Consider the following 112,957-nt stretch of genomic DNA (forward strand, 5'->3'; position numbering starts at 1 on the left):
GGCGACGTCGTGGTCCAGGACGGCGACGGCTTCCTGCACGTGGTGGACCGGATCAAGGAGATGATCGTCACCGGCGGGTTCAACGTCTACCCGTCGGAGGTCGAGGCGGTGCTGCGCACGGCCCCGGGCGTCGCGGACTGTGCCGTGGTGGGCCGCCCGAGTTCCGACGGCGGAGAGAAGGTCATCGCCGCGGTCGTGCTGGAGCCCGGCGCTTCACTCGACCCCGACGCCCTGCGCGCGCACTGCAAGGGCTCGCTGGCCGGGTACAAGGTCCCGCGCGAGTTCGTCGAACTGGACGAACTGCCCACCAACCCGATGGGCAAGGTCCTGCGCAAGAAGGTCGCGCAGCAGATCAACGCCTGACCAGCGCGCTGTCCCGGCCCCGAGCTACTCGGGCTGGGGCAGGTCCTCGGTGAGGTGGCGGAACGCGTCGAGGTTGCGCAGCGGCTCGCCCCGGGACACGCGCCACTCCCACTCACGGCGGATCGAGGTGTGGAAGCCCAGCTCGATGAGGACGTTGAAATCGTGGTCGGCGGCCTCGAGCACCTGACCCAGCACGCGGTCGAGCTCCTCCTCGGTCACCGCGACCAGCGGCATCCGGCCGACGAGGTAGATGTCGCTGTTGTTGTCCAGCGTGTAGGCCACCTGGTAGAGCCGCCGGTTGCGCCGCAGCAGGTAGTTGTAGACCTTCTCGAAGTCCTCGTCGGGTCGGCGGCACACGAACGCCTCGATGCGCACGCTCTCCCGGTTCACCGTCAGGTGGCACGCGGTCTTCAGGCGCTTCTCCCCCGGCAGGATCACGACGAAGGTGCGTCCGTCGGCCAGCGTCGACTCGATCTCCCGCTCCACCAGGAAGTTGCGGATCCGCTCGACGGTCGGGGCGTCGACATCGTCCCGGTGCGGGGCCGGCCCGTCGTCGTCCATGCGCTTGCTCTCGGTGGGGTCGATCATCGTGACTCCTTCGGGGTGGTCGGCTGGGACTTCTCGTCGGCTGGGGCCTGTCGTCGGCAAAGACTTGTCGTCGGCCGGGCCAGGCGTCGGCCGGGCCTCGTAGGCGATTCGACGCGGCGGCTCCTGCGGACGGGAGATCAGGACGCGGTGGCCTCCGCACGTCGGGCCCGGTATGCGGCCATCGTGCCCGCATACGAGGACAGCAGCCCGTCGGCGGTGGAGTCCCAGGAAAACCCGGAGGCGTGTACCGGGGCGGCCCGCGACATCGACAGGCGCAGCTCGTCGTCGTCCAACAATCCCGACAACACGCGCGCCCACTCCCGCGGATCGTGCCCGTCGACGGTGATCCCGGTCCGGCCGTCGCCGACGGCCGTCGGCAACCCGCCCACCGCGGCCGCGACCACGGGGGTGCCGCACGCCTGCGCCTCGAGCGCCACCAACCCGAACGACTCCGAGTACGACGGCACCGCCACGATGTCGGCGGCGCGGTAGACGTCCACCAGCTCCGACGGCGGGCGCGGCGCCAGGAAGCACACGCGGTCGGCCACACCCAGCTCCTCGGCCAGCTCCATCAGCGAGCGCGGCCTTTCGAGCCCCGACCCGCTGGGCCCACCGACGACCATCAGACGCACATCGCGGCGGGGCTGGGCGCGCACCATCTCGGCCAGCGCCCGCACGATCACGTCGGGCGCCTTGAGCGGTTGGATCCGGCCGACGAAGGCGATCACCTCGGAATGCTGCCCCAGCCCGAGCGCGCGGCGGGCCCGCTCGGTCCCGCGTTGGGTGCCGGGGGTGTATTGCTCGAGGTCGGCGCCGGGCGGGACGACGTCGGCATGCGCGGGGTCGGCGTCGTAGTAGTCGACGAGTTCGCGCAGTTCGTCGGTGGTATTGGCGACGAGCCGGTCGGCGGCGTCCACGATCTGCTGTTCACCGATCCGCCGGGACTCGGGCTCGGGGGTGTCCCCCTCGGCGAGGACCGCGTTCTTCACCGCCGCCAGGGTGTGCGCGGTGTGCACCAGTGGCACCCCCCAGTGCTCGGACGCGACGAGCCCGGCCTGGCCCGAGAGCCAGTAGTGGGAGTGGATGAGGTCGTAGTGGCCCGGCGCCTGCCCGGCCTCCGCCCGCATCACGCCGGCGACGAACGGGCACAGCTGCGTGGGCAGGTCCTCCTTGCGCAGGCCCTCGAACGGTCCGGCCACGATGTTGCGGACCAGCACGCCGTCGCCCGCCTGCTCGACCGACGGCTGCGACGAGTGGGTGGCGCGGGTGAAGATCTCGACCTCCACCCCGCGGCGGGCCAGGCGGCGCGCGGTCTGCAGGACGTAGACGTTGAGCCCACCCGCGTCGCCCGTGCCCGGCTGGGCGAGCGGCGAGGTGTGGAAGGACAGGACCGCGATGCGCCGGGGCAGGGGGTGCGCGGCGCCGGGGTCGAGGTCGGTTACGGTCACCCGTCCGATTGTGCCCCCGCCCGCGCCGGGGTGCACGTCGCCCGTGCCCCCGCCCGCCCTGAGGTGACGACGACGAGGTGGGCTCCAGCGCGCCGGGCCCGCCCGCCACGAACGGCTACAGGGAGGCGGCGAACTCGTCGAGCTCGGCGAGGAAGCGCGGCGTCTCCTCGAGGAACGGCGCGTGCGCGGACTCGGCGAACTCGACGTAGCGGCCGCCGGGGATCATCTCGGCGTTCGCCTGCCCGGCCGACGGCAGCACCACCCCGTCGTGGGCGCCGTGGATGACCAGCGCGGGGATCGACAGGCCGCGCAGGGTGTCGTCGTTGTCCACCTTGCGGGTGAGCAGCGCCTGCCGGACCGTCGGCGGCGTGGCCAGCGACAGGCCCAGGATCCGCTGCCCGTCCGAGCCCGATCCCGAGCGCATCATGGCTGCTCCGAAGCTGGTGAACGCCGCCAGCGCGACCGACGGCTTCTCGTCGAACGCCCCGCCCGAGGTGACCTCCTTCATGGCCGGGCCGATCGCGCCGCCCGCCGAGCGGGAGAGGGAGGTGACCGCACCGCACAGCACGATCCCGCCGACCCGGCCCTCACCGCGGGCGGCCAGGTAGTCCGCGACCACGACCCCGCCGTAGGACCAACCCAGGAGGATCGCGCCCGAGCCCTCGGTGATCCCGGCGGAGTCGAGGACGGCCTCGACGTCGTCGGCCCACTGCGGTGCCGAGTCGTAGCCGCCGGCCGGGACGTCGGAGTGCCCGTGGCCGCGCAGGTCGATCGCCACCACGCGGAAACGCCGGGCCAGGTCGTTCAGCACGTCCTGCCCCCAGCTCGCGCTCGACTGCGCCCACCCGTGGATGAGCACGAGCGGCCGGGCGGCGGGGTCACCGAGCACGCGGTAGGCGATCGCGGTGCCGTCGGACGAAACGGCCGAGGCGAGGGCGGGCGCAGGGAGGGTGGGCGCGGGCGTCGAGGCGGCGGGGGCGTCGGTACGGGCGTCGGTTGGCGAGGCGGAGGGGGAGGCTGAGGTCATGAACCTCATGGTGCCAGAGCCGATCGCCGCGATCCGGCCCCCAGACCCCGCCCGCGGCGGTTACCGTTGCGCAATGGCAGCCACCAGCACCCGGACCGACCCCGATGTCGTGGTCCGCACGTTCTTCGACGCCCTGATGACCGGCTCCACCGCCTCCGCCGCGGACCTGCTCAGCGAGGACGTCTGGTGGGCCAACATCGGCCTGCCGACCATCCGGGGCAAGCGCGCGGTCGTCGGCGCGATCTCCTCGATGAACCGCAGCATCCGCTTCGGCGTGGAGATCCACCACCTCGCGGTGTCGGCGCCCGCGGACCCGACCGACCCGGCGGCCCCCGTCGTGGTGCTCACCGAGCGCACCGATTACCTGGGGGTGGGGCGGTTCCGCGTCGGCTTCTGGGTGTGCGGCCGCCTCGAGGTCCGCGATGGCCGGGTGTGCGGTTGGCAGGACTACTTCTCCAAGGCCGACATGGCCAAGGGCGCGGTGCGCGGACTCGTCGAAATGGTCACTGGTCGGGGTCGCTGACCTCGTCGTCGTCGTCCTCCCCCATCGACCGTGTCGGACCCGCCGCCTAGTCTCTAGGCCATGAGCATCGACCACTCCGCCGCCCGTGAGCGGCTCGCCGCCCTGCCCGCCGAGACCCGCATCGCGGTGGTGACGGGGGCGTCGTCGGGGATCGGTGAGGCGTCCGCGCGCGAGCTGGCCGGCCTCGGGTTCCACGTGGTCGTCGGGGCGCGGCGGGTCGACCGGCTGGAGGCGCTCGCGGCGGACATCGGCGGCACCGCCCTGCCCCTCGACGTCACCGACGCCGACTCGTGCGAGGCGTTCTGCGCGGCCATCCCCCGGCTGAACGTGCTGGTCAACAATGCGGGCGGCGCCAAGGGCACGACCAGTGTGATGGACGCCGACGAGGACCAGTGGCGCTGGATGTGGGAGACCAACGTCATCGGCACGCTGCGCATGGTCCGCGGTCTCATGCCGGTGCTGGTAGATAAGGGCGACGGGCTGGTCATCACCATCACCTCGATCGCGGCCCTCGAGTCGTACGACAACGGCTCCGGTTACACCTCGGCCAAGCACGCTCAAGCGGTCCTGCACCGGACGTTGCGCGGGGAGCACCTGGGCCAGCCGGTGCGGTTCACCGAGATCGCGCCCGGCATGGTCGATACCGAGTTCTCCCGCGTGAGGTTCGACGGCGACGACGACAAGGCGGCCGCCGTCTACCGTGGGCTCACCCCGATGGTGGCCGAGGACGTGGCGGAGATCGTCGGGTTCGTGGCGAGCCGGCCCTCGCACGTCAACCTGGACCAGATCGTGGTGAAGCCGCGGGACCAGCACTCCGCGATGCGCGCCCACCGGGGCTGATGTGCGGTAGGTGAGGCTGGCCATGGTGTACCCAGGTTAGGCTTACTGACCTGGTGAAACGTCGCCGGCGAACATAGGCTGGCCCCCTACCGAAAGGGGCCTCCTCCATGGCCAGGAACAAGAACTCATTCGTCGAACTCCTCTCCGCTCAGGTCGGTCACGAGTTCGCCGCCAGTCAGCAGTACATCGCGATCGCCGTGTGGGCGGACGCGCAGGACCTACCGCAGTTGGCGTCGCGCTTCTACTCGCACAGCCTGGGTGAGCGGAACCACGCGATGATGATGGTCCAGTACATGCTCGACCGGGAGATCGCCGTGACGATCCCGGCCGTGCCCGCGCCGGAGGCCCAGTTCCGCGGTCCCGCCGATGCGCTGCGCGCCGCACTGGAGCAGGAGAAGCAGGTCACCCGGCAGATCGAGGCGATGTTCCAGGCCGCCCGCGCCGAATCCGACCCGCTCGGCGAGCAGTTCATGCTGTGGTTCCTCCGCGAGCAGGTCGAGGAGGTCGCCAACATGAACACCCTGGTGACCATCGCCGAGCGCGCCGCCGACGACTGGTTCCGCATCGAGGAGTACCTGGCCCGCGAGACCGACTCCTCCACCAACACCGGCACCCCGCCCTCCGTGGCCGGCGGCGCCGTCTGACCCTGCGCCGGCTGCGCCGCCACGCCGCCGGGCCACCGCGCCACCTGGCCACCTCGCCGTCGAGAAGAGTGTTTCGCGCGCCTCTACTCGACAGATACGCGCGAAACACTCTTCTCGACGGCGGCGCGGTGGCAGGCGCGGTGGCGGGGAGGCAGCGGCGCGGCGGGCGTTGCGATCAGCCGCGGGAGAACTCCACGTAGCTCACCCCGCTCTCGAAGTCTCGACGCGTCCGACGGGTCAGCGCCAGCGGGAGCGCCCCGCCAGCCGCGCCCGGCCCGCCCGTCGCCCGCGCCACCAGCGGGATGCCCGCGCCGAGGACGACGGGATTGACCTTGAGGCGGAACTCGTCGATCTCGTCGACCACCTGCCCGGCCAGCATCCCGCCCCCGCACAGCCAGATGGCCAGCGGCGAGCCCTCGGCCTTGAGCCGGCGGACCAGCGTCACCGGGTCCTCGTCGGACGCCGTCAGCCCCTCCTCGGCCGGCAGCTCGTCCGGCCGGTGGGTCACCACGTACTGGCGCAGGTGCGGGTACCCGCTGGCCAGTCCCTCGTCCACGGCCACCTGATGGGTGGTGCGGCCCATGATCACGGTGTCGAATGCCCGGTGCGGGGTCCGCGCCAGCCCGAGCGGCTCGCGCAGGTGGCCGGGGATCGTCTCCGGATAGTGCTCGATGATCCAGGGCATGTGGTCGCCCTCGACGGGGAAGGCGTCGACGCCGCCGTCGGGGTCGGCGATGACACCGTCAACGCTCACGGCCACGTAGTAAATGAGCTTGCGCATGGTGGGCCCTCTCTCGGGGATAGGTGTGTTCGCGTGCGTCCACCCCGCCGGAGCGGGGTCAGCCGAGGGTGATCACGTCGTCCACCCCCACTCGATCGCAGAATCCGTCGTCGTGACTGATCAACAGCAGCGCACCGCGCCACTGCGAGAGCGCGTCGGCGAGCACCTCTACACCGTCGAGGTCGAGGTTGTTGGTCGGCTCGTCCAGGACCAGCAACTGCGGGACCGGGCGGGCGAACAGCCGCGCCGCCAGCGCCGCACGGAGTCGCTCGCCACCCGACAGGTCGCCGAGTCGGCGGAACCCGGCCCGGCCGGTGAACAGCAGCCGCGCCGCGTGGGCATGGGCCTCCTCCGCCGACGCGGCGGGGCGGACGGCTCGGATCGCGTCGATGACCGACCACTCCGGATGCTCGACGCGCAGATCCTGCGGCAGCAGGGCAAACGGGACGTGGACCACCTCGTCGTTGAACCCCTCGTCGACGAACCCCTCGTCGACGCCGCCGGCGCGGTCCGGACCGCGAGCGCCGAGGAGGCGTCGCAGCAGCGTCGTCTTGCCGCTGCCGTTCGGCCCGGCCAGGCGCACGCGCGCGGGCCCCGCGAGATGGACCCGGCCCGCGACGGGGTCATCGACGTCCAGCACCACCCGGCCGGCCGGCAACCCTGGGTCGGGCAGCTCGACCCGCAGCCGCTCCTCGCGCCGGACCGCGGCATTGGCCGAGCGCATCCGCTCCCGCGCCTGCTCGACGCCCTGGTCGTGGACCGCGCGCAACCTGCCGGCCGATTCCTGCGCCGACGCGCGACGGGCGTTCATGAGGATCTTGGGCATTCCGCCCGCCGCCTGCACCCGCCGCCCCTGCGCGACCCGCCGGCTCGCCTTCTCGACCCCCTCGACCCTGTCCCGCCTCTCGGCGCGCAGATCGTTCCGCGCCCCGGCCAGCGACTGCACCGCGGCCGCCTGCTCGGTCTCGATCACCTCGCGATAGTGCGCGTACGGCCCGCCGAACACTCGGCACCGGCCGGCCCGCAGCTCGACCGTCCTGCCGGCACGGTCCAACAATTCGAGATCGTGGCTCACCACCAGGACCACGCGATCGCCGCCGCCCACGAACCCGCCGATCGCCGCGAACAGCCGCTCCCGCGCCCGCCCGTCGAGATTGTTGGTGGGTTCGTCCAGCAGGAGGACCCGGGGCCGCCCGAGCAGTCGACCCGCCACCGCGGCCAGAGTGCGCTCCCCGCCGGACAGCGCCACCACGGGTCGGTCCAACTCGGTCGGCAGGCCCAGGTCGTCGAGCAGCGCGACCGTGCGCTCGGCCACGGCCCAGTCATCGCCGACGAGCTCGAAGTCGTCGTCGTCGCCCTCCCCCGCCTCGATCCGCGCCAGCGCCTCCAGTCGCCCGCCCACGCCGAGCTCATCGGCGAGGGTGCGCTCCGCCGGGGCGTCGGCGAGCAGTTGCGGCAGGTATCCCACGGTGGGCGGGCCCGCCGGATCGCCGTCGACGGTGATCGACCCGCGCGTCGGCCGACGTTCGCCCGCGATGAGGCGGAGCAGGGTGCTCTTGCCGGCGCCGTTGCGACCGACGAGGGAGGTCAGGCCGGGACCGACGGCGAGGTCGAGCCCGTCGAAGAGTGGGGTGTCGTCGGGAAACGCGTACGCGACGTCCGACAGGACGAGGAAAGACATGCGTGCTCCAGGAGAGGTGGCGTGTGGCCGGGACTCACCTGTGGTTCAGCACTGTCCTTCGATCTCCTCGTCTCATTCCCCTCGGCTCCGCGCCCCTCGCGGCCCCGGGTCTCCCCGGAGTCGCGCCGCGCGCCCGACCGACGTTCACGCTGAAGCTACACCGCGGTCCCGGCGGCGGCAAGAGCCGGATTCTGCACGAACCCGCGCCCGCTCACCACGACCCTGCGCCCGTTCACGGAGTTCCGGCGTCTCCGCGGGCGGGACGGTCGATGCGGCAGATCGCGTGGAGGGGCGTGTCACCGGGGTTGTCAGGCGTGAGCTCCGCGTCCGGCAACCGCCGGAACCCGGCCCGGAGCAGGGCACCCCAGGATCGCGGGTTCTCGATGTTCACGGGAACGATCACGCAGCTCGCGCCGGGGTGGTGAGCCCAGATCTCGGAGACCGCCCGGGCCGCCATCGCCGCACCGGCGCCCCTGCCGCGTGCCGCCGGTTCGGCGATGCATTCCGTCTGTGCGTCATCGAGGTAGGGGCCGAAGTCCTGTTCGACCCGGTCCGGCGAGTTCTCCGACCACCATCGTGCGACGAGCGGCTCGGCCAGCCAGCGCGCGAGCGTCGGCAGGTCGTCGCGGGTCAGCGGACGGAACCTCACCTCTGGAGCGGCGGTCTCCACGGCTCCAGCGTAGACCCGGCCGGGACTCCTGCCGAGGGTGTGACGGCGCGAGTGTGACGGCGCGAGTGTGACGGCGCGGGTGTGCCGGCGAAGGGGGGACGGCGAGGGCTACATGAACGCGCTGGGCGGCAGGCCCTCGCGGCTGCTCATGGGCAGTTCCTTCTCGAGCCGCTCCATGAAGAAGTGCGACTGCACCGCGGTCCAGATGTTGTTGGTGAGCCAGTACAGGCCGATCGCGATGGGGAAGTTGAAGAAGTACGCGCCCACGATCGGGAAGAACGGGAACAGGTACATCATGATCTTCATCGACTGGTTCATCGACTCGGTCATGGACTCGGCCATCGACTGGAAGTCCTGCGGCTTGGCCGCCGCATCAGCGCCTGCTCCAGCGCCCGGACCGGCCGCGCCGGCAGCGCCCGCGGTGGCGGGAGTGCCCGGGGTGCCGGCCGTACCATCGCGGCGGTCGGCGGCAGTGGAGCCGCCCTCCGACCCGACGTCGGCGTCGGCCGCGGTGGCGGGCTTCTCACCGTCGATCTCCACCACTTCGCCGTCGACGAACGGCCCGCCGGCGCGGTCCTCGGCCTCGACCTGCGCGATCGCCGCCTGCTCGGCCGCCTTGGCCGCCTTCTGGCGGCGGAAGGAGTTCCACATGTTGATGAACGTGGCGATGCCGGCCAGGACGAACAGCGGCACGGCCAGCATGAGGATGTCGCTCTGCTGCAGCCCCGGGTGCAGCGAGTCCATGACCTCCTGCGGCATCCGGATGTAGGACGCCAGGGGCACCCCGAAGATCTCGGCGTTGAGGAAGGAGGCGACCTGCTCGGGCTGGAACGCCCCGTTGGTCATGGTCGAGGCCTCCTCGATGGACTTGCCGGGAGGCGAGAAGTTGAGCAGCACGTAGTACAGGCCGAGGAACACCGGGATCTGCACCAGCAGCGGCAGGCACCCGGCGGCGGGGTTGACGCCGGCGCCGGAGTACAGCTCCTGCATCTCCTTGGCCTGCGCCTGGCGGTCCTCGGGGGACTTGCGGCCGGAGTACTTGAGCTGCAGCTCCTTCATCTTGGGAGCGAGCTGCGCCATCTTGCGCATCGAGTACTGCTGCCGCCACATGGACCGCATGAGCAGCAGCCGCACGGTCACCACTAGCAGCAACACCGAGCCGACCCATGCGATGCCGGAGTCGGGGTCCACGACGAAGCCGAGCGCCCAGTGCCAGAACTTCATGACGAGTGACACCGGATACGCGAACAGGTCCACGGGCTTCTCCAACGACGAGCGGCGCCGGATCGGGCGCACGGGGCGGGACAGACCACAAAGGTCGGGCTCCAGCGTGCCAGGGTGGGCACCGCAACGGGGAATCAGGGTCGCGCGGCTGCGCCGAGCGCGGTCACATGTGGCAGCCCACCCACACCGGCTCGGGGTGCAGCTCCACGCCGAACGCCTCCCGCACCCCGTCACGTACCTCGCGCGCCAACGCGATCACGTCGTCCGCGGTGGCCTGACCCCTGTTGGTCAGCGCCAGCGTGTGTTTGGTGGAGAGACGAGCGGGTGACGACGACGAGGGATGCCCCTTGGAGAAACCGGCCCGCTCGATGAGCCATCCCGCCGAGAGTTTGACGCCCCCGGGTGCGGAGAAGGCGGGCATCTGCTCGGACTGCGCGGTGCCGAGCCTGGCGGCCACCCGGGATCGCACCGTGGGGAGTTCGTCCTGGGGTATCACCGGGTTGGTGAAGAACGATCCCGCGGACCAGGTGTCGGAGTCGTCGTCGTCGAGCACCATCCCCTTGCCGCGGCGCAGGTCGAGCACCGTGCGCCGCACCACGGCCGGGTCGGTCCGGTCACCAGGGGCGACACCGAGGCGGCCGGCGAGTTCGGCGTAGCGGATCGGTTCGCTGCGTCCGGCGGGATCGAGGCGGAACTCCACCGCGAGGACCACGGCGCGGTCGGTGTTCTTCAGGATGGACGTGCGGTACTCGAGGCCGAGGGCGTCGGGGGTGACCCATTCGTCGACGCCGGTGGCGCGGTCGAACCAGCGCACGCGGTGCAGGATCTGGGCGACCTCCACCCCGTAGGCGCCGACGTTCTGCACGGGCGTCGCGCCCACGGATCCGGGGATGCCGGACAGGCACTCGAGGCCGCCGTACCCGCGCGCGACCGTGTCGGCGACCAGATCGTCCCAGGTCAGGCCCGCGCCCGCGCGGACGACGAGCTGGTCCTCGGTCGGGCCGGCGAGGTAGTCGATCTCCCGGTTGCGCACCGCCACCGCCACCAGGTCGAGGTCGCCGCCGGCCACCACCAGGTTCGAACCGCCCCCCAACACGAGCACCGGCACGTCCGCGGCGTCCAGGGCGCGGACCGCCGCGAAGACCGCGTCCGGGGTCGCACACTCCAGCAGCGCGCGGGGGCGGCCGCCGATGCGCAGGGTGGTCAGGTCCGCGAGGCGGGCACCGGGCGCCACGTCGATGCCGCTGATGTGGGACAGCTCGGCGACGACCGGGTCGGCGGGGTGCGGATGGGTGCCCGCGGGGGTCGGCGCGGTGCCGGCGGGGTCGGGCGACGACGGGTTCACACGACCGAGGGTAACCGGCGGCTTGTAGGGTCTGACCCCATGGCGACCCGCTTCTCCCACACGGCACGTATCGACACGCACGTCGAGAACGTGTTCACCTCCTACGGCGACGAGGCCTTCTGGCGCGACCGCATCGCCGCCGTCGGTAGCCCCGAGGACACCCTCGACGACTTCTCCACCACCGGCGACACGATCACCGTGGCCGTCACCCAGCACATCCCCGACTCCGACATCCCCGACCTGGCGCGCAAGGTCCTGCCCGGGCAGCTGGTGATCGTCCGGACCAGCACCTTCGGCGACTTCGACGGCGAGCGGTTCACCGGATCGGCCCGCGCCGAGGCCGCCGGTGGGCTCGGGATGATCGACGGCGGCGCCGAGACCGTCCACCGGGACGGGGCGGCCCACGAATCCGTCTCCGGTCAGGTCAAGGTGTCGGTGCCGCTGCTCGGCGGCAAGCTCGAGAAGCTCGTCGTGGGGCACCTGGACCGACTGTTCGAGGCCGAGTACCAGCACCTGCGCCGCTGGACCGCCGCCCGCTGACCTGCGGCGGGGACGTGGGCACTGCACTCCCGGCCCGGATCGGTGACAATCGGACGAATGCAGCAGCCGCACGACACCCAACGCCTCCCCGCCTACGACCGACCCGGCGTCCAGCACGCCGAGACCGCGCAGTTCGCCGCAGCGCCTGGAACCGGCTCGCAGGGCCCCGGCGCCTCCGACACGGGTGGACCCTGGACGGCCGGGCGCAGCCCGGGCGGATCCCGCTCGGGCGGGCCCGGTTCGGGCGGATCCGGCGCTGAGGGCGGGAGCCGGCGGGGACGCGGGCCGCTGATCGCGCTCATCGCGGCGCTTCTCGCCGTCGGTCTCGTCGCGGCCTTGGTCGGTCTCGAGTTCGGCATGCGCAACGCCATCAAGAACCGCATGAGTGACGAGGTGACCGCCAGCCTGGGGTCGCCCGCCCAGGTCGAACTCGGCGCGCGCCCGGTGATCCTGTCCTACATCGACGGCAACCTCGGCTCCGTGCGCATCACCACCGACGGCTCGGCCGCCGACGGCGCGACCGGACCGGCACCGCAGATCGACATCCGGGCCGACGGCGTGCGCACCGAAGGCGACCTGACCTACGTGGACTCGCTGACCGGGACCGCGTTCGTCTCCGAGCAGACCATGTCCGCCGCCGCCCAGTCCGAGGGCGCGGCCGGCGACACCCTGCTCGGCGGGCTGATCCAGGTCCAGGAGATCATCGCCGACCCCGCCGCCGGCACCCTGCGGGTCTCGATCAGCGGCCTGGCCGAGGCGGTCGTGACGCCGAGGCTCATCGGTGGCGTCCTCGAGATGCAGCCGGAGCAGGCGTCGATCCTCGGCTTCCCGCTGCCCTCCGAGTTCCTCGGCGGGACCGTCTCGATGATGGACTCGGCGCTGGCCGAACTGCCCGAGGGGGTCCAGTTGACCGGCGTCCGGGTGGTGCCGGGCGGCATGACCGTCGACATCGCCGGTCAGGATGTCGTGCTCGAGGCGACCGAGTGACCCCTGCGCCTCATGCGGACGGCAGGGTCTTGGGCGGCAGGGTCTCAGGCGGCAGGGTCACGGGCGGCAGGGGCACCGGCGGCAGTGACGCCGCCACCCGCCTGCTGCTCATCGCCGACACCCACGTCCCCACGCGGGCCCGCGACCTGCCCGAGCGGGTGTGGGACGAGGTCGACGCCGCGGACATCGTGATCCACGCGGGCGACTGGATGGACGTGGGGCTTCTCGACTCGTTGGAGGAACGCTCGGCTCGACTCATCGCCTGCTGGGGCAACAACGACGGCCCGGACCTGCGCGAGCGCCTGCCCGAGGTGGCACGCGAGACGATCGACGGCGTGCGTCTGGTGGTGACGCACGAGGCCGGCGCGTCCGCGGGCCGCGACACACGCATGGCCAAGGCCTACCCGGACACCGACGTCCTGGTGTTCGGGCACTCGCACATCCCGTGGGACACCACCGCGCCGAGGGCGTCCGGCCAGGGCGGCCTGCGACTGCTCAACCCGGGCTCCCCGACCGACCGGCGTCGCCAACCGCACTGCACCTACATGACCGCGACCATCGACGGCGGCGCGCTGGGTGACGTCGAGCTGCACCGGCTCTGACGTCGCCCCGCCGCTTTGCGCCCGACCGGCGACCGCGGAATCTGCCTACCCTGGGTCCATGAGCAACGACACCACCATGCGCGCCGTGCACCAGGACACCCTCGGGGAGCCGGACGTCCTCGCCGTCGTCGACCTCCCCCGCCCCACCCCGCGCACCAACGAGGTCCTCGTCCGCGTCGAGGCCGCCAGCGTCAACCCCACCGACTGGAAGCACCGTGAGAACGGCGGCTTCCTCGGCACGCCCCCCTTCGTGCTCGGGTGGGACCTGTCCGGTGTGGTCGAGGAGGTGGGCATCGGCGTCGCCCGCTTCTCCCCCGGCGACGAGGTGTTCGGGATGCTCTCGTACCCGTTCGGGCACGGAGCCCACGCCGAGTACGTCGCCGCCCCCGCGGCCTGGTTCGCCCCCAAGCCCGCCTCCCTCGACCACGTGCAGGCCGCCGCCCTGCCGCTCGTGTCGCTGACCGCATGGCAGGCGCTCGTCGAGTACGCCGACATCCAGCCGGGTCAGCGGGTGCTCATCCACGCCGCCGCCGGCGGGGTCGGGCACGTGGCCGTCCAGATCGCCAAGGCCCGCGGCGCATACGTGATCGGCACCGCCAGCGCCGGCAAGCACGACTTCCTGCGCGAGCTCGGCGTCGACGAGGCGATCGACTACCACGACGTCGACATCGCCGAGGCGGTCAGCGACGTGGACGCCGTGCTCGACACGATCGGCGGTCAGACGTCCCTCGACTCCCTGCGGACGCTGCGCCCCGGCGGGATCGTGGTGTCGATCCTGCCCGTGGGGTCCGGCGACTTCTTCCGGGAGGCCGAGGAGCTGGGGGTGCGTGCGGTCCGGATGCTCGTGGATTCCTCGCGCCACGACCTGGTCTCGATCACCGAGCTCGTCGAACAGGGTGCGCTCCGGGCGACGATCGCCGAGGTCTTCCCGTTGGAGCAGGCCGCCGAGGCGCATCGTCGCGGCCAGACCGGTCGGACCGCCGGCAAGATGGTGCTGACCACGGGCTGATCCCGGACGGTCGGCAGTCGGACGGTCGGCAGTCGGACGGTCGGCAGTCGGACGGTCGGCAGTCGGGCGACGGGCGACGCGGTTATTCGGGGAAGCCCTCCAGCACCGCGCGGGAGCCCGACAGCCCGAGGCGGGTCGCACCGGCGGCGATCATCGCGCGGGCGGTATCCGCGTCACGGATCCCGCCCGAGGCCTTGATGCCCAGCCGGCCGCCCACCGCCCGGTGCATGGCCTCGACCGCGCGCACGCTGGCGCCGCCGGCGGGGTGGAAACCGGTGGAGGTCTTGACGAAATCGGCCCCCGCCCGGGCGACGGCATGGCAGAGGGCCTCGATTCGTTCGTCGCCCGCCTCCTCGCCCAGCGCCTTGTGGATGGCCGCGGTCTCGAGGATCACCTTGATGACCACGGGCGGCGGCACGGCATCCCGCATGGCCAGCACATCGGCCATGACCTCGTCGACCAGTCCGGCGATGGCGGCGCCCACATCGATCACCATGTCCACCTCACGGGCCCCCTGGTCCACCGCGAGCCTGCCCTCCATCGCCTTGACCAGCGAGTGGTGCTTGCCGGAGGGGAAACCGGCCACCGTGGCGACGACGAGCTCCTCACCCCGCACCGGGAGCATGGCCGGGCTCACGCACACGGCCTTGACTCCCAACTCGCGGGCCTCGTCGACGCAGGCCCGGACGTCGTCGCGGGAGGCGTCGGGGGAGAGCAGGGTGTGGTCGATCATGGCGGCGACCCGGGCGCGGGTCAGCTCGTTCGTCGCAGTGGCGTCCATGCCGGCCAGCCTAGCGGGGGCGCCCGTCTTCCCTGCTGGCACAATGGGCACTCATGTCACGTCGCTTCGTCCTCACCCTGGGTTGCCCGGACCGCATCGGTATCGTCGCCCGGATCGCCACCTTCCTCGCCGAGCTGGGCGGGACGATCACGGAGGCGGCCTACCACGCGGACGAGGACTCGAACTGGTTCTTCACCCGCCAGTCCGTGAGCGCCGAGTCGATCGGCATGGAGATCGACGAACTGCGGCGCCGCTTCGAGCGGGTTGCAGCCGAACTGGGCCCGGAGACCGACTGGCACATCTCGGACTCCTCCGAGCCCAAGGACGTCGTCATCCTGGTCTCGAAGGAGGGGCACTGCCTCCACGACCTGCTGGGTCGGGTGGAGAGCGGTGACTACCCTGCGCGGGTCCGGGCCGTGATCGGCAACCACGAGAACCTGCGCGGCATGGCCGAGTCGCACGGTGCGCCCTTCCACCACGTGCCATTCCCGGCCGACCCCGCCGAGCGAGGCCCGGCATTCGCGGAGGTCGCCGCGATCGTCGACGAGATCGACCCGCACGCGATCGTGCTGGCCCGCTTCATGCAGGTCCTGCCGGACGAGCTCTGCACGAAGTGGGCCGGGCGTGCCCTCAACATCCACCACAGCTTCCTGCCCAGCTTCGTGGGCGCCCGCCCCTACCACCAGGCGCATGTCCGCGGCGTGAAACTGATCGGGGCGACCTGCCACTACGTGACCGCCGACCTCGACGAGGGGCCGATCATCGAGCAGGACGTCATCCGCGTGGACCACACGGCGACGGTGAAGGACATGGTCCGGCAGGGGCGCGACGCCGAGAAGCTGGTCCTGGCCAAGGGGCTGCGCTGGCACCTCGAGGACCGGGTGCTGGTCCACGGCGGACGCACCGTCGTGTTCACCTAGGTCCGCTCCCGGGGAAGTCAGCTCCCCTGGGAGGTCCGCTCCCGCGGAGGTCAGCCCTTGGGGAAGCCGTGCCGCTCGCTGAGCAGGGTCTCGGCCGCCGAGAGGAAGATCAGGCGGGCGGCGGCGCCGGCCCGGGGCATGATCCCCGTGACCCTCTTGATGATGACGGACTGGTCCATCCCGGCGTCGCGCATCGTCTCCACCAGGATGTCGAGCGCCTCGGCCGACGTACTCTGCCCCTTGAGGAACAGGCGACCGATCTTGTCGATCCCCTCCTCACCGACCCCGAGGACGATGAGTTCGCGGAACAGCTCGTACATGTAGCGGTCCGCGAAGAAATGGTCGGCCGCACTCGGCTCACTGACCAGGCCGATGGCCGATCCCTGGTCGAGGAGTTCCTCGGCGAACTCGAAACCCGCGACGGCCTCCACGCCGCCACGAGGGAGGCGGCGGCGGGTGCCGCTCGAGCGTCGCTCCGGTAGGACGGCGTCCGAGTTCAGCAGCTCGGAGAGCGTGAAGCCGTGGCGCTCCGCGATGAACAGCTCCTCGATGGTGGCGAACGTGTAGCCGCGGTCGAGCAGCCGGAGGATCTGGTTCAGTCGGTTCTTGTGGTCGGGCCCGTAGAACGCGGTGCGACCCCTGCGGACGGGGGCCGGGAGAAGTCCCCGCTCCTGGTAGACGCGGATGTTACGCACCGTGGTGCCGGAGTCCTCGGCCAGCTCCTCGATCCGCTGGAACCCGTCGGCCTCCGGCGGTGTCACCTGCGCCGTCCCCCGACAGCGGGCCGGACGTCGGCGAAGAACACACCCACTGCCACCATCGCGATGATGCTGAGGAAGCCGAACGGCCGGATCGCGAACATGAGGGCGGCCACGGCGCAGATGCCGATCCAGGCGGGCTTGGGCCACTTGCCCTCGATCGAGTACGCCGACGCGGGCGGGAGGACTGCCAGCACCAGTCCCGCCAGGGCCCACACGACGAGCGCGCCCTGGATAGCCAGCTGGACCATGCCCCACGTCCCGGGAAGAGTGTCAATCACGCGGCCCAGTGTAGTCGGCACTCATGTCACCGCGGTGTGACCATGTTCACGGCGTCCAGATCCCGGCCCGGCCCCTGCGGCGGACCGCAACGCACGACGCCCCGGCCCCTCCGGAAGAGGAGGGCCGGGGCGTCAGGTGCCGCGGTATCAGACGCGGTCGGTGCCGGCGGGGGGCAACGGGGTGTCCGCGGTGGTCAGCGCGGGATCGTTGTCCGCGAGCTCCATCGGCGTGGGGGCGTCCGAATCGCCCCCGGCCGATGCGGCGGCCGGCTTGGCAGCAGTCGACTTGGTGGCAGCCGGCTTGGTGGCAGCGGGCTTGGACGCCACGGGCTTACCGGCGGCCGGCTTGGTCGCGGCCGGCTTGTCGGCGGTTGCCGCACCCGACGACGACGGGGTGGCCGTGGCCTTGGTGGTCGTCGACTTCGCGGCGGCCTTCTTGGCGGGCGCCTTCTTGGCCGGGGCCTTCTTGGCGGCAGCCTTCTTCGCCGGTGCCTTCTTGGCCGTGCGGGCCTCGACCTCGGCGGTGCCGCGAGCGACCTCGGCGGACGCCTTGGAGGCGGCCTCGTCGACGCGGTCGGCGGCCTTGCCAGCGACCTTGTCGACGTTGTCGGCGGCCTTGCCCGCCGTCTTGTCGACGCGCTCGGCCACCTCATCGACCCGCTCGGCCGCCGAGTCGGCGGCGTCGCCGGCGGTCTCGGCCGCCTGGCGGGCGCTCTTGGAGACGCGGCCAGCCGCCTTCACACCGATCGTGCGGGTCTGGCGGGCGACGGTGCCGAGGGCGTCCTCGCCCAGTTCGACCTGCTCCTCGACGGCGCCGGCGGCGCGGGCCACCTGCTCGTTGACGCGGGCCAGGCCGGCCTCGAGCTGCGGGTTCTCCTCGCGTAGCCGGCTCACGACGTCTTCACCGCGGGCGGCGAGGCCACCGTAGATCCCGGCCGCGACCTGGACGTACGCGTCGGCGACCTTGCGCAGCTCCTCCGGGCGGAACCGGGTGACGAGCTCCTCGACCTCGGCCGGCAGGGCCTGGACGCGCTCGGGGACCTCGCTCACGCGGTTCTGGACCTCGGTGACGCGCGTCTGCGCCCCGGCCACGCGCTCGTTGATGCGGTTCTGCGCCTCGGCCACGCGCTCGGTGACCTTGGACTGCGCTTCGGTGACGGCCTCCTCGGCGCGACGGCGCAGGTCCGCGACCATGCCGGAGACGGCCTGGATGGCGAGGTCGTTGACCCCGACGTAGGCGTAGACCGGCGTGCGCACGGCGGCGATGGCCTGACCGAGCGGACCCTCCAGGGCCTGCTCCTTGACGGCCTCGCCCTTGGCCTTCTGCTCGGCGGCCTCGGCGGCGGTCTTCTTGGAAGTGGGCTTCTTATCGGCCATTTTGACTCCTCGGTGGTGTCGTGCGGGTGTTCTCTTGTGCGGTGTCACGTGGCCCTGCGGGCCGTCGTCCGGAGTTCCCTCAGGGAACGTTGACGACCTGGGCGGCTGCCGTTGCGTTGTTCGCTCGGAACGACTCGTAGATCTCCACGAGCACCTCCCTCTGTCGCTCTGTGAGGTCCGGGGCGGTGAGGATCGCATCCCTCACCGGACTCCCCTGCTTGAGTTCGAGGATCCCCGCGCGGGCGTAGAGCACCTCGGCGGACAACCTCAGACCTCGGGCGATCTGACCCAGGACCTCGGCGGACGGCTTGCGCAGCCCGCGTTCGATCTGGCTCAGATACGGGTTGGAGACGCCGGCACGCTCCGCGAGCTGCCGGATGGACACCTCGGCGGCCTCCCGCTGGGCGCGGATGAACGACCCGATGTCCTGCGACTCGGACGAACGCTTGTCGTCCTCACCGTGCGAGGTGAGATCGCTGTGACGCGGCACCTCACCCGTCGGCTTGTTGCGACGCGCGAGGGTTGCGGCGGTCGGTTCATCGACCTGTGCTCCGGTGCTCTCCGCAGCCTCGTCGTGTGTGTGTCCACTCTGTGCGGCCATGGAGTCACCTCCCTCCGGCGTCCGTCTCTCATCGCCTGACCCCAACGCTAGCAACGAGTGCTTGCTACAGCAAGCGCTATGTGTACGGCGATGCGGTGCGATGGGTCACACAGGCCGGTCGGGATCAGACTCGGGCCGGGATCAGAAGATGAGCTCGGTGGTGGTGTGGATGACGAGTCCCGCCAGGGCCCCCACGACCGTGCCGTTGATGCGGATGAACTGCAGGTCCTTGCCCGCGAGCAACTCGATCTTCTCGGAGGCCTCGTCGGCGTCCCACCGTTCGACGGTCTCGGAGATGATCGAGGTGACCTCGCCGGCGTAGTTCTCCGCGACGTAGCGGGCGGTGCGGGTCATGTAGTCGTCGAGGCGCGCCCGCATCTTCTCGTCCCCGACGAGCATGTCGGCCAGGCGGCCCAGGAGATCGTCGATCTTCACCCGCAGCGTGGACGAGGAGTCCTCGGTGGCCTCGACGATCATGTGCTTGGCGGCCGCCCACGCCGATCCGGCGGCGCGGCGCACCTCGTCGCGGCCCATGACCTCGTGCTTGAACGTCTCGAGCTTGGCCATGGTGGACGGGTCGTGCTGGAGGTCGCGGGCGAAGTCCTCGACGAACCCGATCAGCGCCACCCGAACGGGATGCTGCTTGTCGACCTTGATCTGCCAGGTCCACTCGCGCAGCTCGCGGTAGGCACGCTCGGAGAGCAGTTCGTTGACGAACTGGGGCGCCCACGTGGGGGCCTTCTCGCGGACCCAGCGGTCGATGGTCTCGGGGTTGGCCTCCACCCAGCCGTGGGCGCGGTCGGCCATGAGGTCCATCAGGGGCAGGTGGCGTCCCTCGTCGAGGAGCTCGGCGAGGATCCGACCGGCCGGCGGCCCCCATTCCGGCTCGGCGATGCGGGAGACGATGGTGCGTTCGATGATCGCGACGGCGTCGTCGTCGCGGAGCACGGCCAGAACGGCACGGATGGCCTTGGCGGCCTGGTCCGAGGCCATCGCGCGGTGGTCGTCCTCGGCCAGCCACTCACCGGCGCGTTCGGGGATGCGGGCGCCGCGGACCTTCTCGCTCACCATCTCGGGGTCGAGGAAGTTCTCCCCCACGAACCCGCCGAGGGAGGTGCCCAGCTGGTCCTTCTTCTTGCGGATGAGCGCGGTGTGCGGGATGGGGATCCCCAGCGGGTGCTTGAACAGGGCGGTGACGGCGAACCAGTCGGCCAGCCCGCCGACCATCCCCGCCTCGGCGGCGGCGCGGACGTAACCCACCCAGGGGTCGGCGCCGTTGTGTAGCGCGTACTCCGCGACCAGATAGACCAGTCCGGCCACGACGAGGAACCCCGTCGCGACCATCTTCATACGACGGAGGGCTGACCTCCGCTCGGCGTCGGTCGCCGGGTCGCCCGCCCTGAGAGCGGGCGCGCCGGCACCCACGACCGGGTCGACCGTCAGTGTGCGTCCTCGCGGCCGTGCTTACGGAAGCCGTACATACAGATGAACAGCCCGAGGAGGAAGACGGCGGTGGTCGCCACGACCGCCGCGATGACCAGCCCCAGGGAGACCCCGGCGTTCTCCGTGTAGTACCCGATGGCGGTGATGGGCAGGCCCAGCATGCTCATGCTCAGCAGGATGATCACCGAACCCAGGTAGATCGTAGTCGAGTACAGCGGGTACGTGGGGGCGACCTCCGTCGCGTACGACGGGTAGTACTCCTCGACGATGGCGGCACCAGTGTGCTCGAGCGTCTGACCGGCCATGATGTCGTCCTCTTCTCTCCACTACCGATCCCGGGCCCGTGACCCGAGACTCGTTCTATGTCCCATCTTATTGGAACCCCGGGGATCCGGGGCAACCGCCCGTCGGATCCGCCGCGCGGCGGCGACCAGATTGCGCAGGCTCGGCTCCAACTGCCAGGTGTAACGGCTCTTGAGCCCCCCGTCCGGCACCGCCCACACGCGGTCCACCCCCACCGCGTCCACCGCCCGGAGCAGCCTCGAGTGCAGCAGGTCGATGTCCGGGACGAACCCCGACCGTGACTCGTACACCCCGGGCGCGACCTGACGGGTCAGGGTGTGATCCTCCAGGGCCTCCAGTACCCACTCGATCGACCGCGTCGCGACGATCGCGGTGACGTCGGCGTCGAGTCCCTCGATCGCCGCCCTCATCTCCCGCAAAGACGAGTAGGTGAGGTGCGTGTGGATCTGGGTGTCCGGTCGCGTCCCGGCCGAGGCCAGGCGGAAGGTGCCCACCGCCCAGTCGAGGTACGCGCGTCGGTCCGCGCCGCGGCGCGGCAGGAGTTCCCGGATGGCGGGTTCGTCGATCTGGATGATCGCCGTCCCCGCCGCCTCCAGGTCCGCCACCTCGTCGCGCACCACCAGCGCGAGCTGCGTGGCGACCTCGGGCAGTGCCAGGTCCGTGCGGCAGAAGGACCGCGCGAGCATCGTCACCGGGCCGGTGACCATCCCCTTCACCGGCCGGTCGGTCAGCGACTGCGCGTACCCGGTCCACTCCACGGTCATCGGCGCGGGTCGGGCCACGTCGCCGTACAGGATCGGCGGCCGCACACAGCGCGAGCCGTAGGACTGCACCCAGCCGCTGCGGGTGGCGGCGAACCCGTCGAGCAGTTCGGCGAAGTACTGCACCATGTCGTTGCGCTCGACCTCGCCATGCACCAGCACGTCCAGCCCGATGTCCTCCTGCAGCCGGATCACCGAGGCGATCTCGGCGCGCAGGTAGTCGCAGTACCTGTCGTAGTCGATCCGCCCGTCCGCCAGGTCCCTGCGGGCACGCCGGATCTCCCGCGTCTGCGGGAACGAGCCCAGCGTCGCCGTCGGCAGCGTGGGCAGTCCGAGCCGGTCGGCCTGCCGGGCAGCCCGCTCGGCGTAGGGGACGCGGACCTTGTCGTCGTCGTCGACCCGGGCGGTCCTCGCCCGCACGTCGTCGCGGCGCGCGCTGGGCAGTACCGGCAACCGGCGCCAGCGCGGTGTGGGGCCGTCGACCAGGGCGTGCGCGAGCGAGACCACCTCGGCGACCTTCTGCTCGGCGAACGCCAGCGAGTCCGCGAGCTCGGCGGGCAGGTCGGGCTCGGCGTTCACGTCGTACGGCACGTGCAGCAGCGTGCACGAGGTCGACACCACCACGTCCGGGAAGACGGCCCGCAGGTCACGCAGGTAGTCCAGGGTGGCGAACTTGTCGGTGCGCCACACGTTCTGGCCGTCCACGACACCGGCGTAGAGACGCTTGCCGCGCAGCCCCGGCACGTCCGCGAGGTCCGCGGCCGACCGCCGCCCGTACACGAGGTCCAGGCCGATCGCCTCGATGCCGGTCGCGGCCAGCGCCGACAGCGCCTCCCCCGGGTCGCCGTACTGCCCCGTCACCAGGATGCGCGGTCGCGTCGTCACGGCCGCCAGCCGGTCGTAGGCACGTCGCAACGCCGCGATCTCGTCGGCGGTGCGTTCCATTGTCATGCACGGCTCGTCGAACTGCACGCACGTCACGCCGGCTCCGGCCAGGACCCCCAGCAGCGCCTCGTATTCCGTAAGCAGGCGGTCGAGCAGGTCGATCGGCGCGAATTCCGGCGCGGCGTCGGGCGCCGCCTTGCTCAGCAGCAGCAGCGAGACCGGGCCGGTGACGACGGGCCTGATCTCCAACCCCTGTTTCCGCGCCCGCGCCACCTCCGCGAGCAGTTCGTCCGGCCGCAGCCCCAGCTCGGAGGCCTCGTCGAACTCGGGCTGACGGTAGAGGTAGGAGGTGCCCTGCAGCGGGACGAGTTCGAGCGGCGGCACGTCGGCGCGGCCGCGGGCGAGCGCGAAGACGGTGTCGACGGGGCCAAGGTCGCGGACGAGCTCGCGGAACCGCGCGGGGACCGCGCCCATGAGCAGGGCGTCGTCGAGGATGTGGTCGTAAAAGGAGAAGGTGTTGCCGGGGATCTGCGTGATGCCCGTGGCGCGCAGGTCGTGCCACGTGGCGTCGCGGAGTCTGCGGCCGGTGGCGAGCAGCTCGGCCCGGGTCCCGTCACCGTGCCAGTACCGTTCGAGGGCGCGTTTGAGCTCGCGGCGCGGGCCGATGCGTGGGTACCCGAGGACGGACGAGGCGCGGGTGGTTTCGAGGTGCGGCGGCGTGGGCGACGACGGTGGCTGTGACGACGGCGGCGGCGGTGACTGTGACGACGACGACGACGACGACATGATCTCAGCGCGCGGCGCGTGCCATCGCCCGCGGCGCGTCATAGCGGTAGAAACCGTGGCCGCTCTTCTTGCCGAGCCTGCCCGCCTCGACCATCCGCAACAACAGCGGCGGCGGCGAGTACAGCGGCTCGGCGAACTCGGTGTACATCGAGTCGGCGATCGCCTTGATGGTGTCCAGGCCGACGAGGTCTGCCAGGGTGAGCGGCCCCATGGGGTGGGCGCAGCCCAGGACCATGGCCTTGTCGATGTCCTCCGGGGTGGCGAACCCGGACTCGGCCATCCGGATGGCGGAGAGCAGGTATGGCACGAGCAGGGCGTTGACCACGGCCCCGGCGCGGTCGGCGGAGTGGACGACCTGTTTGCCCAGGACCTGCTCGGCGAACGCCTGTGCCCTGTCCCGGGCCGCGGCCCCGGTCTCGAGGGTGCTCACCAGCTCGACGAGCGGGAGCACGGGAACCGGGTTGAAGAAGTGCATACCGATCACGCGCTCGGGCCGGGCGGTACACGTGCCGAGCTTCATGATGGGGATCGACGAGGTGTTGGAGGCCAGGACGGCGTCGGGGTCGGTGACGACCGCGTCGAGTTCGCGGAACACGGCGGTCTTGGCGTCGGTGTCCTCGACGATCGCCTCGATGACCAGCTGCCGATCGACGAAGTCGCCGAGGTCGGTGGTGAAACGCAACCGCAGGGCGGCCTGCTCACGCTCGCGGGCGGTGATCTTGCCGGAGGACACTCCCTTGTCCAGAGAGTCGAGGACGCGGGCGCGGCCGCTGGTGGTCAGCTCCCGGGTGGACTCCCAGACGAGGACGTCGAGATGCGCGCGGGCGCACACCTCGGCGATGCCGGCGCCCATCTGTCCGGCGCCCACCACGCCGACGCGGGTGATCCGCCCCGGGTCGGCGCCGTCGCGGGAGCTGTTCATCTGTCCAGGGTCCTTCGGGAGGAGGGAACTTGAGGGTGGAGACACCACCGGGGGCCGGGCCGCCTCGTCGAGACGGCCGCGGCCCCCGGTGTGTTCACGCTGTTACCGCGTCGACCGTGTGGGGTCGACCGGTGGTCAGTGGAACTGACCCTCCTCGGTGGAGCCCTTCAGCGCCGCGGTGGACGTGTTGGGGTCGACCGTGGTGGCGATGCGGTCGAAGTAACCGGCGCCGACCTCGCGCTGGTGCTTGACGGCGGTGAAGCCACGCTCCTCGGCGGCCTTGAACTCGCGCTGCTGCAGCTCGACGAACGCGGTCATCTGGTTGCGGGCGTAGCCGTGGGCCAGGTCGAACATGCCGTAGTTGAGCGAGTGGAAACCGGCCAGGGTGATGAACTGGAACTTGAAGCCCATCGCGCCGAGCTCCTTCTGGAACTTGGCGATGGTCTCGTCGTCCAGGTTCGCCTTCCAGTTGAAGGAGGGCGAGCAGTTGTAGGCCAGCAGCTGGTCCGGGAACTCGGCCTTGACGCCCTCGGCGAACTTCTTGGCGTACTCGAGATCCGGGGTGCCGGTCTCCATCCAGATCATGTCGGCGAACGGGGCGTAGGCCTTCGCACGCTCGATGCACGGCTCGATGCCGTTCTTGACGTGGTAGAAGCCCTCGGCGGTGCGCTCACCGGTGATGAACGGGCGGTCACGCTCGTCCACGTCGGAGGTGATGAGGGTCGCGGCCTCGGCGTCGGTGCGCGCGATGATCACGGACGGCACGTTGGCCACATCCGAGGCGAGGCGGGCCGAGGTCAGGGTGCGGATGTGCTGGTTGGTCGGGATCAGCACCTTGCCACCGAGGTGGCCGCACTTCTTCTCCGACGCGAGCTGGTCCTCCCAGTGCACACCGGCCGCACCGGCGTTGATCATGGCCTTCTGCAGCTCGTAGGCGTTCAGGGCGCCACCGAAGCCGGCCTCGGCGTCGGCCACGATCGGGGCGAGCCAGTTCTCGACCGAGGTGTCACCCTCGATGCGGGCGATCTCGTCGGCACGCAGCAGGGCGTTGTTGATGCGACGGACGACGGTGGGGACCGAGTTGGCCGGGTACAGCGACTGGTCCGGGTACGTGTGGCCCGAGAGGTTGGCGTCGCCGGCGACCTGCCAGCCGGAGAGGTACACGGCCTCGAGGCCGGCACGGATCTGCTGGACGGCCTGGTTACCCGTCAGGGCGCCGAGGGAGTTGACGAAGTCCTTGTTGTTGACCTTGTCCCAGAGGATCTCCGCGCCACGACGGGCGAGGGTGTGCTCCTCGACGACGGTGCCCTGCAGCTCCGCGACCTGCTCGGCCGTGTAGTTGCGGGTGATGCCCTTCCAGCGGGGGTTGGTGTCCCAGTCCTGCTGGATCTCTTCAGCGGTACGTGCCTTGCCGATGTTCGACATCGCGACTCTTTTCTGTCTCGGGGGCGGGTCCGGATTCGCACTCTTGCGAGTTACGGCCCCTTACGGGAGACACAATGCCACATGGCAGGCAGCGCGTCTACCTGCGACAAGTGCGAATGTGGCGAGTTTCTTTGCCTTCTTTGCAAAGTTTGCGAAGATTGTGGGGCTCGCCACGGACCTCGGAGGGAAAGCCGATGACGGCCTCACATATGGGATCGCGACTCCGCCGACTGCGCGAGGAGAACGGCCTGACCCAGGCCGCCTTCGCGCAGTCGCTCGGCTTGTCGTCGTCGTACCTCAACCAACTCGAGAAGGACGCCCGCCCCGTCACCTCCCGGGTCCTGGTGAAGATCTCCGAGGTCTACGGCGTGGACTCCGCGTTCTTCGCCTCGGACTCGGACACCCGGCTCATCGCGGCGGTCACCGAGGCGCTCACCGACACGCAGCTCTCCGCCGAGGTCCCGGCCGCCGAGGTGGTCGACCTCGTCCGCGCGCACCCGGCACTCGCCCGTGCCTTCATGCTCCTGCACCAGCGCTACCGCAACTCCTCGGATTTGCTCGCGGCGCTGACCGAGACCCGCAACGTCCCGGACAGCTCGGTCGACCGCTCGGTGCTGTCCATGCCGCACGAGGAGGTGCGGGACTACTTCTACCAACGGCAGAACTACATCGACTCCCTCGACACCGCCGCCGAGGATCTCACCACCCGCATCCGGCTCAACCGTGGCGACGTCCGCGCCGAGCTCGAACACCGCCTGGCCGAGGCCCACGGGGTCCGCATCGCCCGCCGCGTCGACCTGCCCGACGGGCTGTGGCACCGCTACTCCACCGAGGACCGTCGTCTCGACCTGTCCGCCCACCTCACGCCCGGTCAGCAGGCGTTCCGCGTGGCCTCCGAGCTGGCCTTCCTCGAGCACCGCGACCTGCTCGACAGCCTCGTCGAGGAGGGTTCGTTCAGCTCCCCCGCCGCCGTCGCGCTCGCGCTGCGCGGCCTGGCCAGCTACTTCGCCGCCGCCGTGCTCATGCCCTACCAGCGCTTCCTCGACACCGCCGAGGACTTCCGCTACGACGTGGAGCGGCTCATGGCCTTCCACGCCACCGGCTACGAGACGGTGTGTCACCGCCTGTCGACCCTGCAGCGACCGGGCGCGGCCGGGGTGCCGTTCAGCTTCGTGCGCGTCGACCGCGCCGGCAACATGTCCAAGCGGCAGTCCGCGACCGGGTTCCACTTCACGACCTCCGGTGGCACGTGCCCGCTGTGGAACATCTACGAGTCGTTCTCGTTCCCCGGCAAGATCATGCGGCAGGTCGCGCAGATGCCCGACGGCCGCCTCCACCTGTGGGTCTCGCGCACCGTCACCACCCGTCCGATGCGTTTCGGCCAGCCGCGCAAGACGTTCGCCATCGGCCTGGGCTGCGAGGCCCGCCACGCCCACCGGACCGTGTACGCGCAGGGCCTCGACCTCGACGACGTCGACGCCGCCACCAAGATCGGCTCCGGCTGCCGCATGTGCGACCGCCCCGCGTGCCCGCAGCGGGCCTTCCCGCCGCTCAACCACGCGCTGCGGGTGGACGCCCACCGGTCCTCGCTCTCGCCGTATCTCCTCGACCAACCGTCCGCCCCCGGCGGGACCGCTGGCCTACCCTGACGGCCATGAGCCAGCCCCACGAGAGCAGCGACAGCCACGACGGCACCGCCGCGCAGGTCCCCCGCATCCGGCCCGGCGGCTTCCGGGAGCTCGGCCCGTTCGGCTGGGTCGTCAACCGGCTCGGTGCACGCGTCACCGGCTCGCGCGACGTGAACCTCTTCGCCACCCTCGGCCACGCCCGCCGGCTCTTCCCCGCGTGGCTCGCCTACTCCGGGATGATGATGCCGTTCGGCGTGCTGGACCGCCGCACCACCGAGCTGGTCATCCTGCGCGTCGCGCACCTGCGGGGCAGCGCGTACGAGCGGGCCCACCACGAGCGGATCGGCGCGGGCGTGGGTCTCGACGACGACGAGATCACCCGCACGACAGCCGACCCCGCCACCGCCGGGTGGCCGAACCGGCTGCGTGTGCTGTTGACCGCAGTCGACGAGCTGGTGCTGACCAAGGACATCTCCGCCGACACGTGGGCCGGGCTCTCGTCGCACCTCGGCTCGTCCGAACTGGTGGGGCTGGTGCAGTTGGTGGCGCAGTACGACGGGTTGGCCACGTCGCTGCACGCCCTCCGGGTCCAGCCGGACCGCCCCCGCTGACCCGCCGCGCCTGACCCCGCCGGTCCGCGCCTTCGGCTCGGCCGACTCACGCGCCCCCGTCGGCTCGGCCGACTCACGCGCCCCCTTCGGCTCGGCCGACTTACGCGTCCCCTTCGGCTCGGCCGACTCACGCGTCCCCTTCGGCTCGGCCGACTTACGCGTCCCCTCCGGCTTACGCGCCCTCTCTGCCCGCAATCGGCCCCGGTGCGCGCCCGGATCGGTCCATTCCCCACGCGCACCCGCCCAACGCGTCCCCGGAAGCCCGCGACCTCGGCGATTCCTGCCGCTCACCCGCCCTGCGCTTGCGCGCCCCCTTCGGCTTACGCGCCCTCTCTGCCCGCAATCGGCCCCGGTGCGCGCCCGGATCGGTCCATTCCCCACGCGCACCCGCCGGAGGCCGCCCGATCAACCGGCCCTGGCGTGCGGCCACTCCCGAGAAGCTCTCCCGCCCTGAGCCCGGATTCCACACCCGCAGCCCTCTCCACAGGCCAGCGCCTCGGCACCCGTCGACGGCCACCGCGCACCTGCTCGCTTGGCATGCTGCGGTCCATGACTCCACACCGCCGAGGCCCGGTGCACCCCGTACTCACCCGGGCGCGCCTCAGCAGCGAACTGTCCGACCTCCCCCGGCGGCGCCGCGAACGCGACTTCGTCAAGATCGCGGACGAACTCTGGCTGCCGACCAGCCACCCGACCAACTTCGAGACCCTATCGGTCGCCTACTCCCGGCTGTACCCGGATGCCGTGCTCACCGGCTGGTCTGCCGCGGTCATGCACGGCATCGCCCCGCCAGACGACGCCGTACCGGAGCTCTGCGTCGGCCCCGTCGGCCGGACCCGCAGTGGCCTCCGGATCCGTCGCTACACCATTCCGCCGTCGGCGATCGAGGTCCGGCGGGGAGTCCGCGTCACGTCCCGTCGCAGGACCGCTTTCGACCTGGCGAGATTCAGCGACCACCTGAGCGGTGTGCTCGCAGTCGAAGCGTTCTATCGACGGGGATACGCACAGCGCGAACTGGAGGAAGACGTCGCTGCGGGCGCCGGCGCGTGGGGGGTCGCTCGGGCCAGGCGTGTGCTCGCCGACGCGCATCCCCGCAGCGAGTCTCCCAGGGAAACGGAGACCCGCCTGTTCCTGCGTGCCGCCGGATTCACGTCTTTCGAGCCCCAGGTGGAGGTGCCGGGGCTCGGGAGCCGGCTCGACCTGGCCGACCCGGTGGCGCGGATCGCCGTCGAGTACGACGGGGCCCACCACGACGATCCCGTCCAACAGTCCAAGGACCGTTACCGACGCAATCGCCTGCAGGCAGCCGGCTGGATCGTCATAGTGCTCGACCGGAGACTGTTCCGACACCGGCGCGAGGAGATCCTCGACCAGGTGCGGGAAGCCTATGCGCGGCGGGCCGCCGGTTCGGCGGCATGAGGCCCCGCGCCCCGCGGCCCCGACAGTCCCGGCCGGACATGCCCCGCGGCCCCGACAGTCCCGGGCAGGCCCCGCGCCCCGACTTACGCGTCCCCAATGGACCCTTCCAGGCGCGCACCCGGCCTCAGGTCGGGCATTCCGAACGCGCAAGCCGAAGGGGGCGCGTAGGTGGGCATCGGCGGGGCGGCTCAGCCCGCGTCGCTGCAGGGCAGGCAGACGCGAGCCCGGGCATCGAGCTCCATCGACATCGTCCGCCCCGCCGGTACGGTCACCGGCTGGCCCTGGACCGAGCACGCGAAATCGGCGCCGTTGAGGTTCTCGATGGTGATCTCCGTGTGCGTGCACCGCACCCGCACGTGCGTACCCCGCACCGTCAACCGGAAGGTCAGTCCCGTCCACTCCGCGGGCACCCGCGGGTCGAACGAGATCTCACCCCGGTAGTCGCGCATCCCGCCGAACCCGCTGACGAGGGCCGACCACACCCCGCCGGTGGAGGCCACGTGGATGCCGTCGGCGGCGTTGCCGTGCACGTCGGCCAGATCCACCACGAGCGCCTTGGAGAAGTGCTCGAAGGCCTCGTCGCAGTAGCCGATCTCGGCGGCGATGATCGACTGGACCACGGCCGACAACGTCGAGTCGCCGGTGGTCAACGGGTCGTAGTACTCGAAGTTCGCCCGCTTCTCCTCCTCGGTGAACTCGTCTCCGCGCAGGAACATCGCCAGCACCACGTCCGCCTGCTTGAGGACCTGGTGCCGGTAGATCACCAGCGGGTGGAAGTGCAGGAGCAGCGGGCGGCGGGGATCCTCGAGGTCCTGGTCCCACACCTCCTTCGCGAGGAAGTCCTGGTCCTGAGGATGGACCTTCAGATCCTCGTCGAACGCGATCACCATGTTCTCGGCGGCACGCCGCCACTCGCTGGTCTCGTCGTCGCGCAGCTTGAGCCGCCGGCAGACGGCCTCCCACTGGCCGTCACCCAACGCCGCGATCCGCTTGCAGGCGATCGCGGCGGCCACGAGGTTGAACCGGGCCATGGCGTTGGTGAACAGGTTGTTGTCCACGACGGTCGTGTACTCGTCCGGCCCGGTCACGCCGTGGATGTGGAACATGCCGTCGCCGTCGAAGAAACCGAGCGAGACCCACATCCGCGCGGTCTCGACCAGCACGTCCACGCCCTCGCGGATCATGAAGTCCTGGTCCTCGGTGGCCCACATGTACTTGACCATGGCGTGCGCGATGTCGGCGTTGATGTGGTACTGGGCGGTGCCGGCCTCGTAGTAGGCCGACGCCTCCTCACCGTTGATGGTCCGCCACGGGTAGAGGGCGCCGTTCACGGAGAGGTATTTGGCCCGGTTCCGCGCCTTGTCGAGCATGTTGTAACGGAAGCGCAGGGCGTTACGCGCGAACCGCGGCATGGTGTACGTCAGGAACGGCAGGACGTACGTCTCGGTGTCCCAGAAGTAGTGGCCGGAGTAGCCACTACCGGTGACGCCCTTGGCGGCGATGCCGTTGTACTCGGCCCGTGCCGAGGCCTGGGCCAGCTGGAAGAGGTTGAACCGGATGGCCTGCTGCGTCTCCGCGGGGCCCTCCACCTCGACGTCGGCACGATCCCAGAAGTGGTCGTACCAGTCCCGCTGGGTGCGGTGCAGGTCCTCGACCCCGCGCACGCGGGCCCGTCCCAGGGTGCGCGAGCACCGGTCCGCCAGCTCGCTCGCGGGAACCACCTCGGAGGTGTGGTACGCGGCCAGTTTGGTCAGCTTGAGTACCCGTCCCGGCGTGACGTGGGCGTGGTAGACGATCTTCGAGGAGTCGTCGTCGATCTCGTGGCTCATGGCCACGTCGTCCTCGGTCTCGAGCAGGTGGTCCACGGCGACGGCGATCGTCATGCCCGAGTTGGTGCACCGGTACCCGTGCACGTGGTACCCGCCCTGGTCCTCGGTGACCTGGGGCTCGAGCACCCGGTGCTCGAGTCCCTCGGCGCGGCGGGGGTCGAAGCCCTCTGCCGGGGCGCCGTCGTCCGCGGCGGAGCTGTATTCGTCCTCGCCGTCCTGCCGATTGAGGACCTGCGAGGAGATCACCACGGGGGCGGGCTCGTCCGGGAGCTCGATCTCGTACGTCATCACCGCGAGGTGCTTCTCCACCATCGACACCATCCGGCTGGTGCGGATGACGACCTTCTTCCCGGCGGGGGTGCGCCACACGATCTCCCGAAGCAGCACCCCGTCCCGGAAGTCGATGCTGCGCTCGTAGTGTTCGAGGTCGGCCACGGATAGCCGGAGCGGTTCGTCGTCGACGTAGATGCGGATGGTCTTGGTGTCGGGGGCCTGGATCATCGTCTGGCCCTCGCGGGCGAGCCCGTAGGCGTCCTCGGCGTGCTGGATGTGCCACGTCTCGTGGAAGCCGTTGACGAAGGTGCCGTGCTGGGCGGAGTCGCGCCCCTCCTCCGGGTTGCCACGCATGCCCAGGTAGCCGTTCGCCACCGCGAACTGCGTCTCGGACACCCCGAGCGGCGACGCGTTCGGACGGGTCTCGACCCAACGCCACGGGTCGGCGGGGTGGGTGGAGCGGTTGATCTCGGGGACCTCGAGGTGGCTCCGGAGGTTCACGCCGTAGGTGGTGCGGATGTTGCCGGGCACGGACTCGCCGACGGTGTCGTGGACCGGTCCTCGGGAGAAGGGGATACGGGTCACCGGTTCGCCTCCGTCAGTCCGGGGATGAGCTCGGCCAGGTCGACGACGACGAGGTCGGCGCCCTCCGCGAGCAAGGTCTCACGCCCGGCTCCGCGGTCCACACCGACCACGCGCGCGAACCCGCCGGCGGCGCCGGCCTGCACGCCGGAGACGGCGTCCTCGATCACCACGCAGCGGTCCGCGGGCACACCGAGCAGCTCGGCGCCCCGCAGGTACGTGTCGGGGCGGGGCTTGCCGGGGATCGAATCGGCGGCGGCGACCAGCCCGTCGACGATCACCTCGAACCGGTCCCGCAGTCCGGCCGCGGTGAGCACGGCCTCGGCGTTCTTGGAACTGGAGACCACGCAGGAGGCGATGCCGGCGGCGTCGAGGGCGTCGAGGTAGGCCACCGACCCGGGGTAGGCCTCGATGCCCTCGTCGAGCAGCTCACGGAAGATCACGTTCTTGCGCAGACCGAGCCCGTGGATCGTGTCCGCGTCGGGACCGGCCTCGTCGTCGTCGTCGCCCTCGGGCAGGGTGAGGCCCCGCGCGGCGAGCATCGACGCGATGCCCTCGACCCGCGGCTTGCCGTCTATGTAACGGAAGTAGTCCTCATCCGAGTACGGGTCGATCCCCTGGGCGTCGAAGTAGGTGGTGAACATCCGATTCCACGCCTGCATGTGCTTCTCGGCCGTCGGGGTGATGACCCCGTCGAGGTCGAAGAGCACGGCGTCCACACCGTCATGGTCCATAGCGTTGTCCTATTTCCGGGTCGGTTTGACGGGTCGGGGTGTTCGTCCGGGTGCCGATCGGGCTCGTCCGGCGACGGACCAAGGCTAGTCCCACCCGGCGATTTCCACTGCTTCCCCCCGCCCGGGCGCCGCCCCCGACTTCGGGCCCCCGGGGCGGTCGGCGTCGATCACCGGGCGGCGGCGCGCGCGGCCTTGATGCACAGAACCGACGGGCCCGGTGGCACTATGAGGGGTAACCGAATGACAAAGGAGAGAGATGCGCCTCCGCACCAGCACCCCCCGCCGCGTCGCGATCGCCGGTCTCGCGCTGGCCACCGCGGCTGCTCTCACGGCCTGTTCGTCGGACGAGGAGAACCCCCGGGGCGGCGAGCCCGCGAGCGAGACCCAGACCTCGGAGACCGCGGCGCAGTCCGCCCCGCAGGCGCCCGTGGAGGAACTCGTCCTGGCGGAGGGCGAGGCGCCCGGTGGTGGCGTCGTCCAGGTCGTCGACCGTCAGCTGCTGCAGGAGGCGGTGGACAAGCTCGTCGCCGACCAGGGCCGCCAGCTCATGGAGGACCCGGCGTGCGACAAGGTCTCGCGCCTGGAGACCGTCTCCAACCACGCCACCACCGATGGGGTGACCGCCGCCGTCCGCTACAAGCAGTCGGAGGAGGACGAGACCGAGCACCGCTTCGGCATCGGCATGGTGGGCGAGCGGCTCGACGAGTTCATGGACCGCTCCCTCTACGAGGCGTGCACCACCTCGCGCAGCGCCGCCAACCCGAACGTCGAGCTGAAGATGACGGTCGCCGACGCCCCAGCCATCGACGGCACCGAGGGCTTCCGGGTCACCAGCGACTTCATCACGACGCAGCCGGACGGCACGCGCGCACTGAGCCGGGCCATCGCCATCCACGGCTTCGCCCGCGACACCACCGTGAGTGTCGAGTACGCGGCCCGCGGCGACGACCCGGCGGCGGACCCCGTCCTGCCGACCGCGGCCGGCGCCCTGGACGCGATCTACGTCGCGCAGATGGAGAAGATCCTCAACGCCGAGTAGTCGCCCGGCACACTGCGGCGGGCCCCCGTCGGGTGGCCCCCCGACGAGAAGACCGTTCCGCGCACGTCCCCCGAGAGGGAGGTGTGCGGAACGGTCTTCTCGTTGCGGGGACGGGCCCGGGGCCGGGGGCCGGCGGACCCGGTGCCGGGCCCGCCGCAGGCTGTCAGAGGTTGATCATGTGGCCGCCGACGCCCTCGACGGCCTCCTTCATGGCCTCGGACAGGGTCGGGTGCGTGTGCACGTTGCGGGCGATGTCCTCGGCGGTGAGGTCCCACATCTGCGCCAGGGTCAGCTCGGGCAGCAGTTCGGAGACGTCGGGGCCGATGAGGTGGGCGCCCAGCAACTCGCCGTGCGTGCCGTCGGCGACGACCTTGACGAACCCGGTCGCGTGACCGAGCCCGTGGGCCTTGCCGTTGGCCGAGAACGGGAACTTGCCGACCTTGACGTCGTAGCCCTCGTCCTTCGCCTGGGCCTCGGTCAGCCCGAACGAGGCGACCTGCGGCTGGCAGAAGGTGGCGCGCGGCATCATGCGGTAGTCGCCCAGCGTCTGGGTCTCGGCGCCGGCCATGGTCTCGGCCGCCACCACGCCCTGGGCCTCGGCGACGTGCGCCAGCTGCAGCTTGGCGGTGACGTCGCCGAGCGCGTAGATGCCGTCGACGTTGGTCCGCATGTTGTCGTCGATGTCGATCGCGCCGCGGTCGGTCAGCTCGACGCCGGTGTTCTCCAGCCCGTAGCCCTCGACCCGCGGGGCGAACCCGACGGCCATGAGCACCTTGTCGACGGTGACGGTCCGGGTGTCCTCGCCGTCCTTGGACTCGATCTCCACCTCGACCGAATCGCCGTTGTCGCTGATCGAGGTGGTCTTGTGGCCGGTGAGGAGCGTGATGCCGAGCTTCTTGTAGTGCTTGGCGATCTCCTTGGAGACCTCCTCATCCTCGTTCGGCAGCAGCCGATCCATGAACTCGACGATCGTGACGTCGACGCCGTAGGCGTTCATCACGTACGCGAACTCCATGCCGATCGCCCCCGCGCCGACGACGACGATCGAGTCGGGCAGGTCGCGCGTGAGGATCTGTTCCTCGTAGCCCACCACGTTCTCGCTGAACTCGATCCCGGGAAGCGTCTTGACCACGGAACCGGTCGCGATGATGCAGTTGTCGAAGGTGTACTCCGTGCCGTCGACCTCGATCGTCTTGGCGTCGGTGAACTTCCCGAAGCCGTCGATCTCCGTGATCTTGTTCTTCTTCATGAGGAAGTGGACGCCCTTGACGATGCTGTCCGAGACCTTACGGCTGCGGTCGAACGCGGCGCCGAAGTCGAAGCTCACGTCCCCGGAGATACCGAAGAGCTTGCCGTCGCGCTGGACGGTGTTGGCCAGCTCCGCGTTGCGCAGGAGGGCCTTGGAGGGGATACATCCGACGTTGAGGCATACGCCGCCCCAGTACTTCTCCTCGACGACGGCCACCTTGAGGCCGAGCTGCGAGGCGCGGATGGCGGCGACGTAGCCACCGGGGCCCGCGCCGAGGACGATGAGATCGTAATGAGTGTCAGCCACGACACTCAGGGTAGCGCTCCCGGCGGCACCGGAACGGCGGAGCGGGCCGGAAGTGCACCCGAAATGACCGACGCCGCCCCCTCCGTGTGGAGAAGGCGGCGCGGGCGCTCGCGTCAGCGAGGATCAGGACAGGTTGCCCAGGACCGACTTGAGGGCGGTGGCGACCAGCTCGCCGATGGTCTCGGCGATCGTGTCGGTGATGTTGCCGGTGGCGCTGCCGCCGCTGAGGGAGCCGGACTCGCCGGAACCGGTGCTGAGGAGGTCGGTGATGGAACCCATTGTGTGTATCTCCGTTTATTGAAATGCACTCCCGCGTTGGTCGGGAATGGCCGGGTCAGTCGACCCGCGGCTACGGAAGATGCTACTGACCTCACGAACGCGTAACAAGAGCCTGTGAACATCCGAGGAGGGTTTCGGTCTGTTCGCTTGATCACGTGCATCATCGAGGGCATGACCGACACCGCGATCTCCGACCCGTTCCTCCACCTCGAAGCCGTCGACTCCCCCGAGGCGCTCGGATGGGTGCGCGAGCGCAGCGACCGGACGGTCGCCGATCTCGCCGCCGGAGATCATGCCGAAGCCGCGCATTCCCGCGCCCTGGAGATCCTCGACGCCAGCGACCGGATCGCGTGGCCGGTCCTCCGCGGCCGCTACGCCTACACGCTGTGGAAGGACGGTGACCACCCCCGCGGGCTGTGGCGCCGGGTGCCGTGGACCGTGCTGGCCGACGGGGCGCCGGGGGTGGACCACCCGGACTGGGAGACGCTCGTGGACGTCGGGGCCCTCGCCGACGAGGAGGGCGTCAACTGGGTGTACTCCGGCACGGTCGTGCGTCGTCCCGTCGACGACCGGGCGCTCCTGCGGTTGTCCCGCGGAGGCGCGGACGCCGTGGAGGTCCGGGAGTTCGATCTGACCGAGCGCCGCTTCGTCACCGCCGGGGAGGGGGCGTTCCACCTGCCCGAGGCCAAGTGCTCGGTGTCCTGGGTGGACCGCGACACCGTGCTCCTCACCGCGCCGCTGGACCCGGACGGCTCCGACGCCACCGACTCGGGGTACGCGCGTGTGGTGCGGCTCTGGCGTCGCGGGACCGATCCCGCCCAGGCCCCGGTGATCTTCGAGGGCCGCACCGACGACGTCGCGGTGGGCGCCTCGCACGACCCCGTCACCGGGCGGTTCCTGGCCAGCCGGGCGCCCGACTTCCACACCTCGCAGGAGGTGTTCTGGACCCCGGGCACCGACCCCGCCTCCACCACCCCGCTCGCGGTGCCCGTGCCCGAGGACTGTGACGTCACCTCGTGCGGCGACTGGCTCATGCTGCGCCCCCGCACCGATCTGGAGATCGCCGGCCGCTCCCACCCCGGCGGGTCGGTGCTCGTGGTGCCGTGGGCCGCCGTCGACGCCGAGCCGGGTCGGCTGCCGGAGCCGGTCGTGCTGTTCTCCCCCACCCCGTCCACGACCGTCGAGGACGTAACCTGGGGCCGCGGCCGGATCCTGCTCACCGTCCTCGACGACACCGAGTCGCGGATCGACGCGTTCTCCCTCCCCGACACCGCCGACGGCGACTGGTCCCCGATGCCCGTCGAGGGCCTGCCGGAGCACGTCTCGGTCGACGTGCTGTCCTGCGACCGACTCTCCGGGATGGACGACGACCCGGCGTCAGGAGCCGCACCCGGCTCAGCCGTACCCAGCTCAGCCGTACCCAGCTCAGCCGCACCCACCCAGGCGGGCGAGCGCCCACACCCCGACGACGCGGTGCTCGCGGTCTCCGGGCCGGTCGTCCCGCCGTCGCTGGTCCTGCTCCGGGCGGACGGCAGCACCACCACCCTCGGCTCGACGCCGCACCGGTTCGACTCCTCCGGGATCGAGGTCACCCGTCACACCACCGTGAGTGACGACGGCACCGAGGTGCCCTACACGGTCATGCGCGGGCCGGGCCCCGCCGGACCACGCCCGACCATCCTCTACGGCTACGGCGGGTTCGAGGTGTCCATGCGCCCCGCCTACGCCGCCCTGCGCGGCGCGCTCTGGCTCGAGGAGGGCGGGGTGTACGTCGTGGCGGGGATCCGCGGCGGTGGTGAGTACGGGCCGTCGTGGCACCGCGCCGCCATTCGGGAGAAGCGTCCCCGGGCGTTCGAGGACTTCGCGTCCGTGGCCCGCGCCCTCGTCGAGGAGGGCGTGACGACCCGCGATCAGCTCGGGGCGACCGGCGGATCCAACGGCGGCCTGCTCATGGGCGTCATGCTCACCCGCTATCCGGAGCTCTTCGGCGCCCTCGCGATCGCTGTGCCCCTACTGGACATGAAGCGCTACCACCTGCTCCTGGCCGGAGCGTCGTGGATGGCCGAGTACGGGGACCCGGACTCCGCCGACTGGGACGACTTCCTGGGTGCCTACTCCCCGTACCAGCACATCCGGCCCGCCTCGGAGGTCCGCTACCCGCCGGTCCTCATGACCACCTCGACCCGGGACGACCGCGTCCATCCGGGCCACGCGCGCAAGATGACCGCAGCCCTGGAGGACGCGGGACACGAGGTCCAGTACTACGAGAACGTCGAGGGCGGGCACGCCGGCGCCGCCGACAACTCGCAGGAGGCCCGCAAAGCGGTCCTCACCTACGAGTTCTTCAGACGTCGACTACCTCGTCGTCGTCCCCACCAGGGGTGACGGCACCCACCTCCCGGTCGATCCACCCCAGCGCCCGGGCGACCACCTCGGCGGGGCGGCGGGCCCACGCGTTGTGGCCCAGCGCTTCCGGCTCCAGCTCCAGCGTCGTCCGCGCCGAGGGAAGCATGGCCAGGAGGTTCCGCGCCGCGCCGGCCGGTGCCAGGGGGTCGTCGGCGATCGCCACCGCCAGCGCCGGCACGGTGACCCGCGCGAGGCCCGCCGGGTAGTCGAGGTCCGCCCGTGCCGGCTGCATGACGCCGCGTCCGGCGAGCCGGGACCAGTCGCGGACGCGGTCGGCCGGGATCCTCCCCTGCGCGCCGAAGAACTGGCCCGGCACGTGCCCGGACAACCAGGCCAGCGTCGGGAGGATGACCGACGCGGCGCGAAGCTTGTGCCCGAAGGAGCCCGGGAACCCCCGGTGGAACGGTGACTGGGCGGCCACGGCGACCAGGCCCACGACCCGCGGGTCGTGGCGGGCGAGGTGGTAGACGCCGATCTGCGCGCCCATGCTGTGGCCCAGCAGCACGACGGACCGCGCGCCGAGACGCTGCTCCATCGCGTCCAACGCGAGCGGGACGTCCTCGGCGGCGCTCTCGTGGTAGCCGGCCGGGCCGCTGCGACGCCCGATACGGTAGGTGCTCTCACCCTGACCGCGGAGCTCGGTGATCGCGACGTCGACGCCCTCGGCCGCCAACGCGCGGGCGAGGGGGAGGTAGTACCGGGCGCCGACGGCGATGCCCGGCAGCACCAGGATCGCGGGCCGGCTCTCGTCCCGCCGAGCCGTCTCGACGATCAGCAGCGGACTCGTGCTGCCGTCCGAGTGCTGCAGCTCCACCCGCTGCGGGTCCTCCATTGTGGTCATGTGTACAGGATGCCGGACTGCACTCCGGTCTGCCCGGCCGCCCCTGGATACGACGAACCCCGCGCCACCGGTCGTCGGCGGTGCGGGGATCGTGGTGGTGCGGGCGACGCGTGCGACGCCCTGCCTCAGGGGATCAGGCTCAGCCCCAGCTGGCGCCCATGGCGCGGCCCATCATCGGCCAGGACTGCTTGAGGTCATCCTCCCAGTAGCCCCACGAGTGCGTGCCGTTGGGCGCGAAGTCGAACTCGGCCGGGATGCCCAGCTCACCGAAGCGGCGGGCGAGGTTGGCCGTGCAGTACTGGGTGGCCGCCTCGATGACGCCGCCGACGATCGCCTGGTTGGCGAGCGCCGGGATGCTGTTGCGCAGACGCCAGTTCTCGAGCGACTCGTGCGGCCCGGGCAGGCCGTTGCCGGTCGAGATGAACATCGCGGGGAGCTGGTTGTTCTTCATCTGCTCCTGGAAGCGGAAGGCACCCCAGACCGGGTCGTTGTCGAACCAGTTGTTGGTGCCCGTGCGGGGCTCGCCCGGGAAGGGGCCCCACATGTTGTCGAGGTTCGCGCCGCCGCGCATACCGGTGACGATGTTGATGAACTGGTAGCCGATCGGCGTGGAGGTCTCGGCACAACCCGAGTACGAGCCGATGGCCTGGAACCTGCCCGGGTGCTTCTGCGCGATCGTCAGGACCGAGGTGGCGGTCATGGAGATCGCCGCGAGGCCACGCTTGCGGCCCTCGTAGTTGCCGCCGTAGCGGCCCTCGAAGAGGTTCGGGAGCTCCTCGGCGAGGTAGGTCTCGAACGCCATCGGGCGGTCGGTCTCGCGGGCGAAGCGGGTTTGGACGTTGGGATCGTGCCGCTGCCAGTCGGTGTAGTACGAGAAGGCGCCGCCGATCGGGGTGACGGTCCACGCGTCCTTGTCGGACATGAACTTCTTGACGTCGGACTGCGCCTGCCAGGTGGCCGAGTCCTCGCCACCGCCGGCGCCGTTGATCAGGTACAGCACCGGGGCCCCGGCGTTGCCGTCACGCGGCGGCTGGACGATGTTGGGGACCTCGATCGCCATCTTGTCCGACCACACCGAGACGATCATGCGGCCGTCGGGCAGCTTGGTCTCGACGACCTTGTTGGCGGCCGTGGCCTTGGTGTACTGGATGCTTCCGCCCTGGGCCTGGGCCGTGCCCGTGGCGACGACGGGGACCATGGCCGCAGCGAGGGCCGCTGTCGCGACCTTCGTGCCGAACGGCTTCACTGAACGCATATTTCGACGCCTTACATTCTCGTTGTTCACAGACGGACCCGGGCATTCCTGCGGGAACGCTAACCCGATTCCCAGTAGTCACACAAGTCCCACCAGGCACAGTAGTACCATAATTGCGTCCGCAGGTCGTGCGTATTGCATCCGCGGGGCACGCTCCGAGGCTCCCACAGTCAGGTGAACGGAGGGAAACCACGGAGCCGGCCGGTGCGGCTCACGTCAACATTATCGGCGCTATCGGACCTCGCGTTACCGATATGAAGAAATTCCGATACACCCCTCGCTGCGAGGGTGCGCGCGCCACACCGGACGCGACACGAGACAAGGGCCCCGGGCATAGCCCGGAGCCCTTGTCTCGATCAGTGGTACTACTCAGGCCATGAAACCGGCGTCGAAGGCCGCCTGCAGGTCGCCACCGGCGAAGTAACCGGCGGCGCCGACGAAGTCGCTGACCCAGCCGATCAGGTCCGACAGGACGCCGAAGGTGCCGTCCTCGCCGATGATGCGGCCCAGGCTACCGTCGGCACCGAAAGCATCGATTCCCATAATTTTCTCCTTGACGTGAGTGGTGAGTGCAGGGTCTCCGGCACTCGAGTGAACTGCGGGGGGGTGACCAATTCCAGGCTCGCGGTCGAGGTGGGGGCCGGAACAGGCCCCACAAACGAGCAGCGGCTATTCGGAGGCTTCGCCGAGGCTGCCCAGTACGGTGTCGAGGCCGTCACCGGCAAGCGAGCCAGCGAAGCCCATGACGCCCGAGAGGACGTCGTCGATCGCGCCGAGAAGATCGCCGATGGCGCTGAAGTCAGGCATGTGTTTCTCCCTTGAAAGTTGTGCCCCGGCTTCTGGGGCCAGACTCAGCGTAATCTGAGTAGACCCAAAGTCAATCGTGACCTAGGTCACCACGTCGGCCGCGTGACGCAGATTTAACTTAACACGCCCTCCGTGACTCAGATCACTAGATGCAAGGAGATCCTAGCATCACGATCTGCCTGCGCAAAGGTCAATGAACCATCGACTTAATCGGCTGCGTTAGCCTTCCCTCACGAACTGCAAGAGTTATCGATACGGTCTCGTAACCTCCGGGTCGATAAACCTTCATCTAGACAAGCGCCTATTAGACCCGAAAGCGGCCCGCACGATCAGGATCGCACCGGGAAGAACACGATGTGTTCCCGGAGCGAGCGGCGTGCGGGCAGCCCGATGAGGCACGGAAATAGGCCGTGGCCCGCACCGGAGATCCGGTGCGGGCCCGGCCGCGTGCTGGGATGGGCTACATCAGAAGCCCATGCCGCCCATCTCGTCGCCACCCGGCATGGCGGGCGCGGCGGGCTCGGGCTTGTCGGCCACGACGGCCTCGGTGGTGAGGAACAGCGCGGCGATCGACGCGGCGTTCTGCAGCGCCGAACGGGTCACCTTGACCGGGTCGTTGATGCCGGCCTCGAGGAGATCCTGGTACTCGCCGGTGGCGGCGTTCAGGCCCTCGGCGCCCGGCAGGTTGCGGACCTTCTCGGCCACGACGCCCGGCTCGAGGCCGGCGTTGTGGGCGATCTGCTTGAGCGGGGCGCTGAGCGCGAACTTGACGATGTTCGCGCCGGTGGCCTCCTCGCCCTCGAGGGACAGACCATCGATGGCGACCTCGGACTTGACCAGGGCGACGCCGCCGCCGGCGACGATGCCCTCCTCGACGGCCGCCTTGGCGTTGCGCACGGCGTCCTCGATGCGGTGCTTGCGCTCCTTGAGCTCGACCTCGGTGGCCGCGCCCGCCTTGATGACGGCGACGCCGCCGGCGAGCTTGGCGAGGCGCTCCTGGAGCTTCTCGCGGTCGTAGTCGGAGTCCGAGTTCTCGATCTCGGCGCGGATCTGGTTGACCCGGCCCTCGATCTGACCCTGGTCTCCGGCACCCTCGACGATGGTGGTCTCGTCCTTGGTCACGACGACCTTGCGGGCCTTGCCGAGCATGGAGATGTCGGCGGTCTCGAGCGAGAGGCCGACCTCCTCGGAGATGACCTGGCCACCGGTGAGGATGGCGATGTCCTGCAGCATGGCCTTGCGGCGGTCACCGAAGCCCGGGGCCTTGACGGCGACGGACTTGAAGGTGCCGCGGATCTTGTTCACGACCAGGGTCGACAGGGCCTCGCCCTCGACGTCCTCGGCGATGATGAGCAGCGACTTGTTCTCGCCGATGACCTTCTCCAGCAGCGGGAGCAGGTCCTTGACGGTGGAGACCTTGCCGGAGACCAGCAGGACGTACGGATCCTCCATGACCGCCTCCTGGCGCTCCGGATCCGTCTGGAAGTACTGCGAGATGTAGCCCTTGTCGAAGCGCATGCCCTCGGTGAGCTCGAGATCCAGACCGAAGGTCTGGGACTCCTCGACCGTGATCACGCCCTCCTTGCCGACCTTGTCCATGGCCTGGGCGATGAGCTCGCCGATGGCCGGGTCGCCGGCGGAGATCCCCGCGGTGGCGGCGATCTGCTCCTTGGTCTCGATCTCCGTGGCGGAGTCGATCAGGTGCTTGGTGACGGCCTCGACGGCCTTCTCGATGCCGCGCTTGATGCCCATGGGGTTGGCACCGGCGGCGACGTTGCGCAGGCCCTCGCGCACGAGCGCCTGGGCGAGAACGGTGGCGGTGGTGGTTCCGTCGCCGGCGACGTCGTCGGTCTTCTTGGCGACCTCCTTGACCAGCTCGGCGCCGATCTTCTCGTACGGCTCCTCGAGCTCGATCTCCTTGGCGATGGAGACGCCGTCGTTGGTGATCGTGGGGGCGCCCCACTTCTTCTCCAGCACGACGTTGCGGCCCTTGGGGCCGAGCGTGACCTTGACGGCGTCGGCGAGCTGGTTGAGACCGCTCTCCAGGCCGCGCCGGGCCTCTTCGTCGAACGCGATCATCTTTGCCATGGGGTGAATCATCCTCCGGGTATGGGGTGACACGCGTGTGGTCAGCGTCGGTGCCCGCGACGGACGGTGCGGACCGTGTCGGATCCGCGCCTCACCTTGCGACCTCGGTTCTCAGATCTTGCTGGCACTCAGGGTAGCCGAGTGCCAATCGCTTTTCTAGCACTCGCCCCCGACGAGTGCAAAGGCCCGGACGACTGATTCGCGCTCGGCGAACGACCCTCATGTCGTCCGGTCCTGCCCTACCATCGAGACGCCGTCCCACCCGTTCGCCCGAAAGGCTCGTCAATGCCCACCGAACCCGCCGCAGCAGGCGCCATCGAGAGCTCCATCGAGATCGACGCCCCGCCGGCCCGGGTCTGGGAGGTCATCTCCGAGGTCCGCAACGCCACCCAATGGAGCAGCCAGGCCTGGAAGATCTTCCCCCTCGGCGGCCGCACCGCCAAGGGCACGTGGGCACTGAACCTCAACAAGCGTGGGCCGCTCCTGTGGCCCACGACCAGCCGTGTGGTGGAGTTCGAGCCCGGCCGCCGGTTCGCGAACCGCATCACCGAGAACACCACCGTCTGGGTCTTCGACCTCGAGCCGACCCCCGCCGGCGGCACGCTCCTCACCGAGCGCAGGGAGGTCCCGGACGGGCTGACCTTCATCTCCCGATTCCTCACCGACAAGGTGTTCGGAGGACAGAAGTCGTTCACCAGCGAGCTGGACCGGGGCGTGTCCACCTCCCTGCAGCGGATCAAGGCGCTCGCCGAGCGGAGCTGAGGCCGGGATGGCCCGGGCCGCCGCGGCCCTCATCGCGGGCTCGCTCGTCGCGTCGCTCTCCGGCTGCGCCCTGTGGTCGGGCGACGGCGACGACGTCGACGCCCCTGCCCGCGAGCAGCCCGGGCCCACCCTGGCCGCCGGCCCCCCGCCGGCGGACTGGCAGGACGTCCGCAGCCCCACCGGGCTCGTGTACTCGGTTCCGCCGGGGTGGGAGGTCGGGGACCCGTCCGGGGTCGACGACGACGCCGGCGACCCCGGATCGGACTGGGGATCGGGCTACGTCACCACCGCCAACGCCATCGCTGACCGTGGATACTGCCGGCTCGGGGGCCTGAGCTTCCGGACCCTGGTCGGCATCAGCGCGACGGCACTGCCGGGCGAGGCGCGTGAACAAGCCGAATCGGCGTCCCGGGCCATGGCGGACTCGATCGACCGACGGTTCACCCAGGCCGGTGCCGACGTCCCCGTGCCCGATGCCCGCAGCATCGGGGTCTCGGGGGTGCCCGCCTGGTACGTCTCGCTGCGCGGCGAGGTGCGTCCCCCGCGCAACGAGTGCACCCCGCCGACCATCCGCTTCGACACCATCGCGGTGTCCACACGGGGCCCGGACGGCGCGCCGGCCTCACTGGTGTTCGTGCTCATGTCCGATGAGGGCGAGGCCGGCGTGCAGCCCACGGAGACGATCGACGCCGTGGTGGCGTCCCTGCGCTACGACATCTCGGTGTGACGCCACCCGGGCGCGGCCACCCGGTTCAGGCCGCGGTGGCGGAGTCTCGTCCGCCCGTCGCGGGATCGCCCCCGGCGGACGGTGCGATCACCTCGTCCGTCCGCGCGTCACGCGGCAAAAACTCCGCCCACCCCTGGTCGCAGCGGGCCCACGCCCAGCCGGCGTCCGCCGCGGCGTCGGCCGCGTCGACCGGGACGGTCCGTCGGCACACGGGGACGTCCGGCCCGTCCTTCGCCTGGATGAGCAGGCAGTCGCCAGACCGCTCGAAGCGGAAGCAGCGTTCGCCGTCGACCTCCAGCTCCAACCGGTCGCCGTCGATCAGGAGCTTGCCGATCAGCTGGCCCAGGAGTTCACGGGTGACCCACGGCAGCGTGCCGCGGGGTCGACCGCGCACCGCGTGGTCGGCGATCCCCGCGCCCACCATGGTGGGCCGACGGTGGACGTCGACATCAATGCGCTCGCGCGGGTCGGCCACCAGTCCCAGCTCGGGCGAGGTCACGCGGAGCTGGCGCGGGGCGGCGTACCGCATGACGGCGTTGACCACGAGTGGGCGGGTGATCACCTCGGGCCGGATGACCACGCCCACGCCGTCGATCTCCGGGCGCGAGCACAGAGCGCCGGTCTCGCCGATCGCCTCGGCCTCCGGGAACCGCTCCGACACCTCGTCGCACAGCGCCTCGAGGTCCGCCCGCACGCGTGCGGGCAACTCGTCGACGGAGGTGAGCTCGCGGAGCTCCTTCTCAGCAGGGGTGACGACGATCACAAAGCTACTCATGTGCACACCATACTTCATGCTGCGTTCACTTTCCGTTCATGTCGCCGAGTCGTGTCGGAGCGCGCAACTACTCTGTGCGCATGGCCGACTCCCCCGCGTTCGCTGACCCCCACGCCGATCTCGCCCCGCTCGCGGCCGCGGTCGCCGCCCAACTCGACCGGGCCCGCTCCGATCTCGCCGATCTCGTCGCCCTACCGTCGGTGCACGATGCCGAGCCGGAGGCCGGCGCACAGGCCAGCGACCTCGTCCGCGGCCTGCTCACGGACCTGCCGATCCCGGGCCTGGGCCCGGACTCGGTCGAGGTGATCGAGACGTCCGACGGGTCGCGCGCGGTGTTCGCCCACCGCCCGGCCGCACCCGGCCGCCCCACCGTGCTGCTCTACAGCCACTACGACGTCCAGCCCTCCGGGGACCCGGGCGAGTGGACGTCCTCGCCGTGGGAACTGACCGAGCGCGACGGCCGGTGGTACGGCCGCGGTGCCGCGGACTGCAAGGGAAACCTCGTCGTGCACCTCGCCGCCCTGCGCGCCCTCGCCGCCCTGGGTGACGACGACGAGGTCGGCGACCCCGGGGCGGACCCGCTGGACGGCCTGGGGATCCGACTCGTCGTGGAGGGCTCCGAGGAGACCGGCGGAGGGGGCCTGGACGATCTCGTGGCGTCGCGGCCAGACTTGGTGGCGGCGGAGGCGATCCTCATCGCCGATTCCGGGAACGTCTCGGTCGGCACCCCCACGCTCACGACCAGCCTCCGGGGGATCGCCAACCTCGTCGTCGTCGTCGACACCCTGGAGGCCGGGGTCCACTCCGGACAGTTCGGGGGCGCGGCGCCCGACGCGCTCGCCGCCCTCATCTCCATCCTCGCCTCGCTGCGCGACCCCGCCACCGGCGCCACGACCGTCGACGGCCTGGACTTCACCGGCGAGTGGGACGGGCAGGCCTACCCCGAAGAGACGTTCCGCGCCGACGCCGGGATCCTCGACGGGGTGGAGGTCTCCACGGCGGCCCCGCTCGCGGACCTGGTGTGGTCACGGCCCGCGGTGACCGTGCTGGGGATCGACTGCCCGCCGGTCGAGGGGGCGATCGCCGCCGTCCAACCCCGAGCCCGCGCCCTGATCAACCTGCGCGTTCCACCCGGGATCGACCCGGTCGAGGCGCAGCGGCTACTCACCGCGCACATCGAGCGGCGCAGGCCGTGGAACGCCCGGGTGACGGTGGAACCCGAGGCCGTCGGCCACCCGTTCCGCTCGGTGCCGGCGGGCGGCTCGGACCCGGTCCACGACCTGCTCTCGCAGTGTCTGGTGCAGGCCTACGGTGCGGAGGAGGTCGCCGTGGTCGGCTCCGGCGGATCGATCCCGCTGTGCACCGCGCTGCAGCGGGCGCATCCCGACGCGAGCATCGCACTGTTCGGCGTCGAGGACCCCGCGGCCGCGATCCACTCCCCCGACGAGAGCGTCGACCCGCGGGAGATCGAGCGCATCGCACTGGCGGAGGCGGCGTTCCTGCAGCGCTACCGCTGAGCCCCCGGCCCGGAGAACCGGTAACGGTGTGATGCCCGTGGGCCGATACTGTCACCAGAGGCGGCGCGACCAGGTCTCGGCTGCCCGGAAGAAGGAGCTGCCATGCCCATGCCCGTGCCCGCACTCGCCCACCGCGTCACCCGCGCAGGCCGCGCCCTCCTCGCGACCGCCGCCGCCGCCGCACTGACGGTGGGACTGCTCCCCGCCCCGGCGCAGGCGCAGGGACTGCCGGGGTCGATCAGCCCGGAGCAGATCGCCAACGGTGCTCTCGGCACCATCTCGCCGGAGAGCCTCAGCCAGCTCCTCTACTTCGGCAACCTGCCGGGCTCGTCCGGGTCGTCGATGATGGGCATCGCCAACCGACTCGGATTCTCCCCCAACATGTTCGCCGGACCCCCGCCGCCGGCACCCCAGCCCAACCCGAACATCACCGAGACGCGCGTCGTGAGCAAGGAGATCGACGGACGCTACGAGCGGTGGCTCATCGACTCGGCCGACATGAAGCGCGGGATCACCGTCGAGGTCTACCGCGCGCCCGACGGTAATCAGAACGCGCCGTTCCTCTACCTCCTCGACGGTGTCGGCTCCGAACTCCCCAGCGGCTTCATGCAGTGGGGCGCGGCAGAGCAGTTCGCGGACGAGAACGTCAACCTCATCATCCCGACCGGTGGCCAGGGTTCGATGTGGGCGGACTGGAACGAGCCCGACCCGGTGCTGGGCATCAGCAAGTGGGAGGCCTTCATCACCCGCGACCTGCCCGCCCTGGTCGAACCCGAGGTCAGCACCAGCCGCAGCCGCGCGATCGGCGGGATCTCGATGGGCGCCGGCGCGGCCGTGACCATCGCCACCCGCCACCCCGATCTCTACCGGGCCGTCTTCGGCGTCTCGGGCTGCTACTCCACCGGCACGCTCGGTCAGATCCTCACCCGCTACACCGTGGAGAGCCGCGGCGCGACCCTGACCAACATGTGGGGCGAGCCGGGCACCGCGCAGTGGGCGGCCCACGACGCGCTCATCAACGCGGAGGGATTGCGCGGGAAGGCGATCTACCTCTCGTCCGGCACGGGCGTGGCCAACCCGGGCGACTGGGAGGACTACAACAACGACGCCGCCAACTTCGTCGCCGGCATGGCGCTGGAGCAGGCAACCGGGCAGTGCACACGCGCGGCGGACCGTCGCCTGCGGGACCTGGGCATCCCGGCGACGATCGACCACCTGCCCACCGGGCTGCACAACTGGTCCTACTACTCGCGTCAGATCCCCGTCGCCTGGAACGCCATCCGCGGCGCGCTGTAACCCCACCGGGGACGGAAGGGGTCCGGCGCTCGCCGCGATACGCTCACCTCCGTGAACCCCCGCCCGGATCTTGACCTGACCCTGCGCCTGTCGGCGTCCGCGGCCGACTCCCGACGGGGAATCGTCCGCGCACTCCCGGAAGTGATCCTCGCGCTGGGGATGCGCGAGTGGGATGCCATCGAGATCATCGGTGCCCGCACGACGGGCGCCGTGGTCGCCGCCGCGGCCACGGGCGCGCCGAGCGGTGTCCTGGTGGTCGACGAGGTGGTGGCCGCCAACTGTGGCCTCGGTGAAGACGCGCGGGTGACCGTGCGCGCCGCGCAAGTGACGGGCGCACAGTCCGTCGAGGTGCAGGGCCTCCCGCCGGCGGGTCGCGGAGTCGCCGAGCGTGTGCTGCGGTCGGCGCTGCTGGGCAAGGTGGTGCGGGTCGGGGACTCGGTCACGCTGATGCCGCGCGACCTCGGCCCCGACTTCCCCACCTCCGGCACGACCCGCACCCTGCGCAACACCATGGGCGCGGCGTGGAGCACCGAGCTGCTCACCGTCACCGCGACCGTGCCCGGCGGGACCGTCTCCGTGCAGCCCACCACGGCGATCGTGACCGGCGTGGGCACCGGGGGCGCGGGGGCCGGGGGCACCGGTCCGACGGCGAGCTCCCCCACCGCGGCGGCTCCTGCCGCCGCCGGGGGCAGCGCGGGCCCGGAGACGGCCGGCGGCTCGGCCATCACTGCCGTCGCGAGGGAAGACCTCGTGGGCGTCGCCGACCGGGCCGAGGTGCTGGAGCAATGGCTCTCCCTCGCGCTGGACCGCTCGGACCTGCTGCGCACGCTGGGCGCGTCGCCCCACCTCGGGGTACTCGTGGCGGGGCCTCCGGGCGTCGGCAAGGCGACGCTGGTCCGCTCGGTCGCGGGCGACCGGCGACTCGAGGTGGTCGACGGGCCCTCGGTCGGGGCACTCGACCCGGCCTCGCGACTCGAGGCGGTCCGTGCCGCCGCCGAACGGGCCCGGGAGAACGGCGGGATCCTCCTGGTCACCGACGTCGACGCACTACTCTCCGCGCAGCCCGAGCCGGTGTCCACGCTGGTCCTCGACCGACTGCGGTCGGTGGTGGCCTGCCCCGGATCAGTGTTGGTGGCGACCTGCGTTCGCCCCGAGGACGCCGACGCCCGGCTCCGGGAACCCGACCTCTGCGACCGCGTCCTCGACCTGCCCCTGCCCGACGCGGCCGACCGTGCCGCGCTGCTGGAGATCATGCTCCGGAACGTGCCCACCGCGACGCTGGACCTGCCCGCCATCGCCGAGCGCACCCCCGGGTACGTCGCCGGCGACATGAGGGCACTGACCCGGGAGGCGGCACTGCGCGCGGCCGGGCGGGCCGCGGGCAACGGCGACACCGACCTCGCTGCACCCGACCGTCCCGCGCCAGACCACCCCGCCGCCCGTCTGGAGCAGGACGACCTCCTGGGCGCGATCAGCGTGATCCGGCCGCTGTCCCGGTCCGGCACCGAGGAGCTGAGCCTCGGATCGATCACCCTCGACGACGTCGGGGACATGGAGGAGGTACGTCAGGCGCTCACCGAGACGGTGCTCTGGCCGCTGCAGCACCGCGACTCCTTCGAACGGCTGGGGGTGCAGCCGCCGCGGGGCGTGCTGCTGTACGGCCCCCCGGGGTGTGGCAAGACCTTCGTCGTGCGGGCCCTCGCCGCGAGCGGCCGGCTGACGGTGCACATGGTCAAGGGCGCCGAGCTCATGGACAAGTGGGTCGGGTCCTCGGAGAAGGCCGTTCGCGACCTGTTCCGCAAGGCCCGGGACTCCGCGCCGTCGCTGGTGTTCCTCGACGAGATCGACGCGCTCGCCCCGCGCCGGGGCCAGTCCGGCGACTCGGGCGTCGGCGACCGGGTGGTCGCGGCCCTGCTCACCGAACTCGACGGTGCGGAGCCGCTGGGCGACGTGGTCATCCTCGGCGCCACCAACCGGCCCGAGCTCATCGACCCCGCGCTACTGCGTCCGGGGCGACTCGAACGCCTGGTGTTCGTCCCCCCGCCGGACGCCGAGGCCCGGGCGGACATCCTCCGGGCCGCGGGCCGGGACGTCCCGCTGGCCGACGACGTGGACCTGACCGAGCTCGCGACCGACCTGGACGGGTACTCGGCCGCGGACTGCGCCGCACTGCTGCGGGAGTCGGCGCTGACCGCGATGCGTCGCGACATCGACGCGGCCGAGGTCACCGCAGAGGACGTGGCGCGCGCCCGCCGCGCGGTCAGACCCTCTCTCGACCCCGTGCAGGTGGAGGACCTCCGGCAGTACGCCGAGCGTCGCGAGAGCTGAGCCGTGCGTGGGTGCGCCGCGCGAGGGTGGGCGGCGCGCGGGCAGGGCGAGGGCAGGACGCGCGGGCGGGGCACCGCGGGCTTGCCGGGATTCCCGCCGGCGGCCTAGAGTGTCTGACCATGCGGAAGATTCTCGTAGTAACCGGACGTAACGGGGCCTGACAGACCGGCACCCCCGTTGCGTGGTTACTCCTTCTCCCGTCGGTCACCTCACCGACGCGAGAGAAGCGAGAACCCCATGACCCCCACGGCGAATCCCACCTTCGGCCGGCCCAACGCGACCGCCGGCTCTCCCACCTGCCCCTTCGCGGACCGATTCGGCCGCCGCCTGCCACGGGGGTTCGCCTCCGAGGCCGCGGGCCTGGACTGGCGCACGCTGCTCGACACCTACGCCCCGTCCACCGACCGCTTCCACCTGGCCGATTTCTCCCGCCGCCCGCTGGGCCGGGGCATCACCGCCTACGAGGCGATCCTGGCCACCCGTACCGCCGGGGACGCGCCCGGCGAGTTCACCGCCCGCCGCCTGACCACCGAGTCCTGCGGCGACGTCACCGCGATGTCCGACATGCTGGGGCAGGTCGGCGCCCGCACGGAGATCGAGCAGTTCCACCAGTACGAGGGCCACCGGCACGACGGCCACGCGTTCGGCGAGGCCGGATCGTGGTGCACCATCCTGCGCGCCAGCTGTGGTCGCCGCGAGACGTGGGCGCTCGGGTTCGGGCAGACCTCCACCGAGGCCTCGATCGCGGCGCTGCTCAGCGCCGCGACCCGTCTCCACCTGCGGTGAAGACGGGTCAGAAACACCGTTCTGTAAAGTGACCACAGGAACCACGCCCCGGTCGACCACCGACTCCCCGCCGCCTCGCGGCGGATACGTCCGCATGTCGTCGTCCGTTCGACGCAAGGAGAGGAGCCGCCGGTGATCGTGATCCTCGCGGCCCATGCCGTGGCCGCCCTGATCGCGATCCCGTTGGTGTCCAGGTTCGGACGCCGCGCCTTCCCGCTCCTGGCGTTGGTCCCCGCCGCCGGCACGGTGTGGGTGGCCGCGAACCTCGACCGGGTACCCACGGACTCCATCCAGTGGGCTCCCGGCATCCACCTCGCGCTCGACCTGCGGATGGACGCCCTGTCCGCGCTGATGTCCCTCATCGCACTGGGCGTCGGTGCGTTGGTGCTGTTCTACTGCACCTGGTACTTCGACGACTCCGAACCGCGACTCCACCTGTTCGCCGCGGAGCTCGTCGCCTTCGCGGGCGTCATGTTCGGCCTGGTCGTGGCCGACAACATGATCCTGCTGTACATCTTCTGGGAGATCACCTCCGTTCTGAGCTTCCTGCTGGTCGGCCACTACGCCGAGCGGGCCTCGTCCCGGCGTGCCGCCACCCAGGCACTGCTGGTGACCACCCTCGGCGGCCTGGCGATGCTCGTCGGCATGATCATCCTGGCGCAGGAGGCCGGGTCGTACCTGCTCAGCGAGATCGTCGCGGCCCCACCGTCGGGGGCCCAAGTCCACTGGGCCCTCGCCCTGCTCATCATCGGCGCGGCGAGCAAGTCCGCCATCGCTCCCCTGCACTTCTGGCTACCGGGGGCGATGACCGCCCCCACCCCGGTGAGCGCGTACCTGCACTCCGCGGCCATGGTCAAGGCCGGCGTCTTCCTCGTCGCGGCGTTCAGTCCCGGGTTGTCCGGCTCGTCCACCTGGCAGCTACCGCTCATCGCCCTGGGCCTGGTCTCCCTGCTCATGGCCGGGTGGCGGGCGCTGAGAGAGACGGACCTCAAGCTGGTGCTGGCCTTCGGCACCGTGTCCCAGCTGGGCTTCCTGCTCGTGCTGGTGGGCATCGGCTCCCGGGACACCATGCTCGCCGGGCTCACCATGCTGCTGGCGCATTCGCTGTTCAAGTCGTCCCTGTTCATGGCGGTCGGCGTGATCGACAAGACGACCGGCACCCGCGAGATCCGCGAGCTGTCGGGCCTCGGTCGCACGCGGCCCGCGCTGGCGGTGTTCTTCACCCTCGCCGCCGCCTCGATGGCCGGGCTCCCGCCCTTCCTCGGGTTCATCGGCAAGGAGTCCGCGTTCGCCACCGTGCTGGCCGAGGGGAGGCTGCACGGGATGCCGGCGATCGTCGTCACCGCGGGCCTCGTCGTGGGCTCGGTGCTCACCTTCTCGTACACCGCCCGCCTGGTCATGGGTGCATTCCGGGACAAGCCGTCCTTCTCCGACGGGATCAGCCCGGCCGTCGCCGACTCGAAGCCAGTCAACCCGATGTTCCTCTCGGTGCCCGCGGTCCTCGCCGTCGCCGGCCTCGTGCTCGGCCTGTGGTGGGCGCCCGTCGAGAACCTCCTCGTCCGGTTCGTCGACGTCGCGTTCCCGCCCGGCAGCCCGTGGCGCGGCGACGAGACCTACCACCTGGGACTGTGGCACGGCGTCGGCATCCCGCTGGCGCTCACGGCGGTCGTGTACGTGCTGGGAGCCATGCTCTACGTCGCCCAGCGGACCGTCGAGCGGATGCAGTTCGAGTCCCCCGCGCTGGGTAACGCCGACCGCATCTACGACGCCGTCCTGCGCTTCTTCGACCTCCTGTCCCTGCGCCTGACCGCGAGCATCCAGCGCGGCTCCCTCCCGCTGACGCTCGGCATCATCCTGTTCACCCTCGTGCTGTTCCCGTTCGCGTCTCTCATGGTCGGCACCCGCGAGGGCCTGCGGATGGAGCTGGCGGGCAACCCGGTCGTGCTGTTCGTCATGATCCCCATGACCGTCGCCGCGATCGCCGCCACCGTCCTGCGCAACCGTCTCGCCGCGGTGATCAGCATGTCCGTCACCGGCTACGGCGTCGCCATCATCTTCGCCTTCCACGGCGCCCCGGACCTGGCCCTCACCCAGGTGTTGGTCGAGACGCTGCTGATGGTCGCGTTCGTCCTGGTGCTGCGCACGATGCCCGCCGAGGTCCCGTTGTCGGACGGCTTCCGCCGGACCCGCGCCTGGCTCGGCATCGGGGTGGGGCTGCTCGTGGTGATCGTCGGCGCCTACGCGATCAACGCCCGCCAGCGGCCCGCCGTGTCCACCGTCTTCCCGGACCTCGCCTACGACATCGGCAACGGTGCCAACGCCGTCAACGTCACCCTGGTCGACATCCGCGCCTGGGACACCCTCGGTGAGATCACAGTGCTGCTCGTCGCCGCCACCGGTGTGGCCAGCCTGGTCTTCCGCAACCGCCGCTACGGCTCAGGGCCCCGCCTCGCCGACGCCGGCAAGACGCGCTCCGGCCGACGGGGCATCGAGGCCGCCCGGATCGTCGTCGAGGCTCCCGGCGCCTCCCCCGGCCGCTGGCTGGTCGGGGCGACAGTCCGCGATCCGCGGGCCCGTTCCCTCGTTCTCGAGGTCACCACCAGGCTCATCTTCCCCACCATGATGATCCTGAGCCTGTTCTTCTTCTTCGCGGGACACAACAACCCCGGAGGGGGCTTCGCCGGCGGTCTCGTGGCGGGCCTGGCCCTCGTACTGCGGTACGTCGCCGGCGGCCGCTACGAACTCGGGGAGGCCATCCCTATCGACGCCGGCCGGATCCTCGGATTCGGGCTCCTGCTGGCCGCCGGCACGGCGACCGCGTCCATGTTCTTCGGGGCGCCTCCCCTGTCCAGCGCCACCTTCGAGGGGACGCTCCCCGTGTTCGGGGACGTCAAGTTCGTCACGGCCCTGTTCTTCGACGCGGGGGTCTACCTCATCGTCGTCGGTCTCGTCCTCGACATCCTCCGCAGCCTCGGCGCCCGACTCGACCTGGACGCCGAGGACCTCGAGGAACTCCGCGCCGTCTACGTCGACGCCACCGACTCGCCGTCCACCGCCTCCCTGCGCCGCGTCCCCGGCGTCGACGGCGCCGCACCGCGGTCCGATCTGGCCGCCCGCCGCGCCGCGCGCCTGAAGGCCGCCGAGAACCAGGGCACGACGTCCCGGGGGATGCCATGACCGCCGACTTCGCACTGCTGCTCCTGGCCGGCATCCTCAGCGCCGCCGGCGTCTACCTGCTGCTCGAGCGGGCCATCATCAAGATCCTGCTGGGCATCATGATCCTGTCCAACGGCGTCAACCTGCTGCTGCTGGCGGCGGGCGGCGCCCCCGGGAACCCGCCCATCCGCGACCGGACCTGGGGCGGCAACGCCACCGACTCCGATCCGCTGGCCCAGGCCATGATCCTCACCGCCATCGTCATCACCGCCGGTGTCGGGGCGTTCATCCTGGCGCTGGCCTACCGCTCGTACCAGTTCACCACCGTGGACGAGGTCGCGGACGACGTCGAGGACACGAAGATCGCCCGACGGTCCCCCACCGACGCCTGGTCCGCCCCCGACCGTGACGCCTCCGACGACCACACCACCGGTCAGCCCACCGAACTCGGTGACCACGTCGACTACGACGACGAGGACCTCGAGGAGGCCGAAGCCGAGGCCGCCGCCGAAGCCCGCGCGGAAGCACGGGCCCGGGCCGAGGCCGATGCTCGCGCGGAGGCACGGGCCCGAGCCGAGGCGGAGGCCCGACGGATCGATCGACGCGTGAAGCGCTACAAGGACGCCGGAAAGGACGAGGACCTGTGATGTCCCCCGAACTCTTCGGCTACCTCATCCCGTCGGTCGTGCTCGCCCCGATGCTGGCGGCCGCCCTCTGTCTGGTGGTCTCCCGCCGACCGCGGGTGCAGAACGTCATCACGATCACCACCCTGTCCGGGGTGTTGGTCATCTCCGGCATCCTGCTGGTGCTCACCGAACAACACGGGATGCACACCGTCCAGGTGGGAGGCTGGGACGCCCCGGTCGGCATCACCCTGGTCGCGGACCGGCTCAGCGCGCTGATGCTGTGCGTGTCCGCCGTGATCCTGCTGACGGTCATCATCTACGCCGTCGGCCAGGGTGTCCGGGACGGAGACGGCGACCAGCCGACCTCGGTCTTCTTGCCGACCTACCTCGCGCTGGCCGCCGGCCTGAACGCGGCGTTCATCGCCGGCGACCTGTTCAACCTGTTCGTCGGGTTCGAGATGCTGCTGGCCGCGTCCTACGTCCTGCTCACGCTGGGTGCCAGCCAGGAACGTGTGCGCGCGGGAGTGTCGTACACCGTCGTGTCGATGGTGTCCTCCATGGTCTTCCTGTTGGGCATCGCACTGACCTACTCCGCCGTCGGAACGCTCAACCTGGCGCAGATCGCCACCCGGATGACCGAGGTCCCGGACGGCCTGCGGCACACCATCTTCGCCGTGTTCCTCGTGGCGTTCGGCATCAAGGCCGCCGTGTTCCCGCTGTCCACGTGGCTGCCCGACTCGTACCCGACCGCGCCCGCCCCGGTCACCGCCGTGTTCGCCGGTCTGCTCACCAAGGTCGGCGTCTACGCGATCATCCGCTTCCACACCCTGGTGTTCCCCGGTGGCAGCATGGACGGCGTCCTCCTGGTGGCCGGCCTGTTGACGATGGTCGTGGGCATCCTCGGTGCGATCGCCCAGTCGGACATCAAGCGGATCCTGTCGTTCACCCTGGTCAGCCACATCGGCTACATGATCTTCGGAATCGCCCTGTCCACCGAGTCCGGGCTGAGCGCCGCGATCTACTACGTCGGCCACCACATCGTCGTGCAGACCACACTGTTCCTGGTCGTGGGCCTCATCGAACGGCAGGCGGGGTCGTCCTCCCTCCGCCGATTGGGGTCGCTCGGCGTCGTCAGCCCGGTCCTCGCCGTCACGTTCCTCATCCCGGCGCTCAACCTGGGCGGGATCCCGCCGTTCTCCGGCTTCGTCGGCAAGCTCGCCGTGGTCCAGGCCGGCGCAGAGGTCGGCGGGGTCCTCATGTGGGTGCTCGTCGCCGGCGCCATGGTCACCAGCCTGCTGACGCTGTACGTGGTCGTGCGCGTGTGGTCCAAGGCGTTCTGGCGGCCCCGGGCGGACGCCCCCGAGGGCGCGATCGCGCTGGCCAAGCCGCTCGCACTGCTGCCGTCCGACGAGTACGTCGAGTTCGACGAGCGCGACGAGGTCGGGCGGATGCCGTGGAGCATGCTGGCCCCGACATGGGCGCTCATCGTCGTCTCGCTCCTCATGACCGTCTTCGCCGGCCCACTGCTCGCGGTCACCGACGGCGCCGCCGCGAGCCTCCGGGAGCGTGTCGAGTACCTCGTGACCGTCCCCACCGACGCCACACCCGAACGCTTCGTCGACTCCGTGACGGGGGTGCGCTGACATGGCCCGGAAGATGACGTTGGAGCCGCGGGTACTCGGCGCCCGCCTGTTCATGACCCTGTGGCTGGCCTTCGCCTGGGTCCTGCTGTGGGGCAGCATCGACATCGGCACCATCGCCGCCGGACTCATCGTCGCGACCGTGGTCATGGCCGTCCTCCCGCTCCCCCGCGTCCCCGTCGAGGGGCTGCTGCGACCGGTGTCGATGGTGTGGCTGGTGATCGTGGTGGCCTACTACCTCGTCCGGTCGTCATTCGCCGTCGCCTGGCTCTCGGTCCGGCCCCAGGCGCCCCCGCGCTCCGCCGTGCTGCGCGCCCCGATGCGGCTGAAATCCGACTTCACCCTGGCCCTCGCCGTCAACACCCTCAACCTCATGCCGGGCGGCATCGTCGTCCGCGTGGATCCCGCGGCCCGCTACGTCTACATCCACGTGCTGAACACCGGAACCGACGACGCCGTGGAGCATTTCCGATCCCAGACCGCGCACATCGAGACGCTCTACCAGCGCGCCTTCGAGCGCGACGAGGACTGGAAGCCGAGCCCGGAGCACTACTCCGCACCCGCCGACAGCGCCCCGACGACCGTGGGCACCGCGGACCCCGCGGACCCCGCGGACCCCGCGGACTCCGCGCCCGCCACCCATCACGCAGCTCACGGTCACGCCGAAGCAGAAAAGCCCGAAGCCGCACGAGCCGAAGCGGAGCAGGCCGCAGCCGAGCACTCGGCCCACCACGCGGACGACGCCGGCGGCCCCACCCCGGGACAGGAGGCCCCCCGGTGAACATCATCTCGCTCATCCTCTGGAGCCTGGCCGTCATCGCGCTGACGGCCGCGCTGTTCGCCACCATGATCCGGCTCGTCGGCGGCCCCAACACCCTCGACCGGCTGATCTCCCTGGACGCGCTCGTCGCGGTCGCCCAGGGCGGCATCGGCATCTACATCGCCTGGTCCAAGGACACCACCCCCGCCGCCGCGCTCGTCGCGCTCGCCCTCGTGGCGTTCCTCGGCTCGGTGTCCGTGGCCCGTTTCCGCGTGAACGACACCGTCGGAACGCCCGAGGAGGCCCTCCCATGACCAACGACCTGGTGGAGATCATCTCCGCACTGTTCGTCCTCGCCGGCGCGCTGCTGACACTGGCCAGCGCGATCGGCCTCGTCCGCTTCCGCGACACCCTCAGCCGCATGCACCCGGCCGCCAAGCCGCAGGTCCTCGGCCTCGTGCTGATCCTGCTCGGCGCCGGGATCCGGATCTTCCCGGACATCGACCTGGGCATGCTCGTGCTGGCCGCGATCGTCGCCGTGTGCACGGCGCCGGTGATCGCGAACCGCGTGGGCAACCTCGCCTACCGGGAGAGCGTCGAGGACGGCACCATCACCCACGAGGCCCCCGTGCTGGAGAAGTTCACCGGGTCGGGCCTCGACGGCAGCGCCGCCAACTGACCCGTCGCGCGGCCGGAGCCGGCCACCGGCTCAACGAGAAGAGCGTCCCGCACCTGTCCCTCTCGGGGACCGTGTGCGGGACGCTCTTCTCGTCGTCCGGGGGTGGTGCCGACCCGTCAGGTCAGGGGCGGGCTGCTCAGGGGGCGGGCTGCGCCGGGGCGTTGCCGGCCTGCTGCCCGGCTCCCGGGACGACCACGCCGTCGTCGGTGGTGGCCTGGCCGCCGCCCTCGTCGCCGCCCTCGCCACCGGGAGTGCCCGTCTCGGTCGCGCCGGGCTCGAAGTCGCCGGCCCCCTCGGGCACGTCGGTCTCCTGCGTCTCCGGGATCGAGCTCGTCGGCGCGGCGTCCTCGGTGTAGCTGGGCAGCGTGTACGGCGCGTCGGCCTCGGCCGGCTGCTCGTTGGGCGGGCTGCACGCGGCCACGGCGAACGCGAGGGCGAGTGCGGGAGCCGCGACCAAGAGGCGGCGGGCGGTCTGACGCGGGGCCATGGGGGCTCCTTCGATCTCGGGAAGCTGCAAGTCGCTAGTGAGCACGCAACCCGCGGAACGGAATGCGTGGGCTCATCATATCCTCAGGGGTCAGCGGTCGAGATCCTGGGTGACGATCACGATCACCCCTGGCGCCTCGTCCGCGAGATCCGCCGGCCGCGGCTTGGCGGTGATGCCCAACTGGGACGCGATCGCCTGTGCTGCCTGCTGTTCTCCGGGGCCGGAACCGTAGAAGGCGGTCGACTCCGCCACGACGCCGCGGTTGGACGGCATGTTGGCCACCTCGCCCACGGCGTACCCGTTCTCGCGCAGCGCCTCGCCGGTGCGGCCGGCCAGCCCGGTCACCGTGCTGTTGTTGAAGATCTGCACGGGCACGGACGTCACGTCCGGCACCGCTCCGCCGGGGACCTGCCCGGCGGGCTGGCCCGGCGCGGGCGCCGCGGGGTCGCCGGACTGCGGGGCCTGCCCGTCGGCTCCTCCGCCGGGCGCACCGTCCGCGCCGCCGGCACCGTCCTGACCGGCCCCGGCGTCGCCCGGGGCAGTGGCGGCGCCGGCGCCGTCGGCCCCGGTCTGGCCATCGGCGTCCTGGCCGGCCGAGGCGTCCTGCTCGACCTGGGAGGTGGTGTCGTCGGCGGTGGGGGTCGCCTCGTCCTCGTCACCGCCGAACAGCTGGACCAGTCCGACGCCGACCGCCAGCACGACCGCGGCCAGCAGCACCATCGCGATGGCGCGGTACGGCGGGCCGGTCGGCTCGTCCATGGCCGGGCCGTCGCCCTGCGCGTAGGGGTCGTCGGCGCCGTGCGCGCCGCCGTACTCGGCATCGCCGGGCTGCGGGCTGTCGTACTGCGGGGGTCCGGACTGGGAGCTCACGCCGCCGAGTCTAGGTCAGTCGAGCCGCATTCCCAGGTTGCGCGCCGCGCGTGCCTTCTGTCGGCTGGAACGCATCCGGCGCAGCCGCTTGACGAGGAGCGGGTCCGCGGCCAGGACCTCGGGGCGGTCGATGAGGTCGTTGAGGATCTGGAAGTAGCGCGTACCGGACATGTCGAACTGCTGCCGGATCGCCTCCTCCTTGGAGCCGGCGAACTTCCACCACTGCCGCTCGAACTCGAGCATGGCCCGGTCTCGTTCGGACAGGACGGGGTCGGCGGCGTGGAGCTCGGCCGCCCCCTGCTCGCGGTCCTTCTCGCCCTGCACCTCGCGTGCCGCGGTGGCTGACCGACCCATGTGCCTGCCTCCTGACCGTGATGACCTCTGTTGACCACTGACAACGACTGGCGACCTCTGCCAACCACGACGCCGAAATACACCGTTGTGATTCCCCCGTAGTGAACCACACACCTCCGACACGTCGCCATGTCCGGCAATCTAGAATCGACCACCATGGCCGTCCGTCCCATCGTCATCCTCGGCGATCCCGCGCTCCACGCCCCCACCGAGCCCGTCACCGAGTCCCCCGAGGAACTCGCGGCGCTGGTGCAGGACCTCTACGACACCATGGACGCCGCCAACGGGGTGGGCCTGGCCGCCAACCAGATCGGCGTGCGCAAGCGGCTGTTCGTCTACGACTGCCCCGACCTGGACACCGAGGACGGCGAGGGCGTGACCCGCGAGGAGGTCGAGGCGCGCGGCGGTTGGCTCAACCGGCGCGGATGCGTGGTCAACCCGGTCCTGGAGACGTCCGAGATCCCGGAGACCATGCCGGATCCGGAGGACGACCTCGAGGGTTGCCTGTCCGTCCCGGCGGTCAACTTCCCGCGCGGTCGCGCCTGGTGGGCGCGCGTGACGGGCACCGACGAGCACGGCGAACCCGTCTCGGTGGAGGGGTACGGCCTGTTCGCCCGCTGCCTGCAGCACGAGGTCGGCCACCTCGACGGTTTCCTCTACACCGACGGCCTCATCGGACGGAACCGCAAGGCCGCCAAGCGCCACATCCGTGACGCCGGGTGGGGCGTACCCGGCCTGAGCTGGGATCCGGCCTCCGACCCGGACCCGTTCGCCGATGAAGACGATGACGACCACGACTACGACGACGACGAGGTCGGCACCGATCATGGCTGAGCAGGACCGGGGCCTGTCGGAACGGTCCCGGTGGAACGCCGGCCGCCGGGTGGCGGTGGGCGATCGCGTGGTGGTGCGTCGCCACCTGGAGGCGGGCCAGACCTCGCATCTGTACACGGACGTCATCGGTCGCGTGGTGGAGCTCGAGCCGGAACTGGTCGTGGCCCGCGAGTCCGGTGAGCAGGTGCGGATCGCGGACGCCGACATCGCGGTGCTCAAGGTGATCCCGCCGCGGCCGGTGCGGGCCCGCGACATCCGGGCGCACGAGTACGCCGGCGCCCTGGCGTGGCCCGGACCGGAGTACGAGGTGGTCGACGGCTGGTTCTGCCGCGCCGGCGACGACTGGTCCTACCGCGGGAACTCCGCGGTGCCGGTCCTGCCGTGGGCCAACTGTGAGGACCTGGACGGGGTTCGCGACTGGTACGCCGCCCGCGGCCTGCCGCTGCGACTCGTGGACGTGGGCCGGCTGGTGAAATCCGAGCGAATGAAGCTCGACGGCGCCCCGGTGGACGCCTCGCGGATCCATGCCGACCGCGACCTCCTGCTGTGCACCGCCGACAGCCGCGACCTGCTCGCGGTGGTCGACGAGGCGTTCCCCGCCCCCACCCGGCCGGCGGTCACCCTGGCCGAGCGTCCCGACGACGACTGGCTGGCGCTCTACCACGCCACCGCCGACCTCGACCCCGAGCGGGTCCGGCCCGCGATGCTCGCCACCGCGGGGCTCGTCGCCTCCGGACCGGACGCCGGCGAACCCGGCCCCGGCGGCCACGCGGTGTTCGCCCGGCTCGAAGAGGACGGGGACCTGGCCGCGATCGCCCGCGGCGCCGTCACCGCCGGACCCGACGGCCACCCGCGGATCGCCGTGTCCTGCGTGCAGACCGCGGACGCCCACCGCCGCCGCGGCCTGGCCGAGGTGGTCACCGGCTCGCTCGTGGAGTGGGGACTGGGCCTCGGCGCGCAGGAATGTCACCTGCACGTGTTCGCGGACAACTCCGCCGGGCGTGGTCTGTGGGCCAAGCTGGGACTGCAGCCGCACCATTCGCTGCGCCACCTCGTCGTCGTCGACTGACACCGGCGGTCGTCGTCGACTGACACCGGCGCCGCTCCCACGGTGACACCGCCGCGCGGAGGGCAATACACTCGGGCGCATGCGCCTGGCCACCTGGAATGTGAACTCGATCCGCGCCCGGAAAGACCGCGTGCTCGCGTGGCTCGAACGGTCCGACGTCGACGTCCTGGCGATGCAGGAGACCAAGTGCAAGGACGAGCAGTTCCCCGAAGACGCGTTCCGTGAGCTCGGGTACGAGGTGGCCCACCACGGGTTGAGCCAGTGGAACGGTGTTGCCGTGGCCTCCCGGGTCGGGCTCGAGGACGTACGTCTGGGCTTCGACGACATGCCCGGTTTCCACAAGGACCCCGAGGTCTCGCAGGACCCGGAGGCCCGCGCCATCTCGGCGGTCTGCGACGGCGTCCGCGTGTACAGCCTCTACGTCCCCAACGGCCGTGAGCTGGGCGACCCGCACTACACGTACAAGCTGGAGTGGCTGGCCCGCCTGCGTGACCACGCCGCCGCCGAACTGACCGCCGACTCCGCCGCCCAGATCGCCCTGGTGGGTGACTGGAACGTCGCGCCGCTCGACGAGGACGTGTGGGACCCGGAGGTCTTCGAGGGCAAGACACACACCTCCGGCCCCGAGCGGCTCGCCTTTGCCGCGTTCGACGGCGCCGGCTTCCGCGAGGTCACCCGCGAACACACCCCCGGGCCCGGCGTCTACACCTACTGGGACTACACCGGACTCAGCTTCCCCAAGCGCAAGGGCATGCGGATCGACTTCCAGCTGCACTCCCCCGCCCTGGCCGCCCGCGTGACCGGGGCGTCCATCGACCGCGAGGAGCGCAAGGGCAAGGGCGCCTCCGACCACGCGCCCGTCGTCGTGGACCTCGACTGAGCCATGTCCACCTTCCAGCTTCGGCACTACATCGACCGCCTGCGTGCCGAGGGGTTCACGGTCCGCGACGACCACGGCGAGGACCCGGATCTCATCGACATCCACGGCCGGGCCGTCGACACCTGGCGGGAGAACTACCCGTACGACGAGCGACTGGACCGCAACCAGTACGAGGTCGAGAAGTACCTGCTGCAGATCGAGCTGCTGAAGTTCCAGAACTGGCAGGCCGAGACCGGGCACCGGCAGGTGATCGTGTTCGAGGGCCGCGACGCCGCCGGCAAGGGCGGGACGATCAAGCGGTTCACCGAGTACATCAACGTCCGGCAGGCCCGGGTCGTCGCGCTGGTCAAGCCGACCGAGACCGAGATGTACCAGTGGTACTTCCAGCGCTACATCGCCCACCTGCCCAGCCGCGGCGAGCTCGTGCTGTTCGACCGCTCCTGGTACAACCGCGCCGGCGTGGAGCGGGTGATGGGGTTCTGTACGCAATCGCAATACGAGACGTTCATGGAACAGGCGCCCAACTTCGAGAAGATGCTGGTCGACTCGGGGATCGGGCTGACCAAGTTCTGGTTCTCCGTCACCCGGGAGGAGCAGAAGACCCGGTTCGCGATCCGCCAACTCGACCCGGTGCGGCGCTGGAAACTCTCGCCCATGGACCTGGAGTCGCTCGACAAGTGGGACAAGTACACGGACGCCAAGGAGGAGATGTTCCGGCGCACGGACACCGACCACGCGCCGTGGATCACCATCAAGTCCAACGACAAGAAGCGGGCCCGCATCAACGCGATGCGCTACTTCCTGAACCAGTTCGACTACCCGGACAAGGACCCCCAGGTGGTGTTCGACCCGGACCCGCAGATCGTCCGACGCGGCAAGGACGCTGTCGGGGACTAGCGGAGGGAGCGCCAGCGAGCGGAGCGATGTCCCCGAGGACGGGCCTGGCGGAGCCGCGCGGGGAATGTCTGGGCGGCGGGGGGCCTTGAACTGGGTATGAGCCATTCCAATGACCCCGCCGTCATCACGCGCTTGCTCACCGAGAAGGGCCGCTGGGCCGTCGCCGGCCTGTCCAACAACTCCGCGCGCACCGCGTACGGGATAGCCGCCTACGTCCGCGACCTGGGACATGAGATCGTGCCGGTCCATCCCAAGGCCGAGACCGTGCACGGTCAGCAGGGCTACCCGGATCTCGCGTCCGTTCCCGGTGAGATCGATGTGGTCGACGTGTTCGTCAACTCGCAGCTCGCGGGCGGCGTGGTGGACGATGCGATAGCCAAGGGAGCCAAGGCGGTCTGGTTGCAGCTGGGGGTGGTCGACGAGGCCGCGGCGCAGCGGGCGAAGGATGCAGGGCTGGACGTGGTGATGGACGCGTGCCCTGCGATCGAAGCCCCTCGTCTGGGCCTGGCCTGAACCGCGGACCCGGCCGGGTCTAGAAGCCGCTCGAGGCCAGTCCCACCATTGCGAAGATGAAGATGAAGTACAGCACGATGAGGACTGCCACGATCGCCAGCGAGATCATGCCGAGCTTCTTGGCGGTCGCGCTGGCGGCCTCGGCTTCGGCGTGGCGACCGGCGGCCCACAGCGGGTAGACGTCCAGCGCGCGGGTCATCGCGACGAACGACAACGGCCAGAAGAACAGGATCGACGCGACCGCCCAGCCGACGTTCGACGGCGGGCCGGGGTGAGCTCCCGAGGTGGTCCCGTACCCGCCCGCCACGGCGAAGGACGGAGTCTGCGCGCCGTAACCGGTCGGGGTCTGCGCGCCGTAGTCGGTCTGTCCGTACGAGCCCTGGCTGTACGGACTCTGTCCGTATGTGCCCTGGCCGTACGGGTTCTGGCTGTAGGAGCCCCGACTCGCATCGTCGCCACCGGTCGAGTCGCCGTCGGCAGTGTTCCCCTGGGGCGGGTAGGTCATGGGAGTCCTCTCCGGGTAGCTGGTCGTCTGGGGTCAGACTACGTCCCGCTCTCCCGGCCCCTTCTCCGCCGCTCGTCGGCCGGCTGACAATGGTCACCGCGGGCCACGGTCACCGCCCGGCGCCTGTCACGGCTGGGCGACCAGGAGCTGATATTCCGGGAAGCGAACGAGGAACCGCCGCACATAGCTGCAGACCGGCCGGATCTTGAGCTCATCGAGCCGCATGCGGGTGAGGACCAGGCTGACCAGCAGGCGAGCGATTCCCTGCTGGCCGTACCGCTCCTCGATCACGGTATGGAGCAGGATGTAGACGTCGCCGTCCTTCTCGTAACCAACGAGACCCATGAAGGTCTCGCTGTCCCACAGTTCGAAGCGGTCTCTATCGGTGTTGTGGACCAGCTTGAGCGACGTTACAGGGGACATCAGAACTCCTTCTTCAGGGCGTGTTCCACCCGCGATGCTACTCGTCGGGTTACGCTCGCCCCTGCACAATCACATACTCATCCACACGGGAGTCCGCTTCGATGCGCGGGCTGAGAGGACGACCAGCCGGGTCGTCGACCGTAGAACCTGTCCGGATCATGCCGGCGTAGGGAGATCAGGAAACACCATGGGCACAGCTTTATTCGCCGACGGCACCGACGGCACCCCGATCGACGCCGTGACGTGCGGCCCCATCCATTCCAGCAGTAAGGCTCATCTCGAGGTGCCCGGTGAGTTCGGTGACGGCCAGCGCGTACCCGTGCGCCGGATCGCGCTCACCGACGGCACGACGTTCGACGTCTACGACACCTCCGGCCCATATACCGCGTACGCGGACCCGGCCGACTGCCATGACCTGGGCGCGGGCCTCCCGCCGACCCGCCGCGAGTGGTCCCACCCCGGACCTGTCCCCGCCTCGCCGGAGAACCCCACTCCCGTCCGGACGCAGTTGGCCTGGGCCCGGGCGGGCCTGACAACCCCGGAGATGCGGTTCATCGCCGTGCGGGAGGGAATCGATGTCGAGGTGGTGCGTTCAGAGGTCGCCGCCGGGCGGGCGATCATCCCGGCCAACCATCGTCATCCGGAGAGCGAGCCGATGATCATCGGCAAGCGCTTCCTCACCAAAATCAACGCCAACATCGGCAACTCGGCGGTCACCAGTTCGATCGCCGAAGAGGTCGAGAAGATGGTGTGGGCCGCCCGGTGGGGCGCGGACACCATCATGGACCTGTCCACCGGCCGGGACATCCACGAGACGCGGGAGTGGATCCTGCGCAACTCCCCCGTCCCCGTGGGCACCGTGCCCATCTACCAGGCACTGGAGAAGGTGGGCGGCGACCCGGCCCGTCTGACCTGGGAGTTGTACCGTGATACCGTCATCGAACAGTGCGAGCAGGGCGTGGACTACATGACCGTCCATGCCGGAGTGCTGCTGCGCTATGTCCCGCTGGCGGCCAAGCGGGTCACCGGGATCGTGTCGCGTGGCGGATCGATCATGGCGGCGTGGTGCCTGGCGCACCACCGCGAGTTGTTCCTCTACACCCACTTCGAGGAACTGTGCGAGATTCTCGCCCGCTACGACGTGACGTTCTCCCTCGGTGACGGTCTGCGGCCGGGGTCGATCGCCGACGCCAATGACGAGGCGCAGTTCGCCGAACTGCGCACGCTCGGGGAGCTCACCGGGATCGCCAAGAGCCACGGCGTGCAGGTGATGATCGAGGGTCCCGGTCACGTGCCGATGGACAAGATCGTGGAGAACGTGCGCCTCGAGGAGGAGTGGTGCGAGGAGGCCCCATTCTACACGCTGGGCCCCCTCGCCACGGACATCGCGCCGGGCTATGACCACATCACGTCCGCGATCGGCGCTGCCCGCATCGCCGAGGCGGGCACGGCGATGCTGTGTTACGTCACGCCCAAGGAGCACCTGGGCCTGCCCGAGCGGGACGACGTCAAGACCGGTGTGATCACCTACAAGATCGCCGCGCACTCGGCGGACCTGGCCAAGGGGCATCCGGGTGCGCAGGCCCGCGATGACGCGCTGAGTACCGCCCGGTTCGAGTTCCGTTGGCGGGACCAGTTCGCCCTGGCCCTCGACCCGGACACCGCCCTGGCGTACCACGACGCGACGCTGCCCGCGGAGCCGGCGAAGACCGCGCACTTCTGCTCGATGTGCGGTCCGAAGTTCTGCTCGATGCGCATCTCCCAGGACATCCGCGACTACGCCGCGGAGCACGGGATGGAAACGGTGGAGGCGATCGAGGCGGGGATGGCGGAGAAGTCGGCCGAATTCTCCGAACTCGGTGGCCGCGTCTACCTGCCGATCACCGAGTCGTAGTTCTCACCGGCGGCGAGGGCCGCGCCGGTCCCCACCGCGCCCGACGGGCCGGGACGTCGGTGCTCAGTAGGTCGGATCGGCCGACCGAGCTCAGGCGTCTCGGCGCAGCGTCATCAGCACCCCGACGACCCACAGAGCCACGCACACGGCCGCGAACCAGGCGAACGCCGGCCACTCGCCCCACGTGATGTACCCGCGGACGGTCTCGCCCTGGGTCCAGAAGTCACCGTTGGCGAACGGCATCCAGGCGGCGATGTCCTCGCCGACCCGCGGGATCAACGAGACCATGCCCTCGAGAGCCAGTATCCACACCAGGAACAGGGAGATCGTGCCGGCGGCGTTGCGCATGATGTACGCCAGGCCCGTCACCGCGATCGTTCCCAGTGCGGCGTAGACGGGGAAACGCCACAGGTAGGTCAGCCCGTCTCCGGAGAACGGGGTCCAGCCCTCGTTGCCGGAGAGCGCCCCGGCCACGAGGAGGGCGAGGATCACCGCGACGGCTGTGACCACCATCGACAGCACCGTGAACAGGGCGGTCTTGGCCACGATGGCAGGCCAGCGCGACGGCGTCGTCAGGAACGTGGCCTTGATGGTGTGATAGCGGTACTCGCCGGTCACACCGACGATCGCGGCGATCCACGCCAGCAGGACGGTGAACGCACTGACGCCGAGGATCGCGAACAGCGGGTCACTGCCGCCGCCGGGCGCACCGGCCATCGGGTCCCCTGTGGCGGGCTGCTCGAACTGGCCGATGACCACCGCGAGCACCACTGCCAGGCCGATGCCGATCGCGTACAGCCAGTAGGCACTCTTGGTGGTGGTGACCTTGATCCACTCGGACTTCAACTGGTTCATCGGGTGGACTCCTGACCGTGGTACTCGACGTCCTGGTCGGTGAGGGCCATGAAGGCCTCCTCCAGCGACGCCCGCTTCTCGTGCAGTTCGTGGACGGTGATCCCCAGGCTGGCGGCGACATCGCCGACCTGCGGCGCGCGGAGGTTCTGGATGAGGAAGACACCCTGTTCCGCGTCGAACGTGGCCTCGATGCCCTCATCGCGCGCGGCGGCGGTGAACTCGTCGACGTGCGGGGTGCGCAACACCACCGAGGATGTGGCGGCGTCCAGGAACTCCTCGACGGAGGTCTGCGCGCGCAGCTTGCCGCGGCCGATCACGACGAGGTCCTGGGCGGTCTGCGCCATCTCCGACAGCAGGTGCGAGGAGACGAGCACGGTGCGGCCCTCTGCGGCGCGCGCGTGCATGAAACGGCGGATCCACAGGATCCCCTCGGGGTCGAGACCGTTGACGGGCTCGTCGAAGAGCAAGACCTCGGGATCGCCGAGCATGGCGGTGGCCAGACCGAGTCGCTGGCGCATGCCGAGCGAGTAGCCCCCGACCTTGCGGCCGGCGACGTCGGTGAGGCCGACCAGGCCGAGCACCTCGTCGACGCGGCCCGGGGCCACCCCGCCCGCCGCGGCGACCATCCTCAGGTGCGCGCCGGCGGAACGGTTGGCGTGGGTCCAGGACGCGTCGAGCAGACAGCCCACCTTGTGGGCGGGGCGATCCAACTCGCGGTACGGGGTGCCGTTGATCAGTGCCTGCCCGGACGTGGGGGTGTCGAGACCGACCATCATCCGCATCGTCGTGGACTTCCCGGCGCCGTTCGGGCCGAGGAATCCGGTGACGACGCCGGGACGGACCTCGAAGCTGAGGTCGTCCACGGCGGTGGAGGCGCCGAAGCGCTTAGTGAGATTCCGTACCTCGATCATGGTCCCCAGTCTGCCTGCCGGGGCGCGGGCAGCGTGCGTCTACCTACTCAGCCCGCGTACAGGTAGAGCAGTACTAGGCTCGTGATCATGGATGACGCCACGCCCGAGCCGGATCGCCACCTGCCGTCGGTCCGCGCCTCCGACGCCGAGCGCGACGCCACCGCCAAGCTCCTCCAGGAGTCCTTCTCGGAGGGGAGGCTCACGCTCGCGGAATTCGACGACCGGACGTCGCGGGCGTACGCCGCACGCTTCCGGTCCGAACTGATCGAGCTAACACACGACCTGCCCGTCGTCCACCACGAGCACGACTCGACGCCCGCGACCCGGCCACATGGGGCCCCGGCGCGTCGCGTCACCGGGGCCAGCGGGCCCGCCTCGTCGCTGGCGATCATGGGCGGAGTCGAACGCAAGGGGACGTGGACCCTGCCCGCCGTGCATACCGCGTTCGCCCTGATGGGCGGGGTCGAGATCGACCTGCGCGGCGCCTCCCTGCAGTCCCACGAGACGACGATCCGGGCGTTCGCGATCATGGGCGGCATCGACATCTACGTCCCCGACGACATCCATGTGGAGATCGAGGGCCTGGGGCTGATGGGGGGCTTCGGCGAGGAGTCCGGGAACTGGAAGCCCGATCCGCGACCGGTCCGCCAGGCCCCGCCCGGAGCCCCGGTCATCAGGGTCACGGGACTGGCGCTCATGGGCGGGATCGGCGTGCGGCGGGTGCCGCGCACCGAGGACTGACCGTCGGCGGGCTGGCGGACAGGTCGCGCGCATGCCGTCGGGCGGCCGGTAGGGCCTCAGTCGACCGGAGGGCTGGACGCCTGCGCCCAGAAGCGTTTCGGGATGCGGCCGGCGAGGCGGGCGGCGTGCCCGGCCCGGACGGCCTCGCGCATCGCGGCGGCCATGAGCGGCGGGTTCTCCGCCCGGGTGACGGCGGTGGCGAGTAGGACGCCGTCGCAGCCGAGTTCCATGGCAAGTGCGGCGTCGGAGGCGGTGCCGATCCCCGCGTCGCAGATCACCGGAACTCCGGCGCGCTCGACGATCATCTCCAGGTTGTGCGGGTTGCAGATCCCGAGCCCGGTGCCGATCGGTGCGCCCAGGGGCATGACCGCGGCGCAGCCCACGTCCTCCAGGCGGCGGGCCAGGACGGGGTCGTCGGTGGTGTAGGGAAGGACGACGAAACCGTCGTCGACGAGGTCTTCTGCGGCCTCTACCAGTTCCACCCCGTCGGGCAGGAGCGTGCGCTCGTCGGCGATCACCTCGAGCTTCACCCAGTCGGTGCCGAGCGCCTCACGGGCGAGCCGGGCGGTCCTGACGGCCTCGGTGGCGGACCTGCAGCCGGCGGTGTTGGGCAGCGGGCGGATGTCGAGCTCTTTCAGCATCCCGAGCAGCCCGAGTCCGTCTGAGCCCAGCCGCAGGTCGACCTTGCGGATCGACACGGTGGTCAACGCGGTCCCCGAGGCGATCAGCGCCTCGCGCAGGACCTCCTGGTTACCGGCGCCGCCGGTGCCCGTGATGAGCCGCGACGAGATCTCCTCGCCCGCGATCACCAGTGGCGAGTCCAGCACCGACGCGACGTCGGACGAGTACGCCGACGTCTCCGCGACGCCGCGAACCGGGGTCGCGGCCGAGGTCGGGTCAGCCACCCTGGACCGCCGTGAGGACGTCGATCTCCGCGCCCGCACCGAGCGGGGCGTCGTCCCAGCCCGAGCTGGGGACCACCACGCCGTCGACGGCGATGGCGACGCCCTCGTCGGGCAGGTCCAGCTCGGTGACGAGTTCGCGGACGGTCGCGCCGTCGGCCAGGGTGCGGTCCTCCCCGTTCACCGTGACGATCATGGTCCCTCCTAGTTCCGGGTCGCGGCTGTACGTCTCCACCGTAGTCGCCTGCGCGGGGTGCCCGGCGACGTCGGTGCGGTGGCCCCACGGCGCCCGGCACCCGGGGCTCACCCGCGGGCGAAGCGGTCGGGAGCGGCCGCACGCGCCGCCGCCGGACCGCGCACCGCGTGCAGTGCCGCCCAGACCGCCGCGACGGTCACCGGGGTGAGCGCGATGCCGTTGCGGCCGTGCCCGGTGGCGTGGATCACGCGCGGGTCCGTCGGGTCGGCGCCGAGGAACGGCAGGTTGTCCGGTGACATCGGCCGGAGCCCGGCGATCGCCTCGGCCAACTCGTACTCCCCGATCCCGGGGAAGATCGTCTCGGCGTCGGCGAGCAGGTCGCGCACCCCGGCGACGGTGACCTGCCGGTCGTCGCCGTGTTCGTACTGCGTGGCGCCCACGACCAGACCACCGTCGCGCGGGACCAGGTACAGCGGTCGCCCGCGGACGAACGCCCGCACCACTCCCCGGGGCGGGTCCTCGCAGCCGGGCCGGGCGCGTAGCCGGAGCACCTCGCCCTTGACCGGGAGCACCGGCAGCCCCGCCAGTTCGGCGGACCCGGAACCTGCGGCCAGGACGATGCGGTCCGCGTCGACGTCGTCGAGCGAGGTCACCGCGCTGCGCACCCACCTCACACCCTCGGCGCGGCAGGCGCGGGTCAGGGCGGCCAGCAGGACGCGGTTGTCGACGGCCCCCTCGGAGTCCATGCGATAGGCGGCGCGGGCGACGCGGGCCAGGGACGGCTCGGCCTCGCGCAGCTCACGCCGGGTGATTCGGCGCAGGTCGGCGTCGGTGGAGTCCGGCTGGCGGGCGGCCCACTCCATGGCCATGTCGAGGTCACGGGCGTCGGCCTCGTCCACGGCCAGCATGTGCGTGTGGGTGCCGGTGCGGACCGGCGGGCCGGGAGGGACGTACGGCTCGAGGGCGTCCAGCATGTCCGGCCACCGCCGCAGGGAGTCCACTCCGAGCGCGAACACTGCCTCCTCTCCCGGCCAGGCCTCGCTGAACGGGGCGAGCATGCCACCGGCCACCCACGCCGCGGCCGCGGCGGGCACACCGTCGGGGCCGGAGTCATCGGGCTCGTAGATCACCACTTCCGTGGCCAGCTTGGTCCTGGCGGCCGACCACGCGCAGGCCAGGCCGATCACCGAGCCGCCGATCACGGCCAGCCGCCGGGCCCCGATACGCGCGACACCGTTATCCGCGGCCTCCCGGGCCACGGCGGCGGCAGCGGCACCGGCACCGGCACCGGGGCGGAAGCCGTCGTCGGCGGCGGAACGGTGGCCGTCGTCGTCGGCGGCGACACGGGAGGTCATGACGGCCAGCCTAGTGGTGCCCTGGCCTACGGTTGTGACCATGCCCTCCCGCGCCGACCGCCTCCGTGCCCGCCTCGCCGACGCCCGTCTCTACCTCTGCATCGACGCGCGTCGGCACCTCGACGAGCAGGCGCGCGAGCAGGGGTGGTCGGGCGACTTCCCGGCGCTGCGCAGGGACGTCACCGCGGCCCTGGCGGGCGGCGTCGACATCGTGCAGCTGCGGGACAAGAACTCGGCCGGCGAACGCGACCACGGGCCGCTCGAGGCCGGCCACGAATTGCGGGCCCTGGCGGTGATGCGCGAGGTGTGCGATTCCCACGGGGCACTGCTGTCGGTGAACGACCGCGCCGACGTCGCCGTGGCGTCCGGGGCGGACGTACTGCACGTCGGGCAGGACGACCTGCCGGTGGAGTGGGCGCGCCGGATCGTCGGAGACGACGTGGTGCTCGGCCTGTCCTGCCACGCGGTGGACGAGGTCGACAGGGCCGCGGCGAACCCGCTGGTCGACTAGTTCTGCACGGGCCCCGTGTGGCCCACCCCGACCAAGCCGGGCCGCGTCGCGCCGGGACCGGACCTCGTGCGCCACGCGGCAGGGACCACCGCGGGGTCGGGGTCGGCTGCAGGGTCCACCGCGGGGTCGGCCGGGACGCCGTGGTTCGCCATCGGCGGGATCGATTCGACGAACCTGCCCGAGGTGCTGGCAGCGGGTGCGACCCGGGTGGTGGTGGTCCGCGCCATCACCGGCGCCGCCGACCCCACCGCCGCCGCCCGCGAACTCCGCGCGGCCCTGACCTAGCCGGGCGGCGGTGACGGTCTAGCGCGCGGCCTCGGTCCGGACAGCCCCACTCGGACCAGCCCCGCCCCGGAGAGCCCCGTCCCGGTCCGCATCCGTCCGGTCGGCCGATCCCCGCGGAGACAGGCCCTCCCCGGTCAACTCCTTGCTCAGCGTCCTGCGCAACACCTGCCGGGGCTTGCGGCCCAGCGAATCGCCCTCTCGCCGTCGTCGTCGTCGCCATGACTCCGGCGCCAGCCCCGGCAACAGGGTGAGGGCCTTGCCCAGTCCGCGCGCGGGCCACTCGACGGTGGCGTGATCGACCTGCACCGTGGCGCGGCGGCCGCGCAGTACGAGGGTCATCACCCCGTTGTCGAACCAGAGTCCGTCGGTGACCCGCCACCGCGCCTCGGGCTCCCGCACCCCCACCGCCCGGGCCAGCCGTCGCGTCAGGGCGGGCACGGGCTCCCGGACCGACAGACGGTTCACCGCCCGGATCGACTTCTGTAGAGGATTGCGGAACGGCGACATCACCAACTGATGGACGCGGGTCGGCGAGTCCGCCACCCGCTCCGCGGTGAGGTCGATTTCCTCCAGGTAGGAGCAGTGCACGTCGCCGCCCAGCAGGAGGATCGACGCGGGCGCGGGCCCGTGATCGCCCGCGGCCACCTCGGTGAGCAGACCCACCAGATCGTCGAAGCTGTTCCGGAACGCCGCCCAGTGCTCGAGGTCCACGGCCAGGCGGATCCACTCGCCGACCCGCGCGGTGGCCGGCTTGCCGGGCCGGTCCCGGGACACCGCCTCGTTCCAGCCCTCGAGGTTGTGCAGGGCCGGCAGCATGAACGCCGGGAGGGACGAGCCGATCACCAGGTGGTCCACGTCCGCGTCCAGGCAGGACTCGCGCGTCCACTGCCATTCATTGGCGTCCATGACCCGCCGGTCCTGCGGGTCCAGATGCCGCGACGCCCGCACGTCGAGCATCACCACCCGCACCCGACCGAAGTCACGCTTGAAGCTCCACTGCTCGGTGCGGCGCTCGGAATCGGTGGACAGCGCGAAGTCGTCCAGCAGCGACTCTCTCTCCGCGTCCGAACCGGCGGACCGCAACGCTCGGTACATCTCGTTTCGCTCCAGCTCGTCGGGGGCGAGATTGCCCAGGTGCTGATAGACGAAGTAGCTGCCGAACGCGCCGATCACCCGGTCGCTCCACCACGGCTGGGCGGTCATCTCGCGACGCCACGCGTGGGAGGAGTTCCAGTCGTCGCGCAGGTCGTGGTCATCGAGAATCATGCAGCTCGGCACCGTCGATAGCAACCAGCGCACATCCGCGTCACGCCACGACTCGTGGTACAGCCAGGAGTACTCCTCGAAATCGCAGATCTCGTCGGAGACGTCGCGGTCTCCCCCGGCGCCGGCAGAGTCCCGCACCGACTGCGGGCCACCGCCCGCGCGCCGACGCTCGGCCAGCCGCTCGGAGATCTCCCGGCTGGGGATGTCGGCGTACACCTGGTCGCCGAGCAGGAGCATCGCGTCCGGCCACTCCTCCTGCGGGGAGTGCGCCATGCGGTGCGCCAGGGCGACCAGTGCGTCGGCACCGATCCTGCGCAGCGCCACCGGGGTCTGGCTCTCCCCACGCCGGCACGACCCGAACGCCAGCCGCACCGTGTCGTCGGCGCGAGGCGTGCGGATCACGCTGGGCCGACCCGGGTCGACGGGCCAGGCGAGCCGGTCATCGAGCGACACCTCGTACGGCGTCATCTCGCCCTCGGGCAGCCGGCACAGGTGCAGTACCGCGAAGTGGTGGCCGTGCACGCCCCAGGAGCGCTCGGTGACCACCTCGTCGCCGGCACGGATGGTCACCTCGCACGGCGCCGACACCTCCACCCACACCGTGGCGTCGGTGCTGTCGACGTAGCGCAGCATCGGGCCGACGAGGATCTCCGGGGGCAGGGTCATGCGTTCCAGTGTGCACCCGCGGGGCGGTGCGGCGCGCGGATCCGACCCGTCAGGTCGGGTGGACCCGGTGAACCGGGCCGGGACCGGGCCGGGACCGGGGCGGGGCCGGGGTCGGACCGGGGCGGGGCCGGGGCGGGACCGGGCCGGCGTGCGCGCGTGCTACCCGAGGAGGGCGCGGGGTCCGACGACGACGACGTCGCCCGGCAGCCTGTCCCGCAGTCCCCGGTCGGCCGTCACCACCACCACCCGGCGGGGCCCGCCATCCAGCTCGGTGGCCAGATCGACGATCGCGTCGTCGCCGGACCCGGACGCGCGGTGGACGACGAGCGGGCCCTCGTGCTCGGCGGCCTTGGCGACGCCCTCGATGACGGCGTGCGCGCGGGCGACCCAGCCGAACCCCCCGGCAGTTCGAGGGTGCGGGGCATCCCGGAACCCAGGTCGTCGAGCAGTCGCGAGGTGGAGCCGGCCCGGTCCTTCCACCAGCCGTCGGGGCGGGAGCCGAGCACGTTGGCCACGTCCACGACCAGCTCGACGGGGTCGGTGCGCAGCCCGTTCGCCCAGGCGTGGGCGAACGCGGGCATGAGCGGCAGCTCGGCCACCAGCGTCTCGGGCACCCAGCGGAGTTCGAGACTCTCGTTGTTGGGCACGGTCTCCAGCGCGCGCGGGGCGTCCGCGATGACGGTGGTGTACGTCCACTCCACCGCGTCGGGCGACTCCTGGACCAGCGGCGGGACGGTGCGGGGGCGGGCGGAGCCCGACGGGTTCTCGGGCAGCTCGTCGTGGCGCTGGTCGGGCCGCAGCCGGCTCAGCAGCTCGGCCGCGTGCCGCAGGTCGAGTCCGGGCCGGTGCCACACGGTCCCGGGCATGCGGGAGGTCACGACCTGCGCGCGGACCACCACGTCGGCGGGCCGGATCTCGGCCTCCTCCTCCGTCTCGCGCAGCGCCGCCACGGGCGCGTCCTCGTACGAGTCCCGCGCTCCGCCCGGCAGCGCCCACGTGTCGCCCGAGGCCGTCCACACGGCGCGGTGCTGCAGCAACACGAGCGGGGTGTCGGGATCGGACGGGTCGGCGGCCCGCAGGATCAGCCCGGCGGCACCGAACCGACCCCACCGGCGATCGCCCTCGTCGGACACCACCCAGCCGTTGCCGTCACCTTCGCTCGCCGCCACCGGTCGTCCACCTCCCCTGGACCCGTCCACCCCCGGATCGGGCGGAACCTTGAGTCCTCGTCGACCAGTCTGCCCGACTCCGCGCCGCCACTTCACTAACCTGGGAGACACTCCCGTCGGATCGTCGGCTCGGCGGGCGGAGACCGGGGAGGTGAGCGAGCAGATGCGCGCCCGAACCTTCTCGCTGCGCCACGCCCGCGGTGCGGCCGCCGACACGCCCGCACCCGGCGACGCACCGGTGGGCGGCGCCCCGGCCGGGTCGACGTCGGCATCCACGCCCGCGGCGTCCGCCGCCGGGGCCACGCCTGCGTCCGCGTCCCAGTCAGGCTCCGCGTCCCAGTCAGGCTCCGCGTCCCAGTCAGGCTCCGCGTCCCAGTCAGGCTCCGCGTCCCAGTCAGGCTCCGCGTCCCAGTCAGGCTCCGCGTCCCAGTCAGGCTCCGCACAGTCCACCCCGGCATCCTCGGCCGACGCCGCTCCCCGGGCCGGCGCCGCACCCGCATCAGGTGCCGCCTCCGGCTCCCGGTCCGGCTCCGCCTCCACGTCGGCCTCCGGCTCCCGGCCCGGCTCCGCCTCCACGCTCACACCAACGCCCGGCTCGGGTGGCGAGTCGTCATCCACCCTCCAACCCCGCAGGCCGGTCCGTCGCCGCGCCGCCCGCTTCTGGAACGACGTGCTCACCACGCCGGGCCGCATGTCGGTCTTCGCGTTGCTCGCGATCATCACGGTGCTCACGGGCGGGATCGTGGCGTCCTCGACGATCACCCAGCGGCAGAGTTATCACGAGACGCTGCTGGCCGAGGTCGAGCCCGTCGCCAACGCCTCGCAGACGTTGTACAGCTCCCTGACGATCGCGGACTCCGCGGCGAACACCGCGTTCATCACCGGCGGTATCGAGCCTGCGGAACTGCGCGAACGCTACCTCCAGGCGATCGCGACCTCGTCGTCGTCGATCATCGCCGCCTCCCAGGGCCTAGACCGCACCGACACCGAGTCCATCGAACAGCTCGCCCTCATCAACGCCCAGCTGGCCACCTACACCGGCCTGGTGGAGACGGCGCGCACCAACAACCGCGTGGCCAATCCGGTCGGCTCGGCGTATCTGGCGTCGGCGTCGACGCTGATGCAGGACACGATCCTGCCCGCCGCCGCGGACCTGTACGACCGGCAGTCCACGTCGGTGGGACAGTCGGACAGGGAGTGGTCGTCGCCGCCATGGGGGTCGTTCTTCCTGCTGGGGCTGGCGATCGCGGTGCTGTTGCTGTTGCAACAGTGGCTGTGGCGACTCACCGGGCGGCGGTTCAACCCGGCGCTCGCCCTGGGCTCGCTGCTCATGGTGGCGACGTTCCTGCTCACGATGATCGCCGGGTTCCTCGCGGCCAATGACAACGCCAAGGGCCTGTCCGAGGGCGCGGCACCGATGAATGAGCTCACCCGCCAGCGCATCAACGCCCAGAAGGTGCGCGCGCAGGAGACGCTCAACCTGGTGCGGCGCACCGATCCGGAAGGGTCGGCGGCCGAGCGGGCGACCACCCTGGGCAACGTGCGTGACACCCTGACCGTCTACCTCGACGACGAGGACGACGCGGACTCCTCCGGCCGCATCAACCTCGACTCGCAGGGTGCGGTGACGGACGCGATCGAGGCGCTCGACGCCTGGATGGCCGCCCAGAACCGCGCCGACTCCCTGTACCAACAGGGCGACTACCAAGGCGCGATCACCATCTCCTCCGGCCAGAGCGAGGGCGACTCGGGGGCCGCGTTCGAGGAGTTCGACGAGTCCATGCAGGACGCCATCGAGGAGGCCCGCGACACCCTGCGCACGCGCATCGACAACGCCCGCCGCACCTCCTCCAACGGGCCGGACCTCATCATCGCGCTGTCCACCCTGGCCGCGTTCGCGGTGGTCGTGGGGATCGCGCCGAGGATCAGGGAGTACCTGTGACGGCGGGGGTGCGGACCGGGTCGGGCGCGCGGGGACACGGCGCGCGGCGCCGGGCGAGGCGGGTCGCGCTCGGGGGCGTGTTGGTGGCGGCCCTGGCGTTCGGGGCGGCGTGTGGGGTCGACGACGACGAGGGCGGCCCCGGCGCCGGCGGGCCGGAACGGGACGCGACCGCGGAGTCGGCCGGGATCGCCGGGGCGGGGATCCCGGATATCGACGCGGTGATGCCGCTTCCCGCCGGCGCGGTGATCAGCACGGACGTCCCCGCCAGCCTGCCCGACGAGAACGACGAGAGCTGCGATCCTCTGCCCAGTCTGCGGCCGAACGACGCCACCCCCGCGGAGCGGGTGCCGCGGATCCTCGAGCGGGGTCGACTGATCGTGGGACTGGACCAGGGCTCCAACCTGTTCTCCTTCCGCGACCCGGCCAGCGGCCAACTCACCGGCTTCGACGTGGACCTGGCGCGCGAGATCGCCGCGGACATCTTCGGCGATCCGCGGCAGGTGGAGTTCCGGTCGCTGACGTCGTCGAACCGGCTCGAGGCGCTGGAGAACGACCAGGTGGACGTGGTGATCCGGTCGATGTCCATCACGTGCGCACGGCGCGAGCGGGTGACGTTCTCGGTGCCGTACTACCAGGCCTACCAGCGGGTGCTGGCGGTGCGCGGGTCGGGGATCACGGAGATCGAACACCTCGAGGGCAAGCGCGTGTGCGTGGCCGCCGGGACGACGTCGGCGTCGCGGTTGTGGGAGGAGTTGGATCGGATCACGGTGCTGTCGGTGAACACGTGGGCGGACTGCCTGGTCGCCATCCAGCAGAACCAGGTGGACGCGATCACCACCGACGACGCGATCCTCGTGGGCATCACCGCGCAGGACCCGTACCTGGAGATCGTGGGGCCGCAGCTCGACGCGGAACCGTACGGGGTGGGCATCGCCAAGTCCACGCCGGGCGACAACACCGACGGGCTGGTCCGTCAGGTCAACTCCACGCTCGAACGGATCAGGGCGGACGGCACGTGGAACCGCATGTATTCGACGTGGTTGTCCGGGCTGGGGCCCAACCCCGGGATGCCGGTGCCCAGGTACGTGCCGGAGGAGCAGCGATGAGTTACCGGAAGTGGGACGACCCGCTCGAGGAGGGCGAACCCAGCGTCGGTACGCAGGCCACGATGCGGACCGAGGCGGTGGCGGTGACGGAGGCCGCCACGGCGACCGGACTGACCGAGGCGACGGGCGCGTTGGAGGCCACGGGCGCCATGGAAGCGACGGGCGCGATGGAGGCCACGGGCGCCATGGAAGCCACCGGGGCCATGGGGGCGACCGGGCAGCTCGAGGCCACGGGCCCGCACGTCCATTCGGGAAGCATGGCGGAGACCGGGGCGGTCGAGGCCACCGGCGCGGCGTCGATGACCGGGTTCCTCGCCGACACCGACCCTGGTGGCGGCAGCAGCCCGGGCCGGGCGGGCCCGGCGCGCGCGGCGGGCGCGGGGCGGAGTCATGATCCCGAGTCCCGCACCGAGTCCGTCCCCGGCGCGCGGTCCTCCGCCCGGACCGGCGAGGTGATTACCGGCGACCGGTCGACCTCGGCACCGTTCCGCATGCGGCACCCCGACAAGCCGGAGGACCGCCCGAGCCAGGCCGCCGAGGGTCTGGTCGACCTGCCGTACATCATCCCCGTCGACCCCACCTCGGCAATGTTGGAGCCGGAGGACATCGAGGCCGAGTGCGCGGCCTCCGACGGCAGGCTGCCGCGGCCCGAACTGTGGCCCGGAGACATCGTCGCCGACCAGTACGAGGTCCGCGGTGCGCTCGCCCACGGCGGGATGGGCTGGATCTACCTGGCGGTCGACCACAACGTGTCCGACCGCTGGGTCGTCCTCAAAGGCCTGCTCCACGCCGACCAGGCCGAGGCCCAGGAGGTCGCCGTCGCCGAGCGGGAGATCCTGGCCGAACTGTCCCACCCGTCGATCGTGCGTATCTACAACTTCATCCACGACGACTGGGCCACGTCGCCCACCCATGGCGGGTACATCGTCATGGAGTACGTCGGCGGCCCCAGCCTGCGCGACGTCCGACGAGCGGCACCCGGGCGGGTGCTGCCGGTGGAGAAGGCCATCGCCTACGTGCTCGAGGTCCTGCAGGCGCTCTCCTACCTGCACTCGGTGGGACTGGTCTACAACGACCTCAAACCCGAGAACATCATGCTCACCGAGGACCACGTCAAACTGATCGACATGGGCGCGGTGTCCGGCGTCGGGGACTACGGGCACATCTACGGCACCCCCGGTTTCCAGGCCCCGGAGATCCCCCGGACCGGGCCCACCATCGCCTCCGACCTGTACACCGTCGGTCGCACCCTCGCCTCGCTCATCGTGCGGCTCCCCGTGGTCGACGGCCGCTACGCCGACGGCATCCCCTCCCCGATGGAGGAGCCGGTGTTCAGCCGGTACGACTCGCTGTACCGGTTCCTCCTGCGCTCGACCCACGAGGAACCCGACTCGCGGTTCCGCAGTGCCAACGGGATGGCCAACCAGCTCATGGGCGTCCTGCGGGAGGTACTCGCGCTGCGCACCGGGGTCCCGCACCCGGCGTTCTCCTCGGTGTTCTCACCCCAGCGATCGACCTTCGGCACGCTCTTCACCGTCGAGCCGACCGACTTCCTCGTCGACGGCCGCGCCCGCGACACGACGCTCACCGGGTCCGAACTGGTAGACGCCCTGCCGGTGCCGCTCATGGAGGCCTCCGACCCCGCCAGCCGCATTCTCGCCGCGACCTCGTACACCTCGGTCGAGCAGCGGATCGACACCCTCCTCGAGCTGTACTCCGACACCGAGTCCGAGGCCCGCGAGAGCGTCGGCGTGATCATGTCACTCACCCGCGCCTACCTCGAGAGCGACGATCTCGCCGCGGCCGAGGCGCTGCTGGAGGAGAACGCGCACCGGATGCCCGCCGAATGGCGGCTGGTCTGGTACGACGGCGTGACCGACCTGCTCAAGGGCGACCCCGTCGGGGCGTATCCCAAGTTCCAGAGGGTGCTCTCGGCCATGCCCGGCGAGAACGGCCCCAAGCTGGCCCTGGCCGCGACGGCCGAACTGATCCTCGACGTGTGCCCCGAGAGCGACCGGGCCCGCTGGGCACGCTCGAGCGAACACTTCTACCGCACGGTGTGGTCGGTCGACCGGTCGGTGATCAGTTCCGCGTTCGGGCTGGCGCGCCAACTCCAGCGGCGTGGAGAGGTCAAGTCCGCCATCGAGGAGCTCGACCGCGTCCCGCCCAACTCCCGGTACTCGGCGCTGGCCAACCTCACCGCGATCCTCCTGCTGTGCCAGGGCCGCCCGCTCGACGAGACCGAGGAGTCCCACCTCCGCGAGGCCGCCCGCCGTGTGACCAACCTGTCCGCCGGTGAACACCGCGCGTTCCAGATCCGGCTCACCGTGCTCACCACCGCACTCGCCTGGGTGCAGCTGCCGGGCAACGAGCCGTCCCCGTCCCCCCTCATGCGCGGCGTGCCGTTCACCGAGTTCGGGCTGCGCTCCGGCGCGGAGACCGTCCTGCGGACCCTCGCGCGGTCCACGGAGACCCGTCAGCAGCGGTTCCGGCTCGTCGACCAGGCCAACAGCATCCGTCCACGCACCCTGTTCTGAGTCCGCGGGGGTTCCACCGGCCTCGGGCGTTCCCACCGGCCTCGGTCGCTCCCACCGGGTCGGGCAGGTTCAGCCCTCGTCGCCGAGACCGGGATCGATGGCGAGAGCCGGGTCATCGTGGCGGCGGCGTCGCCTGGCGAACAGGATGAGCGTCGCGCCGGCCGCCGCCGCGGTGAGCGCCCACAGCACGAGCTCGGCCCCGCTGACGCCGGTCGTCGCCAGAGACCCGCGGACCTCGGAGTTGGCGCGGATCCACGCGTCCGACGGCGCCCCTTCGCGCGGTGTCACCGCACTCTCCGCGACCCGGCCGGTGACGTCGCCCTCGCCGGTGGCGGGACGGGTGACGCGCGTATCGGTGGCGTCGTCCGCACCGTCCGGCGGGTGGGGACCGTCGGAGGCGCCGGGGCCGTCGGGATGGGACCGGTCCGGGCTGGGAGCAGTGGAGGTGGCCAGGGAGCCCAGGGCGGGGCCGACGACACCGACCACCACGCCGATGACGCCCCCGACGATGACCGGCCACACGATGTCCGGCAGGTCCGTCGAACCGCCGCCGGAGGCGGGGTGGACCACCACGCGCCGGACAGAGGTGTAGGTGGCCCCTCCGGGCATGGTGACCGAGAACGAGATGTCATAGGTACCGGCGCGGGTGGGAGTACCGGTCAGGGCCCCGTCCTCGAGTCGCATGCCGGGCGGCAGCGTGTCGGTGACCACGTCGAGCACGGTGCCCTCGGGCGGGGTCGGGAGGAACCGTTCGGGCCCGTACTCGTGCCCCGCGGTCACATCGGGCAGCCGGTTGAGCGGGTCGGACGGATCGGTGCCGATCAGGTCCTCGGTGGTGTCGGGCAGTCCGTCGCCGTCGCGGTCGAGGCCGTCGACATCGGAGAATGACACCCACATCCTCGGACTGACACTCTGCCGCTGCGCACTGTTGCGGACGTCGAGCGGAACGGAGACCGCGTCCACCACTCGCGCCGACTCACCCGGCCCCAGTTCGAGGGCGGCCACCGTGGCGCCGCGGGCCGGAGAGCCCCCGGCCTGGCCGGTACCCGCGCCGTACAGCATCACGGTCCCCGAGTCGGCGGCCGTCGCGCCGGTGATGCTCGAGCGCACCGCGAACTCGGCGCCCTCCGACACCACGAAGTCACCGACCCCTACCGCGTACCGGCCGGTCCGGCCGGAGTCGGACGCATTGCGGACGTGATAGGTGCGGTCGACGGATTCTCCGGGGAGCATCGCGCACGGGTCCACATCGGGGATGCTGCCGCTCGCCCCGGGCGGAGCGGGGCTTGCGGGCGGAGCGGAACGCCCGGGCGGAGCGGAACCCCCGGGCGAAGCGGAACCCCCGGGCGAAGCGGAATCCCCGGGCCCACCGGCCGGGTCGCAACCCCACGAACCGAGAGCGAGATCCGGGGCGTCCGTCCAGGTGGAACCATCCAGCGAGAACTCCAGATCGGCGTGGGCATCGAGGGCCGGCACCGTCACCGCCTGCGCCACGGACGCCCCGCCCAGGACCAGGGTGGCGACCGCAGCCAGGATGAGCGGCACGATCCCACGCTTCCTGGGCGGACCCTGCGTCGGGCCGGGGCGCGGCCCGCGCTCGGGCCGGGTGTCCGGGGAGGAAGGTGAGGCGTGGGGCATCGTCCGACTTCGTTCAGCCCGGACTCGGATGCGGGGATCACCCCGCACTCTATAACTAAAGCTGTTCTTAGCAAATGTGGACGACGTTATCGTCGCAGGCCCAGCACGTCGTCGCACGCCCTCGCGATCGCCAGTTCCTCGTCGGTGGGCACCACGAGCACCGTTACGCGACTGTCAGGGGTGGAGATGACCCGCTCGCCGGTGCCGTTCTCGTTGGCCTCGGCGTCGATCTCCACACCCCAGCCGCGCATGGTCGACAGCGCGTCGGCCCGCAGGCGCGCAACGTTCTCCCCTACCCCTGCCGTGAACGTGATCGCATCCACGTCGCCGAGGACCGCCCAGTAGCCGCCGATGTAGCGACGCAGGCGATGGATCACCACGTCGTAGGCCAGCATGGCGTCCTCGTCACCGTCGTCGACCCGCGTCAGGAGTTCGCGGAAGTCGCGCGCCCCCGACAACCCCTCCAGTCCCGACCGGCGGTTGAGCAGAGTGGAGACGTCCTCGGGCGACATGCCCCGGTCACGGATGAGGTGGATGATCAGGCCGGGGTCGAGGTCTCCGGGTCGTGTACCCATGACCAGTCCCTCGAGGGGCGTCAGACCCATGGACGTATCCATGGCGCGGCCACCTTCGATAGCGGACGCCGACGCCCCGTTGCCCAGGTGCAGGACGATCTGGTTGAGCTCGCCGTACGGGCGGCCCAGGACGTCGGCGGTACGGCGGGAGACGAACTCGTGGCTCGTGCCGTGGAAGCCGTACCTGCGCAGGTCCCACTCGCGTGCCGTCTCGCGATCGATGGCATAGGTGTGGGCGGCGGCGGGCAAGGTGTGGAAGAACCCGGTGTCGAACACGGCCACGTGCGGCAGCCCCGGCAGCAGGTCGCGGGCCACCCGGATGCCACGCAGGTTGGCCGGGTTGTGCAGAGGGGCGAGCACCTCGAGCTTCTCGATGTCGGCCTCCACCTCCGGCGTCACCTCGACCGGCTCGTGGAAGGCCGGCCCGCCGTGGACCACACGGTGGCCGATCGCCTCGACCCCCAGGCCGGTGGGATGGACGTGCAGCTCCTCCGCCAACTCCAGTACGTGACCGAGCGCGGCGGTGTGGTCCGGGAACTCCGCCTCCGCGGTGCGTTCTTCCGCACCGGCACCGGCCAGGTCGCTGCGACGCACGGTCAGCGTGCCCACGGGCTCACCGATCCGCTCGACCAGAGCCCAGGCCAACTCACCCTCGACGGCGGTGTCGAGGATCTGCAGCTTCAGGGAGGAGGAGCCGGAGTTGATGACGAGCACGCGGGTCATGAGTCGCTTCCCTGGAGGTCTCCGACGCCCTGCGCCTGGACTGCGGTGATGGCGACCGTGTTGACGATATCCTCCACGAGCGCACCGCGGGACAGGTCGTTGATCGGCTTGCGCAGCCCCTGGAGGACCGGGCCGATCGCGACCGCGCCCGCGGTCCGCTGTACGGCCTTGTAGGTGTTGTTGCCCGTGTTGAGGTCGGGGAACACCAGGACGGTGGCCCGGCCGGCGACCGGGGAGTCGGGCATCTTCTTGGTCGCGACGGTGGGGTCGACGGCGGCGTCGAACTGCAGGGGCCCGTCCACGACGAGGCCGGCAGCCGGATCACCCTCGGTCGCCTCGGCGATCCGCGACCGCACAAGTGCGGTCGCCTCGCGCACCTTGTCGACGTCGGCCCCACTGCCGGAGTCCCCGGTGGAGTAGGAGAGCAGTGCCACACGCGGGTCGATCCCGAACCGCGAGGCGGTCTCGGCGGACGACACCGCGATGTCGGCGAGCTGCTGGGCGGTGGGGTCGGGCACCACCGCGCAGTCCCCGAACGCCAGAACGTGGTCGGCCAGGCACATGAGGAACACGCTGGAGACCGTCTGCACGCCGGGTCGGGTCCGGATGATCTCCAGGGCGGGGCGGATGGTGTGGGCGGTGGTGTGGGCGGCGCCCGAGACCATGCCGTCGGCGAGCCCGGTGTACACCATCATCGTGGCGAAATAGGAGATGTCGAGGATGCGGTCACGGGCCACGTCCGGGGTCATGCCCTTGTGCTTGCGCAGCTCGACATATTCGTCGGCGAACCGATCGGCGTGCTCGCTCGTCCGCGGGTCCAGCAGTGTCGCGCCGCTCAGGTCGATACCCAACTCGTCGGCACGCCGACGGATCGCCTCGGGGTCACCGAGGATCGTCAGGTCGGCCACGTCGCGCCGCAGGAGCCGGCCGGCGGCGTGCAGGATGCGGTCGTCGTCGCCCTCGGGGAGCACGATGTGGCGCTTGTCTGCGCGGGCACGCTCGAGGAGTTGATGCTCGAACATCTGCGGCGTCGTCACGTCGGGCGCATCGACCCGCAGCGGTGCGAGTAGTTCCTCGGTGTCGACGTGCTTCTCCATCAGGCTGAGCGCGGTCTCCACCTTGCGCCCCGAGCCCGAGAACACGCGCCCGCGGGTCTCGGCGGCCAGACGGGCGGTGTCGTAGGTGCCGTGACCCGTGCAGATGATCGGGAGGGTGGAGCGCATCCCGCGGACGAGCCTGTCCAACGCCGCGTTCGGCCTGACCCCACCGTTCCAGATCATCCCTGCCAGCGAGGGGAAGCCTTCGGCGGCGTGTGCGGCGAGGATGGCCAGGACCGCGTCGGTGCGGTCGGCGGGGACGATGACGACCATCCCGTCGACCAGTCGCTCCAGGATCCGGTCACCGGTCATGCCGCCGACCATCACGGCCATCGCCTCGCGGTCGAGCAGGGCCGGGTCGCCAGAGTAGAGCTCGCCGTCGACCGCCTCCATGAGCTCACCCATCGTGGGCGCGGTGAGCAGCGACTGGGAGGGCAGAGTCCAGGCCGGCACGTCCAGCGAACCGAGCTCGGCCCGGATCTCGTCCAGCGCGTCGGGATCGCACCGGTTCACGACGACTCCCACGGGGTGGGCGTGCTCGACACGCAGCTCCTCGAGGGTGAGTCGGGCGTTGGTGGCGATCTCGGCCGGGGTGCGGTCGGATCCGCGGAGCACCAGCAAGACGGGGGCGCCGAGGTTCACGGCGATCGTGGCGTTGAAGTCGAACTCGGTGGGGCTGGGCACCCCGGTGTAGTCGGTGCCGACGATCACGACGACATCGCACTGCCGGGCCACCGCCTCATATCGGTGCACGATCTCGCTCAGGGCGGCGTCGCGGTCGGAGTGCACGCGCATGTTGGTCACGCCGATGCAGTCCTCGTAGTCGAGGTCCACGGTGGTCTGCTGCAGCAGCATCTCCACGATGCGGTCGCGTACCGGTTCCTCGTCCTCGACGCCGGGACCGGCGGGGCGGGGCGCGACCGTGACGGGGCGGAACACCCCGACCCGCTGGACGGTCCCGGCCAGGATGCGCAGCAGCCCCAGCGCGACGGTCGACTTGCCCGTGTCGCCCTCGGGGGCCACGACGTAGACCGCGGACGAGGAGAGCGGCTCACCGCCCGACTGGGACGGGATCGAGAGTGCGGCGACGTCGGAGTCGGACAACTCGGCCCCGGTGGGATCGCCTGGCCCCGAGGCGCGGGGTTCGGACGCGAGAGTCTCGGACGCTGGAGTGTCGGACGCGAGGGTATCGGACGCTACGGACTCGGGAGGAAGGGATTCGGGCACGGGGGCATTGTGACAGCGCCGGCGGCGCAGCACACCTGGTACACACCCGACGGGCCGATCCCCCACCCCGGTCCGGGGCGGGTCGTCACACATCGGTGAGCCTGTCGACGCCGGGAGGCAGCCACGTGCACAGGCCGGGCGCGGAGGGGTTCACCACGGTTTTCCACCCTCCGGGGCCGTCGCCGACGAACCCGTGGTGGACGGGACAGCCGAGTGCCCCGTTGGCGACCGTCGTCGACCCGCCCCGTGACCACTCCCTCACATGGTGGAACTGACTTCGCCTGGCCGGGGCGGTGCACCCGGGGAAGGTGCACCCTCCGTGGGCGGCGTAGAGGACCAACCGCTGGATCGCCGACGCCAGGCGCCGGTCGGGGTGTGCGTCCACGTCGATCCGGTGCAGCTCCTCCCGGCCGTCGCGCAGCAGGGAGACGAACCACGGCATCGTTCCGGCCATGGAGACCGCCTGCCGCACGCTGAGCTGGGTGCCGGCGTCGGTCTGCACGAGCGTCGTGGGGTCCTCGAGCTGCTCCGGTGTCACCCGCACGACGATGGTCGCGATGCCCTTGGGGCGGGCGGGGTCGACGGTCGAGCCGAGGGCCCACTGGTGCACCAGGGCGTCGTGGGCGCGCTGTTCGGGGGCACGCTCGTCGGACCCGGGTTCACACTCCACGGCGCCGCCGGGCCCGCCGAAGTCGCACAGTGCCCTCTCGACCAGGGCGCGGCCGCGGGGCGTCAGGGTCATCGTCAGGGTGCTGGTGCCGTCGGACCGAACCGCGCCGAGCCGCGCCGAGCGCTGACGTTCCTGGTGCTCCTCGCGGTCCCGTCCGCGGTCCGGGCACAGGGCGGCGACCCGGCGGGCGGCCTCGGCCCGCAGGTCGGCGGGCGCCGCCGTGCGGGCGAACTCCGTGAGCTCCTCGGCGAAACACACCTTGGCGTCGCCGCCCATCGTTCCGGGCAGACCGGAGACGGCTCGGGCGATGATCCGCTCGTGCTCGCCGGTGATCTCCCCGTTCGCGGCCGCCCGCCCGGCCGGGGTGGCCTGACGTCCTCCGGCGTCGATCCGACCGTGCACCGTGCCCTTCGCCAGTCCCAGCTTCTCGGCGAGGAGCGCGGCGACGCCACCGGCGGTGCGTCCCTTCTGACGGTGCAGCGCGGCCAACTCCGCAGTGGCCCGGGAGCCACTGGCGTCCAGCCGCCGGGCCACGACCTCCACGCGACCCACCGCGTGGGCGAGCGCGTCCGCGTCGTGCTCGGCCCAGTCGACCGCGCACAGCGTCTCCACCGACGCCTCCAGGAACGCGAGAACGTCGGTCAGCGGGGCCGGCTCGTCCCGCTCACCGCCCCGCCCCTCCGCATCCCATACTCCCTGTTCCATACCCCGAAGCATAGAACACACGTACGACACGAACCGGTCCGGAAGCGCATCGTCGCAGGTCGGCCCGCGTCATCCCCGCGAAGTCATGAGGCGGAACTTGAGCTCGTCGAGCATCGCGCCGATCTCCGTGCTCACCAGCGCGCGATCCAGTGCGACGAGCCGGGGCAGGACGGCGTCGGCGGCGTCCCACCGGCGGCGGTCGAGGTGCTGCGACGCGCGCGAGTACAGCAGTTCGAACTCGGCGAAATCCCGAACCCGGTCCGTCGCCAGCTCTCCCAACCACATACCTTCGCGGCCCCGACTGTCCGCCGCCTCGATGACCCGCCGAACGGAGACGAGGGTCGCCCGCGGCCCGGCCCCGCCGTCGGCGGCGCCTCGCCCGCCGCCGTCGGCCCGGTCGAGCTCGGCGACGAGCCGATCCGCTACCCGGGCGATCACGTCCAGCTCGTCGAGCAAGCCGCTCACCAGGTCCCGCTCGGCCGCGACGTGCGCCCCGCTCCGGGCGGCCTCGGCCCGGGTGCCGGCGCGCGCGACCTCCCCGCCCAGCCGGAACAGTTCAGCCGCCGCCGAGTCGACGGCGGCCCCGGCCGCGCGGGCCTCCCCGAGAAGGCCGCGGGCCCGATCGGCGAGATCCGGGGCGCCCCGGGGGGTCACGGTGTACCCCTAGTCGACGACGACGAGGACCAGCCCGAAGTCCCCGGCGTCGTCGGTCCACACGGTCGGGCCGACGAACCCGTGGCCGGCGAGGTCGTCGGCGAGTGCGTCCGGCTCGAACTTCCGAGCGATCTCGGTGCGGATGCCCTCCTCCGCGGCGAGGGTTCGCGAGCGCCCCAGCGTCGGGAAGTCGACGTGCACGTCGCGGACCGCCCGCAACCACATCTCGATCCTGCTCTCGGCGGCGTTCCACACGGCCTCGTGGCGGAAATCGCGCCTGTCCAGCCCGGTGCACTCGACGGTCCGGGCGATCACGTCGAGCATGTTGAGGTTGAATTCGGCGGTGACGCCGTCGGCGTCGTCGTAGGCCGCGACCAGCCGCTCGGGGCTCTTGACGAGGTCGAAGCCGAGCGCCAGCCGGTCGCCCGGGTCCATGACGCCGCGCAGCATCGCGAGGAACTCTGCTCGCTGGGCCTCGCTGAAATTGCCGATCGTGCCGCCGAGGAAGAGCACCAACCGCCCGCCCGGCTCGCCCGGTAGGGGGCCGTCGAGGGCGGTGAGGTCACCGACGACCGGGACGACACGCAGTCCGGGGTACTCGGCCGTGAGCGCCCGGGCGGAACCGAAGAGCATCTCGGTACTGATGTCGACCGGAACGAACAGTGGGCCGGCTGGATCAGTGGCGCCGGTGGGGCGGGAGGCGAGGACGTCGAGCAGGACCCGCGTCTTCTCGCAGGTCCCGGCCCCGAGCTCGACGAGTGTGTCGGCATCGCCGACGATGTCGACGGCCCGCGACCGCAGGATCTCCGCCTCCGCGCGGGTGGGGTAGTACTCCGCGAGCCGGGTGATCCGGTCGAAGAGCAGGCTGCCCTTCTCGTCGTAGAACCAGCGGGGCGGCACGGTCGGCGGGTCGTCGAAGAACCCGGCGCGCAGATCCGATTCGAGCGCGGCGGTGTCGGGATCGGCGGTGCTCGTCGTCGTCGTTGTCATCGTTGTTGTCGTCGTCGTTGTCTTTGCTGTTGTTGCACCGGGGCCGTCGGGCCCGGCGGCACCGCACTGGGCGGCCACCTCGCGCGCGCCGGTCACCGGGCGAGCCTCAGTCCGGCGGCCGCCCACCTCGAGGCGGCGGGATAGAAGTTCCGGTAGGTGTGCCGCGTGTGGCCGACGGGCGTGAACGCGCTGCCACCGCGGAGGACATGCTGGTCGGACATGAACTTGCCGTTGTACTCGCCGGCCGCGCCCTCCTCGGTGACGAACCCCGGATACGGCAGGTAGGCGCTGGCAGTCCATTCCCACACGCCGCCGATCGTCCGCTCCGCGGCGGGCCGCGGGTGGCAGCGGTCGGGGTCGAGCTCGTCGCGGATCTCCCAGCCGGTGGTGGCGACCTCCCACTCGAACTCGGTGGGCAGCCGTGCGCCGGCCCAGCGGGCGTAGGCGTCGGCCTCGTAGAAGGACACGTGGATGACGGGCTCAGCGTCGACGACCGGCCGCCGGCCGCTCAGGGTGAAGGTGGTCCACTCACCGTCGGCGGCGGTCGCGGGGCCAGCGGCGGTCGCGGGGCCGGCGGCGGTCGCGGTGTCGGCGGCGGTCGCGGTGTCGGCGGCGCGGCCGACCGGGCTGTCGTCCTCACGTCGCCAGTACCCGGGCGCATCCCAGCCCTCGGCCTGGACCGTGGCCCAGCCGTCGGACAACCACAGTTCGGGCCGGGAGTAACCGCCGTCGGCCATGAACTGCTTCCACTCGCCGACGGTGACCTGGCGGGTGGCGACCTCACCGCCGGGGATCCACACCCGGTGGCGGGGACGCTCGTTGTCATAGGAGAACGCGGGGCCTGCGGCGGTGGCGGGGCTTGCGGCGGTGGCGCCCGAGCCGTCCCCGACGTCGGAGTCGCCGGGAGCCGGGGCGCCGACCTGCGCGACCCCCTCGGCGACGGCGAGCCACTCGGTCTCCCCCGGCGCCGCTCCTGCCGGGTCCGCCGCCCTGTGGACGTAGACCGGGTCGGTCGGGTTGTGCGAGAAGAGGTGCTTGATGTCCATGAGCAGCAACTCCTGGTGCTGCTGCTCGTGATGGCAGCCCAGCTCCAGCAGTTCGAGGCCACGCTCGTCGACCCGGCCCGCCTCGAGGGCGTCGACGACGGCCTCGTCGATGCGGGCGCGGAAGTCCCCGATCTCCGCCACCGACGGGCGGGTGATGAGCCCGCGCTGCGGCCGCGGCTGCCGTGGGCCGACCGCCTCGTAGTACGAGTTGAACAGGAAGCGGAACACCGGCTCCGGCGAGGTGTAGCCCGGCAGCCGACCCAGCACGAACTCCTCGAAGAACCACGTGGTGTGCGCCCGGTGCCACGCTGCGGGGCTGGCCGCGGTCATCGACTGGGGGATCTGGTCCTCCGGGCTGAGCCGGGACGCGAGCAGGTCGGTGAGCCCCCGGACCCGCTGGAACTTCTCGACCACGCTCTCGGCGCGGGCAGTGGTGGCGACGGTTCCGGCTGTCATGGCTTCCCCCGTGGGTTGTGGTCGACGGCAGGCGGTCCGCACCGGCGGACCCCTCGGCCCCCGACGCTGACCGCCACCCTAACCACGGTGTGGCCGCCGTCCCACCGATCCGGCCATGCCCGGACGAACGGCGGCGATGCCTACCGGAACGGGAGCGGGCCCGGCTTCCCGGCACGCTCGGCGGCGATGTTGCGTCGCTCGTGCTCGAGCAGCCGCAGCCGGTACTCGGGGCAGTTGCCCATACCGCCGTCGGCGCGGATCACCCGGTGGACGGGGATGACGAACGGCACCGGCACCAGCGTGCACAGCCGGCCGACGCGACGGGCGTTGCGTGGCCGGCCGGCGTCGATACTGACCTGGCCGTAGCTGGAGGTCTCGCCGTAGGGGATGTGCTGGATCTCGCGGTAGACCTCACGTGAGAATTCATCGTGGACCCCGGCCGCCGCCCAGTCCAGCGGGACGTCGAACCCGCGGAGCCTCCCGGCCAGGTAGTCCTCCACCTGTTCCGCCAGGCGGGCGAGGTGCTCCGCCGCGGCGCCGGGCTCGGGATCGCGGCCCTCGTCGTCGTCGTGATGTTTCACGTTGAACCAGGTCGCGGCGGCATCCCTGTGGTCGAGCTGGTCTGCGTCGAGCTGGTCCGCGTCCACCTGGACGAGGCGCGCGATGCCGTCGGGGGTGGCCTCGACGAGCATCAGCCCGGCCGCGGTGGTGAGTACGTGCGTGACACCGCGGGACGTCCGGGGCGCAGGCGCGCTCACACGGGCCCCACTCACACCAGCCTCACTCACACCACGCTCGGGCGGTCCGGGTTGGTGACGTCGGCGTCGGCGGTGTCGAGCCGCTCGAACAGGGCGTCGGCGCCGTCACGTCCGATGGCGGACATCTCCGCGGTGGTGATCGGCACGGCCTGCAGGCGCGTGAGCAGGGGGCCGGTGCCGTCGGGGCCGCCGGTCTCGTCGACCACCTGCAGGTCCGGCCACAGGAACGGCGGCGTGAGGACCAGGTGCTCGCACGTACGGCCGGGATCGACCAGGCCGACCGCGTTGGGGATCACCGCACCGGGCGCCACGTGGATGGAACCGGTGGCCACCGCGAGCGCGCACGCGTCCAGGACGTCGGCCATGGCGCGGTGGCCGGTGCGGCCGACGGTGACGAACTCGGAGCGGATCTGGCGCCCCTCGGGCGTGGTGACGTTGGTGGGGAGCTCGCGGGCGCCCACGGTGGCGTAGGTGGAGAAGCCGGGCGCGGGAACGTCGTCAACGACGACGATGTCGCAATGCCACTCCGTTGTCTGACCCTCCTCATCCGGCTCGGTCTCGTGCGGATAGCGCAGGACGCGGACCGATTCCTTGTGGCCGAGGATGCCCTCGAGGCCGGAGAGATCGGCCGTGTCCGGGCCGGGGAGGTTGTTCTCGTTACTCATGCAAGGGCTCGCAGTCGCGGTTCGAGGTCGGAATTGAAGAGGTCGAGGAAGCGTTTCTGATCGTGGCCGGGGGCGTGGAAGACCAGGTGGTTCAGGCCCGCGTCGACGTATTTTTTGACCTGCTCGACGGCCTCGTCGGGGTCCGAGGCGACGATCCACCGCTTGGCGACCTGCTCGATCGGCAACTCATCCGCGAGGCGCTCCATCTCGCGCGGGGAGTCCACCGAGTGCTTCTGCTCCGGTGTCAACGACAGCGGGGCCCAGAAGCGGCAGTTCTCCAACGCGGCGGCCGGGTCGGGGTCGTAGCTGATCTTGATCTCGATCATCCGGTCGATCTGCGAGGAGTCGCGCTGGTTGATTCCCGCGCCCTCCTCGACGGCCGGGAGCAGCTTGTCGGTGTACAGCTCCATCCCCTTGCCGGAGGTGCAGATGAACCCGTCGCCCACCCGGCCGGCGTACTTGGCCACCACCGGACCACCCGCGGCGACGTAGACAGGCACGCCACCCTCGGGCACGTCATAGAGGAACGCGTCCTTGGTCGAGTAGTAGTCACCCTCGAAGTTGGTGGTCTCGCCGGTCCACAGCTCGCGCATGAGCCGGACCGACTCACGCAGGCGCGCGAACCGCTCCTTGAACTCCGGCCACTGGCCCTGATGCCCGGTGGCGATCTCGTTGAGCGCCTCACCCGTACCCACACCGAGGAAGATGCGGCCCGGGTACAGGCATGCCATCGTCGCGAACGCCTGCGCCAACACCGCCGGGTTGTAGCGGAACGTCGGGGTGAGCACCGAGGTGCCGAGCTGCAGGCGCTCGGTGCGCTCGCCCACCGCCGTCATCCACGCCAACGAGAACGGCGCATGACCGCCGTCGTGGCGCCAGGGCTGGAAATGATCCGACACCGTGGCCGAATCCATCCCCGCCTGCTCCGCCATCACGGCGAACTCCACCAGATCACGCGGACCGAACTGCTCGGCCGACGCCTTGTAACCGAGCTTCAGGGACGGGGTGTCGGGCATCGGCTTCTCCTGCAGGTAGGCATGTGACCAGATTCACCTCTGGCGCGCGCGGGGCACGGGGCCGAGTATGCCAACAGGGCCGGGCAGGGGTGCACGTGTTGACAAGCGCCACCCCTGCGACGCGTTGAGCTCGATAAGCAGGACGCCGCATTCCGATTCAGACTCACAGCCACGGCCCAGTGTCATCCGCGTTCCCCGATAGTCAGGAACACCATCCCCAGCGACGCCCAGCAGGGGCTTGCGGCGCTCGCGATCTGGCTGGGCAGCAGCGACCCCGGCGCAGCGTGGGCCACCTTCACCTCGGACGACCCCGCCGCGCACGGCTGGCGCTGGGCCGCCATCAACCAGGAGACCGGAACCGTGGTCTACATCCGCTGACGACCGGTCGACACGCCACAGCGAGAGTGATATCGGACACACCCAGGGGCGCTGTATCGATGCTTCGGCCGCGAGCCATAAACTAGTTGAAACGGCGATCACTGCGGCCCCGCCCGCACCAGAGCCCCCTCCTCTGGACCGATCTCCACCAGACGGCCCCTCGGAGGAGTCATGCGCATCCGGCACGCGGCGACCACCCTGGTCGCACTCGGTGCCGCCTCCGTCTGCGCACTCGGCGCGACGATGATCGTCCAGGACCGCGACGAGCAGACCCGCGAGTCCGAACTGCGCAGCTCGGCGTGGTCCGTCCAGGCGTCCACCGACTTCGGTACGACCTGGACCGCGCCCATCTCCTCCTACGGCGGCCACTTCCCCGTCCGCGTGGACACAGCCGGCCTGCGCAACCGCTCCGCCTATCAGCCTTTGACACTGCGCACCACCGTCGACTCCCGGTCCGAGGCCCACGTCGACATCGGCGAGGGCGCCCTCATCGAGGGAGACCCCGAGACCGCGTCCCACGTACGGGTCCGGGCCGTCTCGGCCCGCGGCGGAGCATGCGCCGCGCCAACGTTCGAACTCGACTGGCCCAGCATCCACGCCGGCGACAGTGACCGGCCGGTGCCACTCGACGCGCCCACCGTCGACGAACCGCTGGTCCTGCCCGGCGCCACCCGCACCACGCCCGGATCCCCGGTCACCGTGTGTCTCGAGCTCAGTATGGACGCGGCCGCCCCGGCCACCGACTCGATGCTCACGCTGGCCTGGCCGGTCGACATCGCCCGCGGCGACGGCGACTCCTAGCCGGCCCGGCGCAGGGCCCCAGCCCGGCCCGGCCGAGCGCAGCCACCACCCCACCGCGCCCCGGCCCGACCCCGGACGCTCAGCGGCGCCCCGCGGCCTCGTCGTAGATCCGCGCATGAGCCGCGATGACGCTCGTCGGATCAGCGCCCTCGACCCGCGGCGGGACGGCCCGCGGATTCTCCAACGCCGCCCGGACCGCCACCGCCACCGCGGACGGATCGCGGGGATCGTAGACCTCCCCGGAGTGATCACCCGGATCGCAACGGTCGAACCACTGCTCCCGCAGGCACCCCACCGCCGGGAACACCGGCGACACGCCCAGGTCGCGGCACAACTCCAACCAGGTGGAATGGGTGGCGAACCGGTACGGCAACACGCACACGTCGAGCGCGGCGAACTCGGCCAGCAACGGCGCCAGGTCCAGCGACTCGTACCTCACCAACCGCACCGACTCCCAGCCGCCCTCGGCCGCCAGCTCCGCCACCAGATGGTGCCCGCCGGCCTCGCGGTCCTCGCCGCACGCGTCGCGCCACGCCTGCGCCTCCACGACGATCCGCAGGTGTGCGCCCCGCCGCCCGTGGGCGACGGGCGCCAGCTGGTCCAGCAGCTCCGGGCCGTCGATGTTCTCGCCCATCCGCTCCAGCAACACCCCCACCACCACCGGATCGCCGGGACCGCGCAGGTGCTTGCCGGCGCGGATGGCGGAGGAGACCTCGTCCTCGTCCAGCAGCCGCGGGTGCGGCACGACCACCGGTTCGACGCCCCACCGCACCCACAGTTCGTGCGCCGCCACCTCGGTCAGCGTGACCACGGCAGCGGCGGCCTCGACCAGTGTGCCGGTGTGATCCCGGTGCGGGAGTTCGTCCTCGTGGGACGGGTAGACGATGTCGTGGACGGTGAGCACCATCGGCACCCCGGCCCGCGCCAGATGCTCCACCACCCCGTCCACGCTCTCCGGCTCGAGGTAGTCGTACCCGAAGTGCACGTGCGCCAGGTCGACAGTGCGCAGCGGGTCGCCGTCGCGATGAATCTCGCCCGACGCCTCGTGGCCGGGATCGAACTCCGCGGGAGTCACCGCCTCGGGCGGGGTCTGCCCGTTCACCACCCCGGGCCGGACGGGCACCAGCTCTACGTGCTCAGCGCCATCCAGGCCGGTGATACGGCGAACCGCGGGATGGGCGGCCGGCAGCACCGCCACCCGGACCCGGGAATGTTCACCCCGATCAGACATACGATCAATCTAGACCGTCACCCCAGACCGCGACGCAGGTCCTCGATGAGGTCGCCCGCGTGTTCCAGCCCCACGGACAGGCGGACCACGTTGTCGCCGATGCCCACCGCGGCGCGGGCCTCGGGCTCCATGGACGCATGCGTCGTCGTCGCGGGATGGGTCACCAGCGTCTTGGCATCGCCGAGGTTGTTGGAGATGTCGATGACCTCGAGCGAGTTGAGCAGGGCGAAACACTCCTTCTTGCCGCGGCCGCCCTCGTCGTCGTCGTACTTCAACCCGCACGTCACCACCGACCCGCCGCCCGACATCTGCGCCCGCGCCAACTCGTACTGCGGGTGCGACTCGAGCATCGGGTATGTCACCCGCTCCACGGCCGGGTGCGACTCCAGGAACCGCGCCACCTCCAGCGCGTTGGCACTCATCCGCTCGACGCGCAGGCTCATGGTCTCCAGGCCCTTGAGCAGGACCCACGCGTTGAACGCGCTCATCCCGAACCCGGCGTGGCGCATGAGGTTCTGCACAGGGCCGGAGATGTACTCCTCGGTGCCCAGCACGGCGCCGCCGAGCACGCGGCCCTGGCCGTCGATGTGCTTGGTGGTGGAGTACACGACGATGTCCGCGCCCAGCTCGAGCGGCTTCTGGTGCAGGACGGTGGCGAAGACGTTGTCCACCACGACCTGCGCGCCGGCGGCGTGGGCGAGATCGCACACCGCGCGAACGTCGACCAGCTCCTGCATGGGGTTGGAGGGGGTCTCAAAGAAGACTGCGTCGGTGGGCTCGCTGAGCGCCTCGCGCCACTGGTCGAGGTCGGCGCCGTCGACGAACACCGTCTCCACACCCCACCGCGGCAGGATTTCGGCACAGATCACGTAACAGGAGCCGAACAGCGCGCGCGAGGCCACCAGGCGCGACCCGTTCCCACACAGCGCGGCCAGGGCCACGAATACCGCGGACATGCCGGAGGAGGTGGCAAAGCACGCCTCGGCGCCCTCGATCTGCCGCAGCCGCTCCTGGAACATCGCGACCGTCGGGTTGCCGTAGCGGGAGTAGACGAACCGCTGCTTCTCGCCGTTGAACGACGCCTCGGCCGCCTCCGCGGACTCGTAGACGTAGCCGGAGTTGAGGAACATCGGCTCTGTGGTCTCCTCGAAGCCGGTGCGCATCTGCCCGGCCCGCACGCCCAGGGTGTCGGGGTGGAGACCGTCGGGGAGCTCGTTGTTTCTCATCGCTGCTTTCTTGTGTGTGGTGCGTGGGTGATGCGGCGGGGCGAGGGGCGTACGGGCGTGGCGGGCTGGCCGTGGTGGCCCGGTCAGGACTGGCGCCAGGCCAGGCCCGCGACCTTCCACCCGTTGACGGTGCCGCGGTGTCCGGCGGCGTCCGGGTCGCCCTCGAACCCCTCGGCCACGTTGTAGGCGGTGCGGTATCCGGCGGCGGTGGCCAGGCTCGCGGCGGCGGCGGACCGGCCACCACTGCGGCACAGGAACAACACCGGTGTCTCCGCGGCGACACCGGCCTCGCCGAGGTGCTCGACGAACCGCTCGTTGGGCTGGCCCGCCGAGGTCATCCACTCGATGCCCAGCGTGCGCTTGCCCAGCTCGGACAGATCGGCGCCGCCGACCCACTGCCACTCGGCGCTGGTACGGACGTCCACCAACACGGCGTCGGGATCGGAGGCGAGCAGATCCCAGGCCTGGCGGGGCGATAGATCCCCGGCGTAGTCGCTCATGGGTGTCGATTATGCTCCCCCGACGACCGATCGGCGGGGTCGAGGTACCCCGCTCGCTTTTCTGTGCGACGATCGCGGACATGACGCCCGTCACAAAGACCCCGTTCCGTGTGGCCGTCGTGGGCTCCGGTCCGGCGGGGGTGTACGCCAGCGAGGCACTGCTGGACTGGAGTGACAACCGGGATCCCTCCGGACGCGGGATCGTGGTGGACCTCATCGACCGGCTGCCGGTCCCCTACGGTCTGCTGCGACACGGCGTCGCCCCCGATCACCCCCGCATCAAGGGCATCGCCCGCACGCTGGAGGGCATCGCCGCCGACCCGCGCATCCGGTTCCTCGGCAACGTCGAGTTCGGCAACGACCTCACCGCAGACGACGTGCACCGCTTCTACCACGCGGTCGTGTTCTCGACCGGGGCACTCGCCGATCGACGGCTCGGCATCCCGGGCGAGGACCTCGAGGGATCGTACGGGGCGGCCGAGTTCGTGACCTGGTACGACGGCCACCCGGACGCGCACCCCGAGTGGGCGCTGGCGGCCGAGCGCGCGGCCGTGGTGGGCGTCGGCAACGTCGCCCTGGACGTGGCGCGCATGCTGGTACGCAGCCCCGAGCAGTTGGAGCCCACCGACATCCCCGAGCACGTCCGCGCTGGGTTCGGCACCAACACGACGCGGGTGGTGTCGGTCATCGGCCGCCGCGGCCCCGTGCACGCCAAGTTCACGCCCCTGGAGCTGCGGGAGATGGCCAAGGTGGAGGGCGTCACCATCGTGGTGGACCCGGCCGACCTGGAGTACGACGACGACGAGGCGCGCACCCTCCGGGACAACGATCGCCGGGTCGGGCAGGTGTGCACGCAACTCGAGAAATGGGCCGGGGCGCAGCGTGAGGCCGGTCTGGGGACGGCGGATGAGGCCGAGGCCGCGGCCCTCGCGGCCGGCGAGCGGGTGGTGCGGTTCCGCTTCCACCGGTCCCCGGTCGAGATCCTGGGGTCCGACGGCCGGGTGTCCGGGCTGCGTCTGGAGGTGACCGAGCCGGCCGGTGCCGGCGGGCGGGTCCGCAGCAGCGGCCGGACGGAGGACCTGCAGGTCGAGGCGGTCTATCGCGCGGTCGGCTACCGTTCGGCCGCTCTGGAGGGTGTGCCCTTCGACCACGACTCGGCAACCATCCCCAACGATTCCGGCCGGATCCTCGACTCGCCGGGCGGGGAGCACCTGCCGGGCCTGTTCACCGCGGGCTGGGTCAAGCGCGGGCCGTCCGGGGTGATCGGCACCAACCGTTCCTGCGCGGTGGAGACCGTGGGCCAGCTGGCCACCGAGCTCGAGTCCGGCACCCTGCCCGAGCCCTCCGAGCCGGACCCGCAGGCCGTGCGCGACCTGCTCACCGACCGCGGCGTGGACCTCGTCGACGGCGACGCCTGGCTGGAGATCGACGCGCACGAGCGTGGGCTCGGCGAGGCGGCGGGCCGCGAACGCACCAAGCTGCCGGGCCGCGCGGAGATGCTGGAGGTCGCTCGCGCCTCCCGTTCCACCAGCCGCTGACCCTTCCCTCCCCTGTCGGATCCGCCCCACCGCCAGCCTCTGAGAAATCCGCTACTCGGATTCCCGATCCGCTACCCGAATCCGGGTAGCGGATCCGGAGACGGGGTAGCGGATTGTGCCGGGGTGGTTTTTCCGGCCGGGGCGGTCGATGCGGGGCGCTGTCGGTGTCGGGGATGCGGGGCGCTGCCGGTGTCCTGAATGTGGGGCGCTATCGCTATCGGGGTCAGTCCGTCTCCGCGACGAGCCGGCCGATCTCGTCCAGTGACACCGTGCCCGGGTCGAAGTAGCGGGAGTGCGCGCTGCGCACAGAGTCGGCGCCCGAGCCAGGCTCGGTGACGTCCACCGCGAGCCCGCCGAACTCCCCGGTGCCCGGCCGTCCGCCGAGCACGCCGGTGACCGACCACCACGGCACCGGATCCCAGCGCGAGGCGACTCCCACCACCTCGTCCTGTCCCGCCCCACGCGCGACGCCGGCCTCGTCGACCCGCTGCCCGGCGATCGAGTCGACACCCGCGCCGGGACTGCCGACGTGGATCATCCGGTCGGCTGCCAGCCCCAACGGGTCCGCGGCGGCCACCCCCAGGACCACGGACCCGTAGCTGTACCCCACCGCGGCGTGGGGGGCGTCGTCGCCGTCCACGCGCTCCACCGCGTCCAGGCCCGCCGCGAACGTCCGAAGGTCCGCCGCATGCGCTCGCGCGGGTGCCGTCGAGGAGCCTGCGGCCGTGACGTCGGCGGGCGCGTCGTAGCCCTGCCACGACACCGCAACGCAGGACTCGACAGCCGCACCGGGTGCGGAGTCGGCTGCACCGGGATTCGAGCCGGCCCCGTCGAGGCCCGAGGCGGCCGCCTCGCACACCGCCTCCGCCCGGCCGGCGGTACGAGCGAGCGTCTCCAGCGACGACCCCGTTCCCGGGATGAGCGTGACCACCCGGTCGGCGGTGTCGGGGTCGGCGCTCGTGACCACCGCGCGACCGTCCGGGTGCAGGTCGAGCAGATGCCGTCGCGGGTCCGCCTCGAGGTGCGCGGCCAACGCGGACAGGCCCCGAGCGGCACCGGCGAGCCCGTCGCCGCCGGCGCCGGTGTCGGCCGCGTCGAGCAGTCGGCGCAATCGGGTCCGGTTGATCGCATCCCGTGTGGCCGACGACAGGCCGTCCACCGATCCCAGCTCAGGGTGGTCACGGGCCAGCCTGGCCCGATCGGCGGGTCCCAGCCCGTGCCACAGTTCGGCGACAGCGCGGGGCTCTCCGTCCGTCGATCCCGACAGGTCGATGCATGGCCGCGTCGCCGGGTCCGTGCGCCCGGCGAGGTGGTCGGCGGCCTCCCGCAGGCGCACGGCGAGGCCGCGATCCGCCTCCCCCACGGCCGCAGCGTCCCCGGTGCCGGGCGCGGCGAGTTCGTCGTCCCTCCAGCTGATCACCGCCCGCGCCAGCCGCGCCCCCTCGGCCCGCAGGACGTCGGCCACATAGAGGCAGTTGCCGGAGACCATCCTGGCCTCGGCGGCAGCGTCAGCAGCGCGGCTGCGCGCCCGGGCCCCCGCGTGGCCGGACCACCCGCCCTCGTCGGCCATTCCACCGACCGCCGCGCCGCTGCCTATCCCGTCACCGGCCACCGCGCCGCCCAGTCGGCGGGCGACCATGTCGAGGTCCTCGGCCGACTCGGCGATCCGCCGACCCACCGCCGCCGCCCGCGATTCGGCGTGGTCGATCGCCACCACCAGCGCCTCAGCCCGCTGTCCCGGTGACACCGCGGGCCACCTCCTCATCCGCCTCCGCCAGCAGTCCGGCGGCCCGGGCCATCGCCTCCGCGATCCGCCGGCTCTGCGACTCGTGCTCCCGGGCCCGCCGGGCGAGCAGGTCCGCGCACTCGGCGAGCGCGGGACCGGTGAGCAGCGCCCCCGCACCTCCGGCCGCCATGCCGGCAGCCGCCGCTGACGCCTCCTCCAGCGCCGCGACCAGATCCGCCGCACTGGCGGCCGTGTCCACGCCCGCGTCGCGGACCCGGGCCGCCTCGGCCGTCACCGCCGTCTGCTCGAACGCCAGGAGCACGGCCCCCAGCGGGCCCGCCTCGGCCGTGGCGCCCGGCGCGGCGACCCCGCCACCGGCTCGCTCCCCCTGCTCCGCCATCGTCCCCACTCCCCTCCGGCCCGGGCATCCGGGCCGTTCGAGAGGTCACGCTATGGGCGGAGTACGACGCACAGGGCCCGCCAGCGGGGGCCTGTGGATGAGGTCGACGACCATTCACAGGCCCGGGCGAGCCGGTCCGTCTCTCAGCGCAGGTCGGGCTGTTCGGCGTACCGCCCGCCGACAAACATGCGAGCGAGCACCGCTCCCAGCCCGACGATGAAGACCACCAGGGCACCCGGAAGCGCCCACCCCGGCATCTGATCGGTCCCGGACCGGGCAGCCATCACGATGCCCACCTGTCCCGCCACCAGCAGCGCGAGCGTCAACGCGGTGATGAGCCACAGGTCCTCACGCAGCAACCTCTCGAACCTGCGCAGTCGGGCTCCGGAGGCAGTCCACCACTGCTTGTTGGGGGCGTTGATGAACTCGGGGGCCGACACCACCAGCCTCGACATGAGCGGCATCGGCAGGACGACCACCAGCGGCAGTAGCGCGGAGAACGCCAACGCGCCGTTCCTGGTCGACCAACCGTCGGCCTCGCCGCCCGCGCCGAAGTGCGTCGGCACCCGATCCGGCAGGACGGCCACCTGCCAGGCCAGCACGCCCAGCCAGACGGCCACCAGTCCGGTGATCAGCACCGTGATCCACCGCGCGGTGGGCTCGCGGGGCAGTTCGCGCGCGTCGTCCGCCGGGGACCTCATCGTCGTCATCTGTCGGACCCCCGCGATCTGTCGGACCCCCGCGCCATACTCGCGGCCATGACGACCCTCCGCACCTACCTCACCACCGTCACACGCGAGGCGGCCTCACGCGCGCGCTCGCGGGCGATCTCGACGTCCTCGGCGGTCGCGACGGCCACGCCCATCCGGCGGAACTCACTGGCGGACGGCTTGCCGAACAGGCGGACATCGGCCTCCGGCACGGCGAGCGCGCGGGCGACACCGGCGAAGCCGACGCCCTCGACGGTCCCGTCGCCCTCGGTGCCGTCCGCCGCGATCCCCGTGCCGCCGTAGATCACCGCGGACGCGCCCGGACTGGCCATGGTGGTGACCACCGGCAGACCGAGGACGGCGCGCGCGTGCATCTCGAACTCACTGAGCACCTGGCTGCGCAACGTCACGAGGCCGGTGTCGTGGGGACGGGGGCTGACCTCGGAGAAGTACACGTCGACGCCCTTGACGAACAGCTCCACGCCGAACACTCCGACCCCGCCGAGCGCGCCCGTCACCCGCGCCGCCACCGACCGCGCCGAGTCGTAGGCGTCGCGGGTCATGGCCTGCGGCTGCCACGACTCGACGTAGTCGCCGCGCTCCTGGCGGTGGCCGATCGGCTCGCAGAAGTCGGTGCGGATCTGCCCCGTCTCCGGGTCGACGCTGCGGACGGTGAGCAGGGTGATCTCGTACTCGAAGTCGACGAACGACTCCACGATCACGCGCGCCCCCGCGACGCGGGCACCGGACTGCGCGTAGTCCCACGCCGTTTCCACGTCCTCGGGACCGTGGAGGGACGACTGTCCCTTGCCCGACGACGACATGGTGGGCTTGACCAGGCACGGGAACCCGATCCGGGAGCACGCCTCCCGCAGCTCCTCCAGCGAGGAGGCGAACGCGAAGCGGCTCGTGGGCAGGCCCAGCTCCTCGGCGGCGAGGCGGCGGATGCCCTCGCGGTCCATCGTCAGCTGCACGGCGCGGGCGGTGGGCGCGACGCGGGCGAGGCCGTCCTGTTCGATCTGCGCGAGCGCGGCGGTGGTGATGGCCTCGATCTCCGGCAGGATCACCTCGGGCCTCTCCAGCTCGACGACCCGGCACACCTCGTCCGCGTCGGTCATGTCGATGGTGTGACTGCGGTGCGCGACCTGGTGGGCGGGAGCGCCAGCGTACCGGTCCACCGCGATGACCTCGACGCCCAGACGCTGCAGCGCGATCGTCACCTCCTTGCCCAGCTCGCCCGAGCCGAGCAACATCACGCGGGTCGCGGTCGGCGCACCCGGCGTGCCGAAGCGGTCCACGACGGGCGGGGCGAGGGGATCGTGGGGGTCGGTCATATCGTCCACGCTAGTAGACCTGTGGAGGCGGGACCCGCCACGTCCCGGCGCCCGCGCCAGGGGCGAGGCGATACCGTGTGTGCAAGACCACACGAAAGGGCACACCTGTGACCAGTTCCTCCTCCGGCCCCCTGGCCGGCATCCGCGTCGTCGAACTCAACGGCATCGGCCCCGGGCCGCACGCCTGCATGATGCTCGCCGATCTCGGCGCAGACGTCGTCACCGTCATGCGTCCCGGGGAACTCGACACCCAGGTCAGTGGTTGGGCGCACATCACCCGCCGCGGCCGCACCGTGGTCGAGGCCGACCTCAAGAGCGACGAGGGTCTGTCGCAGGTGCGCGGGCTCATCGCCAAGGCGGACGTGCTGGTCGAGGGCTACCGGCCCGGGGTCACCGAGCGCATGGGCCTGGGCCCGGAGGAGTGCCTGGAGCTCAACCCGCGGCTGGTCTACGCCCGCATGACCGGCTGGGGCCAGCACGGCCCGCTCGCCCACACCGCCGGCCACGACCTCAACTACATCTCCCTGACCGGCCATCTCAACGCCACCGCCCGCAAGGGCGAGCGCCCCGTGCCGCCGCTCAACCTGGTCGGTGACTTCGGCGGTGGCTCGATGTTCCTGATCCAGGGCATCCTCGCGGCGATCATCGAGCGCGCCACCTCCGGCAAGGGCCAGGTCATCGACGCCGCCATGACCGACGGCGCCTCCGTGCTCGGCCAGTTCCAGTGGGCGATGCGCGCCCGCAGCCAGTGGTCGGACGTCGCCGGGACCAACATGCTCGACACGGGGTACCCGTTCTACGACGTCTACACCTGCTCCGACGGCAAGTACATGGCAGTCGGGTGCCTCGAGCCGCAGTTCTACGCCGAGTTCGCCCGACTGTTGGGGATCGACGGCGAGGGTATGCCCGGCCAGTTCGACATGGATCGCTGGGATGAACTGCGCGAGATCATCGCCGGCAAGTTCGCCGAGAAGCCGCGCGATGAGTGGGCCGAGGTGTTCTACGGCACCGACGCGTGCACCACGCCCGTGCTGACGTACACCGAGGCGCTCGATCATCCGCACAACGTCGCTAGAGAGACGTTCGTCGAGGTTCGCGGCGACGTCGGCCCCGCGCCGGCTCCGCGCTTCTCGCGCACCCCCGCCGCGCCCGTCCCGGCCGCGCCGCCGCGTGAGGCCACCGCGATCGACCAGGTGTGGGCCTGACCCGTGGCTGAGGCAGGGGCCGGCGAGGTCGACGCCGGCGGCGGGGCTGGCGGGGCCGGCGGGGCGGATACCGCTCGGGGGACTGGCGAGGCAGACCCCGCGGCCGGCTCACGCGTGGCCGGAGTCATCCTGGCCCTCGACCCCGCCTCCGGCGAGCCACCATTCCGGCAGCTCAAGACGCAGATCGTTGAGGCCGTCCACCGGGGCGCGCTGACCACCGGTACGCGACTACCGCCTGTGCGCACCCTTGCCGCCGAGGTCGGAGTCGCGACCGCCACCGCCGCCAAGGTCTATCGCGAACTGGAAGAGGTCGGTCTTCTGGAGGGCCGGGGCCGCGCGGGGACGTTCGTCGCCGCTGCGGACCTGCCCGCCGCGGTCCTGGCGCGCGCTGCTGAGGAGTTCGTCGAGCGGGTTGCGCGCGCGGGTTTCGACGTCGACGATGCCGTCATCGCCGTCAGAAACGCGTTCATCCAACAGCGCTAAGGCTCAGCCCACTGAGTTGAGGCGGTCTGTGCGGACAACGGCCCCGCTTCCTCTGCCCGGCCTGCTCCGCACCCGGGCCGCTCTCGCTTCCCAGCATGCTCGCGCCGCTCCGAATCTGCCCCCTTTCCTCCCCTCCCAGCTCGCTTCCGCTCACCCCCGATAGATCGCGTTCTCGGATCCATCCCCCTTATGCGATCTGCCCAGATCACGATCCATTTGCAGAAGTCGCGATCGACCGCCCGGCTCGGTCGACGCTATCGGCTCACGAGTCGGCTGGGCAGGCCCGATCAAGCCCAGCGGCAGCCAGGTGGGCCCGCATCGGGTCGCGCGTCCGGTGACTCGAAGTGGACGCGCCAGCTCACCCGGACCAGCCCTGACGTCTGAACGCATCAGCGACGAAACCCATCAGCGTGTCCGGGGTGTGAAGCATTCCCTGGGTCACGCGTCTGACCTCCCATCCGAGAGACGCGAGCCGCATCATCGTCATCGAGTCGTGGTCCCGACGCTCGCGTTTGAGGTGCTCTCCACCGTCATACTGCAAGCCGACTTTCCACTGTCTGTTGCCGAGATCAAGCCGCGAGATCAGCCGTCCGAACTCGTCGAGCACCTCCACCTGGGTGTCGAATCTCGGCAGGCGCGAACCCGCCATGACCAGGCGCAGCTCTGTCTCTTTGGGCGATTCCGCCCCAGGGTCCACCATCGGCAGCAGCCCCAGCACCCGACGCACACCGGAGTGGCCGACCATTTCGAAGGCCGTTTCGGCGATCGCATTCGTGTCGGTCCCGCCGAAACGACACATGGCATCCAGCGCAGCAACAGCCCTCACGTCGGATTTCACATGGCGAGCCACATCGATCGCGGTTCGCGCCGGGGTGGTCGCGGCCATCCCGAAGACACGGACCGCAGGCGGAGCCGTAGGCCACCTGTGCATGACGATTCCGGGCGGCGGGGCCCTCCAGCCCGGTCGCCAAAGCTGTACCTTCTGCTCGACGAGTTCCCCTCCGAAGTACCGCTCACCCAGTAAGTACGCGGCTGCGCCACCGCAGATCACCGGCGACGGCCCACCCCATAACCACGCCGCGCGGATCTTCTGCCGCGGTGTCAGTTCCGCAGCCTTCCGAACGAATACTCTGGGATGGACCCTCCTGAACCTGGTTCGTAGGTCCTGCCGGGTGAGGACTCCCGCCTCGAGGGCTGTTTTGGCGAGAAACGGTTCGCCCCGATGAACTGCGGCGACGAATCCCGCTGATGTCCGCTGCTCAAGCTTCGTCGGGGTCGAGTTGTCTAGTGCCACAGCTTCATCATGGCGTGGCCGACGTGCCGACCGTGCCTGTGAACGCCATCGTGTGGACAGCCGATCCGGCTGCCCACAGTCGCAGGCTCGCTGGAACCCGTTGCCGCGGTAAATCGTCTGCCGGGCCGGGCAGCGGTGGACCGGTCTGACCGATCGATTGCGGTTCATAGTAGTCAATCGCGATTCCTAGAAACCCCTCGCGATCTGGGATACGGGTACTTGGCCGATACATCCCAGAACGCGATCGATCCGGCAAAACGACCTTTCGAAGCGCTCGAATCGCCTGCAGGTTCTCGAACCGAGTCAGCGGCCGGCCCGGCTCGACAAGCCCGTGACCAGCGACATGAACGCGTAATGCCCGACCATCCTGGCGCGATAGAGAGGCATGATGAAGACCCGAACCTGCACCATCGCCTCAACCATCGCTCTGGCCGCTGCCACAACCGTCGCCACAGCGCCCGCCCACGCCGCTCCCATCCCGCCGGTCGTCCCGTCGGCCGCTCCCACCACTGGAGTCGTGCATTACGACACAGTCGGCAACGGCTTCAGCGCAGGATCCACGGACGGCTCTCTTGAGAACCAATTCGCTCAGGCCGGGCTGGTCCTACTCGCCGGTGTGGGAGTGTCCGTGGCGCTCGCCGTCAGTGCTGGGGTCTCCGGTGGGGCCTTCGAACTACCAGCGTTTCCGGGCCTGCCGTTCTGATCCCGACCACCGACGCGACGGCCACCGACGCGACGACCGGTCAGCTACCGAGCGAACCCGTGGTCTCCGCGCCGGAACCCGAGCGGCCGAGGATCGATGGCCTAGTTCCTCGCGTCCACCTGCATCTCGTCGAAATCGATCGCGATTGGTTAAAACCCATCGCGATCTGGCACACGGGCACTCGGCCGATACATCCCATAACGCGATCGATTCGGGGGCCGAGCTGGGCCGAGCCGAGCCGCGATCGCCGCCGAAACGCCGAAGCCCCGCCGCGGTACTGACGGTCCCTGGCGGGTCGCTGCCCGAAAGCCCCATCCCGGCGACGCGGCCGGGGCAGGAGTGGGGCCAGGCGTATCACCCCAGGATGTCGCGCCGCACCACGTTCTGGTCGCGGCCGGGGCCCACGCCGATGTACGACATGTGGCAGCCGGCGAGCTCCTCGAGCCGCAGCACGTAGTCGCGGGCGGCGGGCGGCAGGTCGCTGAACTCGCGCGCCCCGGTGATGTCCTCGTCCCAGCCGGGCATGGTCTCGTAGATCGGCGTGGCGTGGTGGAAGTCGGTCTGCGTCATGGGCATCTCGTCGTGCCGGACGCCGTCCACGTCGTAGGCCACGCAGATCGGGATCTCGCCGATGCCGGTGAGCACGTCGAGCTTGGTGAGGAAGTAGTCGGTGAACCCGTTGACGCGCGCGGCGTAGCGGGCGATCACGGCGTCGTACCAGCCACAGCGGCGGGTGCGGCCGGTGTTGACACCCACCTCACCGCCGGTGACCTGCAGGTACTCGCCCCACTTGTCGAACAGCTCGGTGGGGAACGGCCCGGCGCCCACGCGGGTGGTGTACGCCTTGACGATGCCCAGAGAGTGGGTGATCTTGGTGGGCCCGATGCCCGAGCCCACGCAGGCTCCGCCGGCGGTCGGGTTGGACGACGTCACGAACGGGTAGGTGCCGTGGTCCACGTCGAGCATGGTGGCCTGGCCGCCCTCCATGAGCACGGACTCGCCGCGGTCCAGCGCCTGGTTGAGCATCAGGGTGGCGTCGCAGACCATGGGCCGCAGCCGGTCGGCGTAGCCGAGGAAGTACTCGACCATCTCGTCGACCTCGACCGCTCGACGGTTGTAGATCTTCACCAGGATCTGGTTCTTGAGGTGCAGTGAGCCCTCGATCTTCTGGCGCAGGATCGACTCGTCGAAGATGTCCTGCACTCGGATGCCCACCCGCGAGACCTTGTCCGCGTAGGTCGGACCGATTCCGCGGCCGGTGGTGCCGATGGCCTTCTTGCCCAGGAACCGCTCGGTGACCTTGTCCAGCGCCTGATGGTACGGCGCGACGAGGTGGGCGTCGGCCGAGATGCGCAGCCGGGAGGTGTCGGCGCCGCGGGCCTCGAGGCCGTCGATCTCCTCGAACAGCGCCTCGAGGTTCACCACCACGCCGTTGCCGATCACCGGCACGGCCGTGGGCGAGAGGATGCCGGCGGGCAGGAGCTTGAGCTCGTACTTCTCACCGCCCACCACGACGGTGTGGCCGGCGTTGTTCCCGCCGTTGGGCTTGACCACGTAGTCCACGTGGCCGCCCAGGATGTCGGTGGCCTTACCCTTGCCCTCGTCGCCCCACTGGGCGCCGATCAGAACGATCGCTGGCATGGTTCGCATTCACCTCGAATGAGTCGTCGTCACGGTGCACCGGCGTCAGACACCTGACAGCGAATCCGCGCACACCAACGCCCCAGAATAGTCCGTACCGCGTGAACACCCTAGTCGGCGACGCCCCGCAGTCTGCGGAATCGCACCGGCGTTCCCGGGAGAAGCTGCGAGATCGCGTCCGCGGACCGCGCGGTGAGCACACCGATGACGGGGTACCCGCCGGTCACCGGGTGGTCGGGGCCGAACACCACGGGCGCGCCGTCGGCCGGAATCTGTACCGCGCCGCGCACCATGCCCTCGCTGGGGATCTCGCGCGTGTCGAGGCGTGGGACGGGTCGGGCGGGGTCGATGCGTACGCCCACCCTGTCGGCGTGCCCGCTGACGTGCCCGGTCGCGGCGAGGACGTCCCACGCGGCGGGCGGGAACAGGTCGTCGCGCGGCCCGGGGATGACGTCCAGCTCCACGGATTCCCTGGCGCCGGTGACCGCGCCCCCGCCGACCACACCCCGGCCGGCGGAGACCTGCCACCCGTCTGCCCACGGCCCCACCACGGCGTCGCCGACGTCCAGCACGTCGCCGGCCACGACGGGCGGTGGGCCCAGCCCTGCCAGGGTGTCGCGCGATCGACTGCCCAGCACCGCCGGCACGTCGATCCCCCCGCGCACGCCAACGTAGCTGCGCACCCCGGCGACGGGCCGGCCGATCTCCAGCGACGACCCGGCGTCCAGTCGGAGGACCTCGCCGGTGGCGGCGGTGCGTCGGGAACCGTCGGGGGTGACGACGACGAGGGCCTTCGCCCCCGTGACCGCCACGACCGCGGGCTCATCCGTCATGACCGTCAGCCCACCGAGCAGCACCTCGAGCACGGCGGCCGCCGGGTCGGTGCCGACGGCCCGCAGGGCGGTGGCCGCGGCGGCGCGATCGGCGGCCCCGGACGCGGTCACCCCGAGCGAGGCGTGACCGGGGCGGCCGAGGTCCTGCACGAGCGCGGACGGTCCGGCCCGCAGTACGAGCAGGCTCATCGGGGCGCGTCCGGGCTCATCGGGACTCGCCCGAGCGCCCGCGGTCGTCCCCGGATCGCCCGCCCAACTCGCGGAACCGGACGGTCATCCCGGGGGCGAGCAGGGCGGGGTCGGGCCGGTCGAGGTCCCACAGCCGGGCGTCGGTGGTGCCGAGCAGCTGCCACCCGCCGGGCGAGGCCCCGGGGTAGACGGCGCAGAAACGGTCCGCCAGGCCGACCGCTCCGGCCGGGACCCGCGCGCGCGGCGAGTCCAGCCGCGGCACCGCAGGCAAAGCGGGTTTCGCCGACGGCCCTCCGGCCGCCTCGCTCGCACCCGCCCCGTCCGCATCCGCCCCGCCCGCATCCGCCCCGCCCGCGTCCAGCTCCCGCGCGTCGACGAGGTAGAAGAAGCCCGGCGCGAACCCGCCGAACGCGGCCCGCCACGTGATCGAGGAGTGCGTGCGGACCAGCGCTTCGGTGGACATCCCGGCGAGGTCGGCGACCGCGGCAAGGTCGGGCCCGTCGTAGCGGACGTCGATCGTCACTCCTGTCACCCCGCCTTCTGCACCTGCTCCCGAGCCCGCTTCCGGGCCCGCATCAGCGCCTGCATCCGATCCCGCATCCGAGCCCGCAACCCCGCCTGCACTCGCGCCCGCATCCCCGACATCCGCTACTCCCCCTACGGATCCGCTATTCGGATCAGAAGCGCCGATCCGGAATCCGGATAGCCGATCTCGGGAGGGCAGATTTGAGGAGGGCAGATTTCGGGAGGGCAGATTGCCGGAGGATGGCGGAGCGACGGGCTGATCAGCGGGGTCGGTGAGGAGCGCCTCGAGCCGCCGCCGCAGCTCGGGCAACGCAGAGGAGTCGCGCACGGTCACCAGCACCGTGCGGGCCGCCGCCACCACGTCGAGAGGCTCCGGCCGCATCTGCCCGATCCTCCCGGCCAGCCGGACCGCCTCGGCCAGATCGGCACAGTCGAGCAACAGTGCGGTCTCCCCGCAGCGGCGGATCCTCGTCGTCGTCATCCCGGGCCGGACTCCCCCGCCGGCCCGTCCCCCACCGCATCACGCCCGGACCCGTCCCCCACCGAGCCGCGCGGCCGGACGTAAGGCGCGGCGAACGGCGCCACCTCCACCCCGGCCTCCTCGAGCGACGCGCGCACGCGGCGCGCCAGGTCGACGGCGCCGGGAGTGTCCCCGTGCACACACACCGAGGCGGCGGCCACCACGACCCGCGCTCCCTCGGCGGTCGTGATCGACTCCCCCGTCGCCATGGCCACGACGCGCTCGGCGACCTCGTCGACATCGGTGATCACCGCGCCCGGCTCGCCGCGGGGCACGAGCGTGCCGTTGGGCCGGTAGCCGCGGTCGGCGAACGCCTCCGTCACCGTGCGGACTCCGACGGCCTCGGCGTGGGACAGCACGACCGCGCCCGGCAGGCCGAGGATCGGCAACGGCTCCTCATTGGCGAGGTCGGCGTACCGCACCACGGCGTCCACGACACCCGCGGCCTGCTCCGGATCGCGGACGATACGGTTGTAAAGCGCGCCGTGTGGCTTGAGGTACCGCACCCGCGTCCCGTGCCGTCGCGCGGCCATGTCGAGCTCGACGAGCTGGAACTCCACGAGCCGGGCGACCTCCTCGCGGTCGAGGTCGTGTTCGACGCGCCCGAAGTTGGCACCGTCCCGGTACGAGGGGTGTGCCCCCAGGGCGACCCCGCGGTCGGCGGCGGCGACGGCCGTGGCGATCATGGTGGGCCGGTTGCCGGCGTGGAAGCCGCACGCGACGTTGGCGGATGTCACCACGTCCAACAGCGCGGCGTCGTCGGGATCCGGCCCGGCGCCGGGTGCGAGCGACGCGGGCCACCGCGGCGTCCCCCGGCGGGCCTCGCCGAGGTCGCAGTTCAGATCGATCCTGCGCGCCTGTCCAACCACGCTTCCATCCTGCCCCAGGTTCGCCCCCGCCATCAGCTGCGGTCATGATGGAGGTCATGATCGTCATCCGCTGCGGCTCGGCCCCGGTCCCGACGGTTCTCGGTGAGCGCCCCCGCATCCAGGTCAGCGAGGTGCCGACCAAGGACGAGGTCAACCGCGCGTTGGCCGAGGTGGGCCCGCTGCGTCGACTGGTCCTCTGCGGCACCGACGCCGCGTTGGCCGCCGTGCTCACCCACCTGCTGCGGACCGAGAACCTCGACGCGGAGATCGCCTACGTCGCCGACGAGCCCACCCCCGCCACCCGCGCGTACGGGCTACCGACAGGATCGGAGGCGGCCAAGCTCGGCATCCGGGGCACGTCGCGTGAGGTGCCGCTCGTCCGCGACGAGACCGGGACCGTCCTCGTCGGCGAGGCCCTCGTACGCGGCCCCGAGGGCGACCGACTCGTGGGTGAGGCCTACGCCGACGACACCGTGGTCTTCTCCGGCGAGACGGACACCCTCACCGTCCGGCCCACACCCGAGCTGCCCGGTGTCCGGGCCACCGCCGCGCGGCCCCGCAGGTTGCGTCGCCGTCAGTGGGTGGCGGCCCGGGCGGTGCAACTGGGCACCGAGGCCGGCCTGCTCACCCGGGACGGGCTCACCGGTCGGCGGGCCATCAAGAGGACGACTTTCTATCGTCATACCGAGCCATGGAGGCTCGTGTCGCCCTGAGCGGCGGCATCACCGGCGCCGGTCGGTCCGGCGCGTCCGGCCACTCCTCCGTCAGTTCCGGTTCGACGGCGGGATTGCGGACGGTCGGCGGCAGCGTGGCGAGGGCCGAGATCTTGCTCAGCCCCGCGACCTGCATCATGTCCACCAGGATCGAGCGCAGCTGGGCCAGCATGACGGTCTCGGTCAGGCCCGACCCCGTGATCAGCTCCCGCTTGGCGCGCGACGCGACCGCCCGCAACTCGCGGTGGACCTCAGCGTCCGTGGGCGCGTCGGAGTCCGCGGCCACCCGCCGGGTGAGCACCTCCAGAGCCCCGGCCAGCGCCGCGATCAACGAACTCAGCGCGGGCGGTACGTCCACCTGATCGTCCGCCGCCACGATCGCCCGGCGCGCGAGGACACGGATGTTGCGGATGCCGTTGTCCAACGGGTTGAGCATCGCCGTGAGGACGATCTCCTCCGGACGCCGCCGCCGGTAGAACGGGGAGATCCGCACCAGTTCCCGCGCCCCCGCGAGCTGCTCGGAGATCGCATCGACGGCCGGCTGCGTGTCACGGGCCTCCTGCAGGGCGGAGCGGATGAGCTCCGAGTCGCGCCGCTCCAACCCGTCCGCGACCTCGGCGAGCACCGACGACGCCACGCCCAGCAGCGACGCCGCCTCCCGGCGGGCGCGGCGCAGGGGATGGACGGGCATGAGTGCCATCGCGGCCAGCGCGACCACCCCGCCCACGGCAGCATCGAGCATCCGCTCGTAGCCGCCCGCGCTGCCCGGCGGCAGGATCGTCGCCACGAGGATCGCCGACGAGGCCGCCTGGGTGCCTGTGATCGCCCCGCGGTCGA

104 protein-coding genes and 1 pseudogene (2 of these 105 cut by a window edge) are annotated in these 112,957 nt (G+C 71.2%); 42 read left to right on the plus strand and 63 right to left on the minus strand.

The window, feature by feature from the left end; translation table 11 throughout:
• A protein-coding gene (locus tag OVA21_RS12990; protein WP_268092570.1) for a long-chain-fatty-acid--CoA ligase crosses the window boundary here: on the plus strand, positions 1 to 363 show its 3' end. Its footprint begins 1,347 nt before the window's first position; only the last 363 of its 1,710 coding nucleotides appear in the window; its start codon lies beyond the left edge, outside the window; its stop codon occupies positions 361 to 363.
• Positions 364 to 387: 24 nt separating this feature from the next.
• On the opposite strand, the gene OVA21_RS12995 is transcribed toward OVA21_RS12990, so the two are convergent.
• The 3 genes from OVA21_RS12995 to OVA21_RS13005 form a co-directional block, all read right to left on the minus strand.
• Positions 388 to 951: a YbjN domain-containing protein gene (locus OVA21_RS12995; RefSeq protein WP_069389592.1), complete on the minus strand. Its 564-nt coding sequence runs from the start codon at positions 949 to 951 to the stop codon at positions 388 to 390.
• A 137-nt stretch (positions 952 to 1,088) separates the two neighbouring features.
• Entirely contained in the window at positions 1,089 to 2,399 is a 1,311-nt protein-coding gene (gene mshA, locus OVA21_RS13000; RefSeq protein WP_067717081.1) for a D-inositol-3-phosphate glycosyltransferase, read from the minus strand.
• A gap of 115 nt (positions 2,400 to 2,514) precedes the next feature.
• Complete coding sequence (locus OVA21_RS13005) at positions 2,515 to 3,426, minus strand: alpha/beta fold hydrolase (RefSeq protein WP_082923954.1); 912 nt, start codon at positions 3,424 to 3,426, stop codon at positions 2,515 to 2,517.
• A gap of 73 nt (positions 3,427 to 3,499) precedes the next feature.
• Here OVA21_RS13005 and OVA21_RS13010 point away from each other — a divergent pair, with 73 nt between their 5' ends.
• The 3 genes from OVA21_RS13010 (at position 3,500) to OVA21_RS13020 (ending at position 5,433) form a co-directional block, all read left to right on the plus strand.
• Positions 3,500 to 3,949 (plus strand): limonene-1,2-epoxide hydrolase family protein, encoded by a 450-nt coding sequence (locus tag OVA21_RS13010; protein WP_067717084.1) that lies wholly within the window; start codon positions 3,500 to 3,502, stop codon positions 3,947 to 3,949.
• Between the two features lie 60 nt (positions 3,950 to 4,009).
• Positions 4,010 to 4,789: an SDR family oxidoreductase gene (locus OVA21_RS13015; RefSeq protein ID WP_268092571.1), complete on the plus strand. Its 780-nt coding sequence runs from the start codon at positions 4,010 to 4,012 to the stop codon at positions 4,787 to 4,789.
• Positions 4,790 to 4,896: 107 nt separating this feature from the next.
• Complete coding sequence (locus tag OVA21_RS13020) at positions 4,897 to 5,433, plus strand: ferritin (RefSeq protein ID WP_067717088.1); 537 nt, start codon at positions 4,897 to 4,899, stop codon at positions 5,431 to 5,433.
• A 175-nt stretch (positions 5,434 to 5,608) separates the two neighbouring features.
• On the opposite strand, the gene OVA21_RS13025 is transcribed toward OVA21_RS13020, so the two are convergent.
• The 5 genes from OVA21_RS13025 to OVA21_RS13045 form a co-directional block, all read right to left on the minus strand.
• The gene (locus OVA21_RS13025) at positions 5,609 to 6,214 is read right to left on the minus strand and encodes a dihydrofolate reductase family protein (protein ID WP_067717091.1); all 606 of its coding nucleotides are present in this window, start codon (positions 6,212 to 6,214) and stop codon (positions 5,609 to 5,611) included.
• A gap of 58 nt (positions 6,215 to 6,272) precedes the next feature.
• Entirely contained in the window at positions 6,273 to 7,895 is a 1,623-nt protein-coding gene (locus OVA21_RS13030) for an ATP-binding cassette domain-containing protein (protein ID WP_268092572.1), read from the minus strand.
• 232 nt (positions 7,896 to 8,127) lie between these two features.
• Entirely contained in the window at positions 8,128 to 8,565 is a 438-nt protein-coding gene (locus OVA21_RS13035) for a GNAT family N-acetyltransferase (RefSeq protein ID WP_181694338.1), read from the minus strand.
• Positions 8,566 to 8,673: 108 nt separating this feature from the next.
• Positions 8,674 to 9,822, minus strand: a complete 1,149-nt coding sequence (gene yidC / locus OVA21_RS13040) for a membrane protein insertase YidC (protein ID WP_268092573.1) — start codon at positions 9,820 to 9,822, stop codon at positions 8,674 to 8,676.
• 130 nt (positions 9,823 to 9,952) lie between these two features.
• Positions 9,953 to 11,038, minus strand: coding sequence for a UDP-N-acetylmuramate dehydrogenase (locus tag OVA21_RS13045; RefSeq protein WP_268093157.1), 1,086 nt, complete (start codon positions 11,036 to 11,038; stop codon positions 9,953 to 9,955).
• Between the two features lie 135 nt (positions 11,039 to 11,173).
• On the opposite strand from OVA21_RS13045, the gene OVA21_RS13050 reads away from it, so the two are divergent.
• The 4 genes from OVA21_RS13050 (at position 11,174) to OVA21_RS13065 (ending at position 14,272) form a co-directional block, all read left to right on the plus strand.
• Entirely contained in the window at positions 11,174 to 11,674 is a 501-nt protein-coding gene (locus tag OVA21_RS13050) for a DUF2505 domain-containing protein (RefSeq protein ID WP_096906778.1), read from the plus strand.
• A gap of 57 nt (positions 11,675 to 11,731) precedes the next feature.
• Entirely contained in the window at positions 11,732 to 12,661 is a 930-nt protein-coding gene (locus tag OVA21_RS13055) for an LmeA family phospholipid-binding protein (protein ID WP_096906777.1), read from the plus strand.
• Positions 12,662 to 12,762: 101 nt separating this feature from the next.
• The gene (locus OVA21_RS13060) at positions 12,763 to 13,263 is read left to right on the plus strand and encodes a metallophosphoesterase family protein (protein ID WP_069389706.1); all 501 of its coding nucleotides are present in this window, start codon (positions 12,763 to 12,765) and stop codon (positions 13,261 to 13,263) included.
• Between the two features lie 58 nt (positions 13,264 to 13,321).
• Positions 13,322 to 14,272 (plus strand): NADP-dependent oxidoreductase, encoded by a 951-nt coding sequence (locus OVA21_RS13065; protein ID WP_119192671.1) that lies wholly within the window; start codon positions 13,322 to 13,324, stop codon positions 14,270 to 14,272.
• Positions 14,273 to 14,354: 82 nt separating this feature from the next.
• Here the strand turns inward: OVA21_RS13065 and deoC are convergent, their stop codons facing one another.
• On the minus strand, positions 14,355 to 15,053 hold the full coding sequence (gene deoC / locus OVA21_RS13070; RefSeq protein WP_069390408.1) for a deoxyribose-phosphate aldolase: 699 nt from the start codon (positions 15,051 to 15,053) through the stop codon (positions 14,355 to 14,357).
• Positions 15,054 to 15,106: 53 nt separating this feature from the next.
• On the opposite strand from deoC, the gene purU reads away from it, so the two are divergent.
• Positions 15,107 to 15,973, plus strand: a complete 867-nt coding sequence (purU, locus tag OVA21_RS13075; protein ID WP_067717112.1) for a formyltetrahydrofolate deformylase — start codon at positions 15,107 to 15,109, stop codon at positions 15,971 to 15,973.
• 50 nt (positions 15,974 to 16,023) lie between these two features.
• Here the strand turns inward: purU and OVA21_RS13080 are convergent, their stop codons facing one another.
• From OVA21_RS13080 to aceA, 9 genes are all read right to left on the minus strand, one after another.
• Positions 16,024 to 16,734, minus strand: coding sequence for a MerR family transcriptional regulator (locus OVA21_RS13080; RefSeq protein ID WP_096906774.1), 711 nt, complete (start codon positions 16,732 to 16,734; stop codon positions 16,024 to 16,026).
• Complete coding sequence (locus tag OVA21_RS13085) at positions 16,731 to 17,012, minus strand: DUF2516 family protein (protein WP_067717117.1); 282 nt, start codon at positions 17,010 to 17,012, stop codon at positions 16,731 to 16,733. Before OVA21_RS13085 ends, OVA21_RS13080 begins: the two co-directional genes overlap by 4 nt.
• 147 nt (positions 17,013 to 17,159) lie before the next feature.
• Positions 17,160 to 18,389 (minus strand): hypothetical protein, encoded by a 1,230-nt coding sequence (locus OVA21_RS13090; RefSeq protein WP_096906773.1) that lies wholly within the window; start codon positions 18,387 to 18,389, stop codon positions 17,160 to 17,162.
• A gap of 79 nt (positions 18,390 to 18,468) precedes the next feature.
• Positions 18,469 to 18,990 (minus strand): helix-turn-helix domain-containing protein, encoded by a 522-nt coding sequence (locus OVA21_RS13095; RefSeq protein WP_096906772.1) that lies wholly within the window; start codon positions 18,988 to 18,990, stop codon positions 18,469 to 18,471.
• A 141-nt stretch (positions 18,991 to 19,131) separates the two neighbouring features.
• Complete coding sequence (locus OVA21_RS13100; protein ID WP_096906771.1) at positions 19,132 to 20,340, minus strand: DUF445 domain-containing protein; 1,209 nt, start codon at positions 20,338 to 20,340, stop codon at positions 19,132 to 19,134.
• 89 nt (positions 20,341 to 20,429) lie between these two features.
• Positions 20,430 to 20,738 carry a hypothetical protein gene (locus OVA21_RS13105; protein WP_096906770.1) on the minus strand — a complete coding sequence of 103 codons (309 nt, stop codon included), beginning with the start codon at positions 20,736 to 20,738 and terminating at the stop codon, positions 20,430 to 20,432.
• 21 nt (positions 20,739 to 20,759) lie between these two features.
• Positions 20,760 to 23,168, minus strand: a complete 2,409-nt coding sequence (metE, locus tag OVA21_RS13110) for a 5-methyltetrahydropteroyltriglutamate--homocysteine S-methyltransferase (protein WP_268092574.1) — start codon at positions 23,166 to 23,168, stop codon at positions 20,760 to 20,762.
• Positions 23,169 to 23,172: 4 nt separating this feature from the next.
• Positions 23,173 to 24,090 (minus strand): 3-hydroxybutyryl-CoA dehydrogenase, encoded by a 918-nt coding sequence (locus tag OVA21_RS13115; RefSeq protein ID WP_069389974.1) that lies wholly within the window; start codon positions 24,088 to 24,090, stop codon positions 23,173 to 23,175.
• Between the two features lie 135 nt (positions 24,091 to 24,225).
• Positions 24,226 to 25,515, minus strand: a complete 1,290-nt coding sequence (gene aceA, locus OVA21_RS13120; protein WP_067717135.1) for an isocitrate lyase — start codon at positions 25,513 to 25,515, stop codon at positions 24,226 to 24,228.
• A gap of 194 nt (positions 25,516 to 25,709) precedes the next feature.
• Between aceA and ramB the strand changes: the two genes are divergently transcribed.
• The 3 genes from ramB to OVA21_RS13135 all read left to right on the plus strand — a co-directional run bounded on the left by ramB (position 25,710) and on the right by OVA21_RS13135 (position 29,173).
• Positions 25,710 to 27,164: an acetate metabolism transcriptional regulator RamB gene (ramB, locus tag OVA21_RS13125; protein WP_096906769.1), complete on the plus strand. Its 1,455-nt coding sequence runs from the start codon at positions 25,710 to 25,712 to the stop codon at positions 27,162 to 27,164.
• A gap of 5 nt (positions 27,165 to 27,169) precedes the next feature.
• Complete coding sequence (locus tag OVA21_RS13130) at positions 27,170 to 27,754, plus strand: carboxymuconolactone decarboxylase family protein (RefSeq protein WP_132062524.1); 585 nt, start codon at positions 27,170 to 27,172, stop codon at positions 27,752 to 27,754.
• 549 nt (positions 27,755 to 28,303) lie between these two features.
• Positions 28,304 to 29,173: a DUF559 domain-containing protein gene (locus OVA21_RS13135; protein WP_227022163.1), complete on the plus strand. Its 870-nt coding sequence runs from the start codon at positions 28,304 to 28,306 to the stop codon at positions 29,171 to 29,173.
• Between the two features lie 188 nt (positions 29,174 to 29,361).
• Here the strand turns inward: OVA21_RS13135 and OVA21_RS13140 are convergent, their stop codons facing one another.
• Complete coding sequence (locus tag OVA21_RS13140) at positions 29,362 to 31,860, minus strand: glycoside hydrolase family 65 protein (protein WP_268092575.1); 2,499 nt, start codon at positions 31,858 to 31,860, stop codon at positions 29,362 to 29,364.
• Positions 31,857 to 32,591 carry an HAD family hydrolase gene (locus OVA21_RS13145; protein ID WP_268092576.1) on the minus strand — a complete coding sequence of 245 codons (735 nt, stop codon included), beginning with the start codon at positions 32,589 to 32,591 and terminating at the stop codon, positions 31,857 to 31,859. The genes OVA21_RS13140 and OVA21_RS13145 overlap by 4 nt, the downstream gene beginning before the upstream one ends.
• A 256-nt stretch (positions 32,592 to 32,847) precedes the next feature.
• On the opposite strand from OVA21_RS13145, the gene OVA21_RS13150 reads away from it, so the two are divergent.
• A complete protein-coding gene (locus OVA21_RS13150) occupies positions 32,848 to 33,630 on the plus strand; it encodes a hypothetical protein (protein WP_067719249.1) in 783 nt (260 codons plus the stop codon).
• A gap of 163 nt (positions 33,631 to 33,793) precedes the next feature.
• Here the strand turns inward: OVA21_RS13150 and lpdA are convergent, their stop codons facing one another.
• Together lpdA and OVA21_RS13160 are read right to left on the minus strand one after the other, a co-directional pair.
• Positions 33,794 to 35,185, minus strand: a complete 1,392-nt coding sequence (lpdA, locus tag OVA21_RS13155) for a dihydrolipoyl dehydrogenase (protein WP_154829806.1) — start codon at positions 35,183 to 35,185, stop codon at positions 33,794 to 33,796.
• Between the two features lie 123 nt (positions 35,186 to 35,308).
• Complete coding sequence (locus OVA21_RS13160) at positions 35,309 to 35,464, minus strand: hypothetical protein (RefSeq protein WP_268092577.1); 156 nt, start codon at positions 35,462 to 35,464, stop codon at positions 35,309 to 35,311.
• A gap of 171 nt (positions 35,465 to 35,635) precedes the next feature.
• Here OVA21_RS13160 and OVA21_RS13165 point away from each other — a divergent pair, with 171 nt between their 5' ends.
• A complete protein-coding gene (locus OVA21_RS13165) occupies positions 35,636 to 37,849 on the plus strand; it encodes a prolyl oligopeptidase family serine peptidase (protein WP_268092578.1) in 2,214 nt (737 codons plus the stop codon).
• Here the strand turns inward: OVA21_RS13165 and OVA21_RS13170 are convergent.
• From OVA21_RS13170 to groL, 5 genes are all read right to left on the minus strand, one after another.
• Positions 37,809 to 38,711, minus strand: a complete 903-nt coding sequence (locus tag OVA21_RS13170) for an alpha/beta fold hydrolase (RefSeq protein WP_268092579.1) — start codon at positions 38,709 to 38,711, stop codon at positions 37,809 to 37,811. The two genes, OVA21_RS13165 and OVA21_RS13170, sit on opposite strands and share 41 nt — an antisense overlap.
• A 139-nt stretch (positions 38,712 to 38,850) precedes the next feature.
• Positions 38,851 to 39,966 (minus strand): alpha/beta hydrolase, encoded by a 1,116-nt coding sequence (locus OVA21_RS13175; RefSeq protein ID WP_268092580.1) that lies wholly within the window; start codon positions 39,964 to 39,966, stop codon positions 38,851 to 38,853.
• A 369-nt stretch (positions 39,967 to 40,335) separates the two neighbouring features.
• Positions 40,336 to 40,509: a hypothetical protein gene (locus tag OVA21_RS13180; RefSeq protein ID WP_167492368.1), complete on the minus strand. Its 174-nt coding sequence runs from the start codon at positions 40,507 to 40,509 to the stop codon at positions 40,336 to 40,338.
• A gap of 126 nt (positions 40,510 to 40,635) precedes the next feature.
• The gene (locus OVA21_RS13185) at positions 40,636 to 40,773 is read right to left on the minus strand and encodes a hypothetical protein (protein ID WP_167492367.1); all 138 of its coding nucleotides are present in this window, start codon (positions 40,771 to 40,773) and stop codon (positions 40,636 to 40,638) included.
• Between the two features lie 465 nt (positions 40,774 to 41,238).
• The gene (gene groL / locus OVA21_RS13190; protein WP_067719261.1) at positions 41,239 to 42,861 is read right to left on the minus strand and encodes a chaperonin GroEL; all 1,623 of its coding nucleotides are present in this window, start codon (positions 42,859 to 42,861) and stop codon (positions 41,239 to 41,241) included.
• Positions 42,862 to 43,146: 285 nt separating this feature from the next.
• Between groL and OVA21_RS13195 the strand changes: the two genes are divergently transcribed.
• Complete coding sequence (locus OVA21_RS13195; protein ID WP_067719264.1) at positions 43,147 to 43,623, plus strand: SRPBCC family protein; 477 nt, start codon at positions 43,147 to 43,149, stop codon at positions 43,621 to 43,623.
• Positions 43,624 to 43,630: 7 nt separating this feature from the next.
• On the plus strand, positions 43,631 to 44,350 hold the full coding sequence (locus OVA21_RS13200; RefSeq protein WP_259820704.1) for a hypothetical protein: 720 nt from the start codon (positions 43,631 to 43,633) through the stop codon (positions 44,348 to 44,350).
• A gap of 25 nt (positions 44,351 to 44,375) precedes the next feature.
• Here OVA21_RS13200 and OVA21_RS13205 read toward each other — a convergent pair whose 3' ends face one another.
• On the minus strand, positions 44,376 to 45,125 hold the full coding sequence (locus OVA21_RS13205) for a hypothetical protein (RefSeq protein ID WP_083249653.1): 750 nt from the start codon (positions 45,123 to 45,125) through the stop codon (positions 44,376 to 44,378).
• Positions 45,126 to 45,205: 80 nt separating this feature from the next.
• Here OVA21_RS13205 and OVA21_RS13210 point away from each other — a divergent pair, with 80 nt between their 5' ends.
• The 10 genes from OVA21_RS13210 to OVA21_RS13255 all read left to right on the plus strand — a co-directional run bounded on the left by OVA21_RS13210 (position 45,206) and on the right by OVA21_RS13255 (position 57,913).
• A complete protein-coding gene (locus OVA21_RS13210; protein ID WP_069389270.1) occupies positions 45,206 to 46,642 on the plus strand; it encodes a M20/M25/M40 family metallo-hydrolase in 1,437 nt (478 codons plus the stop codon).
• 102 nt (positions 46,643 to 46,744) lie between these two features.
• Entirely contained in the window at positions 46,745 to 47,938 is a 1,194-nt protein-coding gene (locus tag OVA21_RS13215; protein WP_268092581.1) for an alpha/beta hydrolase, read from the plus strand.
• A 51-nt stretch (positions 47,939 to 47,989) separates the two neighbouring features.
• Complete coding sequence (locus OVA21_RS13220; protein ID WP_268092582.1) at positions 47,990 to 50,266, plus strand: AAA family ATPase; 2,277 nt, start codon at positions 47,990 to 47,992, stop codon at positions 50,264 to 50,266.
• Positions 50,267 to 50,503: 237 nt separating this feature from the next.
• The gene (locus OVA21_RS13225; protein WP_132062512.1) at positions 50,504 to 51,052 is read left to right on the plus strand and encodes a hypothetical protein; all 549 of its coding nucleotides are present in this window, start codon (positions 50,504 to 50,506) and stop codon (positions 51,050 to 51,052) included.
• 132 nt (positions 51,053 to 51,184) lie between these two features.
• Positions 51,185 to 54,229 (plus strand): Na+/H+ antiporter subunit A, encoded by a 3,045-nt coding sequence (locus tag OVA21_RS13230; protein WP_268092583.1) that lies wholly within the window; start codon positions 51,185 to 51,187, stop codon positions 54,227 to 54,229.
• On the plus strand, positions 54,226 to 54,855 hold the full coding sequence (locus OVA21_RS13235; RefSeq protein ID WP_159147571.1) for a Na(+)/H(+) antiporter subunit C: 630 nt from the start codon (positions 54,226 to 54,228) through the stop codon (positions 54,853 to 54,855). Before OVA21_RS13230 ends, OVA21_RS13235 begins: the two co-directional genes overlap by 4 nt.
• Positions 54,855 to 56,477: a Na+/H+ antiporter subunit D gene (locus OVA21_RS13240; protein WP_259820699.1), complete on the plus strand. Its 1,623-nt coding sequence runs from the start codon at positions 54,855 to 54,857 to the stop codon at positions 56,475 to 56,477. Before OVA21_RS13235 ends, OVA21_RS13240 begins: the two co-directional genes overlap by 1 nt.
• Position 56,478: 1 nt before the next feature.
• Complete coding sequence (locus OVA21_RS13245) at positions 56,479 to 57,255, plus strand: Na+/H+ antiporter subunit E (RefSeq protein WP_259820697.1); 777 nt, start codon at positions 56,479 to 56,481, stop codon at positions 57,253 to 57,255.
• A 65-nt stretch (positions 57,256 to 57,320) separates the two neighbouring features.
• Positions 57,321 to 57,548, plus strand: coding sequence for a monovalent cation/H+ antiporter complex subunit F (locus tag OVA21_RS13250; protein ID WP_235027698.1), 228 nt, complete (start codon positions 57,321 to 57,323; stop codon positions 57,546 to 57,548).
• Complete coding sequence (locus OVA21_RS13255; protein ID WP_067719292.1) at positions 57,545 to 57,913, plus strand: monovalent cation/H(+) antiporter subunit G; 369 nt, start codon at positions 57,545 to 57,547, stop codon at positions 57,911 to 57,913. The genes OVA21_RS13250 and OVA21_RS13255 overlap by 4 nt, the downstream gene beginning before the upstream one ends.
• 136 nt (positions 57,914 to 58,049) lie before the next feature.
• On the opposite strand, the gene OVA21_RS13260 is transcribed toward OVA21_RS13255, so the two are convergent.
• The 3 genes from OVA21_RS13260 to OVA21_RS13270 all read right to left on the minus strand — a co-directional run bounded on the left by OVA21_RS13260 (position 58,050) and on the right by OVA21_RS13270 (position 59,624).
• Positions 58,050 to 58,400, minus strand: a complete 351-nt coding sequence (locus OVA21_RS13260) for a hypothetical protein (RefSeq protein WP_067719295.1) — start codon at positions 58,398 to 58,400, stop codon at positions 58,050 to 58,052.
• Positions 58,401 to 58,490: 90 nt separating this feature from the next.
• Positions 58,491 to 59,270 (minus strand): LytR C-terminal domain-containing protein, encoded by a 780-nt coding sequence (locus OVA21_RS13265; protein ID WP_259820694.1) that lies wholly within the window; start codon positions 59,268 to 59,270, stop codon positions 58,491 to 58,493.
• Between the two features lie 15 nt (positions 59,271 to 59,285).
• A complete protein-coding gene (locus tag OVA21_RS13270; protein WP_268092584.1) occupies positions 59,286 to 59,624 on the minus strand; it encodes a DUF3263 domain-containing protein in 339 nt (112 codons plus the stop codon).
• A gap of 156 nt (positions 59,625 to 59,780) precedes the next feature.
• Here OVA21_RS13270 and OVA21_RS13275 point away from each other — a divergent pair, with 156 nt between their 5' ends.
• The 5 genes from OVA21_RS13275 to OVA21_RS13295 all read left to right on the plus strand — a co-directional run bounded on the left by OVA21_RS13275 (position 59,781) and on the right by OVA21_RS13295 (position 63,817).
• Positions 59,781 to 60,458, plus strand: coding sequence for a peptide deformylase (locus OVA21_RS13275; RefSeq protein WP_259820692.1), 678 nt, complete (start codon positions 59,781 to 59,783; stop codon positions 60,456 to 60,458).
• Positions 60,451 to 61,527 (plus strand): GNAT family N-acetyltransferase, encoded by a 1,077-nt coding sequence (locus OVA21_RS13280; RefSeq protein ID WP_259820691.1) that lies wholly within the window; start codon positions 60,451 to 60,453, stop codon positions 61,525 to 61,527. The genes OVA21_RS13275 and OVA21_RS13280 overlap by 8 nt, the downstream gene beginning before the upstream one ends.
• 79 nt (positions 61,528 to 61,606) lie before the next feature.
• A complete protein-coding gene (locus OVA21_RS13285) occupies positions 61,607 to 62,407 on the plus strand; it encodes an exodeoxyribonuclease III (protein ID WP_259820690.1) in 801 nt (266 codons plus the stop codon).
• 3 nt (positions 62,408 to 62,410) lie between these two features.
• Positions 62,411 to 63,304 (plus strand): polyphosphate kinase 2, encoded by an 894-nt coding sequence (ppk2, locus tag OVA21_RS13290; RefSeq protein WP_259820689.1) that lies wholly within the window; start codon positions 62,411 to 62,413, stop codon positions 63,302 to 63,304.
• 96 nt (positions 63,305 to 63,400) lie between these two features.
• Entirely contained in the window at positions 63,401 to 63,817 is a 417-nt protein-coding gene (locus tag OVA21_RS13295; protein WP_119192772.1) for a CoA-binding protein, read from the plus strand.
• Between the two features lie 19 nt (positions 63,818 to 63,836).
• Here the strand turns inward: OVA21_RS13295 and OVA21_RS13300 are convergent, their stop codons facing one another.
• Both OVA21_RS13300 and OVA21_RS13305 read right to left on the minus strand, forming a co-directional pair.
• Complete coding sequence (locus OVA21_RS13300) at positions 63,837 to 64,322, minus strand: CD225/dispanin family protein (protein ID WP_259820688.1); 486 nt, start codon at positions 64,320 to 64,322, stop codon at positions 63,837 to 63,839.
• A 126-nt stretch (positions 64,323 to 64,448) separates the two neighbouring features.
• Positions 64,449 to 64,745: a GNAT family N-acetyltransferase gene (locus tag OVA21_RS13305; protein WP_067719316.1), complete on the minus strand. Its 297-nt coding sequence runs from the start codon at positions 64,743 to 64,745 to the stop codon at positions 64,449 to 64,451.
• A 187-nt stretch (positions 64,746 to 64,932) separates the two neighbouring features.
• On the opposite strand from OVA21_RS13305, the gene thiC reads away from it, so the two are divergent.
• The gene (gene thiC, locus OVA21_RS13310; RefSeq protein WP_268092585.1) at positions 64,933 to 66,639 is read left to right on the plus strand and encodes a phosphomethylpyrimidine synthase ThiC; all 1,707 of its coding nucleotides are present in this window, start codon (positions 64,933 to 64,935) and stop codon (positions 66,637 to 66,639) included.
• 90 nt (positions 66,640 to 66,729) lie between these two features.
• Here thiC and OVA21_RS13315 read toward each other — a convergent pair whose 3' ends face one another.
• Together OVA21_RS13315 and OVA21_RS13320 are read right to left on the minus strand one after the other, a co-directional pair.
• Positions 66,730 to 67,494 (minus strand): ABC transporter permease, encoded by a 765-nt coding sequence (locus OVA21_RS13315; RefSeq protein ID WP_067719321.1) that lies wholly within the window; start codon positions 67,492 to 67,494, stop codon positions 66,730 to 66,732.
• A complete protein-coding gene (locus OVA21_RS13320) occupies positions 67,491 to 68,405 on the minus strand; it encodes an ABC transporter ATP-binding protein (protein ID WP_061227928.1) in 915 nt (304 codons plus the stop codon). Before OVA21_RS13320 ends, OVA21_RS13315 begins: the two co-directional genes overlap by 4 nt.
• 87 nt (positions 68,406 to 68,492) lie before the next feature.
• On the opposite strand from OVA21_RS13320, the gene OVA21_RS13325 reads away from it, so the two are divergent.
• Positions 68,493 to 69,146 (plus strand): DUF1707 SHOCT-like domain-containing protein, encoded by a 654-nt coding sequence (locus tag OVA21_RS13325; protein ID WP_259820687.1) that lies wholly within the window; start codon positions 68,493 to 68,495, stop codon positions 69,144 to 69,146.
• A 56-nt stretch (positions 69,147 to 69,202) separates the two neighbouring features.
• Here the strand turns inward: OVA21_RS13325 and OVA21_RS13330 are convergent, their stop codons facing one another.
• The 3 genes from OVA21_RS13330 to thiO all read right to left on the minus strand — a co-directional run bounded on the left by OVA21_RS13330 (position 69,203) and on the right by thiO (position 71,599).
• Positions 69,203 to 69,973, minus strand: coding sequence for a thiazole synthase (locus OVA21_RS13330; protein ID WP_096907470.1), 771 nt, complete (start codon positions 69,971 to 69,973; stop codon positions 69,203 to 69,205).
• Between the two features lie 70 nt (positions 69,974 to 70,043).
• Positions 70,044 to 70,244: a sulfur carrier protein ThiS gene (gene thiS, locus OVA21_RS13335; RefSeq protein ID WP_268092586.1), complete on the minus strand. Its 201-nt coding sequence runs from the start codon at positions 70,242 to 70,244 to the stop codon at positions 70,044 to 70,046.
• A gap of 107 nt (positions 70,245 to 70,351) precedes the next feature.
• Positions 70,352 to 71,599: a glycine oxidase ThiO gene (gene thiO, locus OVA21_RS13340; protein WP_268092587.1), complete on the minus strand. Its 1,248-nt coding sequence runs from the start codon at positions 71,597 to 71,599 to the stop codon at positions 70,352 to 70,354.
• Positions 71,600 to 71,639: 40 nt separating this feature from the next.
• Between thiO and thiE the strand changes: the two are divergent.
• Positions 71,640 to 72,395 (plus strand): annotated as a pseudogene (gene thiE / locus OVA21_RS13345) (thiamine phosphate synthase).
• Positions 72,396 to 72,413: 18 nt separating this feature from the next.
• Here thiE and OVA21_RS13350 read toward each other — a convergent pair.
• Entirely contained in the window at positions 72,414 to 74,327 is a 1,914-nt protein-coding gene (locus tag OVA21_RS13350; protein ID WP_268092588.1) for an alkaline phosphatase D family protein, read from the minus strand.
• 233 nt (positions 74,328 to 74,560) lie between these two features.
• Complete coding sequence (locus OVA21_RS19390) at positions 74,561 to 76,228, minus strand: NUDIX domain-containing protein (protein ID WP_442778933.1); 1,668 nt, start codon at positions 76,226 to 76,228, stop codon at positions 74,561 to 74,563.
• Here OVA21_RS19390 and OVA21_RS13360 point away from each other — a divergent pair.
• The 3 genes from OVA21_RS13360 to OVA21_RS13370 are packed head-to-tail and all read left to right on the plus strand — an operon-like array spanning position 76,188 to position 81,081.
• On the plus strand, positions 76,188 to 77,438 hold the full coding sequence (locus OVA21_RS13360; protein WP_254050595.1) for a hypothetical protein: 1,251 nt from the start codon (positions 76,188 to 76,190) through the stop codon (positions 77,436 to 77,438). The genes OVA21_RS19390 and OVA21_RS13360 overlap by 41 nt on opposite strands.
• Positions 77,435 to 78,544: a glutamate ABC transporter substrate-binding protein gene (locus OVA21_RS13365; RefSeq protein ID WP_268092589.1), complete on the plus strand. Its 1,110-nt coding sequence runs from the start codon at positions 77,435 to 77,437 to the stop codon at positions 78,542 to 78,544. Before OVA21_RS13360 ends, OVA21_RS13365 begins: the two co-directional genes overlap by 4 nt.
• Entirely contained in the window at positions 78,541 to 81,081 is a 2,541-nt protein-coding gene (locus OVA21_RS13370) for a serine/threonine protein kinase (RefSeq protein WP_132062484.1), read from the plus strand. Before OVA21_RS13365 ends, OVA21_RS13370 begins: the two co-directional genes overlap by 4 nt.
• Before the next feature lie 69 nt (positions 81,082 to 81,150).
• Here OVA21_RS13370 and OVA21_RS13375 read toward each other — a convergent pair whose 3' ends face one another.
• From OVA21_RS13375 to fgd, 10 genes are all read right to left on the minus strand, one after another.
• Complete coding sequence (locus tag OVA21_RS13375) at positions 81,151 to 82,626, minus strand: hypothetical protein (RefSeq protein WP_268092590.1); 1,476 nt, start codon at positions 82,624 to 82,626, stop codon at positions 81,151 to 81,153.
• A 179-nt stretch (positions 82,627 to 82,805) separates the two neighbouring features.
• Positions 82,806 to 84,017 carry an acetate/propionate family kinase gene (locus OVA21_RS13380; RefSeq protein ID WP_132062478.1) on the minus strand — a complete coding sequence of 404 codons (1,212 nt, stop codon included), beginning with the start codon at positions 84,015 to 84,017 and terminating at the stop codon, positions 82,806 to 82,808.
• On the minus strand, positions 84,014 to 86,341 hold the full coding sequence (gene pta / locus OVA21_RS13385) for a phosphate acetyltransferase (protein WP_442778934.1): 2,328 nt from the start codon (positions 86,339 to 86,341) through the stop codon (positions 84,014 to 84,016). Before pta ends, OVA21_RS13380 begins: the two co-directional genes overlap by 4 nt.
• A gap of 85 nt (positions 86,342 to 86,426) precedes the next feature.
• Positions 86,427 to 87,716 (minus strand): HNH endonuclease signature motif containing protein, encoded by a 1,290-nt coding sequence (locus tag OVA21_RS13390; protein WP_132062476.1) that lies wholly within the window; start codon positions 87,714 to 87,716, stop codon positions 86,427 to 86,429.
• Between the two features lie 69 nt (positions 87,717 to 87,785).
• Positions 87,786 to 88,370, minus strand: coding sequence for a hypothetical protein (locus tag OVA21_RS13395; RefSeq protein ID WP_132062474.1), 585 nt, complete (start codon positions 88,368 to 88,370; stop codon positions 87,786 to 87,788).
• A 9-nt stretch (positions 88,371 to 88,379) separates the two neighbouring features.
• Positions 88,380 to 89,360 (minus strand): L-histidine N(alpha)-methyltransferase, encoded by a 981-nt coding sequence (gene egtD / locus OVA21_RS13400; RefSeq protein WP_096906736.1) that lies wholly within the window; start codon positions 89,358 to 89,360, stop codon positions 88,380 to 88,382.
• A 92-nt stretch (positions 89,361 to 89,452) separates the two neighbouring features.
• Positions 89,453 to 90,862, minus strand: coding sequence for an ergothioneine biosynthesis protein EgtB (egtB, locus tag OVA21_RS13405; protein WP_096906735.1), 1,410 nt, complete (start codon positions 90,860 to 90,862; stop codon positions 89,453 to 89,455).
• Between the two features lie 140 nt (positions 90,863 to 91,002).
• Entirely contained in the window at positions 91,003 to 91,620 is a 618-nt protein-coding gene (locus OVA21_RS13410; RefSeq protein ID WP_227022156.1) for a methylated-DNA--[protein]-cysteine S-methyltransferase, read from the minus strand.
• Positions 91,621 to 91,646: 26 nt separating this feature from the next.
• Positions 91,647 to 92,285, minus strand: coding sequence for a suppressor of fused domain protein (locus tag OVA21_RS13415; protein WP_067719340.1), 639 nt, complete (start codon positions 92,283 to 92,285; stop codon positions 91,647 to 91,649).
• Positions 92,282 to 93,301 (minus strand): glucose-6-phosphate dehydrogenase (coenzyme-F420), encoded by a 1,020-nt coding sequence (fgd, locus tag OVA21_RS13420; RefSeq protein ID WP_132062469.1) that lies wholly within the window; start codon positions 93,299 to 93,301, stop codon positions 92,282 to 92,284. The genes OVA21_RS13415 and fgd overlap by 4 nt, the downstream gene beginning before the upstream one ends.
• A 549-nt stretch (positions 93,302 to 93,850) precedes the next feature.
• Here fgd and OVA21_RS13425 point away from each other — a divergent pair.
• Complete coding sequence (locus OVA21_RS13425) at positions 93,851 to 94,480, plus strand: hypothetical protein (RefSeq protein WP_132062467.1); 630 nt, start codon at positions 93,851 to 93,853, stop codon at positions 94,478 to 94,480.
• Positions 94,481 to 94,559: 79 nt separating this feature from the next.
• On the opposite strand, the gene OVA21_RS13430 is transcribed toward OVA21_RS13425, so the two are convergent.
• The 3 genes from OVA21_RS13430 to OVA21_RS13440 are packed head-to-tail and all read right to left on the minus strand — an operon-like array spanning position 94,560 to position 97,437.
• Positions 94,560 to 95,711 (minus strand): hypothetical protein, encoded by a 1,152-nt coding sequence (locus OVA21_RS13430; protein ID WP_227022155.1) that lies wholly within the window; start codon positions 95,709 to 95,711, stop codon positions 94,560 to 94,562.
• A gap of 17 nt (positions 95,712 to 95,728) precedes the next feature.
• Entirely contained in the window at positions 95,729 to 97,057 is a 1,329-nt protein-coding gene (locus OVA21_RS13435) for an O-succinylhomoserine sulfhydrylase (protein WP_268092592.1), read from the minus strand.
• Positions 97,021 to 97,437, minus strand: coding sequence for a rhodanese-like domain-containing protein (locus tag OVA21_RS13440; protein ID WP_067719351.1), 417 nt, complete (start codon positions 97,435 to 97,437; stop codon positions 97,021 to 97,023). The genes OVA21_RS13435 and OVA21_RS13440 overlap by 37 nt, the downstream gene beginning before the upstream one ends.
• 80 nt (positions 97,438 to 97,517) lie before the next feature.
• Between OVA21_RS13440 and OVA21_RS13445 the strand changes: the two genes are divergently transcribed.
• The gene (locus OVA21_RS13445; protein ID WP_268092593.1) at positions 97,518 to 98,975 is read left to right on the plus strand and encodes an FAD-dependent oxidoreductase; all 1,458 of its coding nucleotides are present in this window, start codon (positions 97,518 to 97,520) and stop codon (positions 98,973 to 98,975) included.
• 223 nt (positions 98,976 to 99,198) lie between these two features.
• Here the strand turns inward: OVA21_RS13445 and OVA21_RS13450 are convergent, their stop codons facing one another.
• The 4 genes from OVA21_RS13450 to purT form a co-directional block, all read right to left on the minus strand.
• A complete protein-coding gene (locus tag OVA21_RS13450) occupies positions 99,199 to 100,722 on the minus strand; it encodes an alpha/beta hydrolase family protein (protein ID WP_259820661.1) in 1,524 nt (507 codons plus the stop codon).
• Positions 100,700 to 101,101 (minus strand): hypothetical protein, encoded by a 402-nt coding sequence (locus OVA21_RS13455; RefSeq protein ID WP_132062461.1) that lies wholly within the window; start codon positions 101,099 to 101,101, stop codon positions 100,700 to 100,702. The genes OVA21_RS13450 and OVA21_RS13455 overlap by 23 nt, the downstream gene beginning before the upstream one ends.
• Positions 101,102 to 101,244: 143 nt before the next feature.
• On the minus strand, positions 101,245 to 101,811 hold the full coding sequence (locus tag OVA21_RS13460) for a DUF1648 domain-containing protein (RefSeq protein ID WP_268092594.1): 567 nt from the start codon (positions 101,809 to 101,811) through the stop codon (positions 101,245 to 101,247).
• A 65-nt stretch (positions 101,812 to 101,876) separates the two neighbouring features.
• Positions 101,877 to 103,145, minus strand: coding sequence for a formate-dependent phosphoribosylglycinamide formyltransferase (gene purT, locus OVA21_RS13465; RefSeq protein ID WP_268092595.1), 1,269 nt, complete (start codon positions 103,143 to 103,145; stop codon positions 101,877 to 101,879).
• A 107-nt stretch (positions 103,146 to 103,252) separates the two neighbouring features.
• On the opposite strand from purT, the gene OVA21_RS13470 reads away from it, so the two are divergent.
• Positions 103,253 to 104,350, plus strand: coding sequence for a CaiB/BaiF CoA transferase family protein (locus OVA21_RS13470; RefSeq protein WP_132062457.1), 1,098 nt, complete (start codon positions 103,253 to 103,255; stop codon positions 104,348 to 104,350).
• Between the two features lie 3 nt (positions 104,351 to 104,353).
• Positions 104,354 to 104,833, plus strand: coding sequence for a GntR family transcriptional regulator (locus OVA21_RS13475; RefSeq protein ID WP_227022151.1), 480 nt, complete (start codon positions 104,354 to 104,356; stop codon positions 104,831 to 104,833).
• 358 nt (positions 104,834 to 105,191) lie between these two features.
• Here the strand turns inward: OVA21_RS13475 and OVA21_RS13480 are convergent, their stop codons facing one another.
• The 5 genes from OVA21_RS13480 to OVA21_RS13500 form a co-directional block, all read right to left on the minus strand.
• Positions 105,192 to 105,719 (minus strand): hypothetical protein, encoded by a 528-nt coding sequence (locus OVA21_RS13480; RefSeq protein ID WP_268092596.1) that lies wholly within the window; start codon positions 105,717 to 105,719, stop codon positions 105,192 to 105,194.
• Between the two features lie 1,465 nt (positions 105,720 to 107,184).
• Positions 107,185 to 108,471 carry an adenylosuccinate synthase gene (locus tag OVA21_RS13485; RefSeq protein ID WP_268092597.1) on the minus strand — a complete coding sequence of 429 codons (1,287 nt, stop codon included), beginning with the start codon at positions 108,469 to 108,471 and terminating at the stop codon, positions 107,185 to 107,187.
• A 110-nt stretch (positions 108,472 to 108,581) separates the two neighbouring features.
• The gene (locus OVA21_RS13490) at positions 108,582 to 109,493 is read right to left on the minus strand and encodes a biotin-dependent carboxyltransferase family protein (protein WP_268092598.1); all 912 of its coding nucleotides are present in this window, start codon (positions 109,491 to 109,493) and stop codon (positions 108,582 to 108,584) included.
• Positions 109,494 to 109,509: 16 nt separating this feature from the next.
• Positions 109,510 to 110,499, minus strand: a complete 990-nt coding sequence (locus tag OVA21_RS13495) for a 5-oxoprolinase subunit B family protein (RefSeq protein ID WP_268092599.1) — start codon at positions 110,497 to 110,499, stop codon at positions 109,510 to 109,512.
• On the minus strand, positions 110,496 to 111,407 hold the full coding sequence (locus tag OVA21_RS13500; RefSeq protein WP_268092600.1) for a LamB/YcsF family protein: 912 nt from the start codon (positions 111,405 to 111,407) through the stop codon (positions 110,496 to 110,498). The genes OVA21_RS13495 and OVA21_RS13500 overlap by 4 nt, the downstream gene beginning before the upstream one ends.
• 56 nt (positions 111,408 to 111,463) lie before the next feature.
• Here OVA21_RS13500 and OVA21_RS13505 point away from each other — a divergent pair, with 56 nt between their 5' ends.
• Positions 111,464 to 112,120: a hypothetical protein gene (locus OVA21_RS13505; protein WP_268092601.1), complete on the plus strand. Its 657-nt coding sequence runs from the start codon at positions 111,464 to 111,466 to the stop codon at positions 112,118 to 112,120.
• Here OVA21_RS13505 and OVA21_RS13510 read toward each other — a convergent pair.
• Positions 112,065 to 112,957, minus strand: partial view of an FUSC family protein gene (locus tag OVA21_RS13510; protein WP_096906724.1) — the 3' portion only. Its footprint extends 397 nt past the window's final position; 893 of the gene's 1,290 nt are visible here — the last part of the coding sequence; the start codon falls outside the window, past its right edge; it ends in the stop codon at positions 112,065 to 112,067. The genes OVA21_RS13505 and OVA21_RS13510 overlap by 56 nt on opposite strands.

This window comes from Dietzia sp. SL131 (assembly GCF_026672565.1).
In the GTDB taxonomy this organism is placed as follows: Bacteria; Actinomycetota; Actinomycetes; order Mycobacteriales; family Mycobacteriaceae; genus Dietzia; species Dietzia kunjamensis.

Bases quoted from the DNA above. Each gene is read 5' to 3' on its own strand.
- OVA21_RS12995 (WP_069389592.1), bottom strand. From the start codon at position 951: ATGATCGACCCCACCGAGAGCAAGCGCATGGACGACGACGGGCCGGCC.
- OVA21_RS13005 (WP_082923954.1), bottom strand. From the start codon at position 3,426: ATGACCTCAGCCTCCCCCTCCGCCTCGCCAACCGACGCCCGTACCGAC.
- OVA21_RS13010 (WP_067717084.1), top strand. From the start codon at position 3,500: ATGGCAGCCACCAGCACCCGGACCGACCCCGATGTCGTGGTCCGCACG.
- OVA21_RS13015 (WP_268092571.1), top strand. From the start codon at position 4,010: ATGAGCATCGACCACTCCGCCGCCCGTGAGCGGCTCGCCGCCCTGCCC.
- OVA21_RS13020 (WP_067717088.1), top strand. From the start codon at position 4,897: ATGGCCAGGAACAAGAACTCATTCGTCGAACTCCTCTCCGCTCAGGTC.
- OVA21_RS13025 (WP_067717091.1), bottom strand. From the start codon at position 6,214: ATGCGCAAGCTCATTTACTACGTGGCCGTGAGCGTTGACGGTGTCATC.
- OVA21_RS13030 (WP_268092572.1), bottom strand. From the start codon at position 7,895: ATGTCTTTCCTCGTCCTGTCGGACGTCGCGTACGCGTTTCCCGACGAC.
- OVA21_RS13050 (WP_096906778.1), top strand. From the start codon at position 11,174: ATGGCGACCCGCTTCTCCCACACGGCACGTATCGACACGCACGTCGAG.
- OVA21_RS13055 (WP_096906777.1), top strand. From the start codon at position 11,732: ATGCAGCAGCCGCACGACACCCAACGCCTCCCCGCCTACGACCGACCC.
- OVA21_RS13065 (WP_119192671.1), top strand. From the start codon at position 13,322: ATGAGCAACGACACCACCATGCGCGCCGTGCACCAGGACACCCTCGGG.
- deoC (WP_069390408.1), bottom strand. From the start codon at position 15,053: ATGGACGCCACTGCGACGAACGAGCTGACCCGCGCCCGGGTCGCCGCC.
- purU (WP_067717112.1), top strand. From the start codon at position 15,107: ATGTCACGTCGCTTCGTCCTCACCCTGGGTTGCCCGGACCGCATCGGT.
- OVA21_RS13090 (WP_096906773.1), bottom strand. From the start codon at position 18,389: ATGGCCGATAAGAAGCCCACTTCCAAGAAGACCGCCGCCGAGGCCGCC.
- OVA21_RS13095 (WP_096906772.1), bottom strand. From the start codon at position 18,990: ATGGCCGCACAGAGTGGACACACACACGACGAGGCTGCGGAGAGCACC.
- OVA21_RS13100 (WP_096906771.1), bottom strand. From the start codon at position 20,340: ATGAAGATGGTCGCGACGGGGTTCCTCGTCGTGGCCGGACTGGTCTAT.
- OVA21_RS13105 (WP_096906770.1), bottom strand. From the start codon at position 20,738: ATGGCCGGTCAGACGCTCGAGCACACTGGTGCCGCCATCGTCGAGGAG.
- metE (WP_268092574.1), bottom strand. From the start codon at position 23,168: ATGTCGTCGTCGTCGTCGTCGTCACAGTCACCGCCGCCGCCGTCGTCA.
- OVA21_RS13115 (WP_069389974.1), bottom strand. From the start codon at position 24,090: ATGAACAGCTCCCGCGACGGCGCCGACCCGGGGCGGATCACCCGCGTC.
- aceA (WP_067717135.1), bottom strand. From the start codon at position 25,515: ATGTCGAACATCGGCAAGGCACGTACCGCTGAAGAGATCCAGCAGGAC.
- ramB (WP_096906769.1), top strand. From the start codon at position 25,710: ATGACGGCCTCACATATGGGATCGCGACTCCGCCGACTGCGCGAGGAG.
- OVA21_RS13130 (WP_132062524.1), top strand. From the start codon at position 27,170: ATGAGCCAGCCCCACGAGAGCAGCGACAGCCACGACGGCACCGCCGCG.
- OVA21_RS13135 (WP_227022163.1), top strand. From the start codon at position 28,304: ATGACTCCACACCGCCGAGGCCCGGTGCACCCCGTACTCACCCGGGCG.
- OVA21_RS13145 (WP_268092576.1), bottom strand. From the start codon at position 32,591: ATGGACCATGACGGTGTGGACGCCGTGCTCTTCGACCTCGACGGGGTC.
- OVA21_RS13150 (WP_067719249.1), top strand. From the start codon at position 32,848: ATGCGCCTCCGCACCAGCACCCCCCGCCGCGTCGCGATCGCCGGTCTC.
- OVA21_RS13160 (WP_268092577.1), bottom strand. From the start codon at position 35,464: ATGGGTTCCATCACCGACCTCCTCAGCACCGGTTCCGGCGAGTCCGGC.
- OVA21_RS13165 (WP_268092578.1), top strand. From the start codon at position 35,636: ATGACCGACACCGCGATCTCCGACCCGTTCCTCCACCTCGAAGCCGTC.
- OVA21_RS13170 (WP_268092579.1), bottom strand. From the start codon at position 38,711: ATGACCACAATGGAGGACCCGCAGCGGGTGGAGCTGCAGCACTCGGAC.
- OVA21_RS13175 (WP_268092580.1), bottom strand. From the start codon at position 39,966: ATGCGTTCAGTGAAGCCGTTCGGCACGAAGGTCGCGACAGCGGCCCTC.
- OVA21_RS13180 (WP_167492368.1), bottom strand. From the start codon at position 40,509: ATGGGAATCGATGCTTTCGGTGCCGACGGTAGCCTGGGCCGCATCATC.
- OVA21_RS13185 (WP_167492367.1), bottom strand. From the start codon at position 40,773: ATGCCTGACTTCAGCGCCATCGGCGATCTTCTCGGCGCGATCGACGAC.
- groL (WP_067719261.1), bottom strand. From the start codon at position 42,861: ATGGCAAAGATGATCGCGTTCGACGAAGAGGCCCGGCGCGGCCTGGAG.
- OVA21_RS13195 (WP_067719264.1), top strand. From the start codon at position 43,147: ATGCCCACCGAACCCGCCGCAGCAGGCGCCATCGAGAGCTCCATCGAG.
- OVA21_RS13200 (WP_259820704.1), top strand. From the start codon at position 43,631: ATGGCCCGGGCCGCCGCGGCCCTCATCGCGGGCTCGCTCGTCGCGTCG.
- OVA21_RS13205 (WP_083249653.1), bottom strand. From the start codon at position 45,125: ATGAGTAGCTTTGTGATCGTCGTCACCCCTGCTGAGAAGGAGCTCCGC.
- OVA21_RS13210 (WP_069389270.1), top strand. From the start codon at position 45,206: ATGGCCGACTCCCCCGCGTTCGCTGACCCCCACGCCGATCTCGCCCCG.
- OVA21_RS13215 (WP_268092581.1), top strand. From the start codon at position 46,745: ATGCCCATGCCCGTGCCCGCACTCGCCCACCGCGTCACCCGCGCAGGC.
- OVA21_RS13225 (WP_132062512.1), top strand. From the start codon at position 50,504: ATGACCCCCACGGCGAATCCCACCTTCGGCCGGCCCAACGCGACCGCC.
- OVA21_RS13235 (WP_159147571.1), top strand. From the start codon at position 54,226: ATGACCGCCGACTTCGCACTGCTGCTCCTGGCCGGCATCCTCAGCGCC.
- OVA21_RS13240 (WP_259820699.1), top strand. From the start codon at position 54,855: ATGTCCCCCGAACTCTTCGGCTACCTCATCCCGTCGGTCGTGCTCGCC.
- OVA21_RS13245 (WP_259820697.1), top strand. From the start codon at position 56,479: ATGGCCCGGAAGATGACGTTGGAGCCGCGGGTACTCGGCGCCCGCCTG.
- OVA21_RS13250 (WP_235027698.1), top strand. From the start codon at position 57,321: ATGATCCGGCTCGTCGGCGGCCCCAACACCCTCGACCGGCTGATCTCC.
- OVA21_RS13255 (WP_067719292.1), top strand. From the start codon at position 57,545: ATGACCAACGACCTGGTGGAGATCATCTCCGCACTGTTCGTCCTCGCC.
- OVA21_RS13260 (WP_067719295.1), bottom strand. From the start codon at position 58,400: ATGGCCCCGCGTCAGACCGCCCGCCGCCTCTTGGTCGCGGCTCCCGCA.
- OVA21_RS13270 (WP_268092584.1), bottom strand. From the start codon at position 59,624: ATGGGTCGGTCAGCCACCGCGGCACGCGAGGTGCAGGGCGAGAAGGAC.
- OVA21_RS13275 (WP_259820692.1), top strand. From the start codon at position 59,781: ATGGCCGTCCGTCCCATCGTCATCCTCGGCGATCCCGCGCTCCACGCC.
- OVA21_RS13280 (WP_259820691.1), top strand. From the start codon at position 60,451: ATGGCTGAGCAGGACCGGGGCCTGTCGGAACGGTCCCGGTGGAACGCC.
- OVA21_RS13285 (WP_259820690.1), top strand. From the start codon at position 61,607: ATGCGCCTGGCCACCTGGAATGTGAACTCGATCCGCGCCCGGAAAGAC.
- ppk2 (WP_259820689.1), top strand. From the start codon at position 62,411: ATGTCCACCTTCCAGCTTCGGCACTACATCGACCGCCTGCGTGCCGAG.
- OVA21_RS13295 (WP_119192772.1), top strand. From the start codon at position 63,401: ATGAGCCATTCCAATGACCCCGCCGTCATCACGCGCTTGCTCACCGAG.
- OVA21_RS13300 (WP_259820688.1), bottom strand. From the start codon at position 64,322: ATGACCTACCCGCCCCAGGGGAACACTGCCGACGGCGACTCGACCGGT.
- OVA21_RS13305 (WP_067719316.1), bottom strand. From the start codon at position 64,745: ATGTCCCCTGTAACGTCGCTCAAGCTGGTCCACAACACCGATAGAGAC.
- thiC (WP_268092585.1), top strand. From the start codon at position 64,933: ATGGGCACAGCTTTATTCGCCGACGGCACCGACGGCACCCCGATCGAC.
- OVA21_RS13315 (WP_067719321.1), bottom strand. From the start codon at position 67,494: ATGAACCAGTTGAAGTCCGAGTGGATCAAGGTCACCACCACCAAGAGT.
- OVA21_RS13320 (WP_061227928.1), bottom strand. From the start codon at position 68,405: ATGATCGAGGTACGGAATCTCACTAAGCGCTTCGGCGCCTCCACCGCC.
- OVA21_RS13325 (WP_259820687.1), top strand. From the start codon at position 68,493: ATGGATGACGCCACGCCCGAGCCGGATCGCCACCTGCCGTCGGTCCGC.
- thiS (WP_268092586.1), bottom strand. From the start codon at position 70,244: ATGATCGTCACGGTGAACGGGGAGGACCGCACCCTGGCCGACGGCGCG.
- thiO (WP_268092587.1), bottom strand. From the start codon at position 71,599: ATGACCTCCCGTGTCGCCGCCGACGACGACGGCCACCGTTCCGCCGCC.
- OVA21_RS13350 (WP_268092588.1), bottom strand. From the start codon at position 74,327: ATGACCCTGCCCCCGGAGATCCTCGTCGGCCCGATGCTGCGCTACGTC.
- OVA21_RS13360 (WP_254050595.1), top strand. From the start codon at position 76,188: ATGTCGGTCTTCGCGTTGCTCGCGATCATCACGGTGCTCACGGGCGGG.
- OVA21_RS13370 (WP_132062484.1), top strand. From the start codon at position 78,541: ATGAGTTACCGGAAGTGGGACGACCCGCTCGAGGAGGGCGAACCCAGC.
- OVA21_RS13380 (WP_132062478.1), bottom strand. From the start codon at position 84,017: ATGACCCGCGTGCTCGTCATCAACTCCGGCTCCTCCTCCCTGAAGCTG.
- OVA21_RS13390 (WP_132062476.1), bottom strand. From the start codon at position 87,716: ATGGAACAGGGAGTATGGGATGCGGAGGGGCGGGGCGGTGAGCGGGAC.
- egtD (WP_096906736.1), bottom strand. From the start codon at position 89,360: ATGACAACGACGACGACGAGCACCGCCGATCCCGACACCGCCGCGCTC.
- egtB (WP_096906735.1), bottom strand. From the start codon at position 90,862: ATGACAGCCGGAACCGTCGCCACCACTGCCCGCGCCGAGAGCGTGGTC.
- OVA21_RS13415 (WP_067719340.1), bottom strand. From the start codon at position 92,285: ATGAGTAACGAGAACAACCTCCCCGGCCCGGACACGGCCGATCTCTCC.
- fgd (WP_132062469.1), bottom strand. From the start codon at position 93,301: ATGCCCGACACCCCGTCCCTGAAGCTCGGTTACAAGGCGTCGGCCGAG.
- OVA21_RS13425 (WP_132062467.1), top strand. From the start codon at position 93,851: ATGCGCATCCGGCACGCGGCGACCACCCTGGTCGCACTCGGTGCCGCC.
- OVA21_RS13430 (WP_227022155.1), bottom strand. From the start codon at position 95,711: ATGTCTGATCGGGGTGAACATTCCCGGGTCCGGGTGGCGGTGCTGCCG.
- OVA21_RS13440 (WP_067719351.1), bottom strand. From the start codon at position 97,437: ATGAGCGACTACGCCGGGGATCTATCGCCCCGCCAGGCCTGGGATCTG.
- OVA21_RS13445 (WP_268092593.1), top strand. From the start codon at position 97,518: ATGACGCCCGTCACAAAGACCCCGTTCCGTGTGGCCGTCGTGGGCTCC.
- OVA21_RS13455 (WP_132062461.1), bottom strand. From the start codon at position 101,101: ATGGCGGAGCAGGGGGAGCGAGCCGGTGGCGGGGTCGCCGCGCCGGGC.
- OVA21_RS13460 (WP_268092594.1), bottom strand. From the start codon at position 101,811: ATGACGACGATGAGGTCCCCGGCGGACGACGCGCGCGAACTGCCCCGC.
- purT (WP_268092595.1), bottom strand. From the start codon at position 103,145: ATGACCGACCCCCACGATCCCCTCGCCCCGCCCGTCGTGGACCGCTTC.
- OVA21_RS13480 (WP_268092596.1), bottom strand. From the start codon at position 105,719: ATGGCCGCGACCACCCCGGCGCGAACCGCGATCGATGTGGCTCGCCAT.
- OVA21_RS13485 (WP_268092597.1), bottom strand. From the start codon at position 108,471: ATGCCAGCGATCGTTCTGATCGGCGCCCAGTGGGGCGACGAGGGCAAG.
- OVA21_RS13490 (WP_268092598.1), bottom strand. From the start codon at position 109,493: ATGAGCCTGCTCGTACTGCGGGCCGGACCGTCCGCGCTCGTGCAGGAC.
- OVA21_RS13495 (WP_268092599.1), bottom strand. From the start codon at position 110,499: ATGACGACGACGAGGATCCGCCGCTGCGGGGAGACCGCACTGTTGCTC.
- OVA21_RS13505 (WP_268092601.1), top strand. From the start codon at position 111,464: ATGATCGTCATCCGCTGCGGCTCGGCCCCGGTCCCGACGGTTCTCGGT.